General features: G+C 68.0%; 105 protein-coding genes. 57 read left to right on the top strand and 48 right to left on the bottom strand.

The features are described from left to right. Positions 1-160: 160 nt before the first annotated feature. Complete coding sequence (locus tag ABZ796_RS13950) at positions 161-2,443, bottom strand: immune inhibitor A domain-containing protein (protein ID WP_357337563.1); 2,283 nt, start codon at positions 2,441-2,443, stop codon at positions 161-163. A 231-nt stretch (positions 2,444-2,674) separates the two neighbouring features. After that, entirely contained in the window at positions 2,675-2,962 is a 288-nt protein-coding gene (locus tag ABZ796_RS13955; RefSeq protein ID WP_357337564.1) for a hypothetical protein, read from the bottom strand. A gap of 9 nt (positions 2,963-2,971) precedes the next feature. Here ABZ796_RS13955 and ABZ796_RS13960 point away from each other — a divergent pair, with 9 nt between their 5' ends. The 3 genes from ABZ796_RS13960 to ABZ796_RS13970 all read left to right on the top strand — a co-directional run bounded on the left by ABZ796_RS13960 (position 2,972) and on the right by ABZ796_RS13970 (position 6,007). Further along, positions 2,972-4,129, top strand: coding sequence for a ubiquitin-like domain-containing protein (locus ABZ796_RS13960; RefSeq protein ID WP_357337565.1), 1,158 nt, complete (start codon positions 2,972-2,974; stop codon positions 4,127-4,129). 109 nt (positions 4,130-4,238) lie between these two features. Beyond that, on the top strand, positions 4,239-5,108 hold the full coding sequence (gene rsmA, locus ABZ796_RS13965; protein WP_357337566.1) for a 16S rRNA (adenine(1518)-N(6)/adenine(1519)-N(6))-dimethyltransferase RsmA: 870 nt from the start codon (positions 4,239-4,241) through the stop codon (positions 5,106-5,108). Further along, positions 5,105-6,007, top strand: a complete 903-nt coding sequence (locus ABZ796_RS13970; protein WP_357337567.1) for a 4-(cytidine 5'-diphospho)-2-C-methyl-D-erythritol kinase — start codon at positions 5,105-5,107, stop codon at positions 6,005-6,007. Before rsmA ends, ABZ796_RS13970 begins: the two co-directional genes overlap by 4 nt. Before the next feature lie 127 nt (positions 6,008-6,134). Here ABZ796_RS13970 and ABZ796_RS13975 read toward each other — a convergent pair whose 3' ends face one another. Together ABZ796_RS13975 and ABZ796_RS13980 are read right to left on the bottom strand one after the other, a co-directional pair. Continuing rightward, positions 6,135-6,947, bottom strand: coding sequence for an IclR family transcriptional regulator (locus ABZ796_RS13975; protein WP_357337569.1), 813 nt, complete (start codon positions 6,945-6,947; stop codon positions 6,135-6,137). A 218-nt stretch (positions 6,948-7,165) separates the two neighbouring features. Then, positions 7,166-8,428, bottom strand: coding sequence for a TetR/AcrR family transcriptional regulator (locus ABZ796_RS13980; RefSeq protein WP_357337570.1), 1,263 nt, complete (start codon positions 8,426-8,428; stop codon positions 7,166-7,168). A gap of 107 nt (positions 8,429-8,535) precedes the next feature. Between ABZ796_RS13980 and ABZ796_RS13985 the strand changes: the two genes are divergently transcribed. Continuing rightward, positions 8,536-10,329, top strand: a complete 1,794-nt coding sequence (locus ABZ796_RS13985; RefSeq protein WP_357337572.1) for an ATP-binding cassette domain-containing protein — start codon at positions 8,536-8,538, stop codon at positions 10,327-10,329. A 123-nt stretch (positions 10,330-10,452) separates the two neighbouring features. Here the strand turns inward: ABZ796_RS13985 and ABZ796_RS13990 are convergent, their stop codons facing one another. Then, positions 10,453-10,941: a MarR family transcriptional regulator gene (locus ABZ796_RS13990; RefSeq protein WP_357337574.1), complete on the bottom strand. Its 489-nt coding sequence runs from the start codon at positions 10,939-10,941 to the stop codon at positions 10,453-10,455. 108 nt (positions 10,942-11,049) lie between these two features. Between ABZ796_RS13990 and ABZ796_RS13995 the strand changes: the two genes are divergently transcribed. The 4 genes from ABZ796_RS13995 (at position 11,050) to ABZ796_RS14010 (ending at position 13,161) form a co-directional block, all read left to right on the top strand. Next, a complete protein-coding gene (locus ABZ796_RS13995; protein WP_357337575.1) occupies positions 11,050-11,847 on the top strand; it encodes a methyltransferase domain-containing protein in 798 nt (265 codons plus the stop codon). Then, entirely contained in the window at positions 11,844-12,224 is a 381-nt protein-coding gene (locus ABZ796_RS14000) for a VOC family protein (RefSeq protein WP_357337576.1), read from the top strand. The genes ABZ796_RS13995 and ABZ796_RS14000 overlap by 4 nt, the downstream gene beginning before the upstream one ends. A gap of 150 nt (positions 12,225-12,374) precedes the next feature. Beyond that, the gene (locus ABZ796_RS14005) at positions 12,375-12,641 is read left to right on the top strand and encodes a metal-sensitive transcriptional regulator (RefSeq protein ID WP_008362591.1); all 267 of its coding nucleotides are present in this window, start codon (positions 12,375-12,377) and stop codon (positions 12,639-12,641) included. Positions 12,642-12,690: 49 nt separating this feature from the next. Beyond that, positions 12,691-13,161: a hotdog fold domain-containing protein gene (locus tag ABZ796_RS14010; RefSeq protein ID WP_357337578.1), complete on the top strand. Its 471-nt coding sequence runs from the start codon at positions 12,691-12,693 to the stop codon at positions 13,159-13,161. Positions 13,162-13,513: 352 nt separating this feature from the next. Here the strand turns inward: ABZ796_RS14010 and ABZ796_RS14015 are convergent, their stop codons facing one another. The 5 genes from ABZ796_RS14015 to ABZ796_RS14035 all read right to left on the bottom strand — a co-directional run bounded on the left by ABZ796_RS14015 (position 13,514) and on the right by ABZ796_RS14035 (position 17,379). After that, on the bottom strand, positions 13,514-13,786 hold the full coding sequence (locus tag ABZ796_RS14015) for a hypothetical protein (RefSeq protein ID WP_357337580.1): 273 nt from the start codon (positions 13,784-13,786) through the stop codon (positions 13,514-13,516). 272 nt (positions 13,787-14,058) lie between these two features. Then, positions 14,059-14,955, bottom strand: a complete 897-nt coding sequence (locus ABZ796_RS14020) for an amino acid ABC transporter permease (protein ID WP_357337582.1) — start codon at positions 14,953-14,955, stop codon at positions 14,059-14,061. After that, entirely contained in the window at positions 14,952-15,653 is a 702-nt protein-coding gene (locus ABZ796_RS14025) for an amino acid ABC transporter permease (RefSeq protein WP_357337583.1), read from the bottom strand. The genes ABZ796_RS14020 and ABZ796_RS14025 overlap by 4 nt, the downstream gene beginning before the upstream one ends. Before the next feature lie 108 nt (positions 15,654-15,761). Beyond that, positions 15,762-16,574, bottom strand: a complete 813-nt coding sequence (locus ABZ796_RS14030) for a glutamate ABC transporter substrate-binding protein (RefSeq protein WP_357337584.1) — start codon at positions 16,572-16,574, stop codon at positions 15,762-15,764. Between the two features lie 76 nt (positions 16,575-16,650). Beyond that, positions 16,651-17,379 carry an amino acid ABC transporter ATP-binding protein gene (locus ABZ796_RS14035; protein WP_357337691.1) on the bottom strand — a complete coding sequence of 243 codons (729 nt, stop codon included), beginning with the start codon at positions 17,377-17,379 and terminating at the stop codon, positions 16,651-16,653. A 183-nt stretch (positions 17,380-17,562) separates the two neighbouring features. Here ABZ796_RS14035 and miaB point away from each other — a divergent pair, with 183 nt between their 5' ends. After that, positions 17,563-19,065, top strand: a complete 1,503-nt coding sequence (gene miaB, locus ABZ796_RS14040; RefSeq protein WP_357337585.1) for a tRNA (N6-isopentenyl adenosine(37)-C2)-methylthiotransferase MiaB — start codon at positions 17,563-17,565, stop codon at positions 19,063-19,065. Positions 19,066-19,172: 107 nt separating this feature from the next. Beyond that, positions 19,173-20,105, top strand: a complete 933-nt coding sequence (locus ABZ796_RS14045) for a zinc metalloprotease (protein ID WP_357337586.1) — start codon at positions 19,173-19,175, stop codon at positions 20,103-20,105. Between the two features lie 85 nt (positions 20,106-20,190). Here ABZ796_RS14045 and ABZ796_RS14050 read toward each other — a convergent pair whose 3' ends face one another. Together ABZ796_RS14050 and ABZ796_RS14055 are read right to left on the bottom strand one after the other, a co-directional pair. Further along, a complete protein-coding gene (locus tag ABZ796_RS14050; protein WP_357337587.1) occupies positions 20,191-20,727 on the bottom strand; it encodes a hypothetical protein in 537 nt (178 codons plus the stop codon). Positions 20,728-20,987: 260 nt separating this feature from the next. Then, the gene (locus ABZ796_RS14055; protein WP_357337588.1) at positions 20,988-21,182 is read right to left on the bottom strand and encodes an antitoxin; all 195 of its coding nucleotides are present in this window, start codon (positions 21,180-21,182) and stop codon (positions 20,988-20,990) included. Positions 21,183-21,302: 120 nt separating this feature from the next. Between ABZ796_RS14055 and miaA the strand changes: the two genes are divergently transcribed. The 9 genes from miaA to ABZ796_RS14100 all read left to right on the top strand — a co-directional run bounded on the left by miaA (position 21,303) and on the right by ABZ796_RS14100 (position 31,791). Then, positions 21,303-22,235 (top strand): tRNA (adenosine(37)-N6)-dimethylallyltransferase MiaA, encoded by a 933-nt coding sequence (gene miaA, locus ABZ796_RS14060; RefSeq protein WP_357337589.1) that lies wholly within the window; start codon positions 21,303-21,305, stop codon positions 22,233-22,235. An 82-nt stretch (positions 22,236-22,317) separates the two neighbouring features. Then, positions 22,318-23,241, top strand: coding sequence for a helix-turn-helix transcriptional regulator (locus ABZ796_RS14065; RefSeq protein ID WP_357337590.1), 924 nt, complete (start codon positions 22,318-22,320; stop codon positions 23,239-23,241). 53 nt (positions 23,242-23,294) lie between these two features. Further along, on the top strand, positions 23,295-23,924 hold the full coding sequence (locus ABZ796_RS14070; RefSeq protein ID WP_357337591.1) for a pyridoxamine 5'-phosphate oxidase family protein: 630 nt from the start codon (positions 23,295-23,297) through the stop codon (positions 23,922-23,924). After that, complete coding sequence (gene dapF / locus ABZ796_RS14075) at positions 23,924-24,775, top strand: diaminopimelate epimerase (protein ID WP_357337592.1); 852 nt, start codon at positions 23,924-23,926, stop codon at positions 24,773-24,775. The genes ABZ796_RS14070 and dapF overlap by 1 nt, the downstream gene beginning before the upstream one ends. A gap of 60 nt (positions 24,776-24,835) precedes the next feature. Further along, the gene (locus tag ABZ796_RS14080; RefSeq protein WP_091051594.1) at positions 24,836-25,612 is read left to right on the top strand and encodes an SDR family NAD(P)-dependent oxidoreductase; all 777 of its coding nucleotides are present in this window, start codon (positions 24,836-24,838) and stop codon (positions 25,610-25,612) included. A 122-nt stretch (positions 25,613-25,734) separates the two neighbouring features. Further along, complete coding sequence (locus ABZ796_RS14085) at positions 25,735-27,366, top strand: VWA domain-containing protein (RefSeq protein ID WP_357337593.1); 1,632 nt, start codon at positions 25,735-25,737, stop codon at positions 27,364-27,366. Positions 27,367-27,426: 60 nt separating this feature from the next. Further along, a complete protein-coding gene (gene hflX, locus ABZ796_RS14090) occupies positions 27,427-28,911 on the top strand; it encodes a GTPase HflX (protein ID WP_357337594.1) in 1,485 nt (494 codons plus the stop codon). A gap of 122 nt (positions 28,912-29,033) precedes the next feature. After that, on the top strand, positions 29,034-29,786 hold the full coding sequence (locus ABZ796_RS14095; RefSeq protein ID WP_357337596.1) for an SGNH/GDSL hydrolase family protein: 753 nt from the start codon (positions 29,034-29,036) through the stop codon (positions 29,784-29,786). A 10-nt stretch (positions 29,787-29,796) separates the two neighbouring features. Beyond that, positions 29,797-31,791 carry an ATP-dependent DNA helicase gene (locus ABZ796_RS14100; protein ID WP_357337597.1) on the top strand — a complete coding sequence of 665 codons (1,995 nt, stop codon included), beginning with the start codon at positions 29,797-29,799 and terminating at the stop codon, positions 31,789-31,791. 57 nt (positions 31,792-31,848) lie between these two features. On the opposite strand, the gene ABZ796_RS14105 is transcribed toward ABZ796_RS14100, so the two are convergent. The 3 genes from ABZ796_RS14105 to lexA form a co-directional block, all read right to left on the bottom strand. Next, a complete protein-coding gene (locus tag ABZ796_RS14105) occupies positions 31,849-33,405 on the bottom strand; it encodes an MXAN_6640 family putative metalloprotease (RefSeq protein WP_357337598.1) in 1,557 nt (518 codons plus the stop codon). Between the two features lie 74 nt (positions 33,406-33,479). Then, the gene (locus tag ABZ796_RS14110; protein ID WP_357337600.1) at positions 33,480-35,144 is read right to left on the bottom strand and encodes an alkaline phosphatase D family protein; all 1,665 of its coding nucleotides are present in this window, start codon (positions 35,142-35,144) and stop codon (positions 33,480-33,482) included. Positions 35,145-35,241: 97 nt separating this feature from the next. Then, on the bottom strand, positions 35,242-36,024 hold the full coding sequence (gene lexA / locus ABZ796_RS14115; RefSeq protein ID WP_357337602.1) for a transcriptional repressor LexA: 783 nt from the start codon (positions 36,022-36,024) through the stop codon (positions 35,242-35,244). A gap of 182 nt (positions 36,025-36,206) precedes the next feature. Between lexA and ABZ796_RS14120 the strand changes: the two genes are divergently transcribed. After that, on the top strand, positions 36,207-36,599 hold the full coding sequence (locus ABZ796_RS14120) for a LysM peptidoglycan-binding domain-containing protein (RefSeq protein ID WP_357337604.1): 393 nt from the start codon (positions 36,207-36,209) through the stop codon (positions 36,597-36,599). 114 nt (positions 36,600-36,713) lie between these two features. Here the strand turns inward: ABZ796_RS14120 and ABZ796_RS14125 are convergent, their stop codons facing one another. Further along, on the bottom strand, positions 36,714-37,583 hold the full coding sequence (locus ABZ796_RS14125; RefSeq protein ID WP_357337605.1) for a hypothetical protein: 870 nt from the start codon (positions 37,581-37,583) through the stop codon (positions 36,714-36,716). A gap of 440 nt (positions 37,584-38,023) precedes the next feature. Here ABZ796_RS14125 and nrdR point away from each other — a divergent pair, with 440 nt between their 5' ends. Both nrdR and ABZ796_RS14135 read left to right on the top strand, forming a co-directional pair. Beyond that, positions 38,024-38,524, top strand: a complete 501-nt coding sequence (nrdR, locus tag ABZ796_RS14130; RefSeq protein ID WP_357337606.1) for a transcriptional regulator NrdR — start codon at positions 38,024-38,026, stop codon at positions 38,522-38,524. Positions 38,525-38,688: 164 nt separating this feature from the next. Next, entirely contained in the window at positions 38,689-41,616 is a 2,928-nt protein-coding gene (locus ABZ796_RS14135) for a vitamin B12-dependent ribonucleotide reductase (RefSeq protein WP_357337607.1), read from the top strand. 111 nt (positions 41,617-41,727) lie between these two features. On the opposite strand, the gene ABZ796_RS14140 is transcribed toward ABZ796_RS14135, so the two are convergent. From ABZ796_RS14140 to ABZ796_RS14150, 3 genes are all read right to left on the bottom strand, one after another. After that, complete coding sequence (locus tag ABZ796_RS14140) at positions 41,728-42,726, bottom strand: hypothetical protein (protein ID WP_357337608.1); 999 nt, start codon at positions 42,724-42,726, stop codon at positions 41,728-41,730. A 79-nt stretch (positions 42,727-42,805) separates the two neighbouring features. Beyond that, positions 42,806-42,976 carry a hypothetical protein gene (locus ABZ796_RS14145; RefSeq protein WP_357337609.1) on the bottom strand — a complete coding sequence of 57 codons (171 nt, stop codon included), beginning with the start codon at positions 42,974-42,976 and terminating at the stop codon, positions 42,806-42,808. Positions 42,977-43,009: 33 nt separating this feature from the next. Beyond that, positions 43,010-43,399, bottom strand: a complete 390-nt coding sequence (locus ABZ796_RS14150) for a carboxymuconolactone decarboxylase family protein (protein WP_357337610.1) — start codon at positions 43,397-43,399, stop codon at positions 43,010-43,012. Positions 43,400-43,559: 160 nt separating this feature from the next. Here ABZ796_RS14150 and ABZ796_RS14155 point away from each other — a divergent pair, with 160 nt between their 5' ends. The 8 genes from ABZ796_RS14155 to ABZ796_RS14190 all read left to right on the top strand — a co-directional run bounded on the left by ABZ796_RS14155 (position 43,560) and on the right by ABZ796_RS14190 (position 49,963). Further along, positions 43,560-43,820 (top strand): metal-sensitive transcriptional regulator, encoded by a 261-nt coding sequence (locus ABZ796_RS14155; RefSeq protein WP_141802705.1) that lies wholly within the window; start codon positions 43,560-43,562, stop codon positions 43,818-43,820. A 103-nt stretch (positions 43,821-43,923) separates the two neighbouring features. Further along, positions 43,924-45,084: a hypothetical protein gene (locus ABZ796_RS14160; protein ID WP_357337612.1), complete on the top strand. Its 1,161-nt coding sequence runs from the start codon at positions 43,924-43,926 to the stop codon at positions 45,082-45,084. Positions 45,085-45,157: 73 nt separating this feature from the next. After that, the gene (locus tag ABZ796_RS14165) at positions 45,158-47,170 is read left to right on the top strand and encodes an MDR family MFS transporter (RefSeq protein WP_357337613.1); all 2,013 of its coding nucleotides are present in this window, start codon (positions 45,158-45,160) and stop codon (positions 47,168-47,170) included. Positions 47,171-47,223: 53 nt separating this feature from the next. Further along, positions 47,224-47,526 (top strand): hypothetical protein, encoded by a 303-nt coding sequence (locus ABZ796_RS14170; RefSeq protein WP_357337614.1) that lies wholly within the window; start codon positions 47,224-47,226, stop codon positions 47,524-47,526. Then, a complete protein-coding gene (locus ABZ796_RS14175) occupies positions 47,526-48,728 on the top strand; it encodes a hypothetical protein (RefSeq protein WP_357337616.1) in 1,203 nt (400 codons plus the stop codon). The genes ABZ796_RS14170 and ABZ796_RS14175 overlap by 1 nt, the downstream gene beginning before the upstream one ends. A gap of 7 nt (positions 48,729-48,735) precedes the next feature. Beyond that, positions 48,736-49,095 carry a hypothetical protein gene (locus tag ABZ796_RS14180; RefSeq protein WP_357337618.1) on the top strand — a complete coding sequence of 120 codons (360 nt, stop codon included), beginning with the start codon at positions 48,736-48,738 and terminating at the stop codon, positions 49,093-49,095. 2 nt (positions 49,096-49,097) lie between these two features. Then, positions 49,098-49,523 (top strand): hypothetical protein, encoded by a 426-nt coding sequence (locus tag ABZ796_RS14185; protein WP_357337619.1) that lies wholly within the window; start codon positions 49,098-49,100, stop codon positions 49,521-49,523. Next, complete coding sequence (locus tag ABZ796_RS14190; protein WP_357337621.1) at positions 49,520-49,963, top strand: hypothetical protein; 444 nt, start codon at positions 49,520-49,522, stop codon at positions 49,961-49,963. The genes ABZ796_RS14185 and ABZ796_RS14190 overlap by 4 nt, the downstream gene beginning before the upstream one ends. On the opposite strand, the gene ABZ796_RS14195 is transcribed toward ABZ796_RS14190, so the two are convergent. Beyond that, positions 49,957-50,403 (bottom strand): hypothetical protein, encoded by a 447-nt coding sequence (locus ABZ796_RS14195; protein ID WP_357337623.1) that lies wholly within the window; start codon positions 50,401-50,403, stop codon positions 49,957-49,959. The genes ABZ796_RS14190 and ABZ796_RS14195 overlap by 7 nt on opposite strands. Before the next feature lie 134 nt (positions 50,404-50,537). On the opposite strand from ABZ796_RS14195, the gene ABZ796_RS14200 reads away from it, so the two are divergent. Further along, positions 50,538-51,314 carry an NPP1 family protein gene (locus tag ABZ796_RS14200; protein WP_357337624.1) on the top strand — a complete coding sequence of 259 codons (777 nt, stop codon included), beginning with the start codon at positions 50,538-50,540 and terminating at the stop codon, positions 51,312-51,314. A gap of 26 nt (positions 51,315-51,340) precedes the next feature. Here the strand turns inward: ABZ796_RS14200 and ABZ796_RS14205 are convergent, their stop codons facing one another. From ABZ796_RS14205 to ABZ796_RS14230, 6 genes are all read right to left on the bottom strand, one after another. After that, a complete protein-coding gene (locus tag ABZ796_RS14205; protein ID WP_357337625.1) occupies positions 51,341-52,093 on the bottom strand; it encodes an anti-sigma factor in 753 nt (250 codons plus the stop codon). Further along, complete coding sequence (gene sigK / locus ABZ796_RS14210) at positions 52,090-52,689, bottom strand: ECF RNA polymerase sigma factor SigK (protein ID WP_357337626.1); 600 nt, start codon at positions 52,687-52,689, stop codon at positions 52,090-52,092. Before sigK ends, ABZ796_RS14205 begins: the two co-directional genes overlap by 4 nt. Positions 52,690-52,726: 37 nt before the next feature. Then, positions 52,727-53,368 carry a fasciclin domain-containing protein gene (locus ABZ796_RS14215; RefSeq protein ID WP_357337627.1) on the bottom strand — a complete coding sequence of 214 codons (642 nt, stop codon included), beginning with the start codon at positions 53,366-53,368 and terminating at the stop codon, positions 52,727-52,729. Positions 53,369-53,445: 77 nt separating this feature from the next. Beyond that, positions 53,446-54,999 (bottom strand): molybdopterin-dependent oxidoreductase, encoded by a 1,554-nt coding sequence (locus ABZ796_RS14220; RefSeq protein ID WP_357337628.1) that lies wholly within the window; start codon positions 54,997-54,999, stop codon positions 53,446-53,448. 56 nt (positions 55,000-55,055) lie between these two features. Next, on the bottom strand, positions 55,056-56,813 hold the full coding sequence (locus tag ABZ796_RS14225; protein WP_357337629.1) for a DUF429 domain-containing protein: 1,758 nt from the start codon (positions 56,811-56,813) through the stop codon (positions 55,056-55,058). Between the two features lie 59 nt (positions 56,814-56,872). Continuing rightward, complete coding sequence (locus ABZ796_RS14230) at positions 56,873-57,544, bottom strand: class I SAM-dependent methyltransferase (RefSeq protein WP_357337630.1); 672 nt, start codon at positions 57,542-57,544, stop codon at positions 56,873-56,875. A 74-nt stretch (positions 57,545-57,618) separates the two neighbouring features. Between ABZ796_RS14230 and ABZ796_RS14235 the strand changes: the two genes are divergently transcribed. Then, entirely contained in the window at positions 57,619-58,527 is a 909-nt protein-coding gene (locus tag ABZ796_RS14235) for an AraC family transcriptional regulator (protein ID WP_357337632.1), read from the top strand. On the opposite strand, the gene ABZ796_RS14240 is transcribed toward ABZ796_RS14235, so the two are convergent. The 8 genes from ABZ796_RS14240 to ABZ796_RS14275 all read right to left on the bottom strand — a co-directional run bounded on the left by ABZ796_RS14240 (position 58,469) and on the right by ABZ796_RS14275 (position 65,944). Continuing rightward, on the bottom strand, positions 58,469-59,011 hold the full coding sequence (locus tag ABZ796_RS14240; RefSeq protein WP_357337633.1) for an agglutinin cell wall attachment protein: 543 nt from the start codon (positions 59,009-59,011) through the stop codon (positions 58,469-58,471). The two genes, ABZ796_RS14235 and ABZ796_RS14240, sit on opposite strands and share 59 nt — an antisense overlap. Beyond that, the gene (locus ABZ796_RS14245) at positions 58,987-59,355 is read right to left on the bottom strand and encodes a hypothetical protein (protein ID WP_357337634.1); all 369 of its coding nucleotides are present in this window, start codon (positions 59,353-59,355) and stop codon (positions 58,987-58,989) included. The genes ABZ796_RS14240 and ABZ796_RS14245 overlap by 25 nt, the downstream gene beginning before the upstream one ends. Before the next feature lie 31 nt (positions 59,356-59,386). Next, positions 59,387-60,088: a hypothetical protein gene (locus ABZ796_RS14250; RefSeq protein ID WP_357337635.1), complete on the bottom strand. Its 702-nt coding sequence runs from the start codon at positions 60,086-60,088 to the stop codon at positions 59,387-59,389. Between the two features lie 23 nt (positions 60,089-60,111). Continuing rightward, positions 60,112-60,582: an agglutinin cell wall attachment protein gene (locus tag ABZ796_RS14255; protein WP_357337636.1), complete on the bottom strand. Its 471-nt coding sequence runs from the start codon at positions 60,580-60,582 to the stop codon at positions 60,112-60,114. Beyond that, positions 60,560-62,464, bottom strand: coding sequence for a DNA/RNA non-specific endonuclease (locus tag ABZ796_RS14260; protein ID WP_357337637.1), 1,905 nt, complete (start codon positions 62,462-62,464; stop codon positions 60,560-60,562). Before ABZ796_RS14260 ends, ABZ796_RS14255 begins: the two co-directional genes overlap by 23 nt. Before the next feature lie 530 nt (positions 62,465-62,994). Continuing rightward, positions 62,995-63,483, bottom strand: coding sequence for a TrmO family methyltransferase (locus tag ABZ796_RS14265; protein ID WP_357337693.1), 489 nt, complete (start codon positions 63,481-63,483; stop codon positions 62,995-62,997). A gap of 64 nt (positions 63,484-63,547) precedes the next feature. Next, positions 63,548-64,504, bottom strand: coding sequence for an FAD-dependent oxidoreductase (locus ABZ796_RS14270; RefSeq protein WP_357337638.1), 957 nt, complete (start codon positions 64,502-64,504; stop codon positions 63,548-63,550). Positions 64,505-64,534: 30 nt separating this feature from the next. Continuing rightward, a complete protein-coding gene (locus ABZ796_RS14275; RefSeq protein WP_357337639.1) occupies positions 64,535-65,944 on the bottom strand; it encodes a carph-isopro domain-containing protein in 1,410 nt (469 codons plus the stop codon). A 382-nt stretch (positions 65,945-66,326) separates the two neighbouring features. On the opposite strand from ABZ796_RS14275, the gene ABZ796_RS14280 reads away from it, so the two are divergent. Continuing rightward, entirely contained in the window at positions 66,327-67,064 is a 738-nt protein-coding gene (locus ABZ796_RS14280) for a TetR/AcrR family transcriptional regulator (protein ID WP_357337640.1), read from the top strand. 163 nt (positions 67,065-67,227) lie between these two features. Here ABZ796_RS14280 and ABZ796_RS14285 read toward each other — a convergent pair whose 3' ends face one another. Beyond that, positions 67,228-67,503 carry a hypothetical protein gene (locus tag ABZ796_RS14285; protein ID WP_357337641.1) on the bottom strand — a complete coding sequence of 92 codons (276 nt, stop codon included), beginning with the start codon at positions 67,501-67,503 and terminating at the stop codon, positions 67,228-67,230. A gap of 357 nt (positions 67,504-67,860) precedes the next feature. On the opposite strand from ABZ796_RS14285, the gene ABZ796_RS14290 reads away from it, so the two are divergent. Further along, a complete protein-coding gene (locus ABZ796_RS14290) occupies positions 67,861-69,567 on the top strand; it encodes a DUF262 domain-containing HNH endonuclease family protein (protein ID WP_357337642.1) in 1,707 nt (568 codons plus the stop codon). Between the two features lie 652 nt (positions 69,568-70,219). Here the strand turns inward: ABZ796_RS14290 and ABZ796_RS14295 are convergent. Together ABZ796_RS14295 and ABZ796_RS14300 are read right to left on the bottom strand one after the other, a co-directional pair. Continuing rightward, on the bottom strand, positions 70,220-71,389 hold the full coding sequence (locus ABZ796_RS14295; RefSeq protein ID WP_357337643.1) for a DNA cytosine methyltransferase: 1,170 nt from the start codon (positions 71,387-71,389) through the stop codon (positions 70,220-70,222). Between the two features lie 143 nt (positions 71,390-71,532). Next, positions 71,533-72,072, bottom strand: a complete 540-nt coding sequence (locus tag ABZ796_RS14300) for a hypothetical protein (RefSeq protein WP_357337644.1) — start codon at positions 72,070-72,072, stop codon at positions 71,533-71,535. A gap of 61 nt (positions 72,073-72,133) precedes the next feature. Between ABZ796_RS14300 and ABZ796_RS14305 the strand changes: the two genes are divergently transcribed. Next, on the top strand, positions 72,134-73,327 hold the full coding sequence (locus tag ABZ796_RS14305) for a hypothetical protein (protein WP_357337645.1): 1,194 nt from the start codon (positions 72,134-72,136) through the stop codon (positions 73,325-73,327). A gap of 116 nt (positions 73,328-73,443) precedes the next feature. On the opposite strand, the gene ABZ796_RS14310 is transcribed toward ABZ796_RS14305, so the two are convergent. Then, a complete protein-coding gene (locus ABZ796_RS14310) occupies positions 73,444-73,872 on the bottom strand; it encodes a very short patch repair endonuclease (RefSeq protein WP_357337646.1) in 429 nt (142 codons plus the stop codon). 81 nt (positions 73,873-73,953) lie between these two features. Here ABZ796_RS14310 and ABZ796_RS14315 point away from each other — a divergent pair, with 81 nt between their 5' ends. The 5 genes from ABZ796_RS14315 to ABZ796_RS14335 all read left to right on the top strand — a co-directional run bounded on the left by ABZ796_RS14315 (position 73,954) and on the right by ABZ796_RS14335 (position 79,996). Continuing rightward, positions 73,954-74,976 carry a LacI family DNA-binding transcriptional regulator gene (locus tag ABZ796_RS14315; RefSeq protein ID WP_357337647.1) on the top strand — a complete coding sequence of 341 codons (1,023 nt, stop codon included), beginning with the start codon at positions 73,954-73,956 and terminating at the stop codon, positions 74,974-74,976. Positions 74,977-75,261: 285 nt separating this feature from the next. Continuing rightward, positions 75,262-76,620, top strand: coding sequence for an extracellular solute-binding protein (locus ABZ796_RS14320; protein WP_357337648.1), 1,359 nt, complete (start codon positions 75,262-75,264; stop codon positions 76,618-76,620). Then, entirely contained in the window at positions 76,617-77,558 is a 942-nt protein-coding gene (locus ABZ796_RS14325) for a sugar ABC transporter permease (protein WP_357337649.1), read from the top strand. The genes ABZ796_RS14320 and ABZ796_RS14325 overlap by 4 nt, the downstream gene beginning before the upstream one ends. Continuing rightward, the gene (locus ABZ796_RS14330) at positions 77,555-78,412 is read left to right on the top strand and encodes a carbohydrate ABC transporter permease (protein WP_357337650.1); all 858 of its coding nucleotides are present in this window, start codon (positions 77,555-77,557) and stop codon (positions 78,410-78,412) included. The genes ABZ796_RS14325 and ABZ796_RS14330 overlap by 4 nt, the downstream gene beginning before the upstream one ends. 48 nt (positions 78,413-78,460) lie before the next feature. Then, the gene (locus ABZ796_RS14335) at positions 78,461-79,996 is read left to right on the top strand and encodes an alpha-N-arabinofuranosidase (RefSeq protein ID WP_357337651.1); all 1,536 of its coding nucleotides are present in this window, start codon (positions 78,461-78,463) and stop codon (positions 79,994-79,996) included. A gap of 110 nt (positions 79,997-80,106) precedes the next feature. On the opposite strand, the gene ABZ796_RS14340 is transcribed toward ABZ796_RS14335, so the two are convergent. Beyond that, positions 80,107-81,339, bottom strand: a complete 1,233-nt coding sequence (locus ABZ796_RS14340) for an IS30 family transposase (protein WP_357337652.1) — start codon at positions 81,337-81,339, stop codon at positions 80,107-80,109. Positions 81,340-81,479: 140 nt separating this feature from the next. Here ABZ796_RS14340 and ABZ796_RS14345 point away from each other — a divergent pair, with 140 nt between their 5' ends. Further along, positions 81,480-82,094: a nucleoside/nucleotide kinase family protein gene (locus tag ABZ796_RS14345; RefSeq protein WP_357337653.1), complete on the top strand. Its 615-nt coding sequence runs from the start codon at positions 81,480-81,482 to the stop codon at positions 82,092-82,094. 2 nt (positions 82,095-82,096) lie between these two features. On the opposite strand, the gene ABZ796_RS14350 is transcribed toward ABZ796_RS14345, so the two are convergent. Both ABZ796_RS14350 and ABZ796_RS14355 read right to left on the bottom strand, forming a co-directional pair. Beyond that, on the bottom strand, positions 82,097-82,882 hold the full coding sequence (locus ABZ796_RS14350) for a hypothetical protein (protein ID WP_357337655.1): 786 nt from the start codon (positions 82,880-82,882) through the stop codon (positions 82,097-82,099). Beyond that, positions 82,876-83,625 carry a helix-turn-helix transcriptional regulator gene (locus ABZ796_RS14355; RefSeq protein ID WP_357337656.1) on the bottom strand — a complete coding sequence of 250 codons (750 nt, stop codon included), beginning with the start codon at positions 83,623-83,625 and terminating at the stop codon, positions 82,876-82,878. The genes ABZ796_RS14350 and ABZ796_RS14355 overlap by 7 nt, the downstream gene beginning before the upstream one ends. Positions 83,626-83,699: 74 nt before the next feature. Between ABZ796_RS14355 and ABZ796_RS14360 the strand changes: the two genes are divergently transcribed. After that, entirely contained in the window at positions 83,700-84,239 is a 540-nt protein-coding gene (locus tag ABZ796_RS14360; RefSeq protein WP_357337658.1) for a TOPRIM nucleotidyl transferase/hydrolase domain-containing protein, read from the top strand. A 16-nt stretch (positions 84,240-84,255) separates the two neighbouring features. Here ABZ796_RS14360 and ABZ796_RS14365 read toward each other — a convergent pair whose 3' ends face one another. Continuing rightward, positions 84,256-86,073 carry a hypothetical protein gene (locus tag ABZ796_RS14365; protein ID WP_357337659.1) on the bottom strand — a complete coding sequence of 606 codons (1,818 nt, stop codon included), beginning with the start codon at positions 86,071-86,073 and terminating at the stop codon, positions 84,256-84,258. A gap of 411 nt (positions 86,074-86,484) precedes the next feature. On the opposite strand from ABZ796_RS14365, the gene ABZ796_RS14370 reads away from it, so the two are divergent. Then, positions 86,485-90,462, top strand: a complete 3,978-nt coding sequence (locus ABZ796_RS14370) for a carboxypeptidase regulatory-like domain-containing protein (protein ID WP_357337660.1) — start codon at positions 86,485-86,487, stop codon at positions 90,460-90,462. A 141-nt stretch (positions 90,463-90,603) separates the two neighbouring features. After that, on the top strand, positions 90,604-91,788 hold the full coding sequence (locus tag ABZ796_RS14375) for a hypothetical protein (RefSeq protein WP_357337661.1): 1,185 nt from the start codon (positions 90,604-90,606) through the stop codon (positions 91,786-91,788). Positions 91,789-91,932: 144 nt separating this feature from the next. On the opposite strand, the gene ABZ796_RS14380 is transcribed toward ABZ796_RS14375, so the two are convergent. After that, a complete protein-coding gene (locus tag ABZ796_RS14380; protein WP_357337663.1) occupies positions 91,933-92,508 on the bottom strand; it encodes a mismatch-specific DNA-glycosylase in 576 nt (191 codons plus the stop codon). 77 nt (positions 92,509-92,585) lie between these two features. On the opposite strand from ABZ796_RS14380, the gene ABZ796_RS14385 reads away from it, so the two are divergent. From ABZ796_RS14385 to ABZ796_RS14400, 4 genes are all read left to right on the top strand, one after another. Further along, positions 92,586-93,164, top strand: coding sequence for a hypothetical protein (locus ABZ796_RS14385; RefSeq protein WP_357337664.1), 579 nt, complete (start codon positions 92,586-92,588; stop codon positions 93,162-93,164). Positions 93,165-93,174: 10 nt separating this feature from the next. Beyond that, the gene (locus tag ABZ796_RS14390; RefSeq protein WP_357337666.1) at positions 93,175-94,422 is read left to right on the top strand and encodes a site-specific DNA-methyltransferase; all 1,248 of its coding nucleotides are present in this window, start codon (positions 93,175-93,177) and stop codon (positions 94,420-94,422) included. Positions 94,423-94,472: 50 nt separating this feature from the next. Continuing rightward, positions 94,473-95,123 (top strand): HNH endonuclease family protein, encoded by a 651-nt coding sequence (locus ABZ796_RS14395; protein ID WP_357337668.1) that lies wholly within the window; start codon positions 94,473-94,475, stop codon positions 95,121-95,123. Positions 95,124-95,251: 128 nt separating this feature from the next. Next, on the top strand, positions 95,252-96,367 hold the full coding sequence (locus ABZ796_RS14400) for an FUSC family protein (RefSeq protein ID WP_357337669.1): 1,116 nt from the start codon (positions 95,252-95,254) through the stop codon (positions 96,365-96,367). Here the strand turns inward: ABZ796_RS14400 and ABZ796_RS14405 are convergent, their stop codons facing one another. After that, entirely contained in the window at positions 96,368-97,495 is a 1,128-nt protein-coding gene (locus ABZ796_RS14405; RefSeq protein ID WP_357337671.1) for a glutamate--cysteine ligase, read from the bottom strand. An 83-nt stretch (positions 97,496-97,578) separates the two neighbouring features. Between ABZ796_RS14405 and ABZ796_RS14410 the strand changes: the two genes are divergently transcribed. Continuing rightward, positions 97,579-98,922 carry a threonine/serine exporter family protein gene (locus ABZ796_RS14410; protein WP_357337672.1) on the top strand — a complete coding sequence of 448 codons (1,344 nt, stop codon included), beginning with the start codon at positions 97,579-97,581 and terminating at the stop codon, positions 98,920-98,922. Between the two features lie 4 nt (positions 98,923-98,926). Here the strand turns inward: ABZ796_RS14410 and ABZ796_RS14415 are convergent, their stop codons facing one another. From ABZ796_RS14415 to ABZ796_RS14425, 3 genes are read right to left on the bottom strand one after another with little or no spacing between them, the layout of a single operon-like run. After that, positions 98,927-99,451 carry a DUF402 domain-containing protein gene (locus ABZ796_RS14415; RefSeq protein ID WP_357337674.1) on the bottom strand — a complete coding sequence of 175 codons (525 nt, stop codon included), beginning with the start codon at positions 99,449-99,451 and terminating at the stop codon, positions 98,927-98,929. Between the two features lie 14 nt (positions 99,452-99,465). After that, positions 99,466-100,302 carry an SDR family NAD(P)-dependent oxidoreductase gene (locus ABZ796_RS14420; RefSeq protein WP_357337675.1) on the bottom strand — a complete coding sequence of 279 codons (837 nt, stop codon included), beginning with the start codon at positions 100,300-100,302 and terminating at the stop codon, positions 99,466-99,468. Continuing rightward, on the bottom strand, positions 100,299-101,831 hold the full coding sequence (locus tag ABZ796_RS14425; RefSeq protein ID WP_357337677.1) for an NAD(P)/FAD-dependent oxidoreductase: 1,533 nt from the start codon (positions 101,829-101,831) through the stop codon (positions 100,299-100,301). The genes ABZ796_RS14420 and ABZ796_RS14425 overlap by 4 nt, the downstream gene beginning before the upstream one ends. A gap of 49 nt (positions 101,832-101,880) precedes the next feature. Between ABZ796_RS14425 and ABZ796_RS14430 the strand changes: the two genes are divergently transcribed. From ABZ796_RS14430 to ABZ796_RS14440, 3 genes are all read left to right on the top strand, one after another. Next, positions 101,881-102,474: a TetR/AcrR family transcriptional regulator gene (locus tag ABZ796_RS14430; RefSeq protein ID WP_357337678.1), complete on the top strand. Its 594-nt coding sequence runs from the start codon at positions 101,881-101,883 to the stop codon at positions 102,472-102,474. A gap of 82 nt (positions 102,475-102,556) precedes the next feature. Then, positions 102,557-103,057, top strand: coding sequence for a SigE family RNA polymerase sigma factor (locus ABZ796_RS14435; protein ID WP_357337680.1), 501 nt, complete (start codon positions 102,557-102,559; stop codon positions 103,055-103,057). Beyond that, positions 103,054-104,121 carry a nitrate- and nitrite sensing domain-containing protein gene (locus ABZ796_RS14440; RefSeq protein WP_357337682.1) on the top strand — a complete coding sequence of 356 codons (1,068 nt, stop codon included), beginning with the start codon at positions 103,054-103,056 and terminating at the stop codon, positions 104,119-104,121. The genes ABZ796_RS14435 and ABZ796_RS14440 overlap by 4 nt, the downstream gene beginning before the upstream one ends. 90 nt (positions 104,122-104,211) lie before the next feature. On the opposite strand, the gene rocD is transcribed toward ABZ796_RS14440, so the two are convergent. Further along, positions 104,212-105,450, bottom strand: coding sequence for an ornithine--oxo-acid transaminase (gene rocD / locus ABZ796_RS14445; protein WP_357337683.1), 1,239 nt, complete (start codon positions 105,448-105,450; stop codon positions 104,212-104,214). 249 nt (positions 105,451-105,699) lie between these two features. Here rocD and ABZ796_RS14450 point away from each other — a divergent pair, with 249 nt between their 5' ends. The 5 genes from ABZ796_RS14450 (at position 105,700) to rpsI (ending at position 109,160) form a co-directional block, all read left to right on the top strand. Continuing rightward, the gene (locus tag ABZ796_RS14450) at positions 105,700-107,079 is read left to right on the top strand and encodes a hypothetical protein (RefSeq protein ID WP_357337685.1); all 1,380 of its coding nucleotides are present in this window, start codon (positions 105,700-105,702) and stop codon (positions 107,077-107,079) included. Next, positions 107,076-107,300 (top strand): hypothetical protein, encoded by a 225-nt coding sequence (locus ABZ796_RS14455; RefSeq protein ID WP_357337686.1) that lies wholly within the window; start codon positions 107,076-107,078, stop codon positions 107,298-107,300. The genes ABZ796_RS14450 and ABZ796_RS14455 overlap by 4 nt, the downstream gene beginning before the upstream one ends. 120 nt (positions 107,301-107,420) lie before the next feature. Next, positions 107,421-107,918, top strand: coding sequence for a hypothetical protein (locus ABZ796_RS14460; RefSeq protein ID WP_357337688.1), 498 nt, complete (start codon positions 107,421-107,423; stop codon positions 107,916-107,918). Positions 107,919-108,201: 283 nt separating this feature from the next. Further along, positions 108,202-108,645 carry a 50S ribosomal protein L13 gene (rplM, locus tag ABZ796_RS14465; protein ID WP_357337689.1) on the top strand — a complete coding sequence of 148 codons (444 nt, stop codon included), beginning with the start codon at positions 108,202-108,204 and terminating at the stop codon, positions 108,643-108,645. A 14-nt stretch (positions 108,646-108,659) separates the two neighbouring features. Continuing rightward, a complete protein-coding gene (gene rpsI / locus ABZ796_RS14470; RefSeq protein ID WP_160025356.1) occupies positions 108,660-109,160 on the top strand; it encodes a 30S ribosomal protein S9 in 501 nt (166 codons plus the stop codon). Positions 109,161-109,268 lie beyond the last annotated feature (108 nt).

Raw genomic sequence — 109,268 nt, forward strand, 5'->3', positions numbered from 1 at the left:
TCAGACTCACTCACACCCCCAGGGTATCGGCGTGGTGTCGGCGAGGACGAGTCGAAGTGATGTATGTGGCATCCGCCCCAGTTGCCATCCATCACTGTGTTGGTCTCGACACCGCTCGCTAGCGCTCGCAGGCTCGCCCAGCGGGGCTGATCGGATCAGGTCAGGAGACGCTGATCTTCATGATGCCCTTGCGCTCGTCCGAGGAGAGCACCTTGATCTTGACGCCGCTGCCGGCGGTCTTGGTGGAGTGCGCCGGGTTGGACGCGTCCCAGTAGGCCGTCTCCGAGCTGTCGTAGAAGGTCGGCACGCTCTTGCGCCGCGGCACGTCGAGGACGTTGTTCGGAGCGCCGGCGATCTCGTTCTCCAGGTGGAGCCGGTCGGTGCGGTCGACATCGAAGGTCGAGTCGTAGCCCTGCATCCGGTTGCGGGCCAGGGTGCCGTTCGACCACTTCTGGACGCCCACGGTGGAGTCGACGACCAGCGCCTGGCCACCACCGGGGTGCTCGGAGGTGTTGTTGTCGCCGTAGGCGCCGTTCTGGTACCAGACCAGCAGGCCGTCCTGGTAGGCGTAGTGGTCGACCTTGTCCGGCGCGGTGACCCCGTAGCCGAAGTTGTACGGACCCTCGGCCAGCGTCTTGTCGTAGCCCTTGTACTGCCGGTTCTCGGCGATGTAGAAGCGCGGGTACGTCGAGGTGTAGGTGCCGTCCGTGATGCCCATGTACTCCTTGTTGGTCCAGCCGTCGAAGGACGAGAAGTCCGTCGTGTAGGCCGAGCCGACCGAGAGGTCGTCGATGGCGAAGCCGTAGTAGGCGACGCCGCCGTCGTTCGCGGTGCGGAAGCGGAGCTTCACGTTCTGGCCGGCGTACGCACCCAGGTCAGCGGTCAGGTCCACGTACTCCTGCGGGTCGTGGTCGGCGCAGTTGCCGTCACAGGTGCTGTCGGAGGTGCCGTGGATGCCGTTGTTGTACTCGGCCGAGGACAGGTTGGTCTCCAGCGGGGTCGACCAGGTGGTGCCGCCGTCGGTGGAGGCCTCCAGGAAGGTGAAGTCGTACTCCGCCTCGAGGTCGTACTTCACCTTGGCCGAGAGCGTGCCGCCCGCGGGGACGGCGATCTCCGGGCTGACCGCGGTGGCGGTGCGGTCGTCGCCCTTGCCGGAGTAGAGGAACGTCTTGCCGGACGAGCCGGAGCCGACGTCGTGGGTCGTCTCGCCGTCGGGCAGGTTGACCACCAGAGCCTGCGGGGTCTTCGCCCCGGTGTCGTGGAAGCTCGGGCCCAGGGTCAGCTTCTTGGACGTACCGGCCTCGACCGTGTCGTAGTTGAGCCAGCCGAGGAAGAGCTTCTCGGGGGCGCCCATGTGGTTCGGGGTGGTGCCGATGGTGCCGTCACCGTGGCCGAGCCAGGAACCCGAGCTCATCAGGGTCCAGAAACCGGTGCCGTTCTCGCCGCCGGCGGTGTCGTAGAAGTCCGGCAGGCCGAGGTCGTGGCCGAACTCGTGCGCGAAGACGCCCAGGCCGCCGTTCTCGGGCTCCGTGGTGTAGTCGCGGATCCAGATGTCGGTGTTGCCGATCTTGACGCCACCGGCCTTCGGGAAGTCGGCCGGGCCGTCGGAGCCGGAGGCGTTCGCGGCCCACCGGTGCGACCAAATGGCCCACGGGTCGGCGCCGGCCTCCTCGCCCTCACCGGAGTGGATCGCCTGGAAGTGGTCGATGTAGCCGTCGGCCTCGTTGAAGTTGCCGTCGCCATCGAGGTCGTAGCGGTCCCAGATGTCGTAGTCCTGGAGGTAGGCGGTGATCTGGGCGTCGGTCTTGCCGGCCGCCTTCTGCGCGTCGTACCAGGCGTTGGCGCTGTCCTGGACGTAGTTCTTCATCGCGGCGGCGGTCTCGTCGCCCTTGTCGTTCTGGTAGTACGACTCCGCGTGCGGGAGCGTGACCCAGTCGCTGACGTCGCCCTGGAGGTCGAAGCGGCCGCTCGACATCTCCTTGTAGACGTTGTGGAACGACTCCTCACCCTTGTTCTGGTTGAAGAACATGTCCATGTAGTGCTCGCGGGAGAAGTCCTCCTCCCAGTAGGTGGAGTTGTCGTCCTCCGCGGGCGGCGCGATCTCGTTGTGGCGCGGGCCCGAGGTGTTGTCGGGGAAGGCCGGGTTGCCGCCCTCGCCGAACTCGACCAGGAAGCTCAGCAGCTGGGACTTCTCGGTGGGCTCGTGCTCCACCCAGCGGGCGTTCTTGCCCGAGCCCATCTTGACGACCTCGCTGCCGTTCTTCGTGACCGTCTGCTTCTCGCCCGTGGCAACCGCGGTGGCGGCGTTGGTCTTGAGCTCGGTGCGCTTGGTGTTGAGCGCGTCGGGCTTGTTGTCGACCTTCTGCTTGACGGCCGCCGCAGCAGGGATCCCCTCGGTCTCGACGGCGCTCGCCGACGAGTGAGTGAGGATCACTGGCGTCACGCCTGCGACCGCAAGTGCGGCTAGCGCGCTGGTAACGCGTCTGTTCATCGTTCCTCCGGAGTCTGGTGACATCGCGCACATCTGCCTTCCCCGAGAACTGACCGGCACGACGGGCCATCACGACACAGATGGCTTCGGAGTACAACACCAAGCAACGGAGTTACCTGTAAAGGATTTGTCGCCTATTGGCCAGCGAGCACGATATTTCGTGGCGGGATTACGACATGTTGCCTAATCAACCCGCTTGACCAGCGATTTCGACGTGTTGAATCGCACACCTGTCATTCGCTGCGACAGGTATTGACAGCCCTCTCTGACCCCCATTTGATGCCGAGATTGCATGCTTGTAATTGCCTGCGGATCGGGCAGGAGACTTGCATTTAACCGACCGTATTTGTTCCGCTGTCCGGCGAGATAGCCGGGATCGGGATAGATCCGGACGGTGTTGGGGGTGGGCCTCAGCGCGTGGATCGACAGATCTCGCAACACCGTTCGCCCGTGCCCGGAGAGCACGAACATCGGAGCATTGTGCCCGTCAGCAGCACCACCTCATGGGTTCGCAACATCGCATCTACTCCCCGCCGTAAGGCCATTCTGGTCGGCGGACTCGCCGCCGCCGTGGTCGCCACGGGCGGCGCGGCATACGGGGTCAAGACCTCCCAGACCGATGTCATCGTCTCGGTCGACGGCAAGGCCAAGGACGTCAGCGTCCACGCCGACACCGTCGGGGAGGTTCTCGAGGCCGAGGGCATCGAGGTCGGCGACCGCGACGCGGTCGCACCGTCGGTCGACACCAAGGTCGAGGACGGCAGCGCGATCAGCGTCCGCTACGCCCGTCAGCTGAGCCTCGAGGTCGACGGCAAGGCCCAGGACCACTGGGTCACCGCGACCACCGTCGGCGGCGCTCTCGCCGAGCTCGGCCGTGACTACGACCGGGCGGAGCTCTCGACCAGCCGCGGTGCCTACATCGGCCGCGACGGGATGTCGCTCGACGTCATCACGCCGAAGACCGTCAAGGTCGCGCTGGCGGGGAAGAAGACCAAGAAGGTCAGCGTGACCGCGCTGACCGTGGGCGACGCCCTGAAGGACCTCGGTGTCGACCTCGAGCGCCGGGACAAGGTCTCCCCGGCCTCCGACAAGGCCCTGAAGACCGGTCAGAAGATCGTCTTCACCGACTTCGCCGCCAAGAACCGGAAGGTCGCTCGTGAGACCGTCGAGGCGCCGGTCAAGGAGATCGAGGACTCCTCGATGGACAAGGGCGACACCAAGGTTGTCGAGGAGGGCTCCGACGGAGTCCGTTCGGTGACCTACCGCATCGTCTACAAGAACGGTGAGGCCGTCTCCAGGAAGGTCCTCGAGCAGAACGTGATCGAGGAGGCCGAGACCCGCGTGGTCAAGATCGGCACCAAGGAGGAGGCCCCTGCGGCCAACTTCGCCGGCGGCAGCACCGTCTGGGACCAGCTCGCGCAGTGCGAGTCCGGCGGCAACTGGGCGATCAACACCGGCAACGGCTACTACGGCGGACTGCAGTTCAACGTGCAGACCTGGCAGGCCTACGGCGGTTCCGGGCTCCCGAGCGAGAACAGCCGCGAGACCCAGATCGCGATCGCGACCAAGGTCCGCGACGCCAACGGTGGCTACGGCTCCTGGCCGGCCTGCTCGCAGAGCCTCGGTCTGCCCCAGTAGTCACGACCCGGCGCATCTGCCCCGTAGATCGGGCTCGAGTCGGCGCATCTGTCCCACCTCGTTGGGACAGATGCGCCGACTCGGCGTTGCGGGGCCTACGCTGTGTGACATGACCGACCGCACTCCGACGCGCCTGTTGGGGCCTGCGGAGGTCCGGGCGCTGGCAGCCGAGCTGGACCTTCGCCCGACCAAGCAGCGCGGTCAGAACTTCGTGATCGACGCCAACACCGTGCGCCGGATCGTGCGCGAGTCCGGCGTCGGCGCCGACGACGTCGTCGTCGAGGTCGGCCCCGGCCTCGGATCGCTCACCCTCGCCATCCTCGAGACCGGCGCGAAGGTGACCGCGATCGAGATCGACGAGGTCCTGGCGCAGCGGCTGCCGAGAACCATCCAGGAGTACGCCCCCGACCAGGCCGACGCGTTCAGCCTGCTCCGCGCGGACGCCCTCCGGGTCGAGTCGGTCCCCGGACCGCCGCCCACGGCCCTGGTCGCCAACCTGCCCTACAACGTGTCGGTCCCGGTCCTCCTGCACCTGATGTCGCTGCTGCCCTCGCTGCGCCACGGGCTGGTGATGGTGCAGGCCGAGGTCGCCGACCGGCTGGCCGCCAAGCCCGGCTCCAAGGTCTACGGCGTCCCGTCGGTCAAGGCCGCCTGGTACGCCGAGGTACGCCGCGCCGGCGCCATCGGCCGCAACGTCTTCTGGCCGGCACCCAACGTCGACTCCGGCCTCGTCTACTGGCGACACCGTGAGCCGCCGTCGACGTCGGTCTCCCGCGAAGACGTCTTCGCAGTCATCGACGCCGCCTTCGCGCAGCGGCGCAAGGCGCTGCGCGGCGTACTCAAGCCTCTGGCCGGCTCCGCCGACGCAGCCGAGAAGGCGCTGGTCGAGGCGGGGATCGACCCGCTGGCGCGCGGCGAGTCGCTGACCATCGCGGACTTCGTACGCATCACCGAATCGCTTCAAAGGGTTCCCTCATGACCATCACCGTTCGCGCGGCCGCGAAGTTCAACCTCCACCTCGGCGTCGGGCCGGTCCGTGCGGACGGGTTCCACCCGCTGGCGACGGTCTACCAGGCGATCGGGCTCTACGACGACGTCACCGTGAGCGAGGCAGCCGAGTGGCAGGTCACGCTCTCCGGGGAGGACCACATCGCGCTGAGCGAGGTCCCGACCGGCGAGGACAACATCGTCGTCCGGGCGGGCAAGGCGCTCGCCGCCCACCACGGCATCGACAAGGCCGCGAAGGTCGCGATCCACAAGGGCATCCCGGTCGCCGGCGGCCTCGCCGGCGGATCGGCCGACGCGGCCGCGACGCTGGTCGCCCTCGACCGCCTGTGGTCGCTGGAGACCTCCGACGAGGATCTGCTGGCTCTGGCCGGACAGCTGGGCTCCGACGTGCCGTTCGCGCTCATCGGCGCCACCGCCGTCGGCGGCGGCCGTGGCGAGATCGTCGAGCCGGTCACCGACAACGGTGCCTGGTGGTGGGTCGCGGTCGGCAACGAGCGCGGACTGTCGACGCCGTCGGTCTACCGCGCCTTCGACGAGCTCTCCGGGACCGGGGTCGGCGACCCGCAGGTACCCGAGAGCCTGCTCATGGCGCTGGAGAAGGGCGACGCGGAGCTCCTCGCCGAGGCGCTCACCAACGACCTGCAGGCCCCGGCGCTGGAGCTACGCCCCGACCTCGCCCAGACCTTCGCCGACGGCGCCGAGGCCGGTGCCCTGGCCGTCCAGCTCTCCGGCTCGGGCCCGACGGTACTGATGCTCTGCCGCGACGCCGCCCACGCCCGCGAGGTCGCCGGCGCGATGCAGGCCAAGGCGTACGACCGCGTCTGGACCGCCCCCGGCCCCGTCGCCGGCGCCCACCTGGTCACCTACTGACCCCACCCCGCCGAGACGGCAGGTACGTCGGCCGAGCCGTCAGTTACGTCGGCCGAGACGTCAGCGCGTGACGCCTCGGCCGACCTAGCCGACGCCTCGGCCGACGTACGTGACGCCTCGGCAGGGGTCAGGCGGCGCTGGAGACGACCTCGTCGGAGATCGCGGCAGCGGCGCGGCGCAGGTGGCGGGTGATGCTGGCGGCGTTGAACCCGGCGGCGCTGCCGGAGACGGAGACGGCGGCGATCGCACGGCCCTCGATCATGATCGGGACCCCGGCGCAGACGATGCCGACCTGGGCCTCCTCGCGGTCGAAGGCGATGCGCTCGCTGTTGGCGCGGCGGAGCTCGGCGAGGAACTTCGCCGGGTCGCCGTGCGAGTGGCGGGTGCGCCTGACCAGGCCGGACTCGAGCACGGCCGCGATGTGGTTGCGGTCGCTGAACGAGAGGATCGCCTTGCCGAGTGCGGAGCAGGCGGCGGGGGCTCGCCCGCCGACGTACGTGTCCGGCTGGATGCCACCGCGTCCGGTGATCTTCTCCAGGATGACGATGTCGGTGCCTTCGAGGATGGCGAGGTGAACGGTCTTGCCCGTGGCCACGTAGAGCTCAGCCAGATGCGGCATCGCGGTCTCCCGGATGCCCTGCGGGCGGCAGATCTGCACCGCGTTGCCGAGCTCGAAGAGCCGCCGACCGAGCACGTAGTGGCGGCCGGTGCGCTCGACGTACCCGCTCTGCTCGAGGTGACGCAGAAGACGGAAGGCGGTCGACTTGGGAAGGCCCGCGGTGCGAGCGATCTCGCTGACACCGAGCTTCGGACCGGCTCCGAGAAATGCCTCCAGGATCTGGAGGGCCTTCGTCGCAGACGGGGTCGCCGAAGAGGTCGTCCTCGGGGCACCTTCATGGTCGTGCTGACTAGCCAGGGTGGGGATAGCAGTGACGCTCATGGGGGGATCTCCTTAATGAGACGGAGGCACCACGAAGGGGGGATCTGGGGCCTCCAACTCTCTGTGACAGCAGTCACTGTAACGATCGTTCCGGAGGTTGTGGAGCAAATGTTGGATAAATCTCATTCCTGACCTGCGGAAATAGATGACATGACATACAGATCGATGAGTTTCCGACCGTTGGCGTCGTAAACCCTCTGTGGACCTACGGTAGTAGGTCAGTGACTGATCTGTGTATGAAACGGCGTCGCCGTCACCAGTCGCGCCAGCAGGTCCGAGGTCGTGGCCGGTGGCATGTCGGCGCGGTCGAGCGCCTCGGCAAAGAGAAGTCCGTCTGCGATGACGAGCAGCAGCGCAGCCATCTCGTCGGCGTGCGCCGGCCCGTCGTCCCCGAGGGCTCCGCGGAACCAGCCGGCGAACTCGTCTCGCGACCGGCGGCGTACGGCAAGGAACCGGTCCCGACCGGGAAGCGGCTCGGGCCGCTTCGGGAGTACCAGCATCAGGCCGATCCGCAGGAACGGCGGCAGCCGGTGCAGGCTGGCCACCAGCGGCCTCAGCATCAGGGGGAGCTCGGCGGCGCAGTCGCAGTCCGCGCGCGGCGGCTGCCACGAGGACTGGGAGCCGATCCACGCGCGGTAGGAGTCGTCCACCGCGGCCGAGAACAGGTCGTCCTTGTTCTCGAAGTGCCAGTAGACCGAGGAAGCAGGCAGCTCCGCCGCGGCACAGATCCGGCTGATCGAGGCGCCTTCGTAGCCGCTCTCCGCGGCGACCTCCAGCGCCGCAGCGATGAGCTTCTCGCGGCTGCTGCTCCTGCCCTCGTACGTCACCGGTGGGAGCTCCACGGCCTCGGGAACGGCCGCCGGGTCCTGCTTCCGGAGATCGTCCGCGACCTCGGCCAGGCCATCGGCGAGCCGTTGCCGGAGCGGGTCGAGGTCGGCGTACTCGTCGGTCTGGGCGTGGACGAAGAGACCGTCGTGGGCGGCGAGCGTCAGCCGGGCGAGAGTCTCGATGTGCGGGGCCGGAAGGTCGACCGCGTCGGACCACCACCGCGAGAACTCGGCCAGCGTCTGGGTGCGGATCTGGAGGAAGCGCTCGCGCGGACCGTCGCCGACCGTCGGTCCGGACTCGAGAGCCAGCATCAGGCCCATCCGCCACCAGTCGGCCTTCGCGCCGTCCGTGTCCGATGTCGTATGCCGCAGGTTGACCAGCAGTCCCTTGCGCAGGTCGGCGCCGATAGGTGTCGGCTCCCATCGCGGGGTGATCTGGTACCAGCGGGTGTAGCCGTGCTCGAGCGCCTCGGCGAGAAGCTGGTCCTTGCTGGAGAAGTGCCAGTAGAGGGAGGACGGCGGGAGGCCGGTCGCGCGACGGACCAGCGCCATCGTCGTGCCGACATAGCCACGTTCGGCGGCCAGCCGGAGCGCTGCGTCGAGGATCATCTGACGCGAGCCGTGGGTGTGCTCGCGGAGTGTCTGCTCGGCCATTGCACCGAGTCTAAGCAGGTCAGGGGCTGTTCGTCCGCCCGGTGTGCCACTGGATGGCCGCCGCGATGCTGGCCGCCTCACCGCCCTCGGGGACAATGGGAGACGATATGGCGAACCTCCTCAACCTCGAGCACGTCTCCAAGGCGTACGGCATCCGGCCCCTCCTCGACGACGTCTCCCTCGGCATCAGTGCCGGCGACCGGGTCGGCATCGTCGGCCGCAACGGCGACGGGAAGACGACGCTCCTGCAGGTGATGACCGGCCTCGAGGAGCCCGACTCCGGGCGCGTCTCGCGCCAGCGTGGCCTGCTCGTCGGGTTCCTGCACCAGGGTGACCAGCTCGTCGACTCCCACACCGTCCGCGAGGCGGTGCTCGGCGGGCGCTCCGACCACGAGTGGGCGGGCGTCCCGGCGCTGCGCGAGATCGTGGAGCAGCTCCTGGCCGGGATCGATCTCGACCGGGCGGTGATGGGGCTGTCCGGTGGTGAGCGTCGGCGCTGTGCCCTGGCCGAGCTGCTGCTCGGGGAGCACGACCTGATCGTGCTCGACGAGCCCACCAACCACCTCGACGTCGAGGCCGTGGCCTGGCTCGCCGCACACCTGGCCGCGCGCTCGTCCGCGCTCGTCGTGGTCACCCACGACCGCTGGTTCCTCGACGCGGTCTGCCAGTTCACCTGGGAGGTCCACGACGGTCAGGTCGACGCCTACGAGGGTGGCTATGCCGCCTTCGTCCTCGCGAAGGCCGAACGGTCCCGTCAGGCCGCCGCCACCGAGGTACGCCGCCAGAACCTGGTCCGCAAGGAGCTGGCCTGGCTGCGCCGCGGTGCCCCGGCGCGTACGTCCAAGCCGAAGTTCCGCATCGACGCCGCCAACCAGCTCATCGAGGATGTACCTCCGCCGCGCGACCGCTTCGAGCTGCAGAAGTTCGCCGCCCAGCGGCTCGGCAAGGACGTCATCGACGTCGAGGACGTCGACCTCTTCCGCGGTGAGCGGCAGTTGCTGTCGCACGCCACCTGGCGCATCGGTCCGGGGGACCGGATCGGCATCGTCGGCGTCAACGGCGCCGGCAAGACCTCGGTGCTGTCGCTCCTGGACGGTTCTCTCCCGCCTGCCGTGGGGAAGGTACGCCACGGCCGCACCATCGCTCTCCAGCACCTGACCCAGCAGCTCGACGACCTCGACCCGGAGGCGCGAGTCCTCCCCACCGTCGAGTCGATCAAGCGCGTCACCAAGACGACCGACGGCCAAGAGCTCTCGGCGACCTCGATGCTCGAGCGTTTCGGGTTCACCGGCGACAAGCTCGTCACGCGCATCGGCGACCTCTCCGGCGGCGAGCGCCGCCGTTTCCAGCTGCTGCGCCTGCTGCTCACCGAGCCCAACGTCCTGCTGCTCGACGAGCCGACCAACGACCTCGACATCGAGACGCTCAACGTCCTCGAGGACTTCCTCGACGCCTGGCCCGGCACCCTGATCGTGGTCTCCCACGACCGCTACTTCCTCGAGCGCGTCACCGACTCCGTCTGGGCCCTTCTCGGCGACGGCCAGATCTCCATGCTCCCGCGCGGTGTCGACGAGTATCTCGAGCGCCGCCTCCCGATCCCCGCCGAGCCGTCAGCCCCGCAGGCCGAGGCGTCACGCGCGTCGGCCGAGACGGCAGCGGGTGGCTCGTCGAAGGCCAAGCCCGGCTCTGCCGAAGAGCGAGCGGCGAAGAAGGTGATCGCCAGGATCGACAAGCAGCTCGAGCGGATCGGCGAGCAGCAGCAGAAGCTCGAGCTCGCGATGGCGGAGTCGGTCAACGACTACACCCGGCTCGCCGAGCTCAGCGCGGAGCTGGATCAGCTCGCCGCGGAGAAGGACGACCTCGAGCTGGAGTGGCTCGAGACGGCCGAGGTCCTGGAGTAGCTGGTCCGCCAAGCCCGCCGAGTCGGCGCGAATTGACCGGATCCGACGCCGAGTCGGCTCGTCATAACGCGCCGACTCGGCGGGGATCGTGGTCAAGATGAGCCGACTCGGCGGGGAGCTCGGTCAGGATGAGAAGGGGACCAGCAGCCGGCGTAGCAGATCGGTGAGCTGGCTCTGCTGGTCGTCGGAGAGGCTGTCGAGGAACTCCCGCTCGGCGGCGAGCAGCGCCTCGAAGGCGCTGTCGACGGTCGCCTTGCCGTCGGGGGTGAGTCGGACGAGGACACCGCGGCGGTCGGCCGGATCCGGCAGCCGCTCGACCAGTCCTCGTGAGGCGAGACGGTCGACGCGGTTGGTCATGGTCCCGCTGGTCACCAGGGTCTCGCGCAGCAGCCGGCCGGGGGAGAGCTCGTAGGGGTCGCCGGCTCGGCGCAGGGCGGCAAGCACATCGAACTCCCACGACTCGATCCCGGAGCCCGAGAACGCGTCGCGTCGGGCGAGGTCGAGGTGACGCGAGAGGCGGGAGAGACGCGAGAAGATTTCGACAGGACCGAGATCTAGGTCGGGCCGCTCGTGTGCCCAGGCCTCGCTCAGGTCGTCGACTTCGTCGCGCATGGCGAGAGCGTAGCCCAAGTTCGCCCCATCGAGAATCTTGACATCGAGACAAGTCGGCGGGACGATCTGAATATCTTGACGTCAAGAGAAATCGGAAGGACGTACGCCATGACCGCATGGGATCCCGAGCGCTACCTGACCTACTCCGACGAGCGAGGTCGGCCGTTCGTCGATCTCCTTCGCCGGGTCGGCGCCGATCGTCCGAAGACCGTGGTCGACCTGGGCTGCGGTCCTGGCAACCTGACTGCCCTCGCGGCGGGCCGCTGGCCGGAGGCCAGGGTCGTCGGCCTCGACTCCAGTGCACCGATGATCGACAAGGCGCGCGCGACCGTCGAGGGTGTCGACTTCGCGGTGGCGGATCTTCGTGACTGGGCCGCCTCGGTGGCGCCGGGGTCGGTCGACGTACTCCTCTCCAATGCCACCCTGCAGTGGGTCCCCGGCCATCTGGACCTGCTCCCTGCGCTCGCCGGCGCGGTCGGGGAGGGCGGCTGGTTCGCCTTCCAGGTCCCGGGCAACTTCGACGAGCCCAGCCACCGGCTGCGCGAGGAGTTGGCCGCCGAGGACCCGTACGTCGATCACACCCGTCACCTAGAGGCGCCCGGGTCGCACGACCCGGCCGACTACTACGACGTCCTGGTGGGAGCGGGCTTCGAGGTCGATGCCTGGGAGACGACGTACCTCCACGTGCTGACCGGCGAGGACCCGGTCTTCACCTGGATCGCCGGAACGAGCCTGCGTCCGACGGCTGCGGCGCTGGAGGAGGCCGGTCTCTTCGAGCCGTTCGCCGAGGAGCTCAAGAACCGTCTGGCACGGGCTTATCCCGTACGAAACGATTCGGTAGGAAACAGTTTCGTTCTCCTCCCGTTCCGCCGCGTCTTCGTGGTCGCCCGCAGGCTGGGGGCATGATGCGCATCCATCACGTGCAGGTCGGCATGCCCGCCGGCCACGAGGGCGAGGCCCGGACGTTCTATGCCGACGGGCTCGGGCTGTCCGAGGTGCCGAAGCCGGCCGAGCTGGCCAAGTGCGGTGGCGCCTGGTTCCGCTCGCCGGGCGGCGCGGAGATCCATCTCGGCGTCGAGGATCCACACCGACCGCAGGCCAAGGCCCATCCTGCTCTGGCGGTCGAGACCGAGGCGGATCTGGAGGCCGTGGGCGCGAGGTTGGCGAGCCTGGGGTTCGACGTCGACTGGAGCCAGCGACACAACGCCGACGGATTCCAGCGCTTCCACGTCCGCGATCCGTTCGGCAACCGCGTCGAGATCGTGTGGCATACGGACGACTAGCACGAACTTCGGCCCCGTGTAGGCGAAAACCGGAATTAAACCAAAAAGAACCGTAACGCCCACTGGTCTGGACCGTTGTCCCCCGGGGGATACAACAACGAGCCAGGAATGATGCCAGAAACGATGGAAGGCAACACTTTGACTGACGACGTGACCGTCCCCCAGCCTCGGGACGCGGAGACGACGAGCGTGGTCAATCGAGTCCGCCGGGCTCAGGGCCAGCTCGGCGGCGTACTTCGCATGATCGAAGACGGCCGCGAGCTTGCCGATGTGGTCGGCCAGCTCAAGGCAGTGACCCGCGCCCTCGACAAGGCGGCCTTCGCGCTGCTCTCCAACGAGCTGCGCCGCGCGCACGCCGACGGAGACCGCCCGGAGCAGATCGAGGAGCTCGAGAAGGTCTTCCTCTCCCTCTCCTGATCTCGGGCCAGGAGAGGGGAGGAGGTTACCCTCGGGTAACCTGGCCAGCATGAGCCAGCTCTACGACCTCTGGAAGTCCTTCAACCGTGTCCCCGTTGTCGGCAAGAGAGCATTTTCGGTCGCCTTCGCGAAGAAGGCGCCTTACTTCGGGTCCATCCACCCGCTGGTCAACCAGCTGCGGCCCAACTATGCAGAGGTCATCGTGCCCAACCGCAAGGGCAACCACAACCACATCGGCACCGTTCACGCCATCGCGCTGTGCAACGGTCTCGAGATGGCGATGGGTGCCCTTGCGGAGGTCACCATCCCGCGCGACAAGCGCTGGATCCCCAAGGGGATGACCGTCTCCTACACGGCCAAGGCCTCCACCGACATCACCTGCATCGCGGAGACCGACCAGGAGCAGTGGGACAACGCCGACGGCGACCTCGCGGTGCGCGTCAAGGGCATCCGCGAGGACGGCACTCTGGCCATCGAGGGCACCATAAACCTCTGGGTGACTCCTAAGACAAAGAAGTAAGAGCGCGCCAACGTGGTGGCGTCTCCGGGATGGTTCGTCGACTCTGTGGTCCGTGCATCAGCGCTCTTGCCCAACCAATCCCAGGTCTCAGGGTCGCTGGCGTGGCGATAGGGTCTTTACGCGTTTCCGCCTCTTAGGTTCCATTTGGCTGATATGCAAAGAGAATGAATCCGGGACTCCTTCGCTCGCTGTCGTTGGCCATCCTCTCCCTGGCGATCGCCCTTTCTCCTAGTCTTGGGCAGGGGCCAGCGTTCGCGGCGTGGGGGGTGCCCGCCAATTTCGCTGGTTTCAGTTGGATCACACCGTCGTCAGCTTCTGGTGCGCCCTCAACTCGGGGAATGACGTGCAACAGCTACGCCGAGGCCGGCGGATCCAGCGCAGTCGCCTGCTGGCGACGCGCCGGTGACGTGGTGTGGGTCAAAGACATGAGAGCAGACGGACGCTCGGCCATCGCGAGGGTGTCTGTGATCGCCGGTGGATCGCGCACCACGAAGTTCGTTTGCAGAAACAGGCTGGGAGCCGGCAGATGGGTGAAGTGCACCAAAAATCTGGCCGAGCCCGGCGCGATGTTCTTTAAGGCATGCGCATATGATGCGGCGGCGCGCCGAATGAGTCGCTCATGCACGGCCGCGGATTCCATTTACTTGGCGACCTAGGACTCCCGTTTTGGGAATCGGGCGTAGCCGGCCAGCAACCCGCGCCCATGCTCTTCAATCCGATAGGTGCATATCCCGGCCGCTTGTTCATTCGGGCCACGGCCATATTAGGTCAAGACGGTGTCGATGTATGCGGTCCAGGCCTCCCCGCTGAGAATGTGGTTCCAGAAAGATCCCACTCCGCAAGCGGGGAGGCCCGCTGCCCGAAAGAGGCATCGGGCCGTTGCGGCGTACCGAGGGTTCAGATCTTGGTCGGCGGTTCCTCGTTGAGGAGATGTGGCGCGTTGACGTCGATGTTCGCGTCATCAGCGTGGCCCACGGGGCCAGCGGTGTGTCCCACCCGCCGCGTACGTGCCTCGATCCAGGTGGCCACCAGGCCGAGGATCGTGTTCAGGATGATGTAGATGACTGCCACCACGATCGCAGCGGGGATGAGGTTGTGGAAGTTGACATCCAGTTGCTTGACCTGGGCGAGCAGCTCGCTGTAGCCGAGTACATAGCCCAGCGCGGTGTCCTTCAGCAACACGACCAGCTGGGCGATGATCGCCGGCAACATCGATCGCACGGCCTGGGGCAGCAGGATCGTACGCATGACCTGGCCCTGCGTCAGCCCGATGGTGGCGCCAGCCTCCTTCTGACCTTTCGGAAGCGCGTGCACACCGGCGCGGATGATCTCGGCGATGACCGACCCGTTGTAGAGCATCAGACCGAGCACGACAGCCCAGAAGATGCTGGTCGGCGTGAAGCCGAGCGAAGGTTGCATGAAGTAGATGAAGAACATCAGCAGCAGCATCGGGATCGCGCGGAAGAACTCGACGACGACACCACACGGAATGCTGATGATCTTCAGGTCCGAGAGCCGCCCGACGGCGAAGATGAACCCGAAGACCAGGGCGAGCAGCGAGCCGACTACGAAGGCGCTCAGTGTGCCGATGAGCCCAGGGATCAGCAGGTTGTTCCACACGTCGGCGTCGAGGAACGGCGTCCACTTCTCGCCCTCCCACTGGCCCGTCTCCTTGAACTTCGAGAAGATCAGCCAGGCGATGTAGCCGAGCACGACCAGTGCGACGCCAGAGTAGATCCAGTTGAGCGCCTTGGCGCGCGGGCCAGGGGCATCGTAAAGAACAGAGGCACTCATCGGATCACCGCGAATTTCTTGGATGCCCAACCGGCGAGGAAGCCGACCGGCAGGGTCATGATCATGAAGCCGATCGAGAAGATGATGAAGATCAATACGATCTGGTTGGCCTCGTTCTCCATCATCGTTCGCATCTGGCCGGACGCCTCATTGACGCCCGTGGCGGTAACGACGCCGATAGTGACTGCCACCGTGGTGTTCTTGATCATCGCGATCATGACGCTCGCCAGCGGGTTGAGCACCGACCGCAGCGCCTGCGGGAGGACGATCAACCGGAGGTTCTGGGAGAAGGTGAGCCCGATCGCCCGAGCGGCCTCGGCTTGGCCCAATTGCACGGTGTTGATACCGGAACGCAACACCTCGCAGACGAACGTGGAGGTGTAGACCGACAGTGCTAGCACTGCCATCCAAAAGTTTTGCTCGCTCAGCGAGAGCGTGACCTCTTCGGGAGGACCGTAGATGTGAAGCTGGTAGACGAGTCCGAAGAGCGCAAAGAACATCACCAGAGTCAGCGGCGTGTTGCGGAACGTGTAGACGACTGCGGCGCCGACCCAGCGCAGCACTGGCACTGGGGAGACCCGGAAGACGGCCAGTACGACGCCGAGCAGGAGCGAAAAGACGCCGCTGAAGACTGCGAGTCTCAGGGTCAGCCCGAATGCTTCGAGGATGGCTGACCCATACTCGGAGAAGAGGTCCATGAGGTCCTTCCAGGTTGATTCACACAGCGTTCATGCACGCCGAGTCGGCGCAATCCGGTCCTCGCTTCGCTGCGGTCCGGTTGCGCCGACTCGGCTTTCGCTGAACGCTCAGTAGCGGTCGACGGTCGGGGGCTCCGGGAGCTCGTAGCCGGACTCACCGAGGTTGTCGTTGAACGCCTTCTCCCAGGCGCCGTCCTCGAAGGACTTCTCGATCAGGTCGTTGATCTTGTCGCGGTCCTCGCTGCCCTTGGGCAGGCCGACGCCGTAGTTCTCCTCGGAGAATGGCGCACCGACGATCTTGAACTCACCGGGGAACTCGTTGGCGTAGCCGGCGAGGATGATGTCGTCGGTGGTGAGAGCGTCGATCTGGCCGCCCTGGAGGGCGGTGATGCACTTGCTGTAGGAGTCGAACTCCTGCGGCACCGCACCGTACTCGTCCTTGACCTTCTGGGCGGAGGTGGAGCCGGTGACGGAGCAGATCTTCTTGCCCTTCATGTCATCCGGGCCGGTGATGGAGGTGTCGTCGGCACGGATCAGGAGGTCCTGGCCGGCGACGTAGTAAGGACCGGCGAAGTCCACCTCGGCCTTGCGCTCGTCGGTGATCGAATAGGTTGCCAGGATCATGTCGACCGTGCCGTCCTTGAGGAAGGTCTCGCGGTTGGCGGACACCGCCTCCTTCCACTCGATCTGGTCCTCGTCGTAGCCGAGACCCTCGGCGATGTACGTGGCCATGTCGACGTCGAAGCCGGAGTAGGTGCCGTCGGCCTTCTTGAAGCCGAGACCAGGCTGGTCGAACTTGATGCCGATGGTGATCTTGTCGCCGCCGGCGTCGGAGCCGGAGTCGTCGCTGCCGCCACAGGCAGCGAGCGAGCCGGCGAGCGCGAGGACGCCCGCGACCGCGGCGATCTTCTGGAACTTCATCGAATCCACCTTCTGGGATATGAGTGTTGGTGCGTTGCAGGGTTCGAGAGCCGAGGGCTCACCCGAGACGTACGTTTCAGTGCTTGAGGATCTTGCCGAGGAAGTCCTTGGCGCGCTCGGACTGCGGGTTGTCGAAGAACTCAGCGGGGGTGTTGGACTCGACGATCTGGCCGTCGGCCATGAAGACGACACGGTCGGCGGCGACGCGGGCGAAGCCCATCTCGTGGGTGACCACGATCATGGTCATGCCCTCCTTGGCGAGGCTGACCATGACGTCGAGCACCTCCTTGACCATCTCCGGGTCGAGGGCGGAGGTGGGCTCGTCGAAGAGCATCACCTGCGGCTTCATCGCCAGGGCGCGGGCGATCGCGACGCGCTGCTGCTGACCACCGGAGAGCTGCGCGGGGTACTTCGCGGCCTGGGCGCCCACACCGACGCGGTCGAGCAGCTTCTTGGCCTCGGCCTCCGCCGCGGACTTCTTCAGCTTGCGCACCTTCATCGGGCCCAGCGTGACGTTCTGCAGGATCGTCTTGTGGGCGAAGAGGTTGAAGCTCTGGAAGACCATCCCGACCTCGGCGCGCAGCTTGGCCAGGCCCTTGCCCTCGGCGGGCAGCTCCTTGCCGTCGAGCGTGATCGTCCCTGAGTCGATCGTCTCCAGCCGGTTGATCGTGCGGCAGAGGGTCGACTTCCCCGAACCCGAGGGCCCGATCACCACGACGACCTCGCCACGCTTGATCTCCAGGTTGATGTCCTGGAGCACGTGCAGGTCGCCGTAGTGCTTGTCGACATGGTCAAGAACCACCAGGGCGTCGCCCGAGGGTGCGCTGGCGGGTTCGGTGTCAAGCACGGTCATGCCGCAGACCTAACCACATCCTGCATTGCACATCCATGAATTGGTCCCCGGTATCGGTTACAAGCGCATAACCAAGCAGACAACCGGTCGGGATTTCCTGCCCTCGGACCCCCGCGCCGTACTCTTGAGGACGCTATGACCGTGTCCACCGCCTCGAGCTCCGCCTCAGCCCGTACGTACGAAGTCCGCACCTACGGCTGCCAGATGAACGTCCACGACTCCGAGCGCCTCTCGGGGCTGCTGGAGGATGCCGGCTATCTGAAGGCGACCGAGGGCACCCAGGCCGACGTGGTCGTCTTCAACACCTGCGCGGTCCGGGAGAACGCCGACAACAAGCTCTACGGCAACCTCTCCCACCTGGCCCCGATCAAGGAGGCCAACCCGGACCTCCAGATCGCCGTCGGTGGCTGCCTCGCGCAGAAGGACCGGGCGACGATCACGAAGAAGGCGCCGTACGTCGACGTGGTCTTCGGGACGCACAACATCGGCTCGCTCCCCGTGCTGCTCGAGCGGGCCCGGGTGCAGGAGGAGGCCCAGGTCGAGATCCTGGAGTCCCTCGAGGTCTTCCCCTCCACGCTGCCGACCAAGCGCGAGTCGGCCTACGCCGCCTGGGTCTCGGTGAGCGTGGGCTGCAACAACACCTGCACCTTCTGCATCGTCCCCTCGCTGAGGGGCAAGGAGAAGGACCGGCGGCCGGGCGAGATCCTCGCCGAGATCGAGGCGCTGGTCGCCGAGGGCGTCACCGAGGTCACCCTGCTGGGCCAGAACGTCAACGCTTACGGCGTGGAGTTCGGCGACCGGCAGGCGTTCTCGAAGCTGCTCCGTGCCTGTGGCGAGATCGACGGCCTGGAGCGGGTCCGGTTCACCTCGCCCCATCCCGCGGAGTTCACCGACGACGTCATCGAGGCCATGGCCGAGACGCCCAACGTGATGCCGTCGCTGCACATGCCGCTGCAGTCCGGCTCCGACCGGGTGCTGAAGGCGATGCGTCGCTCCTACCGGTCGACCAAGTTCCTCGGCATCATCGAGCGGGTTCGCGCGGCGATCCCGGATGCGGCGATCACCACCGACATCATCGTCGGCTTCCCGGGGGAGACCGAGGAGGACTTCCAGGGCACTCTCGACGTGGTGCGTGAGTCGCGCTTTGCCTCGGCCTTCACGTTCCAGTACTCCAAGCGCCCCGGCACCCCCGCTGCCGACCTCCCCGACCAGATCTCTCCCGAGGTCGTCAAGGACCGCTACGGCCGCCTCGTCGACCTCGTCAACGAGATCGCGCACGAGGAGAACAAGAAGAACGTCGGCCGTACGCTTGAGCTGATGGTCGCCGAGGGCGAGGGCCGCAAGGACGCCGAGACCCACCGTCTCTCCGGTCGCGCTCCCGACAACCGGCTCGTGCACTTCAACGCCGCCGGGGCCGAGGGCGTACGTCCCGGCGACATGGTGAAGGTCGAGGTCACCTACGCGGCCCCGCACCACCTGGTCGCCGACAACCCCGTGCTCGAGGTACGCCGCACCCGTTCCGGGGATGCGTGGGAGGCTCGCCAGGGCCGACCCGAGCCCGAGGCTGCCTCGGTCGGGCTCGGCATGCCGTCGGTCGGCGTTCCTGCTCCGCTGCCGGCCGCTCCGGCGTGTGGCTGATCGTTCGGCCCATCGCTACGCGGACAGCAACTTCTCCGTAGCATCCCTCCCGCTGTGGGTATTCCTGCTCTAGCCTGAGGCAACTTGTCTCAGGAAGGGATACCCCCATGTCGATTCCCAAGCTGGCCGGCAGAGCAGCGGCGATGGGCGCACTCGGAGTGCTCGTCGCCTCAGGACTGGCAGCCGCGGCGCCCGCGACCGCGACGCAGGCGACCGGAGGAGGCGGTGCCTGCTTCGACCCGCACGAGGTCGGAGCGGCCCGGGTCGCAGAAGGTGCCAAGCAGGTCCGCGACACGAACCACCTGACCGCGAAGCAGGCCGACGCCAAGGAGAAGGCGCTCGGCGACGCGCTGGCCGCGAAGGGGAAGAAGGGCGGCAGCGCCAACCTCGCCCCGACGACCATCCCGACCTACATCCACGTCATCCAGGAGGACGCCGCCACCGGCGCCGTCCCGCAGGCGAACATCGACGCCCAGATCGACGTGCTCAACGCGGCGTACGCCGGCACGCCGTTCTCGTTCGAGGTCGCCGGCCAGGAGACCACGATCAACCCGGCCTGGTACCCGATCATCTCCGGCTCGGCCGGCGAGCGGGACATGAAGGCTTCCCTGCGGCAGGGCGGCGACAACGCGCTCAACGTCTACATCGGCGAGATCGACGACGGCCTGCTCGGCTGGGCGACCTTCCCGAGCAAGAACATCTCGTCACAGGACGGCGTGGTCATCCTCGGCGACTCGCTGCCGGGCGGTTCGGCGGCGCCGTACGACGAGGGCGACACGGCCACCCATGAGGTCGGCCACTGGCTGCACCTCTACCACACCTTCCAGGGTGGCTGTCGCGGCAAGGGCGACCAGGTCGACGACACCCCGGCCGAGGCAGCGCCGGCCTTCGGCTGCCCGGAGGGATCCGACACCTGCGCCGCTCCGGGGCTGGACCCGATCCACAACTTCATGGACTACACCGAGGACGCGTGCATGGACGAGTTCACGCCGGGTCAGGTGCAGCGCATGATCGACGGATGGGTGGCGTACCGGGCCTGATCTGATCTGATCTGATCCAGAGAGCACCGAGCGCCGGGCCCCTCGCGGGACCCGGCGCTCGATCTGTGTGATCAGCTGAGCTGAATCAGTACTGCGACTGGCCCTGCTCGCCGCCGAAGCCGCCTTCGCCGGACTGCTCGCCGCCGCCGAAGCCACCCTCGTTCGAGCCCTGGTTCGAGCCTTCGTCGGAGCCGTAGGAGGAACCCTCGGACTGCTCGCCCCCACCATAGGAGCCCTCGCCGGACTCCTGGCCGCCGCCGAAGCCGCCCTCGCTCGAGCCCTCGGACTGCTCGCCGTAGGAGGAACCGCCCTCGCTCTGGCCACCCTCGGAGCCGTAGGAGGAGCCCTCGTTCGAGCCCTCGGACTGCTCGCCGCCACCGTAGGAGCTGCCCTCGTCGGACTGCTCGCCGTAGGAGGAGCCGCCCTCGTTCTGGCCGCCCTCGGAGCCGTAGCTCGAACCCTCCGCCTGCTGCTCGCCGCCGCCGAAGCCGCCCTCGCTCTGGCCGCCCTCCTGGCCGCCGAAGCCACCCTCGTTGGAGGACTCCGAGCCGTAGGAGGAACCCTCGTTGGACTCCTGGCCGTAGTTCTGCTGCTCGTCGCTGTTGCCGTAGTTCTCAGACATATTGGTCCACACTTCCGAGTAGTTGTGATTGGACCGGAATCGGACGTGCAGCGCACGTCCGCCCCCCGGCTGCCCCATTCGGTGAGGTACGTGAATGAGACGGTCTAGACCGTTCCATGTGACGGCACATGTCGCAACAGGTCTGTAACAGTGTTTCGAAAATCAGTACGTAAAATGTCAGCTGCGTGTAATGGAACGTAAACGCGATGCGGGGAGCAACCCGGTCTGGGTTGCTCCCCGCATCGAGGCCTGTGGCTGGCTCAGTTGCCGCCGTCCAGCTTCTCTGCCTCGTTCTTGGCAGTCTCGACGCCCTGGTCGATCTGGTCGCTGAACTTGCCGCCGGTCTTCTCGTCGGCGAACTCGCCGGCCTTGTCCAGGCCATCGCCGACCTTGTCGGCGCCGACCTTGTCGACGCCCTGCCCGATGAGGTCCTTTGCCTTGTCCAAGAAGCTCATGCTTCCCCCCTCTGGTTCGGTGGCTCCCCGTATGAGCCAACTTGCGGCCAGACTAACTGCATGGAGTACGACAGCAACAGGGGGACACGCGACCCCGGTGGGTCACATGGGCTACGCAACTTGGGATCTTTTGCCCTGTCCGGCGCCCCGATCGTGGCCGTCGTCGGAGCCACCGCAGCCGGGAAGACGTCGCTCTCGCTCGACCTCGCCGAGACGCTCGGCGGCGAGATCATCAACACCGACGCGATGCAGGTCTACCGCGGCATGGACATCGGGACGGCGAAGCTGCCGGTCGCGGAGCGGCGCGGGATCCCGCACCACCTCCTCGACCTCCTCGACATCGCCGAACCGGCCTCGGTGGCCGGCTTCCAGGCGCTGGCGCGCGAGGAGATCGCGGTGCTCCGGGAGGCCGGGAAGACACCGGTGCTGGTCGGCGGCAGCGCCCTCTACACGCGAGCGATCCTGGACCGCTTCGAGTTCCCCGGGACCTCGAACGAGGTGCGCGAGCGTCTCGAGAAGGAGCTCGAAATCGCAGGTGAGAAGGCACTTCACGACCGCCTGCGAGCCCTGGACCCGGTCGCCGCCGAGCGGATCGAGGTCGACAACGGTCGCCGCGTCGTACGCGCTCTTGAGGTCATCGAGCTGACCGGCGAGCCGTTCAGCGCACGACTGCCCGAGCAGGTCTACCACGACCCGGCCTCCATCCAGATCGGCGTCGACATCTCCCGCGAAGCACTGGACGTACGCATCCGGCAGCGCGTCTCGGAGATGTTCGAGTCCGGCTTCGTCGATGAGGTGGCGCGGCTCCTCGAGGCAGGTCTGGGGCGGTCGCGGACCGCGGCGAAGGCCATCGGCTACCAGGAGGTTGCCGCCCACCTGGCGGGGGAGATGACGCTGGCGGAGGCGATGGAGCGGACGGCCATCAAGACCCGGCAGTTCGCGCGACGGCAGGACGCCTGGTTCCGCAAGGATCCGCGGGTCGTGTGGGTCTCCTACGACGATCCGTACCGTCTCGAGAAGGCCGTCGCGGCCGTGCGGGCGGTGACAGTGTGAGCATGAGTGAGCGTCAGCGAGCGACAATCGGCTTCAGGCCGTCGTGTCCGTATCCGTGCCCTTGTCCAACGGAGGCGACGGCATGAACGAGCGTGACCGGCTGCGGGAGCTGCTGGACGCGGTGCTCGACGGCGCCGACGACGGGGAGCCGCGCACGCTGGCGCAGATGGCCGGCGACGCCTACACCTCGCCCTATCACTTCAACCGGATGCTCTCCCAGGGTGCGGGCGAGCCGCCGGTGGCGATGCGGCGGCGGGTGATGCTGGAGCGGGCCGCGTGGCAGCTGCAGCACGGTGGCACGGTGACCGATGCCGCCTGGGCGGCGGGGTACGAGTCCGTGGAGGGGTTCTCGCGTGCCTACGCGAAGGCGTTCGGGCACCCGCCGAGCACCGCCGCGGCCAGCCACTGGCTGCCGGCGCCGAACGGGATCCACTTCCACCCGCCGGAGTCGCTGTGGGTCGACTCCCAGGAGCGAGTGCTCTCGCCGCTGACCGAGCAGCTCGTCAGGCACGACATCGACGACACCAGGGCCTTGCTCGATCTCGCCGGGGGCCTGTCCGTGGAAATGCTCACGCAGGTGCGGCTGGCCGGCCACGAGGTGCTCGAGTGGGACGGTCCGGAGGAGTCGCTCGCGCAGGTCCTGGAGGCGACGGTGTGGGCCAAGGAGTGCTGGGTCGCCTCCATCGAAGGCCTCTCGATGCCGGTCCGGCGTCGCGCCGACCCGATCCCTGCACTGGTCGAGCGGCACGAGGCCGTGGCGGCGCGGTGGCTCGCGGTCGTACGCGACATCGAGCGGCGCGGGGCCTGGGAGGACCGGCTCATCGACGCCCTGTGCGAGCCGCCGGAGAGCTTCCAGATCGGGTCGGTGGTCGCCCACGTCCTGACGTACGCAGCCCATCGGCGTCTCCTGGTGCGGATGATGCTCCGGATGGCCGGTGTCGAGGTCGACCGGGGGGACCCGATCGAGTGGCTGCGGGCCCGTCGGGGCGAGGTGCCGTCGGCCTGACCCGGGGGCGAAATGATTCGGCCGCCCGCGCTCACGCCTCGTACCCTGAGGCCGTGACCCCTACCTGGACTGAGATCAGCACGATCGAGGAGCTCGTCGACCTGGTCGGCGTGCCGAACGAGCGGGCGGTGACCAAGGGGCGCCCGGCGCTCCTCGACATCGACCGGGAGTGGCTCGCCGCGACGCCGTTCTGCGTGCTCGCGACCTCGGACGCGGAGGGCAGCTGCGACGCCTCGCCCAAGGGGGACCCGGCCGGGTCGCTGGTGCACGTCATCGACGACACGACGATCGCGATCGCGGAGCGGCCGGGCAACAAGCGCGTCGACGGCTACCGCAACGTACTCTCCAACCCGCACGTCGGGCTCAACTTCCTGATCCCGGGCCGTGGTGACACGCTGCGGATAAACGGGCGTGCCCGGCTGGTCTCGGACGCGCCGTTCTTCGACGAGATGGCCGTGAAGGCCAAGCGCCCGATCCTCGCCCTGGTCGTCGACATCGACGACATCTTCTTCCACTGCGCGAAGGCGTTCCTGCGCTCGGGTCTGTGGGACCCGGAGACGTGGGACCCCGACCACCTCCCCAAGCGTGCGGTCATCGCGAAGCAGGTCGAGAACGACCCGCGTACGCTGGCGGAGATGGAGGACTACTACCGCACCGACACCTACTCGAAGACCCTCTACTGATGTCCTACACGTTCCTCAAGGGGCACGGTACGGAGAACGACTTCGTGCTGCTGCCCGACCTCGACGGGTCGGTGCACGGTGCCCTCTCCGACGAGGAGATGGCCGACCGGGTGCGGGCGCTGTGCGACCGCCGGGCCGGCATCGGCGGCGACGGGATCCTCCGGGTGATCCGGACCGCCGCCTACACCGGTGCGGACCGTCCGGTCAGCGATGCCGAGTGGTTCATGGACTACCGCAACGCCGACGGCACCCTGGCCGAGATGTGCGGCAACGGCACCCGGGTCTTCGCGGAGTATCTGCGCTCCGCGGGGCTCGCCGGTGACGAGGTCACCTTCGCCACCCGCGCCGGTGACAAGACCCTGACCGCCTCCGGGGACGTCTGGACCGCCGACCTGGGCTCGCCGAAGCTGCTCGGGTCGACCCAGGTCACCGTCGCGCACCACTTCTGGTCGGCCTGCAACGTCGACATGGGCAACCCGCACGCCGCTGCCGAGGTCGACTCGATCGACCCCCACGGCCCCGTCGGTGACCTCTACGACTCCCCGGTCTTCGACGAGGCGGTCTATCCGCACGGGGTCAACGTCGAGTTCTTCGAGCGCGTCGCCGAGCGCCACGTCGCGATGCGGGTCTTCGAGCGCGGCGCGGGCGAGACCCGCTCCTGCGGCACCGGAGCCTGTGCGGTGATGGTGGCGGCCGCCGAGGCCGACGGTCTCGCGATCGCGCGCGATGCTGACGTGACGTACCGGGTCGATGTCCCTGGCGGCACCCTCCACGTCACCTGGGCGACCGACGACCGCGTCCTGCTCACCGGACCGGCGATCCTGATCGCCGAGGGCACCACATCGCTCTGACCGCGAGACGGTTAACAGGTATTCACCCTCGTGAGGGTGGTCACGTCTAGGGTGCTGCCCATGGAGTTGACTGATAGCACAGCGATCGTGACCGGTGCGGCCAGCGGGATCGGGGCGGCGACGGCCCGGGCGCTGGCGGCCAAGGGTGCGACGGTGATCGTCGCGGACATGCAGAAGGACAAGGGCGAGGCCCTGGCGGAGGAGATCAAGGGGCTGTTCGTGCCCGTCGATGTGACCGACACCGACCAGATCACCAACGCCGTGGAGAGGGCCGTGGAGATCGCGCCGCTGAAGGCGGTGGTCAACTCGGCCGGGATCGGGTGGGCGCAGCGCACGATCGGGCGCGACGGCCAGATCGGGTCGGCGCACGACCTGGACGCGTACAAGAAGGTCATCGCGATCAATCTGATCGGCACCTTCGACATGTGCCGCCAGGCGGCGACCTACATCAGCCGCAACGAGCCGGACGCCAACGGGCAGCGTGGCGCGATCGTCAACCTGGCCAGCGTGGCGGCCTTCGACGGCCAGATCGGGCAGGTGTCCTACTCCTCGTCCAAGGGCGGCGTCGTCGGCCTCACCCTCCCGCTCGCGCGCGACCTCGCCGCGGTCGGCATCCGCGTCAACACCGTCGCCCCGGGGCTGATCGACACCCCGATCTACGGCGAGGGCCCGGAGTCGGAGGCGTTCAAGGCCAAGCTCGGCGAGAGCGTGCTGTTCCCGCACCGGCTCGGTGAGCCGGCGGAGCTGGCCAGCATGGTCGTGGAGTGCCTGACCAACGACTACATGAACGGCGAGACGATCCGGGTCGACGGTGGCATCCGGATGCCACCGAAGTGACCGGACGCAACTGAAGTAACAGCACGCTGGTAGTACCCCGACGGCTGGCGCACCGCTAATGTGTGCGCCAGCCGCGGACCGTTTCAGACCGCTCCGCGGACGTCGGAGCAAGGGGAGTTCGCATGTCCGATAAGGCGGACACCAGTACGTCGAAGGCACTCGCGATCATCGAGGCCGACGAGCCCACGGGGGCGGCGGGAGCGAGCGAGCCCCCGCGTGAGCCACGACTGACGCGCGAGACGATCGGTGTGATCGCCGGCGCGGCCGGCGTCCTGGCCGTGTGCCTGGTCGCGACCGCGCTGGTCGCCGGCGGCGAGCCGAGCGCGGGCGACGACCGGACCTGCCTCGGCCCGCAGATGACGGTCGCGGTCGCTCCCGAGGCGGCGACCGTCGTGGGCAACATCCTCGAGGCTGCCGGTTGCGGCCAGATCGAGGTGGAGGCGACCAAGACCGACCAGGTGCTCAAGCCGATGGCGCTCGACGGCGACCTCCCCGACGTGTGGATCCCCGACTCCTCACTCTGGCTGGACCGGATCGAGCCGGCCGCCGAGCCGGTGACGCTGCGGGCCTCGATGGCCTCCTCGCCGGTCGTGCTCGTCTCCGGCGACGGGCTCACCCGCACCTCCTACGCCGAGGCCTTTGCCGAGGACGACCTGTTGGTGGGCGACCCCCAGCGGATGATGAGCGCGCTCGGCACGGCCGTAGCGGCCGAGGGGAAACCCCAGAACGAGGCCAGGCTGGAGCCGTACGCGGAGCGGATCGCCTCCGGTGAGGAGGGCGCCGGACCGACCGACCCGGGGCGTCTGGCCGAGCTTCAGACGGTCATGAGCGGGGTGACCGCGACCAGCGAGCAGCAGTGGTCGACGTACGCGCCGATGCTGAAGGCCAGCGCGCCGAAGGAAGGCACGGTGGTCCTCGACTACCCGGTCCTGATCACCGCGGACTCCTCGCGCCGCAACTCGATCGCCGCCTCGATCACCAGCTTCGCCCGGGTGCTCGACAGCGGCGCCGCCGACACCGCGCTGACCCAGGCCGGGTTCCGCACCAGCGGCGCCGGCAAGCCGGCGCCCAACGTGGGCGCGTACACCCGGGTCGACTCCGCCACCGTGGCGAGGACGGCCGCGGAGTGGAGCGCCAGGCTTCGGCCCACCCGGGCGCTCGCGGTCATGGACGTCTCGGGCTCGATGGCCTGGCCGGCCGCTCCCGAGAGCGCCGCCACCCGCCTCCAGCTCACCCAGGAGGCGGCGTCGGAGGCCGTCAGGACCCTTCCCGGTAGTGCCGCGATCGGGCTCTGGGCCTTCTCCGAGGAGACCGAGGGGACGCTGGGCGGCGACCACAAGGTGCTCGTCCCGACCCGTCGGCTGGCTTCGGAGAACCAGCGCGCTCAGCTGACCGAGGAGATCGCCGGTCTCACCGCACGCACCGGTGGCGGCACCTCCCTGCACGACACCGCGTTGGCGGCCTACCAGGCCGCGGTCGCCTCCTACGACCCGCTGGCCTCCAACGAGGTGCTCCTGCTCACCGACGGCACCAACGACGATCCCGACTCGATGGACGTGGCGGAGCTCGTACGCCAGCTGGAGGCAGTCTCCGACCCGCAGCGGCCGGTCCGCGTCCTGGGGATCGGGATCACCGCCGACGCCGACCTCGGTGCGCTGCAGGCGATCGCCGACGCGACGGGCGGGGCGGCGTACGTCGCGGAGCGTCCGGAAGACGTCGGAACCGTGCTGCGAGAGGCGATGGAGCAGCGCTGAGGGGCGCTCTCGGATAAGCATTGTCCCCCGGGTGGTGCGGCGCCGTACTCTTGTTGGTATATGACGAACAACGCACACGACTTCTCTCTCGCTGACGAGCTCGAGGCCACCGAGGACTGGGACGCGCTCGACGACAGCTTCGAGTCCGGCTACGCCGACGAGGATCCTGAGGACACCGACCCGACCGTCGGTGCGATGGAGCTCGCCGAGCGGCACGCGCTCAAGCGCGTCGCCAGCCTGCGGACCGAGCTCGAGGACATCACCGAGGTCGAATACCGCCAGCTTCGCCTGGAGCGAGTGGTGCTCGTGGGCGTGTGGGCCGGCGGCACCCAGACCGACGCCGAGAACTCCCTGGCCGAGCTGGCGCTGCTCGCCGAGACGGCCGGCTCGGAGGTGCTCGAGGCGATCTACCAGCGGCGCCAGGCGCCGGACCCGGCGACGTACATCGGACGCGGCAAGGTCGAGGCGCTCAAGGAGATCGTCGCCGCGACCGGCGCCGACACCGTGATCGCCGACGGTGAGCTCGCACCGAGCCAGCTCAGGAACCTCGAGGACCGCACCGGCGTCAAGGTCGTCGACCGGACCGCGCTGATCCTCGACATCTTCGCCCAGCACGCCAAGTCGCGTGAGGGCCAGGCGCAGGTGGAGCTCGCCCAGCTCAGCTACATGAAGCAGCGGCTTCGTGGTTGGGGTGGCAACCTGTCCCGCCAGGCCGGTGGCCGCGTCGCCGGTGGTGCCGGTATCGGTGGCCGTGGTCCCGGTGAGACCAAGATCGAGACCGACCGCCGCCGGATCAACACCAAGATCGCCAAGCTCAACCGTGAGCTGAAGGCGATGAAGGGCACCCGCGACACCAAGCGTGCCGATCGCAAGCGCCACCAGATCCCGGCTGTCGCGATCGCCGGCTACACCAACGCCGGCAAGTCCTCCCTGCTCAACCGGCTCACCGGTGCCGGGGTGCTCGTCGAGGACGCGCTCTTCGCGACCCTGGACCCGACCACCCGCAAGACGACCACCGAGGACGGCCGGGTCTACACGATGTCCGACACCGTCGGTTTCGTGCGCCACCTGCCCCACCAGCTCGTCGAGGCCTTCCGCTCGACGCTGGAGGAGGTCGCCGATGCCGACCTGGTCGTGCACGTCGTCGACGGTTCCCACCCCGACCCCGAGGGTCAGCTGGCGGCGGTGCGCGAGGTCTTCGCCGAGATCGGCGCCAGCGAGGTGCCGGAGCTGGTCGTGATCAACAAGGCCGACATCTCCGACCCGCTGGTGATCGCCAGGCTGCTGCGCGCCGAGCCTCATTCGGTCGCGGTCTCGGCCAAGACCGGCGAGGGCATCGACGCGGCCATCAAGGCCGTCGAGACCGACCTGCCGCGGCCGGGCGTGGAGTTCTCCGCGCTGGTTCCCTACGAGCGGGGCGACCTGGTCAACCGGATCCACCAGCACGGCGAGATCGACCACCTCGAGCACACCGCCGAAGGCACCGTCGTCAAGGGCCGCGCCAACGCGGACCTGGCCGGCGAGCTGGCGGCGTACCCGAACTGAGCTGCGCTGATCCCTGGCGCTGATCCCGGGCGCTGATCCGGCGCCTGTTTCGGCGTTTCGACATTGGCTCTGCCAGGCTCGTCCCTCACACTTGGGACGATCGGTCGAGGGAGAGGTCACGGATGCGGACAGAGGTACGCCGAGCGGCGCGCGCCACGGTTGTGAGCGTGCTGGCCGGTGCTGTCCTCGTGACCATGCTCGCGGGCTGTGCCAGCAAGGAAGACGGAGCGCTTCCGGGGCAGGAGGCGAGCCACGAGACCGAGGTGACCCAGGATCTGTGCACCCGGCTGGCCGCCGAGTCGGTGACTCGCGCCTCGGTGGTGACCGGAGCCGGCGAGCGGGTCGTCGTCATCGGCGACTCCTGGGCCTCCGGCTTCGGGCTGGACGACCCGGGCCTGTCCTGGCCGCGCTATCTCGATGGTGAGGTGCGCGTCTCCGGCTTCGGCGGCACCGGCTACTCGCACGAACTGATGGAGCGGTGCGGTCCGATCTCCTTCCCCGAGCGTGTCCCGGACGCGGTGGTGCAGGGCACCGACCTGGTCGTGCTCGAGGGCGGCATCAACGACTCCAAGAGCGATCTCGATGACGTCGAGAAGGGTTTCCGGGCCACCCTGGACGAGCTGAAGGACCACGAGGTCATCGTGCTCAGCGCGCCCAAGGTGAACTCCCGCGCCAAGGCCATCAGGGCGGTCAACAAGATGATGCGCCGGGTCTCGGCGGAGTACGGGGTGACGTACATCAACGTCTTCGACCTCGAGCTGCCCATGCTCGAGGACAACACCCACCTCACAGTCGCCGGCCACATGCAGTTCGGGGAGATCGTCGCCCGCCGGATCGCGGAGAGCCGATCGGAGACTGTCCCCGCCCACGGCTAAGGTTGCCCGAGTGACCGTAACCGAGACCGCCTCCCAGACGCCCGTACGTGAAGCCCTGGCGGACGCGGTCGCGACCCTCGGCGGGGCCACCCGCGAGGGTCAGGTGCTGATGGCCGACGCGGTCGCGCAGGCCCTGGCCGACGAGGAGCATCTGCTGGTCGAGGCCGGCACCGGCACCGGGAAGTCGCTGGCCTACCTGGTTCCGGCGCTGCTCCACGACAGCCGGGTGGTGATCGCCACCGCGACCCTGGCGCTGCAGCACCAGCTCGTCGAGCGTGACCTGCCGCGCCTGGTCAAGGCGATCGGCTCGCGCCCCGGCGTCGACGCCTCCTACGCCGTCCTCAAGGGCCGCTCCAACTACGCCTGCCTCCACCGGGTGCGCGAGGGCGCCCCTGACGACCAGGGCACGCTGGTCGACGTGCCGCTGGGCCCGATGGCCGAGAAGGTCCTCGAGCTGCGCAGCTGGGCCGAGAAGGAGGCGGAGAAGGGCGGCAGCGGCGAGCGTGACTCCGCGCCCCGCCACACCGACCGCGAGTGGCGCCAGGTCTCCGTCAACCACCGCGATTGTCTCGGCGCCGCCAAGTGCCCCTTCGGTGAGGAGTGCTTCGTCGAGGTCGCCCGGGACAAGGCCCAGAAGAGCCACCTGATCGTCACCAACCACTCCCTGCTCGCGATCGACGCGATCGAGGGCGTGCCGATGATCCCGGAGTACGACGCCGTGGTGATCGACGAGGCTCACGAGCTCGTCGCCCGGGTGACCCAGGCGGCGACCGACGAGCTGACCGCGGCCGAGGTGGAGCGGGCCGCCCGTCGGGCCCAGAAGCACATCGAGGGCTCCGAGGCCGACGACCTGGCCGATGCCTCCGACGCGCTGCGAGCAGCGATCAACGAGACCTCGCCGGGGCGGCTGGTCACGCTGCCCGAGGTCGTCTCCGACGCGCTCGTGCTGGTGCGCGACGCGGCCAGGTCCGCGCTCTCGGCGCTGCCGAAGCCCAAGGACTCCGACAGCGCCGACCCCGGCTTCCAGCAGGCCAAGGGTGGTTTGCAAGAAGTCTTCACCACCGCCGAGCGGATGGCCGCGGCATCCGAGCACGACGTGATCTGGATCAACGAGGGCAGCGACCGGATCCCGCCGCGGCTGTGCGTCGCGCCGCTGCAGGTCTGGGCGCAGATGCGCGAGAAGCTGCTCACCGAGAAGACCGTCGTCTTCGCCTCGGCAACACTCAAGCTCGGCGGTGACTTCGGCCCGGTGGCCGGATCCCTCGGGCTCAAGGCGGAGGAGCGCACCGAGGTGGGCGCCGCGGCGCAGCGTACCGATGACGTGCTGCCGTGGATCGGGCTCGATGTCGGCAGCCCGTTCGACTACGGCAAGCAGGGGATCCTCTACGTCGCCCGCCACCTGCCGCCTCCCGGGCGCGACGGCATGGGCGCCAAGACTCTCGACGAGATCGTCGACCTGGTCGACGCCGCCGACGGGCGTACGCTCGGGCTCTTCTCCTCCCGTCGCGCCGCCGAGGCGGCCGCGGAGGTCGTGCGCCAGAAGCTCCCTCACCTGACCACCCTGGCCCAGGGTGACGCGCAGCTGCCCGAGCTCGCCGCGCAGTTCGTCGCCGACCCGCACACGGTGCTCTTCGGCACGCTGTCGCTGTGGCAGGGCCTCGACGTCCCCGGCGACACCTGTCAGCTCGTGATCATCGACCGGATCCCGTTCCCGCGGCCCGACGACCCGCTGATGTCGGCCCGGCAGCAGGCGGCCGACAAGGCCGGCGGCAACGGGTTCATGCAGGTCGCCGCCACCCATGCCGCGCTGCTGCTCGCGCAGGGAGCCGGCCGGCTGATCCGCACCACCTCCGACCGGGGTGTGGTGGCCGTGCTGGACGCCCGCCTGGCCACCGCCCGCTACGGCGGCTTCCTCAAGGCCAGCCTGCCGCCGATGTGGGCCACGACCGACCCCGCCATCGTGCGTCAGGCTCTGAAGCGACTCTCCGAGTCAGCCTCTGTCTGACCGAGAACCACGCCGAGTCGGCTCGTCATGACGAGCCGACTCGGCGTGGTTTCGCGCTCAGCGGTAGGTCTTGGCCCACCAGCGGTGGGTGGCCTTGTCGGGCGTCGCGACGCCGTGGCAGGAGAACGCGGTGCCCTGGCCGCACTTGAAGTTGCTGCTCGCGTTGGCGAAGGTGACCTCGACCTTGCGGATCCGCTTGGAGGAGAAGCCCTCGATGGTCTTGGTGGCGATGCCCTTGCTGTTGGGCTTGAGGTAGTAGACGCCGCGGGTGCCGTCGGTGCGGAACACGCTGACCACGGCGCCGTTGGCGTTGGGCCGGGCCACATCGACCTTGACCCGCAGCTTCCAGCCCTTCCCGACCTTCTTCGGGACGAGGCGCTGGGAGGCGTAGGTCAGGTGCTTGAGGGTGAACTTGCCATCGACGGTCTGTCGCTTGGCGGGCAGCGCGGTGCGGCCGTCGTAGACCGGCGGGTAGTAGGCGCCGCCCTCGCTGTAGCTCTTCGAAGGCGCCAGGTTGGCGGCGGCGAAGCGGGTGTACTCCAGCTTCAGCGTGGTGCCGCGGGCGGCGAGCGCCTGGCGGACGGCGGTGGTGGAATAGGTCGACGGCGCCCGGTTCCAGATCGAGAGGACCACCTCCGGCAGGGTCCCCCGCTCCTTCGCGAAGCGCTCGGACAGGTAGCGGAAGAAGATCCAGTTGCCGTAGATGCCGAGGTTGGAGGCGCTGGAGTTGTCCAGCGGCTTGCGCTGGTCCTCGAGCTGGCCGTAGCCGAGGTACTGCCGGTTGTCGTTGATGCTGTCGTAGACCTCGTCCTCGACCCAGGTCGCTGTCGACTCCATCATCCAGCGGTCCTCGCCGGCGTCGTAGGCGAACTGGACGGCGTGGAAGTACTCGTGGGCCGCGGTCACCCGGAGGTTCTCGGTGGGCGTGTTGTACGAGCCGTACTCGCTGGTGGCGTAGTCGTTGTCGAGGACGCAGTAGGCGGTGGCGGCGGTCTTGGAGACCTTCGTCTCGGGCGCGCAGTAGCCGTAGTAGCCCTCGTCGTAGAGGTTCTCCAGGTAGATGTCGACCTTGCCGGGGGTGACCGCCTTGTCGGGCGCGGGCTTGCGGTAGCCGGCCTGCACGTAGAGGTTGTGGACCTTGGTGACCACGTCACGGACCTGGGTCGCGTACGCCGCCGAGGCGCGGTCGCCGCCCTTGCCCGGCGAGTAGTGGACGCAGACCACGTCGCTGCAGGTCTGGGTCGCGGTGCGCGGGCGGGCGAGCAGCTCACGCGCTGCGGCCTTGTTGGAGCCGTCCAGGGCGTCCTTGGCCTTCCACAGGTCGGCCAGCGCGATGGTCGCGTCGGGCCGGCCGGCGACGTGCCGCCCGGGCACGACCTGGCGGGCGCCGCGCACCGACTGGTTGCGCTTGATCTTCTTGGCCGCGGCGAGCGCCTCCCGGGCCGCCTTCTCGGTCACCGGCTGCTCGGCGCTGGTGTCACCGCCGGTCCTCACCGAGGACGCCGGCGTCGACCCGGTTGCGGGCATGGTGGCGAAGAACGTCGCCGCGACCATGCCTGCGATCAAGACGAGGGAGCGCTGTTTGCGGTTGATCCGGCGGGCAATGTTTCGCATGAGGTACCAGACGTTCGGGAAGGCAGACCTGGGCAGTCTAAGCGCAGAGCGCCGCTGTGTCCGGGGGACACGGCCTAGACGGGCTGCGTTACGTGATGGAGCCGGTTGCTTCCGGTTGCCGTGGCGTACGACCTGGTCCAGGTGGCCGTGGTGTCGGCGTCCTTGCGCTCGCCGATGACGTACCAGTCCATCTGGGCGCGGTTGCGGGTCACGTCGAGGACGGAGTAGCCGTGGTCGTCGAAGTTGAGGTAGCGGACGTGGCGGTTGGCGGTCCTGATGATGTTCTCGACCGTGACGCTGACCGTGCGGCGCGGCGCGCCGAGGATGTCCTTGAGGTTGTTCGAGGTCACCGAGGTGGCCACGAGCTCGACGCCGGCGGTCTTGCCGAGCGGGTAGACGGCGGAGTCGTACGGCAGGTCGCAGGCCCACGCGGAGTGGATGTCGCCGGTGACGAAGACGGTGTCGGTGATCGCGTTGTCGCGGATGTGCTCGAACAGCTCGGTGCGGTCGGCGGTGTAGCCGTCCCACTGGTCGACGTTGTAGGCGACGCCGTTGTCGGGTAGCAGGCCGGTGACGTCGTTGACCGGGGCGATCAGGCTCTTCGGGAGCGCGCCGAAGGTGACCGGCGCGATCATCACCGGGTTGCCGACGATCTTCCACCGGGCGTCGGTGAGCAGGCCGTCCTTGAGCCAGGCCAGCTGCTCGTCGCCGGTGATGGTGCGGTCGGGGTCGTCGACCTCGGCGAGCTCGGTGCGGGCGACCTGCTCGGAGCGGTAGGAGCGCAGGTCGAGCATGCTCAGCTCGAGCAGGGTGCCGAACCGCAGCCGCCGGTAGATGCGGTCGTGGAGATGATCGCGGGTCTCCACCGTGGCGGTTCCGCTCACGCGCAGCGGCATCCACTCGTCGTAGGCCTGGTTGGCGTTGGTCTTGCGGTCGATCCAGTCGTACTCGCCGGGCTCGTTGTTCTCGGCACCCAGCAGCCAGGCGTCGTTGGCCGACTCGTGGTCGTCCCAGGTGACGATCCAGGGCAGCCGGGCGTGGGCGGCGGAGAGGTCGACGTCGCGCTTGTACTGCGCGTGCCGGATCCGGTAGTCGGCCAGCGTGTGCAGCTCGTTGGCGGGCTCGTGCGGCCGGACGTCCTCGTTCGCCATGCCGTAGCCGTACTCGCCGGGCGCGTACTCGTAGATGTAGTCGCCCAGGTGGATGATCGCGTGCAGGTCGTCACGGGCGGCCAGGTGGCGGTAGGAGGCGAACCAGCCGGCCTGCAGGTTGGAGCAGGAGACCACCCCGAAACGTACGTTCTCGGGGGCCGCGTCGGCGGCCGGAGCGGTGCGGGTGCGACCGACGCGGCTGGCCTGGCCGTTGTAGGTGAAGCGGTAGAAGTACCAGCTCTCCGGGGCCAGGCCGGTGACATCGAGCTTCACGGTGTGGTCGCGGTCGGGACCCGTCTGCTGGGATCCCTTCGCGGTGACGCGGCCGAAGTCCGCGGTGGGGGAGACCTCCCAGCGGACCAGGACCTCCTCGCCCTGCCCGGACCCCGGAGTCGCATCCGCCGTCGGCGTGACCCGGGTCCAGATGACGACGCGGTCCGGGAGCGGGTCGCCGGAGGCGACGCCGTGCTGGAAGTGGTTGAGCGAGCCGCTGGCGGCCTCGGCGGGATCGGGAAGCGCGACGGCTCCGGCGGCGGTCGCCAGCCCGGCGGCGATGAGGGTGCGGCGGTCGATCTGCGTCTGGGTCACGCAGTAGGGAACGACGCAGCCGCCGGCCCTGTCATGGGTCGGCGGCTGCAGTTCACGCAGAGTTCCCGGAGTGGTTCCGGGAGGTATGGCACGGGGCTCAGAGGCTGCGCAGGACCGCCGTCACCTTGCCGAGGATCCTCGCGTGCGTCCCGTCGATCGGCTCGTACGCAGCGTTGTGCGGCAGCAGCCAGACCTTGCCGTCCTTGCGGGAGAGCGTCTTGACCGTCGCCTCGCCGTCGATCAGCGCGGCCACGATCTCGCCGTTCTCAGCGGTCGGCTGCTGGCGCACGACCACGAAGTCACCGTCGCAGATGGCCGCGTCGACCATCGAGTCACCGGTGACCGAGAGCAGGAAGAGGTCGCCGTTGCCGACCAGCTGCTTGGGCAGCGGGAAGACGTCCTCGACGCTCTGCTGGCTCGAGGTCTCCTCGGCCAGGATCGGACCACCGGCCGCGATCCGCCCGACCAGGGGGACCATGGCGGCGGCGGGGTTGGGGTTGATGTCGGCCTCGGCGGTGATCGTCGCCTCGGCTGTGCTGGTCTCCTCGGGCTCGCCGGACATGGCCTTGCGGTGGGCCATCACCTCCGGAAGGAAGACCTCGAGAGCGCGCGGTCGCTTCGGGTCCTTGCGGATCAGACCACGCTGCTCCAGGGCACGGAGCTGGTGGGCGACGCTGCTGGTGCTGGTCAGCCCGACCGCGGCGCCGATCTCGCGCATGCTGGGCGGGTAGCCGCGCTGCTCGATGCTGTCGCGCAGGTGAGCGAGGATGCGCTGTTGACGCGGCGTGAGCCCGGTCGCGTCCGGCGGCCCGTCGGGCAGCTCGCGGACGCGGCTCTTCTTCGAACCGCCTGATCCGGTGCCTGTCTTCTGCGTGGTCATGTCATCACATTAGTCCCTCTGGCACCACGACATCAAACATTTGTTCGACGTCGCAGGCAGCGCGTGTCGGCGTTCGAAAATTCCTGGGGTCGCTACTTGCGTTGTTCGAACACGTGATCTACCTTCGAACATGTGCTCGATCGAACACGTGATCGAGAGACTTGTGATCAGGAGGCCGTGAGATGAGTGCAACCGTCTATGTGCTGCCCGTAGCCGAGCCGCCGCGTCCGGTGCCGGAGGTGCGCCGCTCGACCGTGCGGCTCACCCGTCGCGGACGAGTCGTCGTGTTCGCATTCGCGCTCGTCGTGCTCTTCGGGATCGCGCTGATCGGCGCGCGGGTGGCGTTCGCGGTGGAGAACAGTGGCGACACCGATGCCGGATTTCGTGGCCCCGCCCCCGCCGCCCACACGATGGTCGTCGGCGATGGCGACACGCTCTGGGATGTCTCCTCGAAGGCCGTCGCCGGGACCGACGCTTCGATTCGGGAGATGGAGCAGACGATCAAGGAACTCAACTCTCTCGAGTCCTCGATGCTCGTGTCCGGCCAGACCCTGATCATTCCGACCGCGCCGTAGGGCGTCGCCACAGATGTCCGGCTGCTCCTTCGACCCCTGGCAGCCGGCTACCGGGGAAAGAGTGAGAGTGCTGCAGAGGATGGGAAGCGTCTGCAGCACTCTCGCGTATCCGGGTCAGTGGCGCCCGCGGTAGGGGCTGTCCGGCTCGGCCGGCGGCCACTGCTTGTTGCGAGTGCCGTGCCGCGGCGGCCACTCGTCGTCCGGCTGGACCGGCGGGTCCTGGGGCTGGCGCTGGGTGGGCATCGCCTGGGTCGCGGCGGGATCCTCGGTCGGTCGAGCCCGCGAGCCGGTCTGGCCGTAGCCGGCCGGGGCCGGATAGGCACCGGACTGATATTGCGCCGAGCCGGCCTGCTGGGCCGGGTAGCTGTCCGAGCTGTATCCCTGCGGGGCGTACCTCGGGGTGCTCTGCGGCGTCGAGGTCGGCGTCGGCGGGCTGGAGTAGTAGGACGGCTGGGCGGGCGGCGGGCTGGTCGGCGGTTGGTAGGACGAGGCGCCGTAGGCGGCTCGACTGCCGGTGGTGCCGTAGCCCTGATCGCTGTTGGGGTAGCCGTAGGGCGACTGGGAGCCGGTGTCGGTGTAGGCCGAGCGGTTCGTGGTGTCACCGTAGGGCGGCTGGCTCCCGGTGTCGGAGCTGTGCCGGCCGTAGGAGCCGGTGTCGTCGTAGCCGTAGGGGCCGGTGCCGTAGTAGTCCTGCTCCGGGTACGCCTGATCGGAATAGGTCTGATCGGCGTAGGTCTGGTCGGGGTAGGCCGGGTCCGAGTAGTCCTGCTCCTCGACGTAGGCGTTGGAGTGGCTACCGGTGTAGTCGTCGGCGGGTGGCGTCGTCGGGGTGCCGGTGAGGGCCCGCCAGGCCTTCCCGGCGAAGGTGAACGTCAGGAAGAGACAGGCGACTGCAACGACCGCCGCGATGGCGAGCTTCGCCCAGGCGCCGGAATCGCCTCCTCGTGCGTCGGCCCCGAAACCGACGGCGACCCACACGAGCACTCCCCAGATGATGAGGAAGGCAAGTGTCGCGATCGCAGGCAAGATGAACGGTGGCCGGGGACCGCTTCTGGGGCGCGTGCCTCTCCGCGACCCGACGCGATTTCCTCCGGAGATGTTTGTCACGGGGGCCATTCTTACTCATCCGGGCCAGTCCGGCGCCGCTGAACCGGAATCTTTCGGTGTTTGACCGGCGACACGCCGGACACGCGGGTAAACCCGACCCTCGCTTGCATCGTCGTGGGGGCGGGCGTACGGTTACCACTACATCTAGTAGTTACACCGCTGTAGTTATCCACATCTAGTTCACATGAACGGGTGGATGGTTCACAGCGACAGGGGTGTTGTTCCACAGGGACTCACGCTCATATCCACAGGTTCCACAGGCTCGGGCCGCCGTTGAGACGGCCTGGATCCACAGGTCTCACGAGAGGGGCTCGACCGTGCACTGTCCGTTCTGCCGACACAGCGACACCAAGGTGCTCGACTCCCGCGTGGCCGAGGACGGTGGCCAGATCCGGCGCCGCCGGGTCTGCCAGGAGTGTGGGAAGCGGTTCACGACCGTCGAGCAGATGCAGCTGATGGTGGCCAAGCGCTCCGGCGCCGCCGAGCCGTTCAGCCGCGACAAGGCGGTGCACGGCGTACGCAAGGCGTGCAAGGGCCGCCCGGTCACCGAGGACCAGCTCGCCTGCCTCGGCCAGGAGGTCGAGCAGGCGCTGCGCAGCCAGGGGCTGGCGGAGGTTCCCAGCAACGAGGTGGGGCTGGCGATCCTCGCGCCGCTGCGCGAGCTCGACGAGGTGGCCTACCTGCGCTTCGCGAGCGTCTACCGGGCCTTCGGCTCGGCGGACGACTTCGAGCGTGAGATCCAGATGCTGCGTACGGAACGGGAAGTCCAGGACTTCGAGGCAGAACATCCGGTCGAGGCCCCGGTGGGCACCGACTAGGTCCCACGGCCATGAAATAGGGATGGCATAGACGGGCCCGGGCAGGCCGTGGGGAAGCGACCTGCCCGGGCCATCCAGCACAACAGATAGAACAGATCAAGGACTCCACCATCAGCACCGACCAGCAGTACGGCACAGCGATCGATGACAACAGGGGGAACGAAATGACAGACACGGCAGCAGAGGCACAGGCATCGACGAAGGCAGGCGCCGGGCTGAAGATCGAGCGGATCTTCAGCACCGAGGGCGTTCACCCTTACGACGAGATCACCTGGGAGCGGCGCGACGTCGTCCAGAAGAACTGGAAGACCGGCGAGACCGTCTTCGAGCAGACCGGAGTCGAGTTCCCCGACTTCTGGTCGATCAACGCCTCGACGATCGTGACGACCAAGTACTTCCGCGGCGCGCTCGGCACCGAGAAGCGTGAGCAGAGCCTGAAGCAGCTGATCGACCGGGTCGTGAACACCTACGTCGCCTCCGGCAAGGAGAACGACTACTTCGCCTCCGAGGCCGACGCCGACCTCTTCGGTCGCGAGCTCACCTGGCTGCTGGTCAACCAGCACTTCGCCTTCAACTCGCCGGTCTGGTTCAACGTCGGCACCGAGTCCCCCCAGCAGGTCTCGGCCTGCTTCATCCTCTCGGTCGACGACTCCATGGACTCGATCCTGAACTGGTACAAGGAGGAGGGCCTGATCTTCAAGGGCGGCTCCGGTGCCGGTCTCAACCTCTCCCGCATCCGTTCCTCCAAGGAGCTGCTGAAGTCCTCCGGCGGCACCGCCTCCGGCCCGGTCTCCTTCATGCGCGGTGCCGACGCGTCCGCGGGCACCATCAAGTCCGGTGGCGCCACCCGCCGCGCGGCGAAGATGGTCGTGCTCGACGTCGACCACCCCGACATCGAGGAGTTCGTCGAGACCAAGGCGCGCGAGGAGGACAAGATCCGCGCGCTGCGCGACGCCGGCTTCGACATGGACCTCGGCGGCAAGGACATCTCGTCGGTCCAGTACCAGAACGCCAACAACTCCGTGCGGGTCTCCGACGAGTTCATGCGCGCTGTCGAGGAGGGCAAGAAGTTCGGCCTCCGGGCGCGTACGACCGGTGAGGTCATCGAGGAGATCGACGCCCGCGACCTGTTCCGCAAGATCTCGATCGCCGCGTGGGAGTGTGCCGACCCGGGTCTGCAGTACGACGACACGATCAACGACTGGCACACCAACCCGGAGACGGGCCGGATCACCGGCTCCAACCCGTGCTCGGAGTACATGTCGCTGGACAACTCCTCCTGCAACCTGGCGTCGCTGAACCTGCTGAAGTTCCTCAAGGACGACGACACCTTCGACGCCGTGCGCTTCCAGCAGGCCTGCGAGGTCGTCTTCACCGCGATGGACATCTCCATCTGCTTCGCCGACTTCCCGACCGAGGCGATCGGCGAGACCACCCGCGACTACCGCCAGCTCGGCATCGGCTACGCCAACCTCGGCGCGCTGCTGATGGCGATGGGTCTCGGCTACGACTCCGAGGGTGGCCGCACCATGGCCGCCGCCATCACCTCGCTGATGACCGGTGCCGGCTACAAGCGCTCGGCCGAGCTGGCCGGTGTCGTCGGTCCGTACGCCGGCTACGCCCGCAACGCCGAGGCCCACCAGCGGGTCATGCGCAAGCACCAGGCCGCCAACGACGCGGTCCGCTCGATCAACCCGGTCGACCGCAACATCATCGACGCGGCGACGAAGGTGTGGAACGACGTCGTCGAGATCGGCAAGGTCAACGGCTTCCGCAACGCGCAGGCTTCGCTGCTCGCGCCGACCGGCACCATCGGCTTCATGATGGACTGCGACACCACCGGCATCGAGCCGGACTTCTCGCTGGTGAAGTTCAAGAAGCTCGTCGGTGGCGGCTCGATGCAGATCGTCAACCAGGTGATCCCGCGCGCGCTGAAGAAGATGGGCTACCAGCCCGAGCAGATCGAGGCGATCGTCGCCTACATCGCCGAGCACGGCCACGTCATCGACGCCCCCGGCCTGCGCCAGGAGCACTACGAGGTCTTCGACACCGCGATGGGCAAGCGCGCGCTGCAGCCGATGGGCCACGTACGCATGATGGCGGCGACCCAGCCGTTCCTCTCCGGTGCGATCTCCAAGACCGTCAACCTGCCCGAGACCGCGACGGTCGAGGAGATCGAGCAGGTCTACATGGAGTCGTGGAAGCTGGGCCTGAAGGCCACCGCGATCTACCGCGACAACTGCAAGGTCGGCCAGCCGCTGGCCGACGGCAAGTCGGAGAGCGCCAAGAAGGACCAGGGCCTCTCCACCGCTGCTGCGGCTCCGGCTGCCGAGGCCGAGGTCGCGCCCGAGGTCGTCGAGAAGATCATCGAGAAGATCGTCTACGCGCCGACCCGCAAGCGCCTGCCGAAGTCCCGCGTCTCGCGCACCACCTCCTTCACGGTCGGTGGCGCCGAGGGCTACATGACCTCCGGCGCCCACGCCGACGGCGAGCTCGGCGAGGTCTTCCTCAAGCTCGGCAAGCAGGGCTCGACCCTGGCCGGTGTCATGGACGCCTTCTCCATCGCGGTCTCCGTCGGCCTTCAGTACGGCGTGCCCCTGGAGACCTACGTCTCCAAGTTCACCAACCTGAAGTTCGAGCCCGCCGGTCTGACCGACGACCCGGACGTACGCATGGCGCAGTCGCTCATGGACTACGTCTTCCGCCGGCTGGCGCTGGACTACATGTCCTTCGAGGACCGCTCGGCTCTCGGCATCTACTCCGCCGACGAGCGTCAGCGCTACCTCGAGACCGGCTCCTACGAGCAGCTCGGCAACGGCACCACCGCCGCCGAGCTCGTCCAGAAGCCGGCTCCGGCCCCGAAGGCCGCGGCGGCTCCGGTCGCCGAGCCGGTCGAGGCCGAGATCGAGGAGGAGGCCGAGGTCGTCGAGGAGGCGCCCAAGGCCACCGCCCACACCACCACCGAGCTGCTCGAGTCGATCAGCGGCATGGCCATCGACAGCCCGCTCTGCTTCACCTGCGGCACCAAGATGCGCCCCGCCGGCTCCTGCTACGTCTGCGAGGGCTGCGGCTCGACCTCCGGTTGCAGCTGAGCCTGAAGGCTGAATGAGTCCGGTCCCGCACCCGAGGAAGGGTGCGGGACCGGACTTGTTCTGTGGGACGTGGGAGTTCCGGTGTCACTGGGTGACATCGGGACTCCCACGTCACATCCAGGTCATGAGGTCGCACTCGTCTCCACACCCCTTCGGGCTTTCCTCCCAGCCTCGTTGGCGGAGCAGTTGAGAAACTCTGGCGGCGGTGCGGCACTGAGTCTCGAACACTTGGGGCCAGCGGACGCGGGCAGTCAATCTGCCGCCCAGAGCCAAGTCATCGAGGTCTCGGTCGGCGTCGCGTGCCTGAGCTCTCCAGGACTCGTGGTTGAGACGGCCGTCGAGCTCGACGACGAGGCCGTACGCCTCGTACTCGACGTCGCGGAACTCCTTGCCCGTCGGCGTCAGTCTCAGGCTCTGGCGAGTTCCCGCCGGGAGGCCGTGGGCACGCTCGACGCGGGTGAGGTAGGTGTGCTCGAGGACCGAGCAGGTGCCGGCGTCCACGTCGGTGAGGAGGTCGCGGATGAAGGCGCGGCGGGGGAGTCGTGGGTGGCGCTTCAGCGCGGTGCGTACGGCATCGGTCGTCACTCCACGGCGGCCGATGACGTCGGTGAGCAGGCCGATGACCTCGATCTCGGAGGTTGCGTCCCGGGCCTGGAGGAGAGTGTTGTCCTCGAGCTTGAGGCGGGGTGGGCGCTGGCCGGTGAACATCTGGCGGGCTAGCCCGACGACGCGGTGGACCATGACGCCTGGGGGCGCGTCGAGGCGGCGGGTGTGGTCGATGGCGACGTGGATCGGGCCATCGGCGTCATCGGTGCGTTTCGGCTCCAGGGCGGACGGGCCACACAGAGCCGCCGGCTCGGCGTAGAGCACGGCCGCCCAGGCGCGTTGGCGCCAGGTGAGGGGCCCGGTGTGGGTGACGTAGACGCCGCGATGGACAGCCTGCATCTCGCGGCGTCTGATCGCGCGACGGATGTCGTTCGGCGTGTAGCCGCCGAACGTGAGCTGTGCTCGGCTTGCCACGCCGTCCTGCAGCTCCAGCTCGCGCGCGACCCAGGCTCGCCGCGCTTCCAGGTCGCGCGCGGCGAGTTCCCGATCGACGAGCGTGGTCACGAGCCCTCCTGGGTCACTGTCGGCGTGAACTGCGTCGGACGAGGTGGTCGCTGTGCACGATAGGCGCGACCGCCGACAGTCAGTGGCCGAGGATGCGGCTCAGCCAGTTGCCGTTGGGGTCCTTGGGGTCGGCGGAGTGTCCTGAGCACCACTGGCCGGTGGGTACGGATGCCTTCACGGCGGCGACGTGGCGGCCGCAGCCGGCCCAGGTGGTCTTCTTGCACTTCTTGCAGCGGACGGGGCGACACATTGTTCGGTTCCTGCTTCTGTGTTCTGGTCGGTGTCAGGCGGGAGATTCGCCGGCGTCGAGGGCGTCGACGAACTCGCAGAACGCGTCGAAGGCCCGGGCGCCGTGGATGGTGGCGGGACCGCCGTGCATGAGGAAGGTGACGCCGATGGCCTCGGCTGCTTCCTGAGGGCTCGCGCCGGCGCGAGCGGCGGCCTGGCCGTGGGAGGCGATGCAGCCGTCGCAGCCCTCGACCACGCCGATCGCGAAGGCGATCAGCTCCTTGGTCTTGCGGTCGAGCGCACCGTCGGCGAAGGCCGCCTGGGAGAGCCCGCCCCAGCCCTTGTAGACGTCGGGGATGGCGCGGCGCAGCTCCTGGTGGAGCGGCCCCAGGTCTCGCAGGACGCTCTTCCCGTGGGCGGAGCTGTGGTCGGTAGTGGTGGTCATGGTGGCTCCTTTCGGCGTGGTCGAGGCGGAATCTCCTCGGAAACGTAACCCCCCGGGGGGTTACGTCGGAGACGGTAGCATAACCCCCTGGGGGGTTATAGAATCCCTGATGCCAGCGGCCTCCCGGCACGCTGGAGACGCTCACCGGAAAGAAGATGCGATGCAGCTCGAGCCTGACGAGATCAAGGCCGTCATCACCCGACTCAAGCGCGCCAACGGACACCTCGCCTCGGTGATCCGGATGCTCGAGGAGGGCTCGGAGTGCGAGGACGCGCTCACCCAGCTCGCGGCGGTGAACAAGGCGGTCAGCCGAGGCGGCTACGCGCTGGTCGCCACCGGGTTGGAGAAGTGCCTCGCCGAGGGTGGTCGCGACAGTGTCGACACCAAGAAGATGGAGAAGCTCTTTCTTGCGCTCGCCTGATAGACGGGCCGATCACTGTCCACAGGCGAGCTCCAAGACGGGGTTATCCACAGGGCGGTGATAGGCGCTGGCGAGGCGCACGGATCGGGGGTCTGCTGGTGCCATGCCCAAACGCAAGAAGCACCAGAAGAGACCCGGCCCGAGCACGAGACCGGGGGATCCGCGACGGCGGTCGTTCGCGGAGAAGGTCGTCGACAGCCCTTACTGGCCGGCGATGTTCGCGGTGAACGACGCCGAGGCCCGTGGGGATGTGAAGTCGGCCCTGGAGATCATCCACACGACCAGCGCCCAGCTCGACAAGGAGCAGTTCTGGCATCCGTCGCGCCTCGAGCGGCTGGAACAGCTGCGGCTGCTCGAGGCGCTCGTGCCGAGGTGGGCGCATTCGCGATGGATCCTCGCGCAGGCGATGCAGGGGACCCACGCGCGTAACCGGTGGCGGATGTCGAAGGCGATCAACGTGGCGCTGGACGTCCGTGGTGGCCCTGACCCCGGTCGCGACCGGGAGGACGACCGCATCCAGATCTTGGATCGCGACTGGGTCTATCGCCAGACCTTCCTCTACGACCTCGGCGGCCTCGAGGCGTTCCTGCGCCACCACGCGTCCGGCGACCTGATCGCCGGTGCCGACCGGATCTGGGAATGGGCGCGGGCGCCGATGCGCGGCGTGCGGCTGCTGGGGCGCGAGCCGCGAGACCTGCACTGGGAGGATCCGAGGACCGGAGAGCAGTTGACCACGATCAACATCGGTGCCGGACTGCTGGTCGACGACGGGGATTGCGTGATCGGTCGACTCGTGCCGATCGACGAGGGCCTGATGTTCGAGACGGCGCCGCTGCGGGTGCCCGAGGAGGTGGCGTACGCCGTGGCCGATGAGCCGGAGCGGTGGATCGACTCGCTCCGCGACAGGACCGGGAGGCCGCATCGTGAACCGGGGGAGATCTGGACCCACCGCGGGCTGCGCGACTACGGCCTGCTCACCGACATTCCGTACGGACTGGTCAACCTCGCCATGGACGCGGGTCTGCACGCGTTCAGGAATCCCGATGATCTCGGGCTGGGTGAGCTCGACGAGCTGTTCGACCATCCGGCCGACTATCCCGCGTGCCTGGCTGCGTGGTTGATGCGTCCGGAGACGATCGCGGCGCTCGCTGCGGGCACCCCGAAGGAGGGTCTTGCCGCGCTCGGCGGGTTCGCCGAGTTCGTCCACGAGCCGGCCGCGAGTCTCATCCACGAGCTGGCCGACCATCACCAGGGGGCCGCCTGACACTCCGCGATGCCGCTCGCCCTGACCTGGAGTTTGGCTTAGTTTGATTCCAGTCGAGACCGTGGGGGTCGCAATGGCAGCACCGCAGGTGACGTCGGACGCCGAGCCCCAGCTGAGCCGGCGCCGGATCAATCTCATCTTCGGCACGGTGCTCCTCGGCATGCTGCTCGCGGCGCTCGACCAGACGATCGTATCGACCGCGCTGCCGACGATCGTGGCCGACGTCGGAGGTGCCGGCCACCTGTCGTGGGTGGTGTCGTCCTACCTCCTGGCCGAGACGGTGGCGACCGTGCTCGCCGGCAAGTTCGGTGACCTCTTCGGCCGCAAGCTGATGCTGCAGGTCTCGGCCGGGCTCTTCATCCTCGCCTCGGCCGCGTGCGGGTTCGCGACCGACATGGCCTGGCTGATCGGGGCGCGAGCCGTGCAGGGTATCGGCGCCGGTGGCCTGATGGTGACCGCGACGGCGCTGATCGGCGACATCATCCCGCTGCGCGACCGAGGGAAGTACCAGGGCGCTCTCGGGGCGGTCTTCGGCGCCACCACCGTCCTGGGTCCGCTCCTCGGCGGCCTCTTCACCGACCACCTCTCCTGGCGCTGGGCGTTCTACATCAACCTGCCGCTCGGCATCGCCGTGATCGCGATCGCGAGCCTGACGCTGCCGCAGATCGCCCGTGGCAAGCGCCCCTCGATCGACTACCTCGGCATTCTCTTCGTCGGCCTCGGTGCCTCGATGCTGACGCTGGCCGTCAGCTGGGGTGGGACCGAGTACGACTGGGGGTCGGCGACCATCGTCGGCCTGTTCATCGGCTCGGCGGTCGCCTTCGCGATCTTCGTCTGGGTCGAGTCGCGAGCGGTCTCTCCGATCCTGCCGCTGCGGCTGTTCCGGGACCGGGTGTTCACGGTCAGCGTCGTGCTCTCGTTCATCGTCGGCTTCGCGATGCTCGGTGCGATGACCTACCTGCCGACCTACATGCAGTACGTCCACGGCGTTTCGGCGACGTCGTCCGGGATCCGCACTCTGCCGATGGTCGTCGGCCTGCTGGTGACATCGACGGTGGCCGGCTCGATCGTGGGCCGCACAGGGCGCTACAAGATCTTCCCGGTCGCCGGTGCGCTGATCATGTCGCTGGGGCTCTATCTGCTCTCGACCATGGACGCCGACACCAGCACCCTGATGATGTCGCTCTACCTGCTGATCATGGGCATGGGCGTCGGCCTGAGCATGCAGATCCTGACCATCATCGTGCAGAACACCGCGGCCTACGAGGACCTCGGCGTCGCGACCTCGGGCGTGACCTTCTTCCGGACGATGGGCAGCTCGTTCGGTGCCTCGATCATGGGCACCGTCTACGCCAACCAGCTCGCCGACCGGCTCCCCACCGCCCTCGCCTCGGCCGGAGTCCCCGCGGAGGAGGTCGCGACACCGGCCCTTCTCCACGCGCTGCCCGACGCCCAGAGCGCGCCGATCATCGGGGCCTACGCGGAGACGCTCCAGGTCGTCTTCCTCGCCGCGGTCCCGGTAGCCGGGCTGGCGTTCCTGGTCGCCCTCCTCCTCAAGGAAGTGCCACTGCGGGGCACCTCGAGGGCGGCCGCGACCGATCCGGGCGACGGCTTCGCGATGCCCAACTCCTCCGACAGCGCGATGCGTCTCGATGCCGCCGTCGCCCAGCTGGTCCGCAGGCAGCCGCCGGAGACCTTCACCAGGATCCGGGAGTCGGCGGTCGCCCTCGATGCCGCGACCGCGTGGTGCGTACGGCAGATCGGGATCCGCGAATGGGTCGGCGGCGAGACCTCCCTGATCGCGATCGGCCACCGCCTCGGGATGCCGGGCGAGGTCTTGGCTCCGGCGTTCGCCTCCGCCGCGGCGGAGGGCTACCTCTACGGCGACGAGTCGGCGTACGCCCTGACGGAATCGGGCAGGGAGGAGCTCGGCAAGCTGGTCGCGGCGTTCAAGGAGTGGCTCGCCGAAGAGCTTTCCGACTGGGGTCCGGACGACGCCAAGCTCGACGAGGCGCTCGCCGTGCTCTCCCGCAAGATCGTCGAGGGGGAGCAGGACGTGCGGAGCCCGGCCGAGGCGGCCGCGTAGGGCGTTTTGCGTTCGGCATGTTTGAAATCGGCGAAAGCGGGTAGGACGAGGGCATGAGTGACGACGACATGCACGTCAATCCCGACGATCTCAGGTCCATCAAGAGCACGCTCGACACCGCCGGCGGAGACCTGTTCAAGCAGGCTGAGCCGTTGCAGAAGACACCTGACGTCGGCGAGTCGTCCTCCGAGGTCGCGACCGCGCTGGCATCGCTGGCGGCGGCCGTCGGCGGGATGGCGGAAGGTCTCGGGAAACTCAGCGACGGCGTACAGAACGCTCTCGACCACGCGACCACGGCCGATCACGCGACCGGCGACGCGGGCCGGCGCCACGAGCAGAGGGTGAGGGGCAACTGATGCCTGAGGCGATGGACACCAAGGTCTACGGCGATGCATCCGCGGCGCAGACCGCGGCGGACGCGTGTACGACCGCCAAGGACGCGGTCGGTGACGCGCTCGACGACCTCGGCAAGGCGATCAAGACCGCCGGCTCGTGGAAGGGCCAGGCCGGCGCCACCTTCGAGTCGAAGGCGGAGCGGCGCAAGAGCGACCTGCGTCAGCTCGAGTCGCGCATCGAGGCCATGGGCAAGGGTCTCTCGACCTTCTCCGGCGACCTCAAGGCGGTCGAGACCAAGATGTCGACGATCCGCACCGAGGCGAGCGGAGCGGGGCTCACCGTCAGCGGCACCATGATCTCGCCGCCGACCGACCCGGGCGAGGACGCCTCCGAGGGCGACGTCAACGCCCACAACACCAAGGTCGAGAAGTGGAACGACCTGGTCAGCCGGGTCGAGACGGCTCGCAAGGACGAGGACAACGCCCACGAGGACCTCGGCAAGGCGATCTCGAAGTCGACCGGCGACGGCTGGATCGAGGACCGCCTCGAGGACCTGGGCCTGCTGCCGAAGGACTTCTCCGACGGCATGCAGATCGGTGCGTACGCGCTGGGGCTGGCCGGCCTGGGCGCCGGCGCCGGCGTCGACTGGATGGTGAAGAGCCGTTACGGCACGTTCCAGCCGCGGGTGAACGGCCGGTTCGCCAGCCCGGCGAGCCTGACCAAGCTCGAGCGGGCAGCCAAGGTGCTCAACGACAAGAACTGGCACGCGAAGGCCAACAAGGCAGCCGTACGCGGCAAGTGGCTGACCGCGGGCAAGTGGGCGACCAGGGCCGGCTGGGTGGTCACGGCCGGTAGCGCGGCCTGGGAGCAGTGGCAGAAGGACGCCGACGACCCGTCGCTGTCGACGACGGAGCGGGTGAGCCGCACGGTGAGCACCTCCGCGATCACGACCGCGGGCGCCGCGGGCGGAGCCTGGGCCGGAGCCCAGGCCGGTGCCGCGATCGGGAGCATCTTCCCCGGTCCGGGCACCGTCATCGGTGGTGTCGTCGGCGGCGTGATCGGTGGTGCGATCGGCTCCGGGCTGGCCGGCAAGGCAGCCGACTTCGTGGTCGACGAGGCCGGCGAGCTCGGTGAGGCCGTGGTCGACGGGGTCAGCGACTTCGCGGAGGGCGCCGGCGAGGTAGCCTCCGAGGTCGGCGACGCCATCACCTTCTGGGACTAGGACCACCATGATCTGGGCCGTACTCATCCTCGCCGCCGGTGTCATCGGCGCCGGGGTCAGCATCTGGCAACATCTCGGACTCTCCGCTCGTGCCCGTTCCTGGGCGACCGCGTGGAACCGGGGCGGTGTGGGCGAGGACGTCGTGCTCATCCACCTGCCCTGCATCTCCGCGCTGGCCATCACCGGCTCGACGGCGTTCGGGCTGGTGCCGGAGCAGACCGCGGCCTGGACGATCATCGGCGGGCTCTTCCTGCTCACCTGCCTCGTCTACCCGCTGCTGGTCATCGTGCCCACCCCGTCGTTCATCAAGCCGAAGTGGTATCGCGAGTCGCGCCCGAAGAAGAAGCGCACCGCGGGAAAGAAGTGACCGTGTCCGATCTGCAGACGACCCTGACGCTCCCGGACGGCTGGGAGAGCGTCGAGCCACCCGAGGGCGTACGTCTCCTGGCGCTCGCGCCGGAGAGCGGCACCTTCCGCTCCAACCTCACCGTGACCGCCCAGACCAACGGCGACCTGGGGTTCCGCGACTGGCAGGTCGGCTCCGAGATGGCGTTCACCGAGATGATGCCGGGCTACACGCCGATCGACCTCGAGCGCCTCACGATCGCGGGGCAGGAGGCGGGGCGGCGGCTGGCGATGTACGACGGGCCGGGCGAGTCCGCGCTGACCATGGAGCAGTGGTTCGTGGCGATCGACGGAATCGGTCACACCCTGACCGCTACCTTGCTGACCAGCGACTATGCGACCTGGGCTGCCCAGATCGATGCGGCCGCCGCGTCCTGGAGCCCGGCGTGAGCGCGGCGGCGGAGGTCGTCTGGATGCTCGCCGGTCCGGGCGGACGCCTCGAGCATCGTGCCGCCGTCGACCCCGCAGGCATCCATCTCCAGCTAGGCGTCGACGGCACCCGTACGCAGCCCCTCGACCTCCCGCGAGGTCACCTCGTCCCTAGCCTGGTGCGCACGCTCAAGATCCGCCCGGTCAAGGGCGCGGCCGGGTCGGTGCGCCCGCTCCCGACCGTGCGGATGGCCGATCTGCTGGGTGAGGACCAGGAAGCTCGCGACGAGATCCTGGCCGAGATCGGCGCCCGCACCGCCTGGGCGATCACGGTCGGCTCGTGGCAGCTCACCGGCATCAACGGCCCCGACGGCGTCCATCTCGCGCTGGGGGACACGCTCACCCCGATGACCAACACCGCCTTCTACCGCATGCTCTGCCAGCAGCTCGGCGCCTACTGATCCCGGCTGAGGGAGAGGGTCGCGAAGTCGGCGCCGAGGATGCGGAAGGCGTCGACGAGGAGACCGGCGACGAGGTCTACCTCGGGTTGGGGCACCGTCCGCCAGTAGTGCGGCAACCCCGGAGCCGGGGCGATCGGGTCGGTCTCGTCGGGCGTCAGCCAGCCGGCCGCGCGAAGCGCCTCGTGCTGCTCGGCGGAGGCCTCCCAGGTGCCACCGATGTGCTGCGTACCGGTGAATTCGGCGTAGAGGATCTCGTCCACGCACAGGACCTGGCCCCAGCGTGACGGCGCCGAGGAGCGGGACGCCTTCGACCTGAGCCGGGCCAGCAGGCCCGACGGCTCCGGCTCCGGTGGCGAGGGCTCGCTGATGATGACGAACTCCTGCTGCCCGAGGGCGGCGAGCTCGGAGGCGATCCGTTCCTGCCACTGCGTTGCGTCCACCGGTCCATCCAACCAGGGTGGGGGAGGGCCCCGGCGAGCAGCGTTACCGGCGCGTTCACGCGCAAGGGGTTGTCACGCGATCGCGGCACTGGTTCCATCTGTGCACCCCCTTCCCCCACGATCAAGGGACCCACATGACTCTCGGGAAACGACTCACGCGCAAGCTCGCTCTCGCGCTTCCGCTCGCCGCGCTCCTCTCCCTCGCCCCGGCGGCCGCCTGGGCCGCCCCGCCCCCGGCGCTGCCGGCCTCGGCCCCGGAGGGCGACCGCACCTGGCAGCCGGCCCTCGACTTCGACACCGACGGCTGTTACAGCACCCCGGCGATCGGTCCGGACGGCACGCTCAACGGCGGCCTGGCGATGGGCGGCACGGTCAACGGCCAGTGCCGCGACCTCTCCGACCTGCAGAGCACCAACGTCTACTCCCGCTCGAAGTGCAACAACGGCTGGTGTGCGTACCTCTACGGCTACTACTTCGAGAAGGACCAGGTCTCCTGGGGCCCCGGCTCGGCCGGCCACCGGCACGACTGGGAGCACATCATCGTGTGGGTGCAGGACGGCCACGCCCGCTACATGTCGGTTTCCCAGCACTCCGGCTACCAGATCAAGCCCGAGTCGGAGCTGCAGTTCGAGGGCGGTACGCACCCCAAGGCCGTCTATCACAAGGACGGCGGCAGCACCCACTGCTTCCGCTTCCCCAAGACCGGTGGCGGAGACGAGCCGCCCGAGAACCACGAGGGTGTCTGGCAGGTCAAGGGCCTGGTCGGCTGGGACAACTACCCGGCCGGCATCCGTGACCGCCTCGTCGCGGCCGACTTCGGCGCCGCCACCTTCAAGCTCACCGATGCGCGCTTCGGTGGCGCACTGGCGAACGGGAAGCCGGCCGGGGTCTCCCTCGACCCCTACGCCTGAGCCGGTCGGCTCCCCGTTCGCGCAGGTCAGGTGGCCTGTGCGAAGTCGAACAGCGCGATCGGGGCCGAGGTCGGCTCGTCCGAGCCGCCCTCCGGCTCGACGGTGATCCCGGCCGCACTCGCGTCCCCGGCATCGCCGTCGAGGACGACGGTCTGGTCGCTGCCGGCGGGCATCAGGCCGGCGGGGACCATGACGTCGTCGTGCTGGAGCCAGAGCTCGTAGACCTTGCCGGCCGGTGCGGCCGGCATGTCGGAGGTGACCAGCACCGCCCTGTTCTCCGAGACCGAACGGACCACCCGGGCCCGGGCGTCGCCGGGGAGGTCGACGGCCACGGTCGTCGCGTCCTTCGCGCTCAGCACGCGCTCCGCGGCCGACATGGTCTGGCTGGAGTCGTCGTCGCGGACCAGCTCGACAACCGTGACCGCGCCGGTGCCGACGACGGCCAGCACCGCGGCCGCGGCAGCGAACGTACGCCATCCGAACCGTCGACGGCCGGAGTCGGCAGCTGATGGATGCGGAGCGTCCTCGCGGCTCGCCGTGGTCTCGGGCGGAAGCGGCCGGATCTCCTTGATGCCGGCGAGCAGGCGGTCGCGCAGCTCCGGCGGCGGAGCGGTGTCGGTCAGGCCGCCGAGCTCCCAGGCACTCTCGCGCAGGCTGGCGACCTCGTCGCGGCAGTCCGCGCACACGGCGAGATGCTCCTCGAACCGGGCACGCTCGATGTCGTCGAGGGCGTCGACGGCGTAGGCGCCGGAGAGGGCGTGAATGTCGTGCGCGTTCATCGGCTCACTCCCATCGCGTCGCGCAACCGGATCAGTCCGTCCCGGATCCGGGTCTTTGCAGTGCCTATCGGCAGATCGAGCATGGCGGCGACCTCAGTGTGGGTGTAACCACCGAAGTACGCCAGCTGTAGTGCCTCACGTTGGACCGCCGTCAGGGTCTCGAGGGCGGTATGGACGCGGCGAGCCTCCAAGGAGGTCTCCACGGCCTCGGCCGTCGTGTCATGGGGCGGTGTCTGGGTGGTGCCGTGATAGGCCGTGTCGTTGCGGCCGGCGGACTCCGCGGATCGGACCCGGTCGACGGCACGACGATGGGCCAGGGTGAGCAGCCACGAATGGGCGCTGCCCAGGTTCTCGTCGTACCGGCTGGCGTTGCGCCACACCTGGAGGAACGTCTCCTGGGTGACCTCCTCGGCCTGAGCCGGGTCACGCACCACTCGCAGCACCAGTCCGTGCACACGGGCGGAGGTCGCGTCGTAGAGGGCGGCGAAGGCGGCCTCGTCGCCTCGGGCGATGCGACGCAGGAGGCCGGCAAGCTCCGGGGACCCCGCTCCCTCCGGCGACGAGTCGCCGGAGGGAACTGAGCTGAGCGGTCTCATGTGATGATCCTCGCGGATATCCGGTCCGATGTCCCGATCAGGGCATCAGGACGGTGTCGACGACGTACACCGTGGCGTTGGCGGTCGGGATGTTGCCGCACAGCACCTTGGCGTTCTCCTTGCCGACGGTGAACTCCTCGTCCGAACCCTCGACGGTGATCATGTCGCCGGCCAGGGTCTCGTGCTCACCGGCGACCTCGTCCGGGCCGAGCTGGCCGGCCACCACGTGGTGGGTGAGGACCTTGGTCAGCGTCTCCTTGTCAGCCAGGACGGCGTCCAGGTCGGCCTTCGGGATCTTCGCGAAGGCGTCGTCGGTCGGGGCGAAGACGGTCAGCGCGTCGGCGCTGTTGAGGGTGTCGACGAGCTCGGCTTGGCCGACGGCCGATACCAGCGTCTTGAGCAGCGGGTTGGCGCTCGCCGCGGAGGCGACCGGTGCGGTCGACATGCCGTTGAACGAGCCGGCGCCGTCGGCGGGGATCAGCTTGCAGCCCTCACCGAAGGTCTGTGCACCGGCCTCCATGTCCTCCTCGGGGGCCGCCTCGGACGACTCGGAGGTGCTGGAGCCGGCGTCGCTTCCGGACGCGGTGTCCTCGGAGCCACATGCCGAGAGACCGAGACCCAGCAGGAGCGCCATGGACGCGGCGACGCTGCCGGTGCGGGTGATCGTGTTGAGCTTCATTTGGAAGAGCCTTTCGAGGGTTGGTCTCTTGCTGTCATCAGGGCTTCGGCACGGTCGCCCGATCGGATTTCGTCTTTTCACTCGGTCACGGTGACGACGATCTCCTGGATGCCGCTGGAGCCATCCGGGAACGGGGTGGCCCGCTCCTCGCTCTGCACGGTGCCGTCGCGATCGACGACCCGAACGGCCAGCTGGTGGCTGCCGGGCTCGGCGTCCCAGGGCAGGAACCACTGGCGCCAGTAGTCGATCCCGGCATCCCGGCCGAGTTCGGCCGGCTGCCAGCGGCCGCCGTCGATGCGTACCTCGACCTCGGCGACGCCGTGGTGCTGGGCCCACGCGACGCCACCGATCACGGTGCGACCGGAGCCGATGTTGCTCAGCGGTCGAGGTGTGTCGATCCGGCTGGACAGCTTGATCGGGGCATCGATGGCCCAGTCACGGTCGGTCCAGTAGGCCGTCGCTTCGTCGTAGCGGGTCAGGGTGAGCCTGGTGACCCACTTGGTGGCGCCGACGTACCCGTAGAGGCCGGGAACCACCAGCCTGGCCGGGAAGCCGTGGGTGCGGGGAAGGACCTCGCCGTTCATGCCGAGGGCGACCATCGCGTTGCGGCCGTCCATCGCGGCCTCGAGCGGGGTGCTGATCGTGAAGCCCTCGACGTCGGTCGAGAGGATCTGGTCGGCGTTCTCGCCGACGCCGGCCTCCTCGAGCAGCTCCTTGAGAGGTACGCCGGTCCAGCGCGCGGCGCCGACGAGCTTGCCGCCGACCTCGTTGGAGACGCAGGTCAGGGTGATGTCGTGCTCGACGTTCTCGCGTTCGCGCAGATCGTCGTAGCTGAAGGTCAGCTCGCGTTCGACGTCACCGTCGATGGTCAGCGACCAGCTGTTCTGGTCGACGATCGGGACCGCCAGCTTGGTGTCGACCCGGTAGAAGTCGCGGTTGCGGGTGACGAATCGGGAGATCCCCTGGTGGGTCTCCTCCAGCCCTGCCGGAAGCGCCGGCAACGGGTCGCGGACCCGTGGCAGCATGATGTCGGCGAGCGCCGTACGACCGCGCACGATCAGCTGCCCGCCGGTCGCCGCCGCGGCGGAGAGCAGGGCCAAGGCACCGAATCCGATCAGTACGCCGCGGCGGGTGGCGGTGCCTTCGCTCGGGTCTTCGCTCGTGATGTCGCGCCGGTGGCTCGGTGGGCGCTCAGTGGTCAGGGCGCGGGTGAGCAGCACCAGCACGGCGGGTCCGAGGACGAGCGCCACCACCGTGGGCAGGAGGTCGGTGATCTCGAAGAGCGGCAGGCGAGCCACCGCGGCTCCGGCGAGCAGGACCAGGCCCGCCATGAGTCCGACGCCGAGCTTCAGCCGACGACGGGCCACGACGCCGATCACGGCGGCGAACCCGATCGTGACCAGTAGCACGCTGCCGATCAGGATCGGCTTGTCCGCGCTGCCGAGCTCGCGTACCGCCCACTCCTTGACCGGGGTGGGCGTCGCGTCGATGACCGCGGTGCTGACCGTGAGCGCGGGGGAGGAGGCCGGGGTGAGCAGCGCCGCCGTCAGGTGTGCGGCGGACATTCCGGCCACCCCGGCGAGCACACCGGCGGCGGCATGGGCGAGGGTACGGCGATCCAGGTGTCTCATAGCGGGGATTCGCGCCCGCCCCCGGATCGGATTTCAGCGAGCGGACCCCGATCGATTCAGTCGGAGTCGCGCATCTTGGCGAGCCTGGCCCGCAGGCCGGGTGCCCGGTGCGCATTGGCGCGCAGCTCGACGTAGGCGTCGCCGTAGACCCAGAGCAGCGCGTCGTCGAGCCGTCGCACGGCGCCCGGCGGATAGCGGTAGTCCATCCGCGCCTTCAGGGTCTCCTCGTCGACCGAGCGCAACGCGTCGCCGAGCTCGGTCAGCGACGTGATCCCGAGCTCGAGGATGACGCCGGAGATCCACCCGTAGTGGTCGGTACGCGACCAGCCGGCGTCGGCGTACTGCCCGGCGAGGAACGCCGCCAGCTCACGCGGGCTGATGCGCGGGTCGTCGTCGAGAGGCTCCGCGCTGGCAGCGGTCCCGCCCTCCCGGAGCCGGTCCCTGATCGTGGAGAACTCACGGTCGGCGAGCTCGAGCAGGCCGGCAGCGAGCGTGAACCGGCGGTCGAAGTCGGGGACGTGCTCGCTGGGGATGGTGCCCTTGTAGCGGATGTCGTGCTCGAACTCGGCCCACGCGTGCTGCAGCACGGTGCGGATCTGGATCTGCGCCTGGCGGCCCCGCAACAGCTCGTACGCCGCCTGGCCCTCGCGCGCGGGGTCGAGACTGACCAGCAGGTGGCGGCTGGCGTACCCGAACCGGCCCTCGCTCGCGGTCTCCTCGCCCATGTCACGGTCGTCGTGGACCACCACCTGGTCGTCGAGGAGGTCGGCGACGGCCTGGACGTCGCTGTGGACGTAGGTGATCACCCGCAGCCCGATCTGGTCGGTGATCTGGCGCAGCGGGTCGGTGAAGACCTGCCGTCCGTCGACGGTCCGCGCCGCCTTGGCGGCGAACGACGCGACCGACTTCGCACGAGAGGTCACGGTGAGGTAGTTGATGCCCGCGTCGTCGAGGATCGAGGTCACCAGCTGTACGTACTGGTCGGCCGCCTCTTCCAACGTCGGCTGGATCGCGGCGTACTCACGGACCGCGGCGCCGGTGTCGTGGATCCTCGCCACGGCTCGCCCGCGCGGTGTCGGGCGGAGGTCGTCGGGCAGCGTCGGCGTGACGATGTAGCCGGTGGCGAAGTCCCCGTAGGTGGTGGTGCGCTCCGGTGCGCGGGTCGCGAACAGGCCGATGTAGGCGCTCAGCACCGCGTCGACCTGGTCCTCGACCGCGCGCAGCTCGCTCTTGCGTACGGCATTCTCGGCCGCCTTTCGCAGGGCCTGCCACGACGGGTTGTCGAGCAGCAGCGGCGGGTCGGCGCTCGCGAGACCCTCGAGCAGGCCGAGCAGCATGATCAGCTCGGCGCGGAGCTGGTCGATGTCACGGCCGGACTTCTGCTTGTACTTCAGCGTCCGTCCCAGGCGGAAGAGGGCCACCGTGGCGGGGTGGGGGTAGACCTCGATCGCCCGGCGCCGCCGGCCGGACCGCGGGTTCATGTCGAGCCCGAGGCGAGCCGCGATCCGGGCGCCGCGAGGCTGCTCGCTGAACTCCGGCTTGCTGGTGTTGGAGGGATGCGCGCCGGCATCGAAGCGAGCGAAGTCCTTGTTGAGCGCGGCCTCGGCCGGGCGGTTCCCGGTGGGGTTGGTGACGATCAGCGGAGCATCGAACGCGACGAGACAGTCGCCGTCGACGTACGGCTCCATCGCCGCGACGATCTCATCGTCGGTCTTGGCGGCCGAGACGTGGATGAGGCGGCCTTCCTCGTCCAGGACGGCCACGCCGGTGGGCCTGCGCATGCCCCAGGCGAGGTCGACTCCGATGAAGTACATGAGGCCAGACTGCCGGTCCGCGCGGCGCTGGCCTAACCTCTGCGGTCGTCAGCGGGTCGTCAGCGGGTCGCCTGCACGATCGTGATCGGCCCGAACCGGTGCTCGATGTGGTCGATCTCGCGGGCGTCGGTGAACCCGGCGGTGGTCAGGAGACCGACGATCCCCGCCACCGGTGGTCGAGCTTGTCGAGACCCCCCGTGCCGGTGGCCGTGGTCGTGGCCCGGCCCGTGGTCGGGGGCGCCGAAGTCGACGATGGTCACCCGCCCGCCGGGTCGCAGGATCCGGTGGGCCTCGCGTCCGAACCCCTCGCGCCCGGCGTCGTCGACGTGGTGCAGCGCGAGTGAGGAGACGACGTGGTCGACACTGCCGTCCTCCGGCAGCAACCGGTCGGCGTACCCCCGCACCAGCGAGAGACGTACGCCTCGCCGACCCGCCTTCCGGGCGGCGATCCGCAGCGCGCCGGCGTCGGGGTCGTGCCCGGTGACGACGGCTCCCGGGACGGCGCGAAGCACCGCGAAGGAGAGGTTGGCGGTGCCGCAGCCGACGTCGAGCACGGTCTCGCCGGACTCGATGCCGGCGAGCTCGACGGTCCGCTCGTGGAGGGCGCCCACTCGGGCGAAACGGGTGAAGAGGTCGTAGAGAGGGAGGAGCCAGGTGCGGCCCATGCCGGGCAGGAAGTCGCGGCCCCGATCGCTCTCGGTGCGGCCGTCGATGATCTGTATGGTGGTCATGTCTCTACAATGGGACATTCTGCGGATAACCGGTGGGAGGGAAGTCGGCGACGATGGGACGTTCTTCGGATACGGTGCAGGCTCCAGCGCGGGCGGTGCGCACCGTGCGCGCCGACGGCACTCCGGTCTATGCCTGGGACCAGCGCCCCGGCGTACCGCCGGTCAGGGTCGTCCCGCTCGATCCCGACTGCGACGGCGAGCACCTGCCTCCCGGCAACCGGCACGCCCACGACTTCTGGGTGCTCGCCTACGTCGAGCGCGGCGGCGGCACCATCGGCCTCGACGGCAAGCAGGTGACGCTGCACGATGGCGAGGTCCATGCGGTCGCTCCCGGGGAGGTCGTCGCCGCCGAGTCGCTCGCCGAGCTCACCCACGCCCGCGCCTGGTCGGTGGCGTTCACCCCCGACGCCATCCCCTCCCTCGCCTCCATCTCCCCGCTGACCTGGGCCCACCACCCGCTGCTCGCCCTCTTCGCCACCGACGCCCGCCGAGCGCGGGTTCTGGAGGCCGAGCGCCCACGCTGGCAGGCACTGTTGGCCGATCTGGCTGAGGAGCTACGCCACCCCGACCGCCTCGGCGCCCATGACGCCGTCACCGCGATCCTCACCAATCTCTTGGTCGCCTCCGCCCGCCTGGCCCCGACCGCCCCCATCGCCCCCGACCCCCTGGTCAGCCGCGTCTTCGACGAGATCGAGAGGACGTACGCCACCAAGGTCTCCGCCGGCGACCTAGCTCGGTCCTTGGGCTACACCCCCGGCCACCTCACCACGGTCGTCCGCCAACGCACCGGCCGTACGCTCCTCGACTGGCTCACCGAACGCCGCCTCACCGAGGCCCGCCGCCTCCTCCGCGAAACCGACCTCCCGCTCTCGGTCATCTCCACCCGCACCGGCCTCACCGACCCCGGCTACCTCGTACGCCGCTTCAAGGCCCGCTACGGCACCACCCCCGACCGTTGGCGCCGGGAGGCGAGAGATGCGTAAGGCGTCTTACGCATCTCGCCGTGCCCGCGCGGGCTTCGGCGAGCCTGGCGTTGAGCCAATCTGGGATGAGGTCTAGGCGGCGTGGGAAGTCCTCTAGGTCGAGCCCATAGAGACCTGGGTCGACCGGCCTGCTCCAGGAGGGTTCTTCGTCGTAGTTGAACTCGACCTCGGTGGTCCATTGACCGTTGTCGTTGGTCACGGTCCACTGCGACGAGAACCATGTCCCGGCGCCGGGCCGATACATCACCTCGCGCAGCTCCTCGATCGCGTCGAGTGCATCGGGTCCCGGGACGCGTCCGACCGTGCCGTCTGGCCGGCGTGCGAGCAGTTCGATCTCGGCGTACATCGTGAGAACTCGAGGGGCATAGACCAAGCTCGTCCATTCGCCGGGGACAGCCTCGGCGGCCAGCGCCACGATCTCGCTGATCAGCTCAGCCTTCCTGCCCGGTTCTGTGTCAGTCACTCCGGGGGCTCCGAATTCCATGCGGCGTCGATGTCGTCAGGGGTCATACCTGGACGCAGGTAGGCGGCGACGGAAGCATCCTTGTTGAGAAGTACGACGCGGCCCTCTGTTGTCGCGGGCGCCAGCGTGCTAGCCCAGGCTGCGAACTCGAGTTGCTGGCTGTGGTTGCCGTCGGTGGACAACATGCCCTCGCCGAGGTCGAAGATCTGGAAGCGTCCGCTGTCGTTGGCGATGCGTAGCGTCAGCTCGTCATCGAGGTCGATGATCTCGACGCTCGGCCACTGACGGCGAGCCGCTTCCAGGAGCGCTTCACGAGAGCTCGGAAGCACGCCGTCGGGTGAGTAGACGATTGCGCCGTCAGTCATCGTCGAGATTGACCTGCATGCGTTGCCGAATTCATGTGTGTCGGATCTTGTCGAGACCGTTGGCGGAGAAGGTCCGGAGCATGCCATCGACGACGTCGTCAGCGCCCCATCCATCGGGGGCAGCGAGATAAGAGCCGCCTGCAAGGTGACGCGACTCGATGCCTTCCGCTGAGGTCTCGACTCGGCCGACGCCGTCTGCGATCCAGATTCGGTAGCCGATTGGGATCGACCAACCGCCCCTACGAGCGGTCATGAGTGTTTCCTCGTCACGGAACGCCAGCGCGGCCGGCTCCCATGCTTCGATCGTCGAGATGGCGATGTCGTCTACAACTCGACCCGTGAATGCATCCGCCTGGCCCGGGCGAACCTCGATCGTGAGGTGGTTGTTCGGGCCGCGGCGACCGGCGATCCGACCGCCACACATGTAACGCATGGTCACTGAGGCCGTGGGCCCGTCGGCGTGGAGACTGAAGACGTAGCCATAGGCGGCGTCGACCTCACCCTCGTCGTCCCTGACCGGGTGTTCTGCGACAAGGGCCGCAAGATCACCTTCCCAAGGTGCTCCGCTCGAGATCGTCCACATTGCGGCACCGATGATGTCGCCGATCGCTGTCGCATGACGATCGGCACAAGCTGCGATCGTCTCGGGGGATTCGCCACGAGGAAGCCAGCCTGCCCAGACGTGCGCTTCTCGCGCCGCCCAGGCCGCCAGGTCGTCGACCATCTGGGCCATATCTCTGGAGTGTAGATCCCAGGCTATTCCGCCTGACGACGCGCTTCGTCCAACCGCTGCTGCATCCACAACGGAATGTTCTCTGGCTCGCGCGGAAAGTCCTCAAGGTCGAGCCCATACATGCCGGGGTTGAGCGGCTCTTGCCAGGAGGGTTCGTCGTCGTAGTTGAAGCTGGTGCGCCCGGACCAATCGCCGAAGTTGTTCTCGATCGTCCATTCCAGTGACAACCAGGTGCCGCCACCCGGCGTGTACATCACCTTCCGGAGCTCCTTGAGAAGTTTGGAGACAGCCCTGGGGGCGAGGGCCTTCTCAGCTGCGCCGTTCGGACGATGAACGATGAGTTCCTGTTCTGCGTACATCGAAACCGCGCGCCGTCGAAGAACTACGGAAGTCCATTCGCCCTCAACTCGCTCCGGAATCATCGGGCCGATCTGGGCCATGAGTTCACCCTGGCGCTCCAGCCCTGACCGTTCAGAGCCGGGGTGGTCTGACATTCTCGAACTCCTTCTCGTCTGCGACGCCGTCGATGCTGTACTCAACGGTGATCGTGGTTGGGACGGGCCCATCGTCGTCGTAATCAACGTACAGACTGAAGGACACGTCGTGGCCTCCGTCGACGGCATCTCTGAGATTCGACTCCAGTTTGTAGAAGTTGTTCGGGATGCTGCCGTAATCCGGTGAGCCGGACCGGTTGAGCTCCTGAAGCATCGCAACGATGTTGATGCGCTCGCGGCCACCGCCGGCGTAGTTGGCGACGAGGTGGCCCCCGTCGTAGCCGGGGCCACCTTGCTTTCCTACGTCGGCCTGGATATGTCCAGAGCGTGGTGCATCCCGCCGGGCCATGTGTGGGTCATGGGCCTCGATGGTGCGCGACCCGGTGTCCGTGATGAACACATGTCGGTCGCTGACCGCGTACGTGACGTTCGGAGCTGGGTAGTTCAGATCTGGGTTGGGATGGGCGGCATCGCCGTACACAGTCTCCGCGTAGAGAAGTCGGCCTTCTCCGTCGGTGTAGTAGGTTCCACGGCCCGGAACCTCGTAGGCGGTGTTCGGCTCCAAAGCGAAGCCATTACCCGGGAACGACGTACGCGGCCCGAGTTTCGGTCCCGGGGCACGCCGGCTGGTACCTGGGCGCGGCCACCGCTCCTGTAGCTGGCTGACCTTGGAGACCGCTAACTCAGCAGCGCCGCCTGACGATGTTGAAGCAGCCGCGGACGGCTGCGTGGGGGTGGGCGACGAAGGTTGTGGCAAGAGACCCGCCGGTCTGCCATAGGCGGTGACGGTTTGGTGCGTGACATCGTTCTGGAGTCCCGGAGCCACAGGAGGTGAAGACGAGTTGGCAGCGGGAAGTGCGTGCAACTCCGGATCGCGGTAGGGAACGACCGACCGTCGCCATCCCGTGGCCATCCCCCAGGCGAACCCGGCAGCGCCCCAGACGTGCCCGACCCCGTAGGCAGCGGGGCGTGTGAAGCGCCAAGCGAGGTAGGTGAGGACTGCGCAGATGGCGAGCTTGAGGGTGTAGTGCACCTGGGCGTTGGTCAGGACTGCGCTGAAGAACCGGAGCAGGCACAGGGCCACGACGAAGTAGATCGGTCCCATGACCAGCGGACCGATCACGCGATGCAACCAGCCCACAGCCAGGTCGCGGGTGCGGTCGAACATGAACAGGATCCCGGCGGCCGGTGCGAACGGGACGATGAGACGGATGAGCACGAACGCGAGCAGAATCGCCAAGCCAGCAATCAGAAGGTAGCCGCAGGTCACGATCACTGCGACCAGGTTGACAAGACCTGCGGTGGCGCGCTGGCCCCAGTGCTCGCCCTTGAAGTACTCGTACGCGACCGAGTCTTCCCGGTCGATCTGATCTGCGATCGTCTTGAACGCGTCCTGCTTCTCCTCGACGATCGTCTTGCCTTCGCCTTCAGGGTCGGACCGGTAGGTCTCGTACTCGTCGAAGGTGAAGTGGGTCGCCCGGAACAGGTCTGGTCCGTGCTCGCGGGCCGTGGCGGAGTCGGCATCGCCCAGGGCTTCGGTGAGCCAGGTGCGGTACTGCGTGGAGCGTACGACCTCGTCCATCTGGCCGTTGATCGCAGCCACCGCCGGATCCTCGCCGGGCGCCGGGTGGTCCTCGAACCCGGTCGCGATCAGCGTGACCGCGTTACGTACGCCGTCATCGACCAGGCGGACCGACTCGGCGGGGTAGGAGATCAGCAGGGACGTCCCGAGAAGTACGACGCCGGCCCATGCGACAGCGGTCGCGGATCCGGCGATGTGGCCGGTGCGTGCGCGCCAGATGGCGGTCGCGGCGACCAAGAGAACGGCGATGGTGATCCATGGGCGCCAGACCCCTTGGGTGACCGCACGGGTTGCGTCCACGACCGGGTTGTCGAGGGCCTGGACCGGAGAGTCGGGATCGACGACGGCGGCCAGCAGGGCGTGGGTCCAGTTCGGGATCGTGCCGGAGATCTGGAGCAGGATGTTCCCGATCGCCGTCCCCGCTCCGGCTACGAACTGGCCGGTGCACCCGTTGTCGTAGGTCCACAGCTGCGGAGTCGTGCCGTAGGTCGACTCCAAGGTCACGCCCTCGTCGTCGAACGGATCAGCGTCCTTCGGGCTCTCCCCGAGCTGGACGATCCACGACCCCGCCCCGTGCGGGGAGGCAGGGATGGGCGCACCGTCGTTGTTGCACGCGAGATCGGCCGCGACAGCCGGCGAACCGACCACGACTGACCCGATGACAACGAAGGTCAGGGCGAGCAGCGCCATGAGCAGGCGCGATCGCCCGCCCTTTCGGCGTATGCGAAGCGGTGCCCGACCACCCAACTCCATGTCCCCCGATGCTCCCGAAACCGAACAGCAGTTTCGCCCACCGTGCCGGGGGCTGCCACCGTTTACCGAATCGCCGGCTAAGCCTCGGTCGATGGGGCGAAGTAGTCGCCGAGCATCTCGGTGACCCAAGCCGGCTGGTGAGTCTCCCCGCGTGTGCCGAACTCGGCGAACCAAGGCTTCACGTCGAGAACCGGAGTGCCGTCGACGGCGTCAAAGTCTTCGACGTGGAGGTCGAGGCCATCGACCTTGATGAGCTTGCAGCGGGAGATGCCGAGCCAGTTGCGACGACGCATGTTGCGGTGGCCGAGGTTGCCGACCTCGGGCCAGGCCGGGTTCTCGCGGGCGCGACGTAGGCCGAGGTTGAGGTCGGTCTGGTCGGTGAGGTGGAAGAAGAAGACGACCTCGAGGTGGGAGAACTCCTCCAGCCCCTGCGTCGCCTCGACCGGGACAGCTCGGGGTCGAGGCGGATGATCGCCTGGGTCCCACCCCAGTAATCGTCGGTGGGCTCGATCCGGCCGCCGACGACCTGGGCGATCGGGGTCATGGGGATGGGTTCCACGAGTAATCCTTGTCTGTGGTGTTCAGCCTGTTGCGGTGTACGCGGCGGCCCGCTGGTCGCTCGGGTACGCGTTAGCCGCTCGCCGTCCCGAGAAGTTGCTGAACCTGTTCGGCGCATCCCCAGGAAAGGGTCACGCCGGCACCTCCGTGGCCGTAGTTGTGGATGACCACAGCGCCGTTCATCTGCTCAGCTTCGACCCGTACCTGGGGGCGCGTCGGGCGCAACCCGATCCGGTGCGCGATAACGGCTGCTGATGCAAGGCGTGGTTCTACGGCGATGCAGCGTTCGAGGATTCGATCGGCGGCAACGGGGTCGGGGGCTGTGTCAGAGGAGCCGTCGATCGCGGTTCCCCCCAGGACTACGACCTCGCCCTGGGGGTAGATGCACAGAAGGTCGCTCGACGTGCCCGTGTCTTCTGAGAAAAACCCCGTCAGGCCGGGGTTCGCCACGACCACATGCTGTCCCCGAATCGGGTATAGCGCGGTGTCGCCAGTCAGCGTAGAGGCTCCCATGCCGGAGCAGTTGACGATCACCTCGGCGTCGTTGAGCGATGCCAGCGTCGACACGTGCCGCTCATCGACGACGACCCCTGCAGCTTGGGCGCGTCCCAGGAGGTAACTGAGGTACCTCGGCATGTCGATGAGTGGCACGCTGAACCGATAACCAGAGCGGAATCCGTCGGGAAGCCGATCAGCGCCGACGGGCTCGAAACCTGGCAGTGAACGTGCCCAATCAGGTGCTTCATCATGATGTCGGCTCGCCTCGATGCCGCTGCTCACCCCGACGCCAGTCGCTGCGTCCGATGCCAGCTCGCGGAAGAGTTCGAGCGAACGCTGGCTCCATGTGTCCACCAATGACTTGGGCTCAACGAGGTACGGCCCCCACATCGCGCCTGCGGCCAGAGATGTTCGACCAGGGATCTCGTCAGCGACAACCCGGACCGGCTGGCCGGCTTCTGCCAGGATCACCGCCGTGGTCAGCCCCGCTACGCCTGCGCCGATGATGGTCACACGCTCGTCAGGCTGCATGGTCCTAACGTATCGAGTCGGGTGGTGGGCTCACGTGAGAACGGACAGCGCGGAGTCCAGCTTGGGTAGGAACGTGGCGACGTGAGGGTTGCGCTGACGTCGGCGGAGGTCGCGAGAAAGGTTCTTGAGGACGGCGACGCTTCGAGGTGACCGCACCGATGTCAGGCGTGAGACGGCCTGATCTCCGACCAGGCACGCCTGCTCCAGCTCGCCGCGCGTGCTGTGGCCTAGGGCCAGCCAGGCGCCTTCGAACAAGGCGCGTCTGTCGCTGGAGCCGCCGAACTGAGCGTTGTGTGCGCCAGTCTCAAGCAAGCTGGTCCCGTCGCGGAGCAACCGCGTCGACGATGTCGTACGGGACGTCGATCGCCCAAGCTGGAGCATGGCGTATCCGGCTTGGCACTCAAGATGGTTCTCGGTCAAGAAGTACATCCACCGCGGTACATCGTGGTTCGCGGCAACGGTGATCGTCTCGCGGGCTTCGTCTGCCGTCCGGCGGAAGGCATCTTCCTCGCCACCGGCGGCGTAGGCGTAGGCGAGACGCGAGAGCACCGATGCTCTCACCGATGGGGAGGCGTGGCGTGCCGATCGCTCGGCCGCTTCGCCCAGCGGGATCGCGTCGGTGGGGCGCTCGCGTGAGGCCGCCTGGAAGGCGAGGTCCGCCAGAATGTGTGCACATAGGGCGTGGTCATCGACTTGGTGAGCGGCGCGCAGCGCGGTGGCGAAGTAGCGCTGAGCCAGACCGTGCTCGGCGGCGTCGAACGCCATCCAACCGGCAAGCTGGCCGATCTCGGCGAGGGCTTGGAGCAGACGTTTCCGTGACGGCGTCGGGTATCCGCCTTCGTGCAGGAGGAGACCGATCGAGCGAAACTGTGCGCTCACATAGGACAGATGGTGGCCACCACCATGCTTGTCATCGAGTGCCTGTAACAGAGGCAAATTCTGCTCGACCTGGTCGACGAGCGGATCGACCAGACCGGTCGACGATGTCGTGACCATCGCTCCCGGCGCTGCCGTGCCATCCAGGTATTGCGACACGATCGCCGTGAGCCCTGCACCTGATATCGCGAGAAAGCGCCTCCGGTCGAGGAGCCCGCCGCGGACCCAGTCGTCCACAATGTCCTCCAGACCTGTCATGGTCCACGGTCGATCGAGGCCGCGGCCAGCCGTGAGCACAGGGGCAACATCGCTTACCTTGCCCCGCCAGAGCTCCGCGACCGAGACCACCCGGCCAAGTTCTTGTGACAGCAGATGTGATGTCAGTGCTGGAAGCGGTGCACGAGGGATCGTGCCCTTGTCGCGCCAGTGGTAGGGAGCGGACTCGGCAGCTGTGCCCGCTCCGAACTCGTGGTTGAGGCGCCGAGCCAGCATCTTCGGGCTCCACCCGAGCTCTTCCAGGGCAGCGGTCAGAACGGCGTTCGGCTGTTCAGACCGGATTCCCATCCGCCGTCCCCCAACTGTGTGCCAGCGTCGTTGATGCCCATTATGGGCTGATCAAGCGACGCGTGCGGGTGCAGCGACGCGAAGTTGACCGAGTTGACCCGTTGATCCCCTGTCGAGCGGTGCCAGTTCGAGGGTGTGCTTGGCGGGTGTCTTCAGGACTCCAACAGTTGCCGAAAACCGATGGGATGACTCGGATGTCGCCGTTCGCAATATCGAACCCGTTGCCCACGAATCGCGGCAAGTGTCGTCAGTGGATCCCATATCGCGTCCCGCGGTTGCCGCACGCTCATACTTGCGACCGGCCGCACGGTCACGGTGGGCCTGAAAGGCACCATTGCCCGTTGTGCGGGTGCTTGTGGTCGAGGCCGGTCGGTGAGGATTCGTGAGCGCGTCGGTGGCGGTCGAGGGCGGGCGAGCGCGTCCAGGCCGACCGCGCCACATTCCTGTACAGAAGTCGTCTTCTGTCGCGCCGCGCGACCAGATCCTTCAGGCCTCGGCCAGCTTGTTCACGTCGAAGGGCTTCGCTGCCACTTCTACTCGCGAGATCGCTGAAGCGGTGGGCATTCGGCAGGCCTCGCTCTATTACCACTTCGTGGGCAAGGACGAGATCCTCGCAGCCTTGCTCGGTGCCACTGTCCGTCCGAGCCAGGTCAAGGTCGCGCAGATCGAGGCCGAGGTGCCGCCAGAGTGTCCCGAGGCCGCCCTGTTCCTACTCGCGCTCATCGATGTCCACACCCTGGCGAACGCGCCTCACAATGTCGGCATGCTCGCGCTGTTGCCGGATGTCGTCTCGGCTGGCAAGGGCGAGGTCTACGTCGAGTTTCAGGATGAGCGCCGGAAACTGGCCTCCGCCTACGCGACCTTCGGAACTCGCCTCGCAAAGCAACACGGCGTGACCACTGCCGATGAGGCCCTGGGCGCGATGCTCATCCAGCAGGTCGAAGGGATCATCACTCTCCGCGCCGACGGCGTCGCCGTCGATGAGGTTCGCGCGAACGAGATCGCTGCTGGCTGCCTGCGCCTCTGCGGCTGTAGGGGAGACCAGATCAGCAACGCGCAGCAGGTCGCCGAGGACTTTGTTGCGAGACACCTCCGCAGGGGAGCACCAACCACCTCATGAAGCGTGTCTTTCCGTCTAACACGCGAGGAGCGGCGTTCACATTTGCACTGGGATGCAATGCGCCACCATCCTGACTGTGCTGTGACTTCCTGCGGCACCAGGCTCGGGACGAGTCTCGCGTCTCGCTGAAGTCGGCCCACGGGACGACACCGCAGTGGTGGACCTACGACAATGGCTGCACGGGGCAGCTCGTGGCGGGGGCGGGGACCTCGATCTGCAGCATCATGTTGGAGATCTCGGGGATCTTGTCGAACTGGTCGCATGCGCTGTCGTGCGTGGTGATCGGGGAGAACTCGTTCCTGCGGTCCCTAGACGCCCCGATCGTGGCAGCGAGCAAGGCTGTCACGGACGGGGTGTGGGTGCCATGGGTGAGCGTGCTGCCGCTGGCGGCGACGGTGATGATCCGGGCGCTCGATGGCCGGATCCCACGGGCGGTCACCTCTGCGGGCTGGGCGTTGGGGGTGCCGGTGGAGTCAATGCGGCTGGTCGAGGACGGGACGTGGTCGGCGACGATTCAACAAGGGCGGGACGGCGATGGCCTACCAGGGTCTCGGGGTCCCCGTATTGTTCATGGCCCAGTCAGATCCGGAGGCGCATCGACTGGCCTCGCGCCACATGGTGTCAGTCGGGCAATACTCAACATCTGATATATGGGCGAAATGTGCGCAATCTTCCTGAGATACTGCGGGAGTCGTGTCGGGGCGAAACATCACGCGTGCGACGCAATGCATCGGTCGCCGAAGCCGATGGCTGTAGCGTTGGCGTCCTATAGAGGTTCTGAGGAGCGGAGACAGAAATGGCATCAATTGACTTCAATCCCGAGAAGAAGTCGATGGAGGACCTGTTTGTCGGTCCAGATTACTACGTAATTCCGCGCTTCCAAAGGCCCTATAGTTGGGAAGCGGCCAATCTCGAAGACTTCTGGAACGACGTCGTATTCGATAATCCTGTTGGATACTTTATCGGGCCAATGGTGGCTTGGAGGGATTCCAGAAATCCGATTCGCAGAATCGTGGACGGCCAACAGAGGCTGACCACCATCGCCATCATGTTCGCGGTCCTTCGGGACCAGTTCGCTCTCCTGGGAAGTGCCCGGCTTGCAGATGGTGTCCATAGGTATCTGGAGAAGGCGGATCGCAACTTCGACCTCCAATTTACGCTTCAGACGGAGTCAAGTTCGAATTTCCTCGGAAATGCGATCCTCAGTTCGACGCCCGATCTTTCACTAGATCCAAATGGAGAGGAGGAGGAGGCGTTATCGAATGCAGCGAAGCAGATTAGGAAGCTAATCGCTGCGGAAGTTGACAAACGGTCAGATCCTCAGAAATGGCTTGCCAACCTTCGTGACCGTCTACTGGGCCTTAAAGTAATCTGGGTCGAGCACGGGAACGAGGATGACGCGTACATCATCTTCGAAACGTTGAATAGCAGAGGTAAGGATCTTGAGGTAGTTGATCTGCTCAAGAATCATCTATTCAACAAACTTCGTGGCACGCGGAATGCAAAGGCAGATGCTACGCGCGTCAAATGGGAGCGCATGCGGAGTCAACTTGCGGGCCCGGACGGTCGCAGGCGTATCGATCCAAATCAGTTCCTTCTTCACTGGTGGCAGTCCCGGGCCGATTACGTGTCTCGGCCGAAGCTCTTTGGCGCGATAAAGAAGAAGATAAAGTCGAAGGACACTGCGCAAGACGTCCTGGACGAATTGATCGGCGACGGTCAGCTCTATCGAGCGGTGATCCAACCGCAGAGTTGGGATTGGCCAATCGAGGAGAAGGAAGCTGCAGCAAGTCTCGAAGCGATCGCGTTGTTCGGTGTCACTCAACCTGCGCCTCTTCTTCTTTCGCTAATGCGTGCACGTGCGGCTTCCCCTAAGCTCAGTGCTGCGCAGTTCAGAAAGACATTACAGACGGTCGAACGGTATCACTTTCAGCACACGATCATCAGTGGCCTGAGCAGTAGTGGTGGTGTTTCGCAGATGTACGCTAAATCCGCGCGCGAGCTATATGCTGCCGGCCCGGACCAGCAAGCGCGCTCTGACGTTCTGGCCGATCTACGGAGCAAACTTTCGCAGCGGCGCCCGGATCGCGATCAGTTTATTGCGGCTTTCAAAGATCGGTTCGCAGTTACTGACGACGAGACTCGTGACAAGAAGTTGGTCCAGTATGTTCTGAAGCGGTTTCTTGCTGACGCTAGTCCGGCGACAGGCCTGAACAACTTGACTCTGGAACATCTTATGTCTCAAGACAGAATCGGAAACGGCGAATCTGTAGATACTGTGGGTTCGATTGGAAATCTGCTCCTCGTGAGTGAAGCGCTCAACACGAAGTTAGCGAACAAGGACTTCGAGAGTAAGAGAAACATCCTGGCTACTGCCATAGGCAGGCCCTACGATATCGGAGGAGTTCTTCATTGTGATACATGGACTTCCGAGGAAGTTGAGGCGCGTGGAGAATTGCTAGCAGAGCGTGCCTACGACACGGTTTGGAAGGTAATTTCCTAATTTCGTGTCAGCTACGGCTTCAGGCTCTCGATCTCAGGTCACCGGCGGGCGCCGATTCGTCATACCAACCTGGCTTGGTTAATGATTTCGGGCCGTTCCGCCCTGAAGTGGGGTGAGTTCGCTCGTCGCGTTGGTCGGCGTGGCAGTGCTTCCGCAACCTGGACCACTACCGACTCAGGCTCCTCCTCATTGCCGGCGGTCCGCGCGGGCCTCCACTTCAGGTAAGAAGAGCCACCAAACGCCGCGCGATCGCAGCCACCGTGTTACCCATCTGCGGCGCACCCGAAGAACAGCCCTTGACCGCCGCCTCACCGGGGAGCGGTTGTTCGCCAGGTCGCATAGTCTCGAGGCCCGGCCACGCCGACTCCGATGGTGCCGGTCGGGCCGGGCCAACCAGATGCCCACTTTCAGCGGCCGGGATAGGCGCGCAGCCTACGGTCCGGGCTTCTCATCGCAAGCCGGGCCCGACGACTTTCGTCCTCGCGCTGGTGAGAATCGCGGAAGCCGCCAACAATTCAATGCCTGCTGGCTCATTCCGCTGCTGTCAGGCGTCGGACATCGGACCTGAATAAGTCGCTCGGCAGCCTAGAAGCGCCCGGGGCCCTTGCGGCGTCGCTTTATTGGGTTCGTTACCCGCCGGTGAATGGCAACGTCAGAGAATGGTTGCCTGATGGAATGTTCTCGAGTTTTCGGACTTGGCGATGTACCCGAGTTGTTCCATCAATGACCGAATGACGGCTTTGCCGAGTTCCATCGGCACAGCGTTTCCTAGTTGTCGTTGTACGTCACGTCGATCGCCGCTGATCTTGAAATCATCAGGGAATGACATAATTCGAAGGATCTCGTTCACGCGTAGGCGACGAGCGCGTTCGACTCCGTCGCTGTTCTTGACATTCTCCCAATGGAACGGACCGACCCATGGTCCAGGCTGGGCTTGGAGAGTGCTTGACGGTCGATTCGGGTCGAGGCGCAAGAGAAAGGTCCAGTACCTGCTGCGCCACGCGAACGCATCACGACCGCCATACCGCGTCGTGTGCCACAGATAGTTCTGTCCAGGCGGAATCTCTGCAGCTAGGTCACCGTACCGACCGTCAACGATGTCATCTGTAACCCCGCCCGGCAGCCCAGGTAAGTCGGAAAAGGCCTGGGAGGTGGTGACATGTGGGAGCTTGGTGCGGTCATACGATCGAGTGTGTTCGCTCCATCCGGCGTGCGTCGGCTCGGGAAAGTTGAACTGCTCGCCGTCTCGACGTCCCACTACAAATACGCGTCGCCTTAGTTGCGGTACCCCGTAGTCTGCGGCTAGAAGCACCTTCCACTGAGGGTTATATCCCAACTCTCCTAGGTTCTTGAGTAGGCGCTCGAACTGCGCTTTATGAGTCTTATAGGTTAGGCCCTGAACATTCTCAAGGATAAACGCTTGAGGTCGTGCCTCCCGCACCACGCGGACGTAATCGTCGAGGAGGGATGCATTGGGATCTCGGCTTTCTCGCTTCTGTTCTAACCAGAAGCCAGACTTGCTGAACGGAGTGCACGGCGGACCGCCAATGAGCAGCGCAGGTTCCTGTGGTCGAAGCCCTCCAGCTTCGAGGATCTGCTCCGTCGATGTTGTGCGGATGTCGCCAGCCAACGTGGCTGTGTGCTCGAAGTTTCCTCGCAGTGTGTCGAGGGCAGGGTCGTTGTAGTCGGTCGCGACCGCAACTTGAAGGAGGCCCGAGCCGGGGTCTGAGGTGGCGAGTGGCTCAGCATCAGCCCGCTCCGCCGCGAGGTCTAGGCCACCTGCTCCGGAGAACAAGCTCACGACAGGGAGCTGATCGCCCATGGTCACTCCGCTCTATGTAGGTCAGTTGGTTGGCCATCTCCGATGATCGTCGGCGTGGCTGTGCCCAGTCTGCCCGAGACCACCGACAGATTCGCGATCCGTGCCGCGTGGTGCGGAGGCCACGTGGGACGACAGTAGGTGGCCTAGTAACCGATGAGCAGGATGCCTTCGAATGGAAATCGGAGTCGCTGACTCGCGTAGACCGCGGCTAGCAGGTCGCTGGTGTTGCGGTAGGCCAGCTCGACGCCGGTCCGCGCACCGGCCTTGAAGCGGTACTCGATTGGAAGGATGAGGACGAGGAAGCGCGCGTCGACGATCAAGCTCGTACGGACCAGGTCGCGGTAATCGGCGTTCGATCGGGCACCTCGACCTGCTTCCACTTCGACGACGATCCCAAGCGCGTCGTGCGCGGCGTCGACCTCGTAGGTGAGGGTCGGGACCCCGTTCTCGCCGAACAGCACTGGTCGGCGGATCTTGCCGACCCGCTCGCGGCCGGTCTCGACCGCGTATCCCAGGGAGTCGAGCGCCGGAGCGATGGTCGCGAGGACTTCGTTGCTGCTGGGCCTGTTCCCCGCAAGCGTGGAGATCTCGTCTCGAAAGCTAGTGAGAGAACCAACGAGCTGCTGTGCCCAGCCGGGCGGCTGCTCGTTCGTTGGGTAGTAGCGCCAGTGTGGGAACGACACGGATACACGATGTCAAGCAAAGCTGCGCGCCGCAGGCGAATCTACGCAAGACTTGCCTGTCGTGGAGATCGCTGGACGCTCGTACGCACGGACCTACAAACAGTCGGGCAAGCGGGACATTGTCGAGTTCCTGGCGGAGGCCGTGCGTCAGTCCGGCGGTCGCCTTCTCTCGGTGAGCGAACACACCCGTGCGCCGGTTTTCCTTGGCGTCGAGACCTCCCAGGGTGAGCGCATCGGGATCATGGTCTACCCGTTTCGCTGCAATCCAGCGCCGATCAAGGGACGACCGATCGATGAGCACCGTTTTCAAATCAGGTACGGAGGCGAAAAAACCTGGTTCGAACTCGATCATCCCATCGGGCGAGACGTCGCAATGGTCGACGTAACCATCTTGGTGGGCGTGCACTTGCAGTCCCAACTGTTCGTTGGTGTTGACCCTTCTCTCTATGACCCGCTGCCCATGGGTATCTCCGTGGAGTTCAAAGACGAGCAGATCGACGCTGCTCTAGACGACACCTGGGTCACGTGGGAACGCGACGCCCGTCCGGGTGTCCAACGAGGAGTTCCCCGAGCTCGCGATGGCTTGGAAGCACTAGTCGCGTTCACTCCGGACCGGTTCCTGGATTACGTCCGTTTCGAGCGGGAAGCAACTGATCTCGCTCTCGACCCACCGCTGCGCTACCGTGCGGCAACTGCAGCGCAGGCGGCTCCGGATGCGACATCCTCTGGGACTCGGCACGCGCTGGAGAGCGAGTTCGACCTCGACCACGCCACGTTGTTGAACATCATCGAGCAGCGGGGTCGGTTGAAGGTGGCCGTCAAGGGAGGGGTGGCTGAGCACCATCTGGAAACGGCGCTGCAGAACGATCCGCAGGTGGCGAAGGTCGTGCAGATCGATCGAGATGGGCCGCCGGACTTCGAGATTACCCTCCATGACGGCACCGTCTTGCGGGTGGAGTGTAAGAACGCCAGCCCGAAAGCCTATGCTCGGGCAATCGGGCCAGACGACGCGCCTGGAGATCCTAAGGTCGAGGTTCAGAAAACGCGGGCGCAGAAGGGCGACCCATCAGGGCGTCTCTACTCGCCAGAGCAGTTCGATGTGCTGGCAGCGTGCCTCTTCGCAACGACGGGTCACTGGGAGTTCCGATTCCGTCGGGCGACCAGCATGACGCGGGACGAAACGTTTCCGAACAAGATTGCTGCGATGCAGCGGGTTAACCGCCTCTGGTCTGACACCGTGACTGGGTCGCTGTAGCTGCGTGGGATCCTCGCGTGATCGCTCGAACCCATCGAGGGGGACCGAACGTGGATGGCGTCCACAACATCGATTGCCGCGATGTTCGCCCGAGGCTTCGTCATGATGACCTTTGCTCACTCCACGATTGGGTGAACCGTTCGTAGGATGACGTCGACCACAGCATCAACTGAGTCATGCTCCCAGAAGCGGAGCACGGTCCAGCCTGCGGATGTCAGTAGGGTGTCGGTATCGCGATCGCGGTCGCGATTCCGCTGGATCTTTGCCGACCAGTAATCGGCGTTCGTGCGCGCCGCCGTGCCATGGTCAGGGCAACCGTGCCAATAGCAGCCGTCAATGAACACGGCCACCCGCGCTCGGGAGAAGACGAGATCGGCTCTTCGATTCAGATCATCCAATGGACGGACGTCGACCCGGTAGCGGAGCCCGAGGGCGTGAACCGCACGGCGCACGGCCATCTCCGGAACTGTGTCTCTTCGCCGGTTGCCCTTCATCACCGCCCGCGCCGCCGGTGACGAGGCCCATGACTCGCCCCTATCTGTCACAGTTCGAGTCTCGCACCTTGGGTGTAGTGGGCGTCCGGAGTGCGAGGTGGGCGGAGCGGATCATTGATCTACGCTGACCCCATGACCAGGGGGCCGCGCCGGGCGACGGTGAAGGATGTCGCGGCGCTTGCGGGGGTGTCGCCGAAGACGGTGTCGAACGTGATGAACGAGACCGCGTTCGTACGCCCGGACACCCGCGAGAAGGTGCTGGCGGCGGTGGAGGAGCTGGGGTTCGTACCTAACCTGAGCGCCCGGAGCCTGCGGAACGGGAGGACCGGCGTGATCGCGCTGGCGCTGCCGGATCTGGCGACGGCGTTCTCGGCGGATGTCGTGCACCGGGTGGTGCAGGTGGCGCACGAGCGGGGGATGGCGGTCCAGATCGAGGAGACGGGGGCGGAGCCGAAGCGGGAGTACGACCTGGTCTCGCGGGCCCGGGAGCACCAGATCGACGGGCTGATCCTCAATCCGATCCGGCTCAAGGACAGCATCGTCGTCCACGACGACCAGCTGCCGCCGGTGGTGCTGATCGGCGAGGTCGAGCAGCACAAGGTCGACCGGGTGCTGATCGACAGCCGGCAGGCCGGGTACGAGGTGACGAAGCACCTGCTCGAGCGCGGGGCGCGGCGGATCGCCGCCCTGGGCGGGGAGACCGGCGCACAGGACGCCACGGCGACCAGCATCCAACGCCTCGAGGGCTATCACCGGGCGCTGGCCGAGCAGGGGATCGAGGCGGACCCGCAGCTGGAGGTGTACGTCGAGGAGTGGTCGATGGTGGGTGGCGCCGAGGCCGCCGCCGAGCTGCTGACCCGTGACACCGGCTTCGACGCGATCGTCGCGTTCACCGACTCGATCGCGTTCGGCGCGCTGCACGTGCTCGACGAGCACGGGATCTCGGTGCCCGACGACGTCCTGATGACCGGCTTCGACGACGTCGAGCACGCCCGCTTCATGAACCCGTCGCTGACCACCATCGCCCTGAACCGGCACGCGTTCGCCGAGGCGGCGGTCGATCTGCTGCTGACCCGGATCGCCGACCGGACGAGCCCTCCGCGCGCGGTCGCGGTCCCGCACGAGCTGGTCGTCCGGGGGAGTACGACGCGGTAGTGACGATCAGTGCGCGGTCCAGCGGCCGTGCGCGATCCACACGCCGACGAGGATGCCCAGCAGGTACCCGATACCTGCGGCGACGAGCATCGTCGTGCTCATCGTGAGCGCAGCCGGAGGGACTTCATGCTTCCCATTGGCGCTCGCGATCGCGGCGTGGTCGGTCGAGGTCGGCAGGCATCCACCGAATCGGGGATGAAGAGACCCTTGCCAGGTCCATTACATCGATGTAATAGTACGCGATGTAACGCACGTCACACCCCACCTCTGTGGCAAGGAGTCGCGATGGCACGTCGATCCACGATGCTCTCCAGACGCGGGCTGCTCACCGGAGCTGCTGCGATCGGCGGCGCAGCCGCCCTCTCCGGCGGTCTCTCGGCCTGCGGCGCCGCGGGCGCTGCCAGCGCCGCCAACCCGGACCAGCTCCAGTTCTGGACGCTGCTCAGCGGCGGTGACGGCGGCACCATGGCCGACATGGTCGCCAAGGCGACCGGGTCGGGCGCCGCGTACGACGTCAAGACCACCACCCTGGTCTGGGGCGAGCCCTACTACACGAAGCTCGCCATGGCCGCGACCGGCGGCCGGCCGCCCGAGCTCGCGATCATGCACGCCTCCCGCGTGCCCGGCTACGCGCCCGGAGGACTCCTCGACTCCTGGGACATCGGGCGTCTCGCGGAGCTCGGCGTGAGCCAGGACGACTTCCCCGAGGAGATCTGGAAGAAGGGCATGATCGGCGACAAGGTGTTCGCGGTCGCGCTCGACGCCCACCCGACGGTGCTGATGTTCAACCCCGAGATCTGCGACAAGGCAGGCGTCCTCGACAGCGACGGCCGGCTCCGGGAGACGGAGTCGCCCGAGGAGTTCATCGACCTCGTCGGCCAGGTCGGTGGTCAGACGAAGGGGGTGCCGCCGCTGTCGTACGGCTATCTCGGCGACGGCTCCCATATGTTCCGGCTCTTCTACACCTTCTACACCCAGCACGGCGCGTCGATGACGTTCCCCGAGGGCGGGAGAGCCGAGATCGACGACGACATCGCCGTCGAGTCGCTGGAGCTCATGCAGACGCTGCTCGACGGCAAGCTCGCGGTCCAGCGCAACGACTACGCCGCGGCACTCGCCGAGTTCGCGACCGGGCGGAGCGGGCTGCTGTTCACCGGCGTCTGGGAGCTCCGGTCCGTCAAGGAGGCCGGCGTGCCGTTCGACATGACCGCGATCCCGACCCTGTTCGGCACCCCGGCGGCGTACGCCGACTCGCACGCGTTCGTCCTGCCGCACCAGAACCAGGTCGACGAGCACCGTCGCGACCTGACCTACCGGTTCGTGGCCGACCTGCTCAAGGGTTCCTACGAGTGGGCGACCGCGGGCCACGTACCCGCCTATCTTCCGGTGACCCAGAGCCCGGAGTACGCGAAGCTGACCCCGCAGTCGCACTACGCCGACGTCGCCGAACGGGTCAACTACGACCCGGCGGCCTGGTTCACCGGGTCGGCCTCCAACTTCCACTCCAACTTCGGCAACGCGATCCAGCCGGCGCTGATGACGGGGAAGGGCGCGCCGGGAGCGATCGACGCGTTCCGCACCCGGGTCGACCGATTGCTCAAGACCCAGAACCCGGTCGACCCCGATGGGACGTGGACGCCATGACCGCCGCCGTCGAGACACCGCTCGCACGAGCAGCGGCGAGCCGTCCGAGAACGACGACGACCGCCGGACCCAGCCGCGAACGCCTGGTGAGCTGGGCGTTCCTGGCGCCGTTCCTGATCGCGTTCGCGCTCTTCCTGGTCTGGCCGCTCGTGCACGGCCTGTATCTGAGCTTCACCAACCAGTCACTCACGGGCGCAGGGGGCTCGTGGGCAGGGCTCGACAACTACCAGGAGGCGCTGACCGACCCGACGATGTGGCGGGCGCTGCGTACGACCGTCTGGTTCACCGTCGTCTCTACGATCCCGCTGGTGCTCCTCGCGCTCGTGATGGCGCTGCTCGTCCACCGCGGGCTGCCGGGGCAGTGGCTGTGGCGGCTGTCGTTCTTCATGCCGTTCCTGCTCGCCTCGACGGTCGTCTCGCAGATCTGGGTGTGGATCTTCAACCCGGACATCGGCGCAGCCAACTCCGTCCTCGGCGCGATCGGGATCGAGCCGCTCGCGTGGCTCCAGGACCCGGCCGTGAACCTCTACGCGATCGTCATCGCCACCGTGTGGTGGACGGTCGGGTTCAACTTCCTGCTCTATCTCGCCGCGCTGCAGAACATCCCGGACCAGCACTACGAGGCCGCGGCGCTCGACGGCGCCGGGCCGTGGCGCCAGCTCTGGTCGATCACGCTGCCGCAGCTGAACTCGGCGACCGTGCTCATCGTCATGCTGCAGATCCTGGCGTCGCTGAAGCTGTTCGACCAGGCGTACCAGATGCTCATCGGGGTCTCGACGGACACGACCAGGCCGATCGTGCAGTACATCTACGAGTCCGGGTTCGTCGGCTACCGCTTCGGCTACTCGGCCGCCATCTCGTACGTCTTCTTCGCGCTCATCGTCATCGTGGGCGTCTTCCAGATGACCGCCATGAACCGGAGGAGGAACCTGTCATGAGATCTCGACAAGCTCGATCACCGGGGGAGAAGAGGTTCGGCATCGGCCGGATCGTCGCGTTCGTGGCGCTCGCGCTGATGGCTGTCGGCTGGCTGCTGCCGTTCCTGTGGGCGGTCGCCACCGCGTTCAAGACCGAGACGGATGCCGCGTCCGAGTCGGGCTGGATCGGCGGCGACGGCCTGACGACCGAAGCATTCAGCGCCATGCTCGAGAACGGCAACGTGTGGATCTGGGCGCTCAACAGCCTGTGGACCTCGCTGGTCATCACGGTGCTGACCGTGACGATCTCCGCCCTGGCGGCGTACGCCTTCTCGCGGCTGCGCTTCCCGGGTCGCCGCTGGCTCTTCGCCGTGATCGTGGCGGCGATCATCATCCCGCCGCAGGTGCTGATCATCCCGCTCTTCTACGAGATGCTCACGTTCAACCTGATCGACACCCCGTGGGGCCTGATCCTCCCGCAGATCGTGGCGCCGGCGATGGTGTTCATCCTCAAGCAGTTCTTCGACGGGGTGCCGATCGAGCTCGAGGACGCCGCCCGCGTGGACGGCGCCAGCCGGCTGCGGGTGTTCTGGTCGATCGTGCTGCCGCTGTCGCGCCCGGTCATGGCGGCGGTCGCGATCTTCGTGTTCATCAACGCCTGGAACAACTTCCTGTGGCCGTTCCTGGTCATCAACGACACCAACCTGATGACGCTGCCGACCGGGCTGCAGACCGTCATCGACGCCCACGGCATCCAGTACGCCCAGACGATGGCCCAGGCCGTCCTGGCCGCGCTGCCGCTGATCGTCGTCTTCCTGTTCTTCCAGCGCCAGATCGTCAAGGGTGTTGCCACCACCGGCTTCGGTGGCAGGTAGCCCCGGCCGAGATCGACAGACCGCACGAGTCACACGACAAGGAGCTCCATGACCCGCGCACGTATCACCATCGACCGCGACTTCACGATCGCCGACGTACCCCGACGCCTCTTCGGGTCGTTCGTCGAGCACATGGGGAGGTGCGTCTACACCGGCATCTACGAACCCGGCCACCCGACGGCCGACGACCGCGGCTACCGCAAGGACGTGCTCGAGCTCGTCCGGGAGCTGGGGCCGACGGTGGTGCGCTACCCCGGGGGAAACTTCGTCTCCGGCTACCGCTGGGAGGACGGGGTCGGGCCGGTCGCCGCGCGGCCCCGGCGCATCGACGGCGCCTGGCACACGATCGAGACCAACGAGTTCGGGCTCCACGAGTTCATGGGCTGGGCGCGGGAGGCAGGCGTCGAGGTGATGGAGGCGATCAACCTCGGTACGCGTGGGGTCGAGGAGGCGCGGGCGCTGGTCGAGTACGCGAACCATCCCGGTGGGACGTACTGGTCGGATCTTCGTCGGAAGAACGGGGCCGAGGAGCCCTTCGACATCAAGCTGTGGTGCCTGGGCAACGAGCTCGACGGGCCGTGGCAGATCGGGCACAAGACGGCCCATGAGTACGGTCGGCTGGCCCAGGAGACGGCCAAGGCGATGAAGCTCGTCGACGACTCGATCGAGCTGGTCGCGGTCGGCTCCTCGAACCGCTACATGGAGACGTTCGGCTCGTGGGAGCACACCGTGCTGACCCACGCGTACGACGAGATCGACTACATCTCGATGCACGAGTACTACCAGGAGCGCTCCGGCGACGCCGCCTCGTTCCTGGCCGAGGCGGTCGGGATGGACGCCTTCATCGACGGCGTCGTGGCGACCATCGACGCGGTCAAGGCGGCCGGCAAGCACACCAAGCAGGTCGACATCTCCTTCGACGAGTGGAACGTCTGGTACGCCGAGGGCCTCGACTCCGCCGACCAGATCCACCAGGTGAAGAAGGAGTGGCGCGAGCACCCGCGGCTGATCGAGGACGAGTACTCGGTCACCGACGCCGTGGTCGTCGGCTCGCTGCTCAACTCGCTCCTGCGTCACGGTGACCGGGTCCGGATCGCCAACCAGGCGCAGCTGGTCAACGTCATCGCCCCGATCCGCTCGGAGGAGGGCGGACCCGCCTGGCGGCAGACCATCTTCTGGCCCTTCGCCCGGATGGCCTCACTGGCCCGCGGGAAGATCCTCCGGCTCGCGGTCTCGGCCGACCAGATCGCCACCGAGAAGTTCGGCGACGTCGATGTCATCGACGCCGCCGCGACCTGGTCCGAGGCGGACGGTCGGGTCGCCCTCTTCGTCGCCAACCGGGGTCTCGACGAGGCCTCCGACGTGACGGTCGATCTGCGCGGGCTCGGGGTCGCGCAGGTGGCGGGTGCCGAGGTGCTCACCATCCCCGATGGCGGCGATCGGCACACGTCGAACGTCGAGTCGGCGCCCGACGCCGTCGGGCTGGTCCCGCTCACCGGGGTCGGAATCCAGGATGGCGCCGTGCACCTGGCCCTGCCGCCGCTGTCGTGGGCGGTCGTCGAGCTCGAGGTGGCGATGTCGTGATGGGCGGTGTCGTGGTGGGCGGTGTGACGGCTCGGCGATAACGTCTGCTTTTACTAGACGATGACGCTTTGTGAACCCGGGCGGACTCTAATGGTCGAAGCAATGGTTGGTCAGGCTGCTGGATTCAGCAGCTCGGCCAGCCGTTGGGCTGGCGTCTGTAGGTCAAGGGTAGGGCGTGGGCGTTGGTTGAGGGTGTCGGCGATGCGTTGGAGGTCGTGGGGCGTGTGGCGTGAGAGGTCGCTGCTCTTCTCGAACCAGTGTCTGAGGAGCCGGTTGGTGTTCTCGTTGGATCCTCGTTGCCAGGGCGAGTGTGGATCGGCGAAGTAGATGGTGGTGCCGAGCTCGACCTGGATGTGCTGGTAGCGGGCCAGTTCAAGGCCACGGTCCCAGGTGATCGAGCGTCGTAGGTGCTCGGGCAGCGCGCCCATCTCGCGGATCATTGCTTTGGCAACGGTCTCGGCGTCGTGGCGACCGGGCAGGTGGAGCAGGATCACGAACCGGGTGGTGCGTTCGACCAAGGTGCCGATCGCCGAGCCGTTCCCGCTCCCGAGGATCAAGTCGCCCTCCCAGTGCCCCGGAACGGCCCGGTCAGCGACCTCGGCAGGTCGTTGACTGATCTTGAATGCCTCTGCGTAGGCATTCTTGCTGGGGTCATGGCTGAGGCGGCCGCGCGGTTTGCGGGACTTGCGCCGAGTGGAGAGGCATCGATGCAGATCGGCTCGGAGCTGACCTCGGGTTTGAACATAGAGCGCCCGGTAGATCGTCTCGTGACTCACCCGCCCCATCCTCGCAGCCGGATCGACACCAGGGTGATCGGTACGCAACACCGTCGCGATCAGCCCCGGTGACCAGCCCTGGTCCATCCAGGCCTCGATCAGCCGACACAGGTGCGGGTTCGCGGCCAGCTTGAACTCCTTGGGCCGCCGGCGGCGCTGGCGGGCTGCCCGATGAGCCATCTCGGCGCGGTAGACACCATCGCTGCCGGTGTTGCGGGCGACCTCGCGGCACACCACCGACCTATCCCGCCCGATCACCGCGGCGATCTTGGCCTGCGACCACCCATCGACCAGTCCCGCAGCGATCACCGCCCGGTCCTGGCTGGTCAAGCAACGCCGCTGACGTCGCGGGCTATCCACGCCGGGATCACTCGGCAGCGCCGCTCCCAGCCCGCCCCGTAACGCGCCCGGCTCAAGTGGAATCAGCACCGAACAAGCCTGATGCCACCACTGCACCGCCGTCGGTTTCGACACCCCGACTACAACAGCCGCGCCACTCGCACTCCACCCCGCACAGATCAGATCCACGACCCGGACTCGAACCTCAGGCGAGAACACCTTCGGCATGACAACGCTCCTCTTCCTCAGCGTTGCTTCGACCGTCTGATTCCGCCCCCGTTCACTGGCAAGGACCCGACGTCCTCAGTGTCATCGTCTAGTAAAAGGCCCGGTGCCGGGCGTCTCCGAGTACGTCGTGGAGGTTGACCTTGACCCTCAGTGAGGACCGACTCCTCCGGCTGGCGGAGCAGATCAGCGAGAAGGCGGGCGCCAGGTTCGTGCTCGGGATCGTTGGTCCACCGGGGGCGGGCAAGTCGACGTTGTCGGAGCGGCTGCGGGACGTACTCAACGAAGACGGAAACGTCGCGGTGGTGGCGCCGATGGACGGGTTCCACCGGAGCAACGCGGAGCTCGACGCGATGGCCGCGCGAGCGCGCAAAGGGGAGCCGGACACCTTCGACGCCGAGGCGTATGTGGCGGCGCTGCGCAAGGTGCGGAACCGGGAGCGAGTCGAGTGGCCGACGTTCAGCCGGGTCACCGACGAACCCGTCCCGGGTGGGGTCGTGATCGAGGACGAGCCGGTCGTGATCGCCGAAGGCAACTACCTGCTGCTGGAGGACGGGCCGTGGAAGGACGTACGCAGCCTGCTGGACGAGGTTTGGTTCGTCGATGTCCCGGACGACGTCCTGGTGCCGAGGCTGTTCGAGCGGTTCCTCGCCGGCGGGAGGTCACGGGAGGAGGCGGAGGCGAAGATCGCCGCGAGCGATCTGCGCAACGCCGCGCTGGTGCGGGCGACGCGGGATCGGGCGGATCTCGTGCTGTGAGATCAGCCCTCGGAGACCGCGCAGTCGATGAGGAAGGCCATCAGCTCGGTGGCGTCGTCGGTCTCGAAGAGCGTGTCGAGGGCGTGGTCGAGCTCGAGGCGCCGGACGTGGGGGATCGTGATGGCGTCGAAGCCGTTCGAGATCAGGATGCCGGTCATCATCAGCAGGGCGGTGCGCTCGTTGGCGCCGGCGTAGAACCGGGTACGGGCGGCGGAGCAGAAGTAGATCAGCGCCTGGAGCCGCGGGTCGTCGGTCTCGGCAAGGCGCTCCTGCAGCGCCGCGAAGCGGGTGCGGAGCAGCTCGCTGCCGCTGCGGCGCAGGGTGCCCTCGCCGCGAAACCTCCCCGCGTCGGCCGATTCGTGGCGGGCGAGGATCCGGTTGAGGCGGTCGGACGTCGATTTGTCGATATGGAACCTGCCGTAGCCGACCAGGTCGCGGAGCGCGCCGTACGCCTCGCTGAGCGCCAGCACCTGCAACTCGTCCTCGGCGCTACGGCCTCCGACGGTGATGCCGGCGAGGAGCGTGCGAACCTCGGGAAGGGTGAAGCCGTTGCCCTCGAGCCGCGCGGCGTGCCAGACCAGCTCGGGCAGGCTCGCCCGGAACCGCCGCCAGGCGACCTCGGCGTCGCTCGGGCGGATGCGGTCGGTGTCGACCTCGGTCCACCACACGCCGGTGTCGCGGATCTGGGCGTCGCGGTCCGGGACCTCCCGGTAGCTGTCGGACGTGGCGATCTTGCGGGCGGCGTACGTCTCGGGGTCGGGCGCCCAGCGGGGCTGCTTCGTCACCATGTCCGGATCTCCTGGCGGGCGCGATCCGCGGCATCGCCGCCGACCGAGATGGCATCGACGACGATCTGGATCGGGGCCGCGTAGATCACCCGATCGCGCTCGAACGTGCCGAGGAACAGGTCGGGTTCGGCGGCGGCGACGACCACGGTGGAACGGTGCGGTGCCGATGCCGGTCGGAGCGTTCCGCCGGCCAGCAGCGGGCGGAGAGCGCTCGGATCCTCACACCACAGGACCGAGATCCGGGGGATGGTCTCGTCGAAGGACGGGAGGTCCAGACCGGCCGCGCCGGAGAGCGCCCAGCGTGCGCCCGAGGCGTCGCCGGCGGAGGCGAGCCGGCCGACGGTGGCCTCACCGCTGAGCCGGATCGCGTCCGACCGATGGAGGACACCGGAGGCACGCGCCGCCTCCTCGATGATCTGGATCGCGTCGCCGTCGGCCCAGGTGTCGAGCTGGTCGGCCCACCTGTCGATCTCGGCGTCCACCTCGGTCGGGTAGTGCTCGTCGAGGATGGCGCGCGCCGCCGCGGCTGCTGCCGACGAGGCCAGCGGCGCGGCGCTCATCGTCAGGTCGAGGCCGGCAGCGGCGGTGATGTGGTGGAGCGTCGCGACCGACGGGCTGACCTGTCCGTTGAGGATCCGATGGATCGTGGACGGGGCCACCCCTGCGCGCGCAGCCACCTGGCGGGCGTTGAGGCCCGAGTGCTCGATGCAGTCGGCGACCAGGCGGCCGACGTCCTGTTCCATATATGCAACCCTACGACGGCTTGTCGCATATCTGGAACAGGCGCGGCGGCGTACCTTCTTCTAAGGTGAGCGCCATGACGCGACCGATCACGCTGCTTGTCGAGGGGGAGTCGGACAAGGCTCTGGTGGAGGCGCTGGCGCCGCGGTACGGGGTCGAGCTGACCGAGCTCGGGATCGAGGTCGTCTCCATGGGCGGCGCCGGGAACGCGGGGCGGTTCATCCGGGAGAAGACGGCGGCGGGGCGCCGGGTCGGCGGCCTCTACGACGAGGCCGAGGAGCACTTCGTCACCAACGCGCTCGGCCGTCAGGTCGGCGAGGACCTCTCCGGGCAGGGCTTCTTCGCGTGCCGGCGCGACCTCGAGAACGAGATGATCCGAGCGATCGGGGCGGCGCGGATCGTCGAGATCCTCGAGGCCAACGGCGAGGGCGGCAAGTTCCGTACGCTGCAGAACCAGCCCGAGCACCGCGGCGAGGAGGTCGCCGACCAGCTGCACCGCTTCTTCGGCACCGCGTCCGGACGCAAGATCCGCTACGGCACGATCCTCGGCGAGGCCGTCGAGCTCGAGCACATCCCGGACCCGCTCATCGGGCTGCTGACGTGGTGCTGGGGCTGACGCCCGCGTCTGCGAGCTAGGGCTCCATGTCGTCGTGGACGACGACGCGGGAGAGCTCGATGGTTCCGTCGGGACACTTCCAGAAGTGCAGCCGGCGGGCGCTAGGCGTGTGGATCTGCATCGAGACCCGGTAGCAGACCGCGCCGTCGGGGCGGGACTGTGGCGCGGCGTTGCCCCCGGCAGAGGTACGCAGCTGGTGCAGCTCGCGCCCGGTCGACTGCTCCGCGAGGCCGGTGAGCACCTCCATGACCACGTCGGCGATCTTGTCGACGGTGATCCCCTCGAGCGCGTCGACGCTGTCGAGGAACCGCTCGCCGATCGCGAAGTCCGGCAGCGGCCGGGTCGGCTGCTCCCCGACCGGAATCCGGCGGGCCCAGGCGGCCTCGACCAGGTGACGGAAGCCGCGCTCGCGGTCGGCGAAGACGGGCAGGGCGACGCCGGGCGGCGCGGTGCGCTGCTTGGCGCGGCGCAGCTGGGAGCGCATCCGGGCCAGCTCGGCATCGCGGGTCTCGACCTGACGCGCGGCTCGCGCCAGATCCTTGGCGAACTGCACCCGCTCGTTGCGCAGCCCGGAGACCTGGTCGCGGAGCTCGGTCAGCTCGGCCTCGAGGTGGGCCTTCTCGGCCTTGATCGCGGTGACCTGCAGCGACATCGACTGCACCGCGGCCTTCTTCGCCGGCGCCTGCTCCTTCTCGGGCATCGGCGAGGGCTCGGGCGGAGGCGCCGGCCGGACCGCGCGGACCGGGTCTCCCTTGCGCCGCGGCATCATCGCTGGACTCGGGATCGCCGCCCTGGCCGGAGCCTCGGCAGCGGGCTCGGAAGCCGTCTCGACCGTCAGGACCGGCTCGGCCACCGCAGCCACCTCGGCGACCTCAGCAGGCGCGGGATCGACGTGCTCGACGACCGCGGGCGGCGGAGCATCCGGGTCGAGCCAGGGCGGGCCACCGGCGTACAGGGCCAGAGCCTCACGGGCCGTGTCATGCTCACGGACCTCGCGCAGCGACAGCCGCCACTTGGGTCCGGTGGCGACGACTCGCGCGAGCACGACCTCACCCGGGGTGAGGAGCGCCTGGAGGTCGTCGTCGGGGTCGTCGGTCACGTCCGAGCGGAAGAGCTCGACGGTGACGTCGGGGTGCAGGCGCAGGTCGGCCGAGCCGGCCAGCACGGAGCGGACCTCGGCAGGGACGACGTCCCCGGCGGCGTACGTCTTCAGTGCCTCTTCTGCGGTGGGGCGGCTCTCCCGGATGTCGAGCCAGCGCGACTTCTTCTCCAGGACGCCGTCGACGTGCATGCCGGGGGCGAGGACGCGCTCGATCGGCACCCCGGCCTGGGCGAGTTGGGGCGGGACCGAGGCCATGTCGCCACCACCGAGGTCGACCAGCGCGCGCTCGCTCACGATCGAGAGCACCGTGCCGGCGCGGCGCTCGCGGGTGGAGGCGGTGCGCGCGCTGTCGAAGAGGCCTGCCGCTGCGGCCATGTCGAGGGCGTCGTCGATGAGCTGACCGGTGAGCTTCTTGCCCTCGGACCTGCTCCATGCGAACCGCAGCGGCGCCTGCTTCAGGTCGATGTTCCACGCCAGGCCGACCGGGTAGACCCGGCCGGCGCCGCCGTAGACCTGCGTGCCGGGCGTCATCTTGTTGGAGAAGGCCCAGGTGTGCCCGCCGGTGGTGACCAGGTAGAGGTCGGCGAGGTCGCCGATCTCGGCGGCGATCCGCTCGACGTCGGCGTAGGGATCGGTATGTCCTGACGCGACGGTCACCACCACCGTCGGCCTCGTGCGGGAGTCGCCGTTGAGCAACGCCGCCAGCGCCTCGGCCTCGGACGTGTTCGTCACGCGTTTGATCGCAGACATGCCCCTCCTTTCACAAAAACGTACAGCGAACGGAAAGCGGACCTACGTCAACGACCCGGCCTTTGACGGAGCATTCGAGGAAGCCGATACCCGGGGCGGGTGTCAATGACGCAGGCGTGTCATATTTGCCTCGCCAACCTGTCTAGGGCTGTGACGCTTTTACGACATTGGTAGGTATCTGCCGCACTCCGGCGCCCCGAATGACTGCGCCTGTAACAAATCTGGAGAACGGTTTCCCGTGGCAATAATCGATCCGTCCGCATTACCCGGGAAATGTGCACGATCTGTTCACGGGCTCTGCCGACGGTTTCCGCAAGGAGACCCACCTTGAGATATTCACGCCTCGGCCGATCGGCCGTAGCAGCCACAGGCATACTCGCCGCAGCGGCTGCGATGCTTGCCACCCCCGCATTCGCCGGCACCCCTACAGCCGACGACAAGGCCCCCGCGGCCAAGCTCACGTCCACCCTCGAGTCGAAGTTCGAGAAGTCGGACTCGACCGACTTCTGGCTCCGGTTCTCCGACAAGGCCAACCTCGGCCCCGCTTCCTCCATCAAGGACTGGACCAAGCGTGGTCAGTACGTCGTCGACGCGCTCGAGAAGACGGCGAAGGCATCTCAGACCGGCGCCGTCGCCGAGCTCGAGGCCGCCAAGGTGAACTACAAGACGTACGCGATCTCGAACGCGATCCTGGTGAAGGACGGCTCCGAGGACCTGGCGCTGAAGCTGGCCGCCGACCCGGAGATCAAGACCGTCCACGAGCGGGCCAAGCTCTCGCTCGTGGAGCCGGTCAAGGAGGAGGCCGCCACCAAGGCGCCGCAGGGCATCGAGTGGGGCATCGACTTCATCAACGCTCCTGAGGCCTGGGCACAGGGCGCCACCGGCGCCGGCATCGTCGTCTCCAGCGTCGACTCCGGCACCGACTACACCCACCCGGCCCTGGTGAACCACTACCGCGGCAACAACGGTGACGGCACCTTCACCCACGACTACAACTGGTTCGACGCCTACGGCGACTGCTCCAGCGGTCCTTGCGACCTCGACGGCCACGGCACCCACACCATGGGCACCATGGTCGGCGACGACGGCGCCGGCAACCAGATCGGTGTCGCGCCCGACGCCGAGTGGATCGAGACCAACGGCTGCTGCGGCACCGACGCCGGTCTCCTCGACTCGGGCTGGTGGCTCCTGGAGCCGACCGACGCCGACGGGGCGAACCCGGACGTGTCCAAGCGTCCGCACGTCATCAACAACTCCTGGGGCTGGAACGGCGTCGGCTACATCGACTCCTTCTTCGACGACGTGAACGCCGCCTGGAACGCAGCCGGCCAGTTCTCCTCGTGGGCCTCGGGCAACCCGGGTTCCATGTGCCAGGGGACGTCCTCCCCGGGCGCGAACACGCTCACCTACTCGGTGGGTGCGGTCGACTCCTCCGGCGCCGTCGCCTCCTTCTCCGGCCGTGGCCCGGGTCAGGACGGTCTGACGAAGCCCAACATCGCGGCGCCGGGCGTGAACGTACGCTCCTCCGTCCCCGGTGGTGGGTACGCCAACTACAACGGCACCTCGATGGCCGCCCCGCACCTCGCGGGCGCCGTCGCCGCGCTGTGGAGCTACAACCCCACCCTGATCGGCAACGTCGAGGAGACCCGTCGCCTGCTCAACGAGGCGGCGACCGACGTCGACGACACCACCTGCGGTGGCACCGCCGAGAACAACAACGTGTACGGCGAGGGCTACCTCGACCTGGCGCGCCTGATCGCCCTGGCTCCGGCCGAGGGCGGTACGGTCGCCGGCACCGTCACCAGCGTCGGCGACCCGATCGAGGGCGCGACCGTCGAGCTCGACGGTGAGGCTCTCGACCGCACCCTCACGACCGACGCCGAGGGCCACTTCTCGGCCGACGTCTACGTCGGTGACTACGAGGTGACCACCTCCGCCTTCGGCTTCGTCACCGAGACCGGGTCCGCGACGGTCACCGAGGACGCCACCACGACCGTCGACTTCGACCTCGCCGAGGCCACGAAGTACACGGTCAGCGGCAAGGTCACCAACGCCAGCACCGACGCCCCGATCGCGGGGGCCGAGGTCCAGCTGTCGCCGGGCAACCTGTCCGCGACCTCGGGCGCCGACGGGACCTACTCGTTCGCGGGCGTCCCGGAGGGGACGTACACGATCTTCACCGAGGGGTCCGGCTGCGCCGAGGCGACGAGCGCCGAGCTCGTCGTCGGGGGCAACAAGACCTACAACGTGAAGGTGGTCTTCTCCTACGACGACTACGGCTACTTCTGCTCGGAGGGTTCGAGCGGCGTACGCTCCGGCACCACCGCGCTCGGGCTCGAGGGTGACGACGCGGCCGCCTCGGTCGACCTGCCGTTCAGCTTCCCGCTCTACGGCGGCAGCTACGCGAAGGCGTACGTGGCCTCCAACGGTCACGTGAACTTCCTCGCCTCCAGCACCGCCTACGGCAACGGGGCGATCCCGTCCACGGCCGTACCGAACGCCGCGATCTATCCCTTCTGGGACGACCTCGACTCCCGAGGCGCGGCTGACGTGTTCACCGGTGCGACGACGGTCGGGGGTGAGGATGCGTTCGTCATCGAGTGGCGCGACGTCTTCCCGCTGAACGGCTCGGACCAACTGCTCGACTTCTCGGTCACCCTCTTCGAGGACGGCCGGGTCGAGCTGGGATACGGGGACCTGCCCAGCACGGATCGGGGACGCGGCAACTCGGCCACGATCGGTATCGAGAACGCCGCCGGCACGATCGCCACGCAGTTCTCCCTCAACACCGCGTCGCTGAGCGACAACAAGTCGATCACCTTCGACCTGGCTCCGATGGGCACGGTCTCCGGTGTCGTCAAGGACTACAACACCAAGGAGGGCATCGACGGCGCCGAGGTCACCCTGACCCCGACCGCCGGTGGGTCCGCCAAGACGATCGAGACCGGCGCCGACGGCTCCTACAGCGTCGACCTGGTGACCGGTAAGTACGGCGTGAGCTTCACCGCGCCCGACTACGAGGCCATCAGCCGCAACCTCACCGTCGCCGAGGACACCACGCTCACCTCCAACGCCCAGCTCAAGGCCGGCCGCCTCGCCGTCACCCAGACGGCGCTGAACGCCAGTCTCGCGATGGGCGGCTCGGTCTCGCGCAACCTGAAGATCACCAACAACGGGTCCGCGCCCGCCGAGGTCGATCTGGGTGCCACCGGCGAGGAGGTCGTCATCCAGGGTGACAAGACCGCCGCGGCCGGCGTCACCAAGAGCCCCACCAAGAAGGCCACCGAGGTCAAGACCAAGGCGGGCGCCGGCTCCAAGGCGTCCGGCCTGACCTCGTCGAAGTCGGGGAGCAAGCTCGGCTCGTCGGGTCAGCCCTCGGTCACGGCGCTCGCGCCGACCCCCGCGGGTGAGACGACCCTGTCCCACTCGAGCTCGCACGAGGTCGTGCAGGCCAGCTCGGTCGCGTGCCCCTCGGGGACCACGACCATCCTGCGCACCTACTCACCGGGTGACTTCGGGATCTCCGGCGGATTCACGCCCACCAGCGTGAGCTTCGCGGTCCAGGAGTCGGCCAACGGGAGCACGCCGGTGACGGCGACGCTCTACACGCTGCCGGCGGGCGCTGCGTTCACCTTCGCCAACCTGACCCCGATCGGGTCGGGCACCACGACGGTGACCAGCGACTTCGGGGCGACCTACACGGTGCCGATCGCGGCGTCCGCGGAGATCGCTCCTGACGACATCCTGGTCGTCTCGGTCGCAGGTGGCGCGGTCTACTTCGGCGGCAACCCCGCCGCCGAGACGTCGCCGACCTACCTGGCCTCCGACGCCTGCGGTACGCCGGAGCCGACCGACGCCGCGGAGCTCGGGTTCCCCGACTCCAACATCATCCTCGATGTGACCGGTGAGGCCGGGGGCGGTGGTGGCGTCGCGTGGCTGGACGTCCAGCCGCCGTCGTTCACCCTGGCGCCGGGCAAGTCGGTCACCGCGATCACCACGTTCGCCGCCACGGTCGACCAGCCGGGCACCTACACGGCCGACGTGGTCATCGGGAACGACACGCCCTACACCGTGGCGCCGGTCCCGGCGACCATGATCGTGAAGGCGCCCGCGGGCTGGGGCAAGGTCACGGGCACGGTGACGGGCTCGGGTGAGCCGCTCGAGGGTGCGGTCGTGGCCCTGGACGGCATCTCCTACGACGTGACGCTGAGGACGGACGCGGACGGCACCTACGGGTACTGGATGCAGAAGTCCAACGCGCCCCTCCAGGTGGTCGTCGCGGCCGACGGGTTCGTCCCGGCGACCAAGAAGGCGCAGATCGTGGCCGGTCAGACGACCGTCTACGACTTCGACCTGAAGCCGCTCGACTAGCTCGACAGCGGGGCCCCGGACACCGGTCGGTGTCCGGGGCCCTGTCGTGATTGTGTGGAACAGGCTCGCTGCGGAGCTCGATTGTCGGTGCTCCGGTGTACGATCGCCGCGCCTGCGAGAACGACCCCCTAATCAGCCCTTATGCCTCATTCCTCCATGCCGGCCGTCGCCGAGATCCTCCGAGTCCGGGCTCCGTTGAGCCTGCAGGTGCTCCGTGCTGCGCTGAAAGGCAAACGCGTCCTGCTGACCGAGGCCGAGCTCCTCGAGGTGCTCGGGTCCGGCGGCTTCGTCGAAGGCCCGTCCGGGCAGTGGAGCCTGGCGCCGGCGGCGCCTGCTGTTCCGCCCGTAGTGCCTGCTGCTTCGCCCGCCGCGCCGGTGAGGTTCAACCAGTCGAGCCTGGCCTCGCGTTTCGGGGTCGAGGGGGACGTACTCCTCAAGGTGCTGGACGCGCTGGTCACCGACCACCCCGAGGTCAACTGGGGTGCGCTGCGGGACCGACTGACCTCCGGCGCCGACGTCGCGGTCTCCGACCGCACTCTCGGCCTGCTCGAGGAGGGCGTACGCCGCTTCGAGGTCGCCCGGCTGCGGGCCGAGAAGCAGGCGGCCGAGGAGCGCGCCCGAGAGGCCGAGCGGCGCCGTGAGCTGCAGCAGCTGGCCGAGAGCGAGGTCGCGATGCTGCGTGCCGAGCTCGACGACGAGCGGCGGCGAGCCCACGACGCGGCGCTCGAGCGGGACCGGCTGCGGCAGGAGGCCGAGAAGCTGGTCGCGCTGAAGGAGCAGGAGACGGCCGCGTGGGTGGCCACCCCCGCGGGCGGCTGGATGCTCGACCTCGGCGCGCCGGAGACCTTCGGCGAGGAGAAGCTGCGCCAGGCGCTCGGCCAGCTCGAGTCGGCGCTGGTGGTGCTCAACGTGAGCATCGGGTCGCGGGAGCTCGAGGCGGTCGTGGTGCATCCAGGTGGGGTCGCGGTCATCGAGCAGCACGACATCCCCTCGACCGCCGGCATGGTCGAGGTGCCGGCCGCCGGTGCGGCGTCCGTCGACGGCCGCCCGCTGGAGGTCGCCGATCCGCGTGCCGATGTGCTCGCCGCCGTACGCCTTCTTCAGAAGACCGCTTCCCTCGACCTCGCCTACCTGCCCGTGCTCGCCTTCCAAGGACCCGCCGAAGCCGAGGGCGAGGACGTGCTCGTCTGCCTCACCGCCGAGGTCGACCTTGCGGTCGACGACATGCTCCACTCCCAGGCCTCGCGGGTCTCGGCCGAGGCCGCGGTGGCGTTGCTGGCCAAGCTCGGGGTCCCAGAGCTCCCCCAGCCACCCTCAGGCTTCTGACCCCCTGCCGAGGCGGCAGTTACGTCGGCCGAGACGGCAGTTGCGTCGGCCGAGTTGGCAGTTGCGTCGGCCGAGTTGGCACGTATGTGCGCACTCGAACGACCTAAGTGACGCTTCGGCCGACGTAGCTGACGTCTCGGCGGGTCAGATCAGGCCGGCGGCGCGAGCGGCATCGGCGTAGGCGGCGGCGAGGGTGGGAACGGTCTCGTGGGCGTTGAGGCCGGAGGGGTTGGGTACGACCCAGAGCTCGGCGCCGGCCAGCGGCTCGGGCTGGCGGCCCTGCTTGGCCTTGGGACGGTTGAACGCGGTCCGGTAGGCGGTGATCCCGGCGATGGCGACGACCGCTGGTTTCCTGCGTGCGACCAGGGAGAACAGCTCGGCGCCGCCCTCCTTGAGCTCGGGGTTGGAGAGCTCGGAGGCCTTGGCCGTGGCGCGTCGGACGATGTTGGTGAAGCCGATGCCTCGGCCCCGGAAGTAGTCGCGGTCCTCCGGTGTCATCCCGGCGGAGGCGTCGATCGGGCGGGTGGTGATCCCGGCGCGGAAGATCGCCGGGTAGAACCGGTTGAGCGGGTGCGCGAAGTGGGTCTGGGTAGCTGCGGTCCACAGGCCGGGGTTGATGCCGACGAAGAGGAGGCGCAGCGGCTGGTCGTCTGCGGGAAGGAGGTCGGGGACCGAGGCGCCGTAGTAGGTCTGGAGCTCGGCCTGGGTGAAGCGGGCCACGGCGTGATCTTTCCATCTCGGTAACGACCGGGCGGTCGGGGGTGCAACAGCCGGGTGCCGTGGGGAGTATGTGAAATATGCACCCCACGCGTCTTCTCCCACTCGCACTCGCTGCGACGGCGCTCCTGCTCACCGCCTGCGGCACCTCCGACGAGGCGAGCGACCCGGGCTCGAGCCCGTCGCCCTCGACCTCCTCCCCGCCGGCCTCCTCCCCGCCGGCCTCGGCCTCGCCCTCGCCGTCAGGGACCCCGAAGCCGAAGCCGCAGCCCGAGCCGTCCCGCCCGCCGAGCTCGGAGAAGCCCGTACGCGGCCTGGTCTCCGCCGGCGGCGCGGCCGAGGGCGACCTGGAGAAGACCGCGACCCCGCTTCCGGACCAGGCTGCGATCAAGGCGTACGCAGCCACCCTCGGCACCTCGCTCCAGGAGTCCTTCACCACGAAGGCGACCACGCTGCTCGCGCACGTCCCGGTGGGGCAGCGGCTCTATGCCCAGACGGTCTACGACGGCTGCGAGGCGCCGGACCCGGCGACCATCACGGCAACGGCCTCCGGTGGCGAGGTGGTTCTCGAGGTCACCCCGCCGAAGAGCACCAAGATCCAGTGCCTGGTGGCCGAGCGATCGGTCGCGTTGCTGAGCACCGACCTGCCCGTCGGCTAACGTTCCCCGCGTGCGGGAGCCGTGGAACACCTTCGTCGAGGGCGACAACCTCGACGTGCTCCGGGCGCTCTCGGTGGCGGGAGAGAAGTTCGACCTGATCTACATCGACCCGCCCTACAACACCGGCAGCCTCTTCGCCTACCACGACGACCGGCGCGGTGAGGACGGGCGACGGGCCGGGCGCCACGAGGCCTGGGTCGCCATGATGAGACCCCGGCTGCAGGCGGCGCGGACCGTCATGTCGGAGCGCGCGGCGATCTACGTCTCCATCGACGACAACGAGGCCGCCCACCTCAAGGTGTTGATGGACGAGGTCTTCGAGGAGCGCAACCAGCTCGCGCAGATCGTGGTCAACCTCAACCCCAAGGGTCGCCAGCTCGGCAACGGGTTCGCCACCTCCCACGAGTATCTGCTGGTCTACGCCAAGGACGCCCGGGCCTGCGCGCTGGAGTCGAGCATCCCCGAGGCCGTCAACGAGCAGGACTTCCCGCTCGTCACCGACGACGGGCGTCACTACCGGCGGCTGCCGCTGCGCAACACCAACAAGAAGTTCAACCCGGCGACCGCCCGGACGCTCCACTTCCCGGTGTGGGGAGACCCGGAGTCCGGCCGCGTCGACGTCGAGCCGTTCGACGGCGGCCAGGAGATCTGGCCGGTCTTCGGGGACGGCCGCCCGGCGGTCTGGCGGTGGAGCGCTCCGCTGATCGCGGCCCGCCCCGACGATCTGATGTGCCGTCGCGTACGCGGGAAGCTGGGGGAGCGGGTCGACGTCTACCAGCGTGACTGGCTCTCCCGCGACGCCTCCGGCGAGGCGAGGCGCAAGAAGCTCACCACGATCTGGATGGCCGAGGAGATCGGCTCGACCGACTCCGCCGTCGCGGAGCTGAAGTCCCTGGTGGGGCCGCTGTTCGAGTCGCCGAAGCCGACCGGCCTGATCCGCCGGATCCTGGCCACGATGCCGACCGACGCGCGGGTCCTCGACTTCTTCGCCGGCTCCGGCACCACCGGCCACGCGGTCGCGCTCGCCAACGCGGAGGACGGGGCGCGGCGTACCTGCTGGTCGGTCCAGATCGCCGAGACGACCCGGCCCGGCTCGAACGCGGCCAAGGCCGAGATGGCGTACGTCTCCGACATCACCCGCGCTCGGCTACGGGCCGTCGTCGCCGTCCACGGCAACGGGGGTGCGGAGGGGTTGGTCGAGCGCGATCCGGGTGAACTTCTCGAAACATCTGGTAACCGAGTTACACGGGGCGCGTAAAACACGGCATCGTCTGGGGGCGACCGAAAACCTCACCTCGGGAGACCCCCATGAAACTCCGTGGCCTGTTCATCCTCGCCTGCGGCGCCCTCGTGCCGCTCACGATCCCGGCGGCAGCACACGCCGAGACCTACTCCCAGCCACTCTCGACCGCCATCGGCGACCTCTCGGTCGCGGCCGAGAACCGCACCGGCTACAGCCGTGACCTCTTCCAGCACTGGATCGACGCCGACGGCGACGGCTGCAACACCCGCAACGAGGTGCTGATCGCGGAGGCCGAGGAGGCCCCCACGGTCGGCTCGAGCTGCTCGCTGTCGGGCGGCCGCTGGTACTCCTACTACGACGGCCTGTCCTGGACCGCCACCAGCGACATCGACATCGACCACATGGTCCCCCTCGCGGAGGCCTGGGACTCCGGGGCCCGCACCTGGACCTCGACCGAGCGCAAGAACTACGCCAACGACCTCGGCTACTACGGCTCCCTCGTCGGCGTCACCGACAACGAGAACCAGGAGAAGTCCGACGCCGACCCCGCCGGGTGGATGCCCGACCAGCAGAAGTGCCGCTACCTGAAGGAGTACGTCTCGGTGAAGATCCGCTGGCGCCTCTCCATCGACAGCACCGAGAAGTCGGCCCTCACCAACCTCACCTCGGCCAACGGCTGCGGCAGCCAGTCCGTCTCGGTGACCCTCGCCCGCTGACTCCGCGCCGAATCGGTAGTAGCGGCGGCCGAATCGGTAGAAATGGCGAGCGAGATCCCGATCTCATTCGCCAGAACGACCGATTCGGCCGCCACAACTGAGGACTCGGCTGCCCTAGGATCTCGGGCATGGCGTTCTCTGCCCCACGGGTCACACGTGAGCAGGTGGAGTCCGACGTACGTCGCCGGCTGGCGCGGCTGAAGTCGAAGCGGTGGCACGTGCTGCAGGCCGCCGGGGCAGCCGGGGCGGCGTGGTTCATCGCGGCCGAGCTGCTGGGCCACGTACAACCGGTCTTCGCGCCGATCGCGGCGGTGGTCAGCCTCGGCACCTCCTACGGGCAACGCCTGAGGAGGGTGACGGAGGTGACCATCGGGGTGGCGCTCGGGGTGTTCCTGGGCGACATCGTGGTGCAGATCATCGGCGAGGGCGCCTGGCAGATGACCCTGGTGGTCGCGATGGCCATGGCGGTGGGGATCTTCATCTCCTCGGGTCAGGTCTTCCGCAACCAGGCCGCGGTGCAGTCCATCTTCGTGATGGGGCTGCTGCCGACGCCCGGCGCGGCGTTCACCCGCTGGACCGACGCGCTGATCGGTGGTGCGGTCGCGCTGGTGGCCGCCTCGATCGTCCCTGCCGCGCCGTTGCGGCGACCCGGTGAGCAGGCGGCCGTGGTGGCCAAGAAGATCGCCTCGCTGCTGCGCGCCGCCGGCCAGGTGATGCTCGACGCCGACGCGGTCTACGGGCTCAAGGTGCTCGCCGACGCGCGTGGCACCGACCCGCTGATCCGCGAGCTCCAGGATGCCGCCGACGAGGGCATGTCGGTGCTGACCTCCTCGCCGTTCCGGTTCCGACATCGCAGCCACGTGCACCGGATAGCCGAGATCGTCGAACCGCTCGACCGCGCGTTGCGCAGCACCCGGGTGCTGGTGCGGCGGGCCGCGGTGTCGGCCTATCGCGGCGACATCGTGCCCGAGAGCTACTACCAGCTGGCCTTCGGGCTCGCCGACGCCGTCGACGTCGTCGAGGCCGAGCTCGCCGCGGGTCGTGGGCCGGACGGACTGAGCCAGGAGGCCAGGTCGGTGCTGCTCGCCGTCGGCGAGCAGTCGGCGGAGGTGGAGCGTACGGAATCGCTCAACGCCGAGGTCATCCTCGTCCAGATCAGGTCGATCATCGTCGACCTGCTCGGGGTCACCGGGATGGGGCAGTTCGAGGCGACCGACGCGCTGCCCCCGCTGCCGCCACGCTGACTAGAGCGACCCGCGCAGGTCGCGTACGACCGAGTCGACGACCGCGACCAGATCGCCCTCGGTGGAGGCCGCGATGGCGCGTTGTCGCTGGTAGGAGGCGCCCTTGTGAATGATGTCGTGCACCCCGGCGAGCTCCTTCTCACAGCCCAGGCGCGCGGCCACCGGCTCGAGCCGCACCAGCAGGTCGGCGAGGTCCTCGGCGACCAGCCGCTCCTCGGAGGCGTCGTTGAGGATCACGATCGCGTCCAGGCCGTAGCGGGCAGCGCGCCACTTGTTCTCCTGGACGTGCCAGGGCGGCATGGTGGCGACGGGCTCGCCGGCCGCCACCCGTGCGTCCAGGTCCACGCAGAGACAGTGCGCCAGCGCGGCGATCGCGGCCAGCTCCTGGATCGTGGAGACCCCGTCGCAGATTCGGTTCTCGATGGTGCCGATCCGGGGCGAGGGCCGGATGTCCCAGCGGATCTCGCTGATGTCCTCGATCACGCCGGTGACCGTCTGGTCCGAGACGTACGCCTCGAACTCCTGCCACGTCGCGAACTGGAACGGCAGCCCGGCGGTCGGCAGCTGCTGGAACATCAGCGCCCGGTTGGAGGCGTAGCCGGTGTCCACGCCCGCCCAGATCGGGGATGAGGCCGACAGCGCCTGGAAGTGCGGGTAGTAGGTCAGCAGCCCGTTGAGGACCGGAAGCAGCCGATCCCGCTCCGGCATCCCGACGTGCACGTGTACGCCCCAGATCAGCATCTGTCGCCCCCACCACTGGGTGCGGTTGATCAGCTCCTCGTAGCGATGCCCCGCGGACAGCTCCTGCGTGGTCCACGACGCGAACGGGTGCGTCCCGGCGCCGAAGAGATCCACGCCGAGATCGTCCCCAGCACGTACGACTCCGGCGGTCGTCTCACGGATCTGGTCCATGGCCTCCTCGACGGTCTCGCAGATCCCGGTGACGACCTCGACGGTGTTGCGCAGCAGCTCCTTGTGGATCCGCCCGGGGTGGGGAACCCGCGGCTTGGCCCGGGCGAAGAGATGGTCCGCGACGTTGACCAGATCCCGCGTTTCGCGGTCGACGAGCGCGAGCTCCCACTCGACGCCGAGCGTCGGCCGGGGGGAGGGATGGAAGTCGATCCGCATGTATTGAGCGTTCCTTGAGCGGGCCCGTTTGTCGAGCATCGTGAATGCCTGTCGTTCACCGGGCCGATGGCACCATTTGATCGATGGACGCGCGTGAGGTGAACCTGACTCTGGACTTCTGCCTCCGCGTCGGTGAGCTGCTGATCTCGACCGGCGCCGGGGCCGCTGACGTAACCGCGACGATGAGGTCGCTGGCCCAGCATCTGGGCCTTCGCGAGGCCGAGGTCGACGTCACCTACACCAGCCTCTCGATGAGCTATCAGGCCGATCCCGAGGCCATCCCGATCCACACCACCCGCCAGGTCAAGAACCGGACGATCGACTACGACCACCTGACCGCCGTCGACCACCTGGTCCGCCAGGTCGTACGTGACGAGGTCGACCTCCAGGGCGCTCGGATCGCGCTCGGCCGCATCATCTCCGGCGGCCACCGCCGGCCACGCTGGGCGGTGACGCTCGGGATGGCGGTGATGGCGGCCGCGTTCACCGTCTACGTCGGTGGTGAGGTCCGCGTGGTCGTCCTCGCCTTCATCTCCGGTGCCGCGATCGACCAGCTGCAGCACTTCCTGCACCGTCGCTGGCGACTGCCCCTCTTCTACCTGCAGGTCGCCGGGGCGGGCCTGGCCACGCTGCTCGCGGTCATCGCCGCGGCGCTGCCGCTGGACCTCGACGTCTCCACCTCCATCGCCGCCAACATCACCGTGATGCTGGCCGGGATCAGCTTCATGGGTGCCCTCCAGGACGCCCTGACCGGCTTCCATGTGACCGCCAGTGCCCGGATCATGGAGGCCCTGGTCTCCACGGCCGGGATCATCGCCGGGGTCACCGGTGGTCTGGTCTTCGCGGGCGCCGTCGGGGTGCCGATCCATGGCGCGGTGACGAGCAGCGTCACGTCGCTGCAGTCGATCACCCTCGCCACCGCCGGCGGTGCGGTCGGTGCCGCGGCGTTCGCCTACGCAGCGTACGCACCCAAGCGGACGCTGGCCCCGATCGCGGTCATCGCCGCCATCGCCGTGATCCTCTCGATCGTCGTCCCCGGCGACGTCGGGCGTACGTGGCGGGTGGCCGTGGCCGCCCTCTTCATCGGTCTGATCGCCTACTCCGTCGCCACCCGGCTGAAGGTGCCGCCGCTGGTGGTCGTCGTCTCCTCGGTCGTGCCGTTCCTGCCCGGCTACTCGATCTACCGCGGCCTCACCATGCTCGCCCAGGAGACCCCGGCGACCACCTCGGTCGGCCTGGTCGCCCTGTTCACCGCGGCCTCGGTCGCGCTCGCTCTCGCCTCCGGCGTCTACCTGGGCGAATACATCGCCCAGCCGCTCAGCCGCCGGTCGTGGCGGATCGAGACGCGGCTCTCCGGGCCGCGCCTCGTCGGTCCGTTGCGGAAGGACCGGGCCACCCCGGTGCCGGTCGCCGAGACCGACTCCTAGGCCCTCACCGACCGGCCAGCGCCTCGAACCAGCGCTCGGATGTGGCGTCGTACGGCGCCCGGCTCTCCTTGACCGCGAGGTAGACCCGCTCGGCGGAGTCCTCGGTCATCGAGATGATCTCGGGCGGGTAGCCGTACTCGATCTGGTGGTGCTCGAACTCGTCCTGGTCGTCGATGTAGATCGAGCCGTCGAACTTCTTGACCACGTCGAGGTCCAGGTCGATACAGGTGACCGTCGAGTCCTGCCACACCGGCGGAGTGCACATGTCGACATATATCTGCGAGCTGACCTGCTCGTTGGGCCGGTTGAACGCGGGGAAATGGGCCGCGTCGTGGTGGGGCACCAGGCTGACCGACTCCCAGTCGGCGACCCAGCCCCGCCCCGGGCGGGCGAACGCGGTGCCGACCGGGTGACCGATCCACTCACCGTGCTCGTCCTCGCCGAGGTAGACGCCCGTGAAGGACCAGTGAGGCCGGCCACCCCATTTCGTGAACTCGACACGAACAGGGTGACCGGCCTCGAAGCGCATGGCGTCAGTCTGCCTCAGCCTTGCTTCTTCGGCATCACGTACTTGGCCCCCAGGGCGATGAGGTCCTGGTAGCGCGAGCCGGTGAACTTGCCGAAGTTGTGGATGACGTGGGCGTCGAGGCCGACCAGCACCCGGGCCTGCTTCTTCTCGATGCCCTTGACGATGATCTCGGCGGCGCGCGACGGCTCCATCTTGGCGAGCTTCTCGTCGAAGAACTTCGCGGTCGCGGCCTGGTCGTCCTTGGCCGAGACGCGGGCGCTGCGGGCGACCGCGGTCTTGATGCCACCGGGGTGGACCGAGGTGATGCCCACCTTGTGGCCGTCGATCAGCATCTCCTCGCGCAGCGCCTCGGTGAAGCCGCGCACGGCGTACTTCGCCGCGTTGTAGAAGGCCTGGTCGGGCATCGAGACCAGCCCGAACAGCGAGGAGATGTTCACGATGTGCGCGTCGCCGGACTCGATCAGGGCCGGCAGGAAGAACTTCGTGCCGTGCACGACGCCCCACCAGTCGATGCCGATGATCCAGTCGATGTCGTCCCAGTCGAGGTCGTTGACCCGACCCGAGAGCGCGACGCCGGCGTTGTTGATGACCACGTTGACGGTGCCGAAGTGGGCGATGACGCCCTCGGCGTACGTCTTGAAGGCCTCGCGGTCGGCGACGTCGAGCTTGTCTTCCTTGATCTCGCGGGCGCCGGCCTGCTTGGCGAGCTCGACGGTCTCGGCCAGGCCGGCCTCGTTGACGTCGGAGAGCGCCAGGCGGGCGCCGCGGCCGGCCAGGTTGACCGCGAGGGCGCGGCCGATCCCGGAACCGGCTCCGGTGAGTACGACTACCTTGTCGTCGAAGGACTTCATGCGGGGACACTCTCCTCGGTCTTGTCGGTCTTGTCCGCCGTGGTGGCGGCGGTGACGGCGTACTTGTCGACGTCGAACTTGCTGGTCAGGTGGCGGAACAGGAACGTGAAGCTCGGCCACAGGGTGGTGTTGCGGCCGTGCTCGTCGAGATACCACGACGCGCAGCCGCCCTCCGACCAGACGGTCTTGTCCATCTTGCGCTGCAGGTCGTCGTTCCAGGCGGAGGTGGCGTCCTCGGTCGGCTCGATGGTGGCGTAGGAGTTGGTACGCATCGTGCGGATGGCGTCGCGGATGTAGGCCACCTGCGACTCGATCATGTAGACCATCGAGGAGTGGCCCAGGCCGGTGTTGGGGCCGACCACGAAGAAGAGGTTGGGGAACTCCGGGACCGTGGTGCCCTTGTAGGCGCTCATCCCGGTCTCCGTGAACCGCTCGGCCATGGTGCGGCCCTTGCTGCCGGTGATCGCATGGGCGATCGGCAGGTCGGTGGTGTAGAAGCCGGTCGCCACGACGAGGACGTCGATCTCGCGGGTGGTGCCGTCCTTGGCGACGATCGCGTTCTCGCTCACCCGGTCGATGCCGTCGGTGATCAGGTCGACGTTGTCGGCGGCCAGCGCCGGGTAGTAGGCGTTGGAGATCAGCGTGCGCTTGCAGCCGAGCGTGTAGTCGGGGGTGACCTTGCGGCGCAGCTCGGGGTCCTTGATGCCGCGGCGGATGTTGTTCTGCGCCATCAGCTGGTGGGCCAGGGTGAGCTTGGGCTGCACGGCGAGACCCAGGACGCGGACCTCGAGGCCCCAGTAGACCGCCGCACGGGCGAGGCGCTGGACGCCCGGGACGTGGCGGAAGGCGGCCTTCTCGAGCTTGGAGTAACGGTGCTCGTTGCGGGGGAGGACCCAGGGCGCGGTGCGCTGGTAGACGTCCAGGCGCGCCGCCTTCTTCTGGATCTCCGGGACGATCTGGATCGAGCTCGCGCCGGTGCCGATCACCGCGACGCGCTTGCCTTCCAGCGAGACGTCGTGGTTCCACTGGGCGGAGTGGAAGATCTCGCCCTGGAAGCCCTCGATGCCCGCGATGTCCGGGAGCCTGGGCTCGGAGAGCGCGCCGGGGCCGGCGATGACGGTGGTCGCTGCGTACGCCTTCTTCCCGGCCTTGCCCTCGGTCTCGACGAGCCAGCGCTGCCGGGTCTCGTCCCAGGTCGCGGAGGTCATCGCGGTGTCGAAGACGAAGCGGTCCAGCGTGCCGGAGCCTTCGGCGACCTTCTTGATGTACGCCTCGATCTCCGGCTGGGGCGAGAAGCTCATCGACCAGTCGGGGTTGAGCGCGAACGAGTAGCTGTAGAGCTGGCTGGGTACGTCGCAGGCGGCACCGGGGTAGGTGTTGTCGCGCCAGGTGCCGCCGACGCCGGAGCCCTTCTCGATGACGACGAAGTCGCGCTCGCCGTCCTCCTCGAGCTTGATCGCCGCGCACAGGCCTCCGAAGCCGGCACCGACGATCAGGTGGTCGACAGGGGTGAGGTCAGCAGTGGTCATACTTCGAGTATGGCTTGCCTATTGAACAAGTGTCAATAGAATGGATGGCATGAGCCAACGGACGAGACTGACGCCCGAGCAGCGCCGCGAGCAGCTGCTCGACCTGGGCATTCGCCTCTTCGCGCACCACTCCCTCGACGAGATCTCGATCGACCTGGTGGCGCGTGAGGCCGGCATCTCGCGCGGGCTGCTCTACCACTACTTCGGCGACAAGCTGGCCTTCCGTGAGGCGGTCGTACGTCGCGCCGCCGACGCCCTCGTCGCCCAGACCGCTCCGCCTTCGACGGGGGAGCCGGTCGAGCGGCTGCTGGCGTCGATGACCGCGTACGTGGACTTCGTCGACGCCAACTACGAGGGGTACGTCTCGATGGTCCGCGGCGCCGCGAGCGACCCGGTCCTGCGTCAGATCTACGACGACGCCTTCGGTGCGCTGGGGCTCCGGATCTTCGATGCCGGTGCCAACTTCGTCGAGGACACCCCCGCCGCGCGCCTGATCGTGCGTGGGTGGCAGGCGATGTCCGAGGAGCTGGTGCTGTCCTGGAAGGCAGACCCCGCAGGACTGTCGCGCGAGGATCTGCTCGGGGTGCTCGCGGGGTCGTTGCCGGTGCTGCTGGAGATGCTTGGGCAGACGGCGCGCACCTAGGAAGCGGTCATCCGGTCCCAACCGATCGACGACCGACTACGTCAGTAGAGCGTCGGGGGTTGGAACCGGAGAAGGAGAGACGTTGAGCAGGGACGAGGAGTTCACCGCCTATGTCAGGGAGAGGCGCGCACACCTCTACCGCGCGGCCTACCTGCTGTGCGGTGACGAGCATCGCGCCGAGGACATCGTGCAGCTGACGCTGTCGAAGGTGTATGCGGCGTGGCGGCGGGTGCGGAAGGCCGACAGCGTCGACGCCTACGTACGTCGGGTGCTGGTCAACAGCCATCTCGACGAGGGCCGCCGTCCGTGGCGGCGCGAGCGAGCGGGAGAGGTCGCCGACCGGCCGGCGCCGACCGGCCTCGGTGCCGAGGACCTCGATGAGCTCTGGACTGCGCTGCGGGCCCTTCCCGCAGGTCAGAGACGGGTTGTGGTGCTTCGTCACTACTGGGGTCTGTCGGTCGAGGAGACCGCCGCCGACCTCGGTGTCGCCGTGGGGACGGTCAAGAGTCAGACCGCTGCCGCTCTGACCAACCTTCGTCATGCCCTCCGTCCCGACAACGCTGCCCGAGGAGGCCGGCGATGAACACATCCGAAGACGACGTCCTGCTCGGCGATGGTCTCCACCGACTCGGCGCCACCGCGACCGTCCCGATCTCGGCTCCGACCGAGGACGTACGCCGCGGGCGCCGCCGCGTACGTCGCAACCGCCTCGTCGCTGCTGCCGGCACCGTCTTGGCGGTCGGGATCATCGGCGTCGCCGGGGTGGCGCTGCGGCCCGTCGTTGCGGACCGGGCCACGGATCCGGCGGATTCCCCGACCGCAACGTCGACATCGTCGGTACGTCAGGCCGAGTCGGTCGCACAGGCGCTGCCCAACAGCCTGAACCTGGCGATCAACCTGATCTTCGAGCGTGAAGGTGTCATGGCAGCCGTCCCCGACGTGGTGCTGAGGCCGTTGCAGGCGACGACCGATGAGGCCATCACCACCTGGAGCGCGACGGCGGAGCAGATCGACGCCGGCGGGAACCAAGAGCTGGCGGATCGCATCTCCAGGATCCAGCGGTCGTTGGACGGCATGGCGCAGATGCGGTCCGACATCCTTGACAAGGCCGACCCCCAGGCGGGGCAGATGGCCTACATGGCAGTCGTCAACGACCTCCTCGCGACGTCGACGCTCGTGCCGCGGGTCGGCGACGCCGAGATCGACTCCGAGATCGAGGCGCTCGGCAGCATGCAGCCGGCCTTCGATTCGCTCCTGGAGGAGCGGGCCGTGATGACGGACGCCCTCGCCAAGCACGAGCAGCCGGGTGCTGTCCAAGCCGAGCCCCTCAGCAAGGAGGGCCTCGTCTCGCTGGCTGCGGCCGAGGCCACCTGGCGTCGATCGCTCGCGGACTTCTACACCGCGACCTCGGAGCGTCAGCGCAAGACGCTCGACGAGATCACCTACAACACCGCGACCGACGGGGCCATCGGGGTTCCCGCGCACCGGGCGGTCAACCAGATCCTGTCCACCGGCAGCCTGGACCGGGTGACGATGACGCCTGAGGAGTACACGGCGTCCTGGACCGAGCTGATCCGCAGACTGCAGGAGCTGTTCGTCGCCGCGGAGAACGAGATCATCGACGATCTCGCCGCGCTCGACGGCTAGAAGACGAGTAACACGTCGTTCGACGTACTGTCCGGTCGCTCTCGCAGGGCGACCAGTACGTCGAACGACGTGTTACAGCGCGGTCGGGACCTACTCGGAGACAGCGGCCTCGAGCTGGTCGAGGGCCCAGTGGAGGTCCTCCTCGTCGATCACCAGGGGCGGGGCGAGGCGGATGGTGGAGCCGTGGGTGTCCTTGGCGAGTACGCCGCGGGCCAGGAGGCGCTCGCAGATCTCGCGGCCGGTGGCGATGGTCGGGTCGATGTCGACGCCGGCCCACAGGCCGCGGGAGCGGAAGCCGACGATGCCGTTGCCGACCATCGCCAGCAGCCGGTCGCGCAGGACCTGGCCGAGCGCCTCGGCGCGGGCCTGGAACTCGCCGGTCTCGAGCAGGTCGACGACGGCGGTGCCGACAGCGCAGGCGAGCGGGTTGCCACCGAAGGTGGAACCGTGCTGGCCGGGGCCGATGACACCGAGCACGTCGCGGTCGGCGACGACCGCCGAGACCGGGACGATGCCGCCGCCGAGGGCCTTGCCGAGGATGTACATGTCCGGCTTCACGCCGGCGTGGTCGCAGGCGAAGGTGTAGCCGGTGCGGCCCAGGCCGGCCTGGATCTCGTCGGCGGCGAAGAGCACGTTCTCGCGGGTGCAGACCTCGCGCAGCCCGATCAGGAAGTCGTCGCCGGGAATGACGACGCCGGACTCGCCCTGGATCGGCTCGACCAGCACGGCCACCGTGTTGGGGGTGATGGCGGCCTCGATCGCGGCGAGGTCGGCGTAGGGGACCATCACGAAGCCGGGGGCGAACGGGCCGAAGCCGTCGCGCGCGTCGGCGTCGTCGGAGAAGCCGACGATCGTGGTGGTGCGGCCGTGGAAGTTGCCGGCCATCACGATGATCTCGGCCTGGTCGGCAGGGACACCCTTGACGTCGTAGCCCCACTTGCGGGCGACCTTGATCGCGGTCTCGACGGCCTCGGCGCCGGTGTTCATCGGCAGCACCATGTCCTTGCCGCACATCGCGGCCAGGCGGGCGGTGAACTCGGCGAACTGGTCGTGCACGAACGCCCGCGACGTCAAGGTGACCTTGTCGAGCTGTTCACGGGCCGCGGACAGCAGTGCGGGGTGGCCGTGACCGAAGTTCAGCGCGCTGTAGCCGGCCAGCATGTCGAGGCAGCGGCGGCCGTCGACGTCGGTCACCCAGGCGCCCTCGGCGTGGCTGATCACCACCTCGAGGGGGTGATAGTTGTGCGCGGAGTGCTCCTCGGCGGCCGCGAAGGCGGCGGGGGTCAGGCTGTTCGCAACGGTGTCCTGAGCTTCGTTGAGCAGGGTCATCGCACTCCTCCATCTCGTGGGGTGTCTCGGTGATCTGAGCCAAGATCATCTGATTGTCAGACAATCCTACGAGCAGGCTACGCCAGATGTCGCATCGCTGTCGCGGGCTCGGTAACGCAGCGGTAAATATCGGTGCCGAGAGGGGCTCGACGAGATAGGTTCCGTCAGCCATCTCGGCCCGCTTCGCGTTCTCTGGCAGCGAAGCGACCCACAGACCATCTCGGGTGTAGAAACTCGGAGGAACCACAGATGCGCGTACGCGCACTGGTGGCGGCTGCTGCCGTCGCCCTGATCGTGCCGGCGGTGCCGGCGTTTGCGACGGAGACCCCGTCGACGACCACGGAGCCGTCGGAGACGACCACCGTCGAGCCGTCACAGCCCGAGACGGAGCCCGCGACCGACCCCGCGACCGAGACCCGGCCCGAGACCGTCAGCGGGCCGGCCGCCGGCGCTGAGGGTGCGGCCGAGGAGCCGACCGCCGCCGTGGTGACCACCGTCGTGATCACCGTTCCCGCGACGACCCCCGCCGGCGGTGCGACCTTCCCCGTGACGTACGACGTGGAGAACGTCGAGGCGCTCGGGGCCAACCCGGTCGCGAACTGGACGATCACCGGCTCGAACGGCACCTCGCCGAGCGGCCCGCAGTCGGCGCCGATCACGCTGGACGCCGACGGCGTCGCGACGGTCCAGGCGACGATGCCGACCGCGACCGACACGTACCGGCTCACCGGGTTCGTCGAGGGTGAGGGTGGCGCGACGGACTCCGTCACCGTCGACCTCGGCTCCGTCGACGCGACCAAGCCGGTCGTCACCCTGAGCCGCAGCCTGACGACCTTCTACCCCTACAAGGACGGCTACCGCGACACGGTCACGGCGAAGTTCACCGTGAACGAGACCGTCGGCTTCACCGCGAAGGTGGTCACCGGCGGCGGCACCCTGGTCCGCACCCTGGGCTCGTCCTCGAGCTTCTCCGGCACCACGTCCTATGCGTGGAACGGCTACAACAACGCCGGCAGCCGGGTCTCGGGCACCTACTACATCCGCATCGAGACCAAGGACAAGGTCGGCAACGCCACCAACGCCCAGATCTCGGTCGCCGCGTCGGCCAAGAAGCTGACCTGGAAGACCTACAGCCGGACGGTCACCGCCGCGGACGCCCTCGACTACAAGTACGTCGGCTCCTGCTCGACCCTCAAGGCGCCCGCTCGCAGCGACTGGTCGGAGTCTCGCGGACTGCGCTCGAACACACGCTGCAAGGCGTCGGCCACCAGCTCCAAGGCGACCGTCTACACCGAGAACGTCAAGTGCCTGCCGAAGTCGGTGGACGGCAACTACCGCAACCTGTCGCTGAAGCACTACGGCGGTCGGCCGAAGGGCTACACGAAGAACGTCTACATGGTCTCCACCGTCCTGCGTCCCTCCGACTGGGCGGCGCGTCAGAAGCACCAGTTCGGCAACTCGGTCAAGTGGAAGACGATGGCGTCCGTGGCCTCGCCCAACAGCCTGATCCAGAGCCGCACCTCGACGCAGTACTGCCCCGCCGTGTGGTGGACCGCCGGGCTCAACTCGAGCTCGCGCTACGACGTGTGGAAGTACTCGGTCGGCATCCAGTACCGAGTGCTCGCGTGACCGTGGCACGCAAGCTGATGCTCGCCGCCGCGGCGGTGGTGCTGGTCGCCGGTGGTGCGTTCGGAAGCGCCTTCGCCCTCGCCGGCGAAGACGAGCCGAGGCGGCCCGTCGTCGAGAAGGAGCAGCCGGCTCCGCAGGGACCCGAGGAGCGTCCGGCCCCGGGTCCCGAGGAAGTCGCCGACCTGTACGCCCCCGAGGGTGAGGTCGGCGCCGACCACTAGTCGAACAGGAAGCAGAAGACGTACGCCGCCCGGCAGCGCCGGGCGGCGTACGTCTGACTCTTCACCGAAGTCAAAGGTCCGGCACAGCCTCAGCACAGGAACCGGGCGGACTCTGGAACCATGAGCGACAAGAGTACGGACGACGAGGCGCCCGAGCCGGTGCAGCCGACGGTCGAGCAGCCTGCTCCAGAGGCGGGCGCCTCCGCCCCGCCCGCGTACGCCCCGCCGGCCTTCGGTCCGCCGACCGCGGTTGCTGCCGTCCCGGCCGCACCGAAGAAGAAGCTCTCCGAGCGGGTCTTCGGCTGGAAGAGCGTCGCGACCGCGGCGGCCGTCGGGCTCGTCCTCGGTGGTGGCGTCGCCGCCGGGGTCGCTGCGGCCGTCGTCGACGGTGGTTCCGATCAGGGTCAGCGCGAGCTCGGCCAGATGCGAGGCGACGGTCAGATGCCGTACGGCCAGGTGCCCGACGGTGGCCAGTTCCCGGACGATCAGTTCCCGGACGATCAGTTCCCGGACGGCGGCCAGATGCCCGACTTCGGCCAGGGCGACCGTGGTCCGGGCGACTTCGGCCGGCAACAGGACCAGTCCGAAGGACAGTCCTCCCCGGGTCAGTCGAGCTGACCCGCCCAAGATCGCGTACGCCGCCCGGCTCCCCGACCAGCGGCGTACGTCTTGATTTGTCTCCGCCCTGCGGGGGCTCGTAACCTTGTTCGGTCGTGACTCCTGCCGCGTCCTGATCCCTGGTTCGATGAGAACTGTCGCACGGTCAGGGGCGCAGATCCGGATGACTGCCGCTGGGATATCCCGGCGGCGGGGCAAGCCGGGCCGTGTTCGTCAGAAGCCACGCAGCTCCATCCCGCCTCCTGCACCCGCTGGGCGGGCACTACGAACTAAGAAGGCACACGTGCGTACTTACGCTCCCAAGCCGGGCGACATCGAGCGCGCCTGGCTCGTGATCGACGCGACCGACGTCCGTCTCGGCCGCCTCGCTGTCCAGGTCGCCGAGCTCCTCCGCGGCAAGCACAAGGCGATCTTCGCGCCCAACGCGGACACCGGCGACTTCGTCATCGTCATCAACGCCGAGAAGGTCTCCCTCTCCGGCAACAAGAAGACCACCAAGATGGCCTACCGTCACTCGGGTTACCCGGGCGGTCTGACGGCCACCCCGATCGGTGAGGTCCTGGACAAGGACGCTCGCAAGGCGATCGAGAAGGCGGTGTGGGGCATGCTGCCGAAGAACAAGCTCGGCCGTCAGATGCTCAAGAAGCTGAAGGTCTACTCCGGCCCTGAGCACCCGCACGCCGCGCAGCAGGCCGTTCCGTTCGAGATCAAGCAGATCGCCCAGTGAGCCAGGACCAGGACATGACTGAGAACACCGTAGAGGTCGAGGAGACCTTCGAGACCGACGAGCAGGGCCTCGCGTACACCTCCGAGAGCGCTCCGTCCGCCGACACCCCCGAGCGCCCGGCGACCATCGCCCCGGCTGCCGCCACCGGCCGCCGCAAGGAGTCCGTCGCCCGCGTCCGGATCGTCCCGGGCACCGGTGAGTGGACCATCAACGGTCGCACCATCGAGGACTACTTCCCCAACAAGCTGCACCAGCAGATCGCGAACGAGCCGTTCGCCGCACTGCAGCTCGAGGGTCGCTTCGACGTGATCGCCCGCATCGACGGCGGCGGCATCGCCGGTCAGGCCGGCGCGCTGCGTCTCGGCGTGGCCCGTGCACTGAACGACGTCGACGTCGAGGCCAACCGCCCGACCCTGAAGAAGGCCGGTCTGCTGACCCGCGACGCCCGCGTCGTGGAGCGTAAGAAGGCCGGTCTCAAGAAGGCCCGCAAGGCCTCACAGTTCAGCAAGCGCTGATCGCCCAGGCGATCGCCTAGCATTGTTGGGGGGGGGGGGGGCGGCGGGGGCCCCCCCCCCCACACCCGACACCCCACCACAGAACAGCCCGCCCCCCCCGCGAGAAAA

Origin of the sequence: Nocardioides sp. NPDC047086 (assembly GCF_040643685.1) — a bacterium.
Lineage (GTDB): Bacteria > Actinomycetota > Actinomycetes > Propionibacteriales > Nocardioidaceae > Nocardioides.

Coding starts and splice junctions, on each gene's coding strand:
- ABZ796_RS13955 (WP_357337564.1), bottom strand. CDS start 2,962: ATGTTCGTGCTCTCCGGGCACGGGCGAACGGTGTTGCGAGATCTGTCG.
- rsmA (WP_357337566.1), top strand. CDS start 4,239: ATGACCGACCGCACTCCGACGCGCCTGTTGGGGCCTGCGGAGGTCCGG.
- ABZ796_RS13970 (WP_357337567.1), top strand. CDS start 5,105: ATGACCATCACCGTTCGCGCGGCCGCGAAGTTCAACCTCCACCTCGGC.
- ABZ796_RS13975 (WP_357337569.1), bottom strand. CDS start 6,947: ATGAGCGTCACTGCTATCCCCACCCTGGCTAGTCAGCACGACCATGAA.
- ABZ796_RS13980 (WP_357337570.1), bottom strand. CDS start 8,428: ATGGCCGAGCAGACACTCCGCGAGCACACCCACGGCTCGCGTCAGATG.
- ABZ796_RS13985 (WP_357337572.1), top strand. CDS start 8,536: ATGGCGAACCTCCTCAACCTCGAGCACGTCTCCAAGGCGTACGGCATC.
- ABZ796_RS13990 (WP_357337574.1), bottom strand. CDS start 10,941: ATGCGCGACGAAGTCGACGACCTGAGCGAGGCCTGGGCACACGAGCGG.
- ABZ796_RS13995 (WP_357337575.1), top strand. CDS start 11,050: ATGACCGCATGGGATCCCGAGCGCTACCTGACCTACTCCGACGAGCGA.
- ABZ796_RS14000 (WP_357337576.1), top strand. CDS start 11,844: ATGATGCGCATCCATCACGTGCAGGTCGGCATGCCCGCCGGCCACGAG.
- ABZ796_RS14010 (WP_357337578.1), top strand. CDS start 12,691: ATGAGCCAGCTCTACGACCTCTGGAAGTCCTTCAACCGTGTCCCCGTT.
- ABZ796_RS14020 (WP_357337582.1), bottom strand. CDS start 14,955: ATGAGTGCCTCTGTTCTTTACGATGCCCCTGGCCCGCGCGCCAAGGCG.
- ABZ796_RS14025 (WP_357337583.1), bottom strand. CDS start 15,653: ATGGACCTCTTCTCCGAGTATGGGTCAGCCATCCTCGAAGCATTCGGG.
- ABZ796_RS14030 (WP_357337584.1), bottom strand. CDS start 16,574: ATGAAGTTCCAGAAGATCGCCGCGGTCGCGGGCGTCCTCGCGCTCGCC.
- miaB (WP_357337585.1), top strand. CDS start 17,563: ATGACCGTGTCCACCGCCTCGAGCTCCGCCTCAGCCCGTACGTACGAA.
- ABZ796_RS14045 (WP_357337586.1), top strand. CDS start 19,173: ATGTCGATTCCCAAGCTGGCCGGCAGAGCAGCGGCGATGGGCGCACTC.
- ABZ796_RS14050 (WP_357337587.1), bottom strand. CDS start 20,727: ATGTCTGAGAACTACGGCAACAGCGACGAGCAGCAGAACTACGGCCAG.
- ABZ796_RS14055 (WP_357337588.1), bottom strand. CDS start 21,182: ATGAGCTTCTTGGACAAGGCAAAGGACCTCATCGGGCAGGGCGTCGAC.
- ABZ796_RS14065 (WP_357337590.1), top strand. CDS start 22,318: ATGAACGAGCGTGACCGGCTGCGGGAGCTGCTGGACGCGGTGCTCGAC.
- dapF (WP_357337592.1), top strand. CDS start 23,924: ATGTCCTACACGTTCCTCAAGGGGCACGGTACGGAGAACGACTTCGTG.
- ABZ796_RS14080 (WP_091051594.1), top strand. CDS start 24,836: ATGGAGTTGACTGATAGCACAGCGATCGTGACCGGTGCGGCCAGCGGG.
- ABZ796_RS14085 (WP_357337593.1), top strand. CDS start 25,735: ATGTCCGATAAGGCGGACACCAGTACGTCGAAGGCACTCGCGATCATC.
- hflX (WP_357337594.1), top strand. CDS start 27,427: ATGACGAACAACGCACACGACTTCTCTCTCGCTGACGAGCTCGAGGCC.
- ABZ796_RS14095 (WP_357337596.1), top strand. CDS start 29,034: ATGCGGACAGAGGTACGCCGAGCGGCGCGCGCCACGGTTGTGAGCGTG.
- ABZ796_RS14105 (WP_357337598.1), bottom strand. CDS start 33,405: ATGCGAAACATTGCCCGCCGGATCAACCGCAAACAGCGCTCCCTCGTC.
- lexA (WP_357337602.1), bottom strand. CDS start 36,024: ATGACCACGCAGAAGACAGGCACCGGATCAGGCGGTTCGAAGAAGAGC.
- ABZ796_RS14120 (WP_357337604.1), top strand. CDS start 36,207: ATGAGTGCAACCGTCTATGTGCTGCCCGTAGCCGAGCCGCCGCGTCCG.
- ABZ796_RS14135 (WP_357337607.1), top strand. CDS start 38,689: ATGACAGACACGGCAGCAGAGGCACAGGCATCGACGAAGGCAGGCGCC.
- ABZ796_RS14145 (WP_357337609.1), bottom strand. CDS start 42,976: ATGTGTCGCCCCGTCCGCTGCAAGAAGTGCAAGAAGACCACCTGGGCC.
- ABZ796_RS14150 (WP_357337610.1), bottom strand. CDS start 43,399: ATGACCACCACTACCGACCACAGCTCCGCCCACGGGAAGAGCGTCCTG.
- ABZ796_RS14155 (WP_141802705.1), top strand. CDS start 43,560: ATGCAGCTCGAGCCTGACGAGATCAAGGCCGTCATCACCCGACTCAAG.
- ABZ796_RS14160 (WP_357337612.1), top strand. CDS start 43,924: ATGCCCAAACGCAAGAAGCACCAGAAGAGACCCGGCCCGAGCACGAGA.
- ABZ796_RS14165 (WP_357337613.1), top strand. CDS start 45,158: ATGGCAGCACCGCAGGTGACGTCGGACGCCGAGCCCCAGCTGAGCCGG.
- ABZ796_RS14170 (WP_357337614.1), top strand. CDS start 47,224: ATGAGTGACGACGACATGCACGTCAATCCCGACGATCTCAGGTCCATC.
- ABZ796_RS14175 (WP_357337616.1), top strand. CDS start 47,526: ATGCCTGAGGCGATGGACACCAAGGTCTACGGCGATGCATCCGCGGCG.
- ABZ796_RS14180 (WP_357337618.1), top strand. CDS start 48,736: ATGATCTGGGCCGTACTCATCCTCGCCGCCGGTGTCATCGGCGCCGGG.
- ABZ796_RS14200 (WP_357337624.1), top strand. CDS start 50,538: ATGACTCTCGGGAAACGACTCACGCGCAAGCTCGCTCTCGCGCTTCCG.
- ABZ796_RS14205 (WP_357337625.1), bottom strand. CDS start 52,093: ATGAACGCGCACGACATTCACGCCCTCTCCGGCGCCTACGCCGTCGAC.
- sigK (WP_357337626.1), bottom strand. CDS start 52,689: ATGAGACCGCTCAGCTCAGTTCCCTCCGGCGACTCGTCGCCGGAGGGA.
- ABZ796_RS14215 (WP_357337627.1), bottom strand. CDS start 53,368: ATGAAGCTCAACACGATCACCCGCACCGGCAGCGTCGCCGCGTCCATG.
- ABZ796_RS14220 (WP_357337628.1), bottom strand. CDS start 54,999: ATGAGACACCTGGATCGCCGTACCCTCGCCCATGCCGCCGCCGGTGTG.
- ABZ796_RS14225 (WP_357337629.1), bottom strand. CDS start 56,813: ATGTACTTCATCGGAGTCGACCTCGCCTGGGGCATGCGCAGGCCCACC.
- ABZ796_RS14230 (WP_357337630.1), bottom strand. CDS start 57,544: ATGACCACCATACAGATCATCGACGGCCGCACCGAGAGCGATCGGGGC.
- ABZ796_RS14240 (WP_357337633.1), bottom strand. CDS start 59,011: ATGGAATTCGGAGCCCCCGGAGTGACTGACACAGAACCGGGCAGGAAG.
- ABZ796_RS14245 (WP_357337634.1), bottom strand. CDS start 59,355: ATGACTGACGGCGCAATCGTCTACTCACCCGACGGCGTGCTTCCGAGC.
- ABZ796_RS14250 (WP_357337635.1), bottom strand. CDS start 60,088: ATGGCCCAGATGGTCGACGACCTGGCGGCCTGGGCGGCGCGAGAAGCG.
- ABZ796_RS14255 (WP_357337636.1), bottom strand. CDS start 60,582: ATGTCAGACCACCCCGGCTCTGAACGGTCAGGGCTGGAGCGCCAGGGT.
- ABZ796_RS14270 (WP_357337638.1), bottom strand. CDS start 64,504: ATGCAGCCTGACGAGCGTGTGACCATCATCGGCGCAGGCGTAGCGGGG.
- ABZ796_RS14275 (WP_357337639.1), bottom strand. CDS start 65,944: ATGGGAATCCGGTCTGAACAGCCGAACGCCGTTCTGACCGCTGCCCTG.
- ABZ796_RS14290 (WP_357337642.1), top strand. CDS start 67,861: ATGGCATCAATTGACTTCAATCCCGAGAAGAAGTCGATGGAGGACCTG.
- ABZ796_RS14295 (WP_357337643.1), bottom strand. CDS start 71,389: ATGGGCGATCAGCTCCCTGTCGTGAGCTTGTTCTCCGGAGCAGGTGGC.
- ABZ796_RS14315 (WP_357337647.1), top strand. CDS start 73,954: ATGACCAGGGGGCCGCGCCGGGCGACGGTGAAGGATGTCGCGGCGCTT.
- ABZ796_RS14320 (WP_357337648.1), top strand. CDS start 75,262: ATGGCACGTCGATCCACGATGCTCTCCAGACGCGGGCTGCTCACCGGA.
- ABZ796_RS14325 (WP_357337649.1), top strand. CDS start 76,617: ATGACCGCCGCCGTCGAGACACCGCTCGCACGAGCAGCGGCGAGCCGT.
- ABZ796_RS14330 (WP_357337650.1), top strand. CDS start 77,555: ATGAGATCTCGACAAGCTCGATCACCGGGGGAGAAGAGGTTCGGCATC.
- ABZ796_RS14335 (WP_357337651.1), top strand. CDS start 78,461: ATGACCCGCGCACGTATCACCATCGACCGCGACTTCACGATCGCCGAC.
- ABZ796_RS14340 (WP_357337652.1), bottom strand. CDS start 81,339: ATGCCGAAGGTGTTCTCGCCTGAGGTTCGAGTCCGGGTCGTGGATCTG.
- ABZ796_RS14350 (WP_357337655.1), bottom strand. CDS start 82,882: ATGGTGACGAAGCAGCCCCGCTGGGCGCCCGACCCCGAGACGTACGCC.
- ABZ796_RS14355 (WP_357337656.1), bottom strand. CDS start 83,625: ATGGAACAGGACGTCGGCCGCCTGGTCGCCGACTGCATCGAGCACTCG.
- ABZ796_RS14360 (WP_357337658.1), top strand. CDS start 83,700: ATGACGCGACCGATCACGCTGCTTGTCGAGGGGGAGTCGGACAAGGCT.
- ABZ796_RS14370 (WP_357337660.1), top strand. CDS start 86,485: ATGCTTGCCACCCCCGCATTCGCCGGCACCCCTACAGCCGACGACAAG.
- ABZ796_RS14375 (WP_357337661.1), top strand. CDS start 90,604: ATGCCTCATTCCTCCATGCCGGCCGTCGCCGAGATCCTCCGAGTCCGG.
- ABZ796_RS14385 (WP_357337664.1), top strand. CDS start 92,586: ATGCACCCCACGCGTCTTCTCCCACTCGCACTCGCTGCGACGGCGCTC.
- ABZ796_RS14395 (WP_357337668.1), top strand. CDS start 94,473: ATGAAACTCCGTGGCCTGTTCATCCTCGCCTGCGGCGCCCTCGTGCCG.
- ABZ796_RS14400 (WP_357337669.1), top strand. CDS start 95,252: ATGGCGTTCTCTGCCCCACGGGTCACACGTGAGCAGGTGGAGTCCGAC.
- ABZ796_RS14405 (WP_357337671.1), bottom strand. CDS start 97,495: ATGCGGATCGACTTCCATCCCTCCCCCCGGCCGACGCTCGGCGTCGAG.
- ABZ796_RS14410 (WP_357337672.1), top strand. CDS start 97,579: ATGGACGCGCGTGAGGTGAACCTGACTCTGGACTTCTGCCTCCGCGTC.
- ABZ796_RS14415 (WP_357337674.1), bottom strand. CDS start 99,451: ATGCGCTTCGAGGCCGGTCACCCTGTTCGTGTCGAGTTCACGAAATGG.
- ABZ796_RS14420 (WP_357337675.1), bottom strand. CDS start 100,302: ATGAAGTCCTTCGACGACAAGGTAGTCGTACTCACCGGAGCCGGTTCC.
- ABZ796_RS14425 (WP_357337677.1), bottom strand. CDS start 101,831: ATGACCACTGCTGACCTCACCCCTGTCGACCACCTGATCGTCGGTGCC.
- ABZ796_RS14430 (WP_357337678.1), top strand. CDS start 101,881: ATGAGCCAACGGACGAGACTGACGCCCGAGCAGCGCCGCGAGCAGCTG.
- ABZ796_RS14440 (WP_357337682.1), top strand. CDS start 103,054: ATGAACACATCCGAAGACGACGTCCTGCTCGGCGATGGTCTCCACCGA.
- rocD (WP_357337683.1), bottom strand. CDS start 105,450: ATGACCCTGCTCAACGAAGCTCAGGACACCGTTGCGAACAGCCTGACC.
- ABZ796_RS14450 (WP_357337685.1), top strand. CDS start 105,700: ATGCGCGTACGCGCACTGGTGGCGGCTGCTGCCGTCGCCCTGATCGTG.
- ABZ796_RS14460 (WP_357337688.1), top strand. CDS start 107,421: ATGAGCGACAAGAGTACGGACGACGAGGCGCCCGAGCCGGTGCAGCCG.
- rpsI (WP_160025356.1), top strand. CDS start 108,660: ATGACTGAGAACACCGTAGAGGTCGAGGAGACCTTCGAGACCGACGAG.